The organism is Leucobacter sp. OLIS6 (assembly GCF_002752355.1).
In the GTDB taxonomy this organism is placed as follows: domain Bacteria; phylum Actinomycetota; class Actinomycetes; order Actinomycetales; family Microbacteriaceae; genus Leucobacter.
Genome location: NZ_MRAV01000001.1, coordinates 226,060 through 338,495 on the forward strand (window position 1 = coordinate 226,060; position 112,436 = coordinate 338,495).

At 70.7% G+C, this 112,436-nt stretch carries 111 protein-coding genes and 1 riboswitch (2 of these 112 only partly in view); of the genes, 68 read left to right on the forward strand and 43 right to left on the reverse strand.

The genetic code is table 11. From position 1 onward, the window contains the following. From BMH31_RS01030 to infB, 4 genes are all read left to right on the forward strand, one after another. Positions 1-70, forward strand: the 3' end of a protein-coding gene (locus BMH31_RS01030; RefSeq protein ID WP_099723503.1) for a proline--tRNA ligase. The gene continues 1,697 nt to the left of window position 1, outside the view; the window shows 70 of its 1,767 coding nt (coding positions 1,698-1,767); its start codon lies beyond the left edge, outside the window; it ends in the stop codon at positions 68-70. 125 nt (positions 71-195) lie between these two features. Beyond that, complete coding sequence (gene nusA / locus BMH31_RS01035) at positions 196-1,191, forward strand: transcription termination factor NusA (RefSeq protein ID WP_046453787.1); 996 nt, start codon at positions 196-198, stop codon at positions 1,189-1,191. A gap of 104 nt (positions 1,192-1,295) precedes the next feature. Further along, positions 1,296-1,553: a YlxR family protein gene (locus BMH31_RS01040; protein ID WP_084820823.1), complete on the forward strand. Its 258-nt coding sequence runs from the start codon at positions 1,296-1,298 to the stop codon at positions 1,551-1,553. A gap of 74 nt (positions 1,554-1,627) precedes the next feature. After that, positions 1,628-4,342 carry a translation initiation factor IF-2 gene (infB, locus tag BMH31_RS01045; RefSeq protein WP_099723504.1) on the forward strand — a complete coding sequence of 905 codons (2,715 nt, stop codon included), beginning with the start codon at positions 1,628-1,630 and terminating at the stop codon, positions 4,340-4,342. 67 nt (positions 4,343-4,409) lie between these two features. Here infB and BMH31_RS01050 read toward each other — a convergent pair whose 3' ends face one another. Further along, on the reverse strand, positions 4,410-5,012 hold the full coding sequence (locus BMH31_RS01050; protein ID WP_099723505.1) for a DUF805 domain-containing protein: 603 nt from the start codon (positions 5,010-5,012) through the stop codon (positions 4,410-4,412). A 46-nt stretch (positions 5,013-5,058) separates the two neighbouring features. Between BMH31_RS01050 and rbfA the strand changes: the two genes are divergently transcribed. Further along, a complete protein-coding gene (gene rbfA, locus BMH31_RS01055; RefSeq protein WP_099723506.1) occupies positions 5,059-5,619 on the forward strand; it encodes a 30S ribosome-binding factor RbfA in 561 nt (186 codons plus the stop codon). Positions 5,620-5,626: 7 nt separating this feature from the next. On the opposite strand, the gene BMH31_RS01060 is transcribed toward rbfA, so the two are convergent. Further along, positions 5,627-6,064: a VOC family protein gene (locus BMH31_RS01060; RefSeq protein ID WP_199068244.1), complete on the reverse strand. Its 438-nt coding sequence runs from the start codon at positions 6,062-6,064 to the stop codon at positions 5,627-5,629. 57 nt (positions 6,065-6,121) lie between these two features. Next, positions 6,122-7,033 (reverse strand): A/G-specific adenine glycosylase, encoded by a 912-nt coding sequence (locus BMH31_RS01065; protein WP_099723629.1) that lies wholly within the window; start codon positions 7,031-7,033, stop codon positions 6,122-6,124. Between the two features lie 222 nt (positions 7,034-7,255). Between BMH31_RS01065 and BMH31_RS01070 the strand changes: the two genes are divergently transcribed. From BMH31_RS01070 to BMH31_RS01100, 7 genes are all read left to right on the forward strand, one after another. Continuing rightward, complete coding sequence (locus tag BMH31_RS01070) at positions 7,256-9,886, forward strand: LPXTG cell wall anchor domain-containing protein (RefSeq protein WP_099723508.1); 2,631 nt, start codon at positions 7,256-7,258, stop codon at positions 9,884-9,886. Between the two features lie 103 nt (positions 9,887-9,989). Beyond that, positions 9,990-10,961 carry a tRNA pseudouridine(55) synthase TruB gene (gene truB, locus BMH31_RS01075; RefSeq protein WP_099723509.1) on the forward strand — a complete coding sequence of 324 codons (972 nt, stop codon included), beginning with the start codon at positions 9,990-9,992 and terminating at the stop codon, positions 10,959-10,961. After that, on the forward strand, positions 10,958-11,314 hold the full coding sequence (locus BMH31_RS01080; RefSeq protein ID WP_099723510.1) for a hypothetical protein: 357 nt from the start codon (positions 10,958-10,960) through the stop codon (positions 11,312-11,314). Before truB ends, BMH31_RS01080 begins: the two co-directional genes overlap by 4 nt. Positions 11,315-11,413: 99 nt before the next feature. Then, positions 11,414-11,821 (forward strand): hypothetical protein, encoded by a 408-nt coding sequence (locus BMH31_RS01085; protein WP_168187895.1) that lies wholly within the window; start codon positions 11,414-11,416, stop codon positions 11,819-11,821. Beyond that, the gene (locus tag BMH31_RS01090; protein ID WP_099723511.1) at positions 11,808-12,761 is read left to right on the forward strand and encodes a bifunctional riboflavin kinase/FAD synthetase; all 954 of its coding nucleotides are present in this window, start codon (positions 11,808-11,810) and stop codon (positions 12,759-12,761) included. Before BMH31_RS01085 ends, BMH31_RS01090 begins: the two co-directional genes overlap by 14 nt. Positions 12,762-12,889: 128 nt before the next feature. After that, positions 12,890-15,007 (forward strand): DEAD/DEAH box helicase, encoded by a 2,118-nt coding sequence (locus BMH31_RS01095; protein ID WP_099723512.1) that lies wholly within the window; start codon positions 12,890-12,892, stop codon positions 15,005-15,007. Positions 15,008-15,122: 115 nt separating this feature from the next. Next, positions 15,123-16,148 (forward strand): ATP-dependent 6-phosphofructokinase, encoded by a 1,026-nt coding sequence (locus BMH31_RS01100; protein ID WP_099723513.1) that lies wholly within the window; start codon positions 15,123-15,125, stop codon positions 16,146-16,148. A gap of 59 nt (positions 16,149-16,207) precedes the next feature. On the opposite strand, the gene BMH31_RS01105 is transcribed toward BMH31_RS01100, so the two are convergent. Next, on the reverse strand, positions 16,208-16,483 hold the full coding sequence (locus tag BMH31_RS01105; RefSeq protein WP_099723514.1) for a mycoredoxin: 276 nt from the start codon (positions 16,481-16,483) through the stop codon (positions 16,208-16,210). A 261-nt stretch (positions 16,484-16,744) separates the two neighbouring features. On the opposite strand from BMH31_RS01105, the gene BMH31_RS01110 reads away from it, so the two are divergent. Genes BMH31_RS01110 through BMH31_RS01120 form a run of 3 tightly spaced genes read left to right on the forward strand, consistent with a single transcriptional unit; the run spans position 16,745 to position 19,859 of the window. After that, a complete protein-coding gene (locus BMH31_RS01110) occupies positions 16,745-18,112 on the forward strand; it encodes an inorganic phosphate transporter (protein ID WP_099723515.1) in 1,368 nt (455 codons plus the stop codon). Further along, positions 18,109-18,405, forward strand: a complete 297-nt coding sequence (locus tag BMH31_RS01115; RefSeq protein ID WP_099723516.1) for a hypothetical protein — start codon at positions 18,109-18,111, stop codon at positions 18,403-18,405. Before BMH31_RS01110 ends, BMH31_RS01115 begins: the two co-directional genes overlap by 4 nt. 47 nt (positions 18,406-18,452) lie before the next feature. Continuing rightward, entirely contained in the window at positions 18,453-19,859 is a 1,407-nt protein-coding gene (locus BMH31_RS01120; RefSeq protein ID WP_099723517.1) for an aldehyde dehydrogenase family protein, read from the forward strand. Positions 19,860-20,059: 200 nt separating this feature from the next. On the opposite strand, the gene BMH31_RS01125 is transcribed toward BMH31_RS01120, so the two are convergent. Further along, positions 20,060-21,256 carry a crosslink repair DNA glycosylase YcaQ family protein gene (locus BMH31_RS01125; protein ID WP_099723518.1) on the reverse strand — a complete coding sequence of 399 codons (1,197 nt, stop codon included), beginning with the start codon at positions 21,254-21,256 and terminating at the stop codon, positions 20,060-20,062. 65 nt (positions 21,257-21,321) lie between these two features. Here BMH31_RS01125 and BMH31_RS01130 point away from each other — a divergent pair, with 65 nt between their 5' ends. Together BMH31_RS01130 and ilvA are read left to right on the forward strand one after the other, a co-directional pair. After that, a complete protein-coding gene (locus BMH31_RS01130; protein ID WP_099723519.1) occupies positions 21,322-22,530 on the forward strand; it encodes an AI-2E family transporter in 1,209 nt (402 codons plus the stop codon). Beyond that, positions 22,527-23,771 carry a threonine ammonia-lyase gene (gene ilvA / locus BMH31_RS01135; protein WP_099723520.1) on the forward strand — a complete coding sequence of 415 codons (1,245 nt, stop codon included), beginning with the start codon at positions 22,527-22,529 and terminating at the stop codon, positions 23,769-23,771. The genes BMH31_RS01130 and ilvA overlap by 4 nt, the downstream gene beginning before the upstream one ends. A 507-nt stretch (positions 23,772-24,278) precedes the next feature. On the opposite strand, the gene BMH31_RS01145 is transcribed toward ilvA, so the two are convergent. Then, on the reverse strand, positions 24,279-25,373 hold the full coding sequence (locus tag BMH31_RS01145) for a hypothetical protein (RefSeq protein ID WP_099723521.1): 1,095 nt from the start codon (positions 25,371-25,373) through the stop codon (positions 24,279-24,281). A 303-nt stretch (positions 25,374-25,676) separates the two neighbouring features. Then, positions 25,677-26,273, reverse strand: a complete 597-nt coding sequence (locus BMH31_RS01150) for a TetR family transcriptional regulator (RefSeq protein ID WP_099723522.1) — start codon at positions 26,271-26,273, stop codon at positions 25,677-25,679. A 179-nt stretch (positions 26,274-26,452) separates the two neighbouring features. On the opposite strand from BMH31_RS01150, the gene BMH31_RS01155 reads away from it, so the two are divergent. The 10 genes from BMH31_RS01155 (at position 26,453) to BMH31_RS01200 (ending at position 37,216) form a co-directional block, all read left to right on the forward strand. Further along, positions 26,453-28,174, forward strand: a complete 1,722-nt coding sequence (locus BMH31_RS01155) for an amidohydrolase (protein WP_099723523.1) — start codon at positions 26,453-26,455, stop codon at positions 28,172-28,174. Between the two features lie 28 nt (positions 28,175-28,202). Beyond that, on the forward strand, positions 28,203-29,615 hold the full coding sequence (locus BMH31_RS01160) for an APC family permease (protein ID WP_099723524.1): 1,413 nt from the start codon (positions 28,203-28,205) through the stop codon (positions 29,613-29,615). Between the two features lie 98 nt (positions 29,616-29,713). Then, the gene (locus tag BMH31_RS01165) at positions 29,714-30,385 is read left to right on the forward strand and encodes a response regulator transcription factor (protein WP_099723525.1); all 672 of its coding nucleotides are present in this window, start codon (positions 29,714-29,716) and stop codon (positions 30,383-30,385) included. A gap of 3 nt (positions 30,386-30,388) precedes the next feature. Beyond that, entirely contained in the window at positions 30,389-31,762 is a 1,374-nt protein-coding gene (locus BMH31_RS01170; RefSeq protein WP_099723526.1) for a HAMP domain-containing sensor histidine kinase, read from the forward strand. A gap of 11 nt (positions 31,763-31,773) precedes the next feature. Beyond that, positions 31,774-32,733: a TAXI family TRAP transporter solute-binding subunit gene (locus BMH31_RS01175; RefSeq protein ID WP_099723527.1), complete on the forward strand. Its 960-nt coding sequence runs from the start codon at positions 31,774-31,776 to the stop codon at positions 32,731-32,733. 235 nt (positions 32,734-32,968) lie between these two features. Beyond that, positions 32,969-33,715 (forward strand): amino acid ABC transporter ATP-binding protein, encoded by a 747-nt coding sequence (locus BMH31_RS01180; RefSeq protein WP_099723528.1) that lies wholly within the window; start codon positions 32,969-32,971, stop codon positions 33,713-33,715. A gap of 90 nt (positions 33,716-33,805) precedes the next feature. Next, positions 33,806-34,717: a glutamate ABC transporter substrate-binding protein gene (locus BMH31_RS01185; RefSeq protein ID WP_099723529.1), complete on the forward strand. Its 912-nt coding sequence runs from the start codon at positions 33,806-33,808 to the stop codon at positions 34,715-34,717. A gap of 69 nt (positions 34,718-34,786) precedes the next feature. Beyond that, positions 34,787-35,443, forward strand: coding sequence for an amino acid ABC transporter permease (locus tag BMH31_RS01190; protein WP_099723530.1), 657 nt, complete (start codon positions 34,787-34,789; stop codon positions 35,441-35,443). Beyond that, the gene (locus BMH31_RS01195) at positions 35,440-36,363 is read left to right on the forward strand and encodes an amino acid ABC transporter permease (RefSeq protein WP_099723531.1); all 924 of its coding nucleotides are present in this window, start codon (positions 35,440-35,442) and stop codon (positions 36,361-36,363) included. The genes BMH31_RS01190 and BMH31_RS01195 overlap by 4 nt, the downstream gene beginning before the upstream one ends. Before the next feature lie 37 nt (positions 36,364-36,400). Next, the gene (locus BMH31_RS01200; RefSeq protein ID WP_099723532.1) at positions 36,401-37,216 is read left to right on the forward strand and encodes a TSUP family transporter; all 816 of its coding nucleotides are present in this window, start codon (positions 36,401-36,403) and stop codon (positions 37,214-37,216) included. A gap of 77 nt (positions 37,217-37,293) precedes the next feature. On the opposite strand, the gene greA is transcribed toward BMH31_RS01200, so the two are convergent. Then, positions 37,294-37,782, reverse strand: a complete 489-nt coding sequence (greA, locus tag BMH31_RS01205; protein ID WP_099723533.1) for a transcription elongation factor GreA — start codon at positions 37,780-37,782, stop codon at positions 37,294-37,296. 139 nt (positions 37,783-37,921) lie between these two features. Next, the gene (locus BMH31_RS01210) at positions 37,922-38,338 is read right to left on the reverse strand and encodes a DUF4307 domain-containing protein (RefSeq protein ID WP_099723534.1); all 417 of its coding nucleotides are present in this window, start codon (positions 38,336-38,338) and stop codon (positions 37,922-37,924) included. Positions 38,339-38,423: 85 nt separating this feature from the next. Between BMH31_RS01210 and mca the strand changes: the two genes are divergently transcribed. Both mca and recQ read left to right on the forward strand, forming a co-directional pair. Then, positions 38,424-39,626: a mycothiol conjugate amidase Mca gene (gene mca, locus BMH31_RS01215; protein ID WP_342586346.1), complete on the forward strand. Its 1,203-nt coding sequence runs from the start codon at positions 38,424-38,426 to the stop codon at positions 39,624-39,626. Then, complete coding sequence (gene recQ / locus BMH31_RS01220) at positions 39,623-41,449, forward strand: DNA helicase RecQ (protein ID WP_241898087.1); 1,827 nt, start codon at positions 39,623-39,625, stop codon at positions 41,447-41,449. The genes mca and recQ overlap by 4 nt, the downstream gene beginning before the upstream one ends. 21 nt (positions 41,450-41,470) lie before the next feature. On the opposite strand, the gene BMH31_RS01225 is transcribed toward recQ, so the two are convergent. Next, the gene (locus BMH31_RS01225) at positions 41,471-42,133 is read right to left on the reverse strand and encodes a TetR/AcrR family transcriptional regulator (protein ID WP_158234957.1); all 663 of its coding nucleotides are present in this window, start codon (positions 42,131-42,133) and stop codon (positions 41,471-41,473) included. Positions 42,134-42,238: 105 nt separating this feature from the next. Here BMH31_RS01225 and BMH31_RS01230 point away from each other — a divergent pair, with 105 nt between their 5' ends. Next, entirely contained in the window at positions 42,239-43,687 is a 1,449-nt protein-coding gene (locus BMH31_RS01230) for an MFS transporter (RefSeq protein ID WP_099723536.1), read from the forward strand. Between the two features lie 6 nt (positions 43,688-43,693). Here the strand turns inward: BMH31_RS01230 and BMH31_RS01235 are convergent, their stop codons facing one another. After that, complete coding sequence (locus BMH31_RS01235; protein WP_099723537.1) at positions 43,694-44,443, reverse strand: hemolysin III family protein; 750 nt, start codon at positions 44,441-44,443, stop codon at positions 43,694-43,696. Between the two features lie 83 nt (positions 44,444-44,526). Between BMH31_RS01235 and BMH31_RS01240 the strand changes: the two genes are divergently transcribed. The 4 genes from BMH31_RS01240 to BMH31_RS01255 all read left to right on the forward strand — a co-directional run bounded on the left by BMH31_RS01240 (position 44,527) and on the right by BMH31_RS01255 (position 48,341). Further along, entirely contained in the window at positions 44,527-45,312 is a 786-nt protein-coding gene (locus BMH31_RS01240; protein WP_099723538.1) for an isoprenyl transferase, read from the forward strand. Positions 45,313-45,356: 44 nt separating this feature from the next. Further along, positions 45,357-46,136, forward strand: coding sequence for an SDR family oxidoreductase (locus tag BMH31_RS01245; RefSeq protein ID WP_099723632.1), 780 nt, complete (start codon positions 45,357-45,359; stop codon positions 46,134-46,136). A gap of 38 nt (positions 46,137-46,174) precedes the next feature. After that, on the forward strand, positions 46,175-47,494 hold the full coding sequence (locus BMH31_RS01250) for an amidohydrolase (protein WP_099723539.1): 1,320 nt from the start codon (positions 46,175-46,177) through the stop codon (positions 47,492-47,494). Positions 47,495-47,582: 88 nt separating this feature from the next. After that, entirely contained in the window at positions 47,583-48,341 is a 759-nt protein-coding gene (locus BMH31_RS01255; protein WP_099723540.1) for a nucleoside phosphorylase, read from the forward strand. A 63-nt stretch (positions 48,342-48,404) separates the two neighbouring features. Here BMH31_RS01255 and BMH31_RS01260 read toward each other — a convergent pair whose 3' ends face one another. The 13 genes from BMH31_RS01260 to mtnA all read right to left on the reverse strand — a co-directional run bounded on the left by BMH31_RS01260 (position 48,405) and on the right by mtnA (position 61,366). Then, positions 48,405-50,225 carry an ATP-binding protein gene (locus BMH31_RS01260; protein WP_099723541.1) on the reverse strand — a complete coding sequence of 607 codons (1,821 nt, stop codon included), beginning with the start codon at positions 50,223-50,225 and terminating at the stop codon, positions 48,405-48,407. Next, positions 50,222-50,566 carry a response regulator gene (locus BMH31_RS01265; RefSeq protein ID WP_099723542.1) on the reverse strand — a complete coding sequence of 115 codons (345 nt, stop codon included), beginning with the start codon at positions 50,564-50,566 and terminating at the stop codon, positions 50,222-50,224. Before BMH31_RS01265 ends, BMH31_RS01260 begins: the two co-directional genes overlap by 4 nt. Further along, the gene (locus BMH31_RS15810; RefSeq protein ID WP_255350854.1) at positions 50,563-50,694 is read right to left on the reverse strand and encodes a hypothetical protein; all 132 of its coding nucleotides are present in this window, start codon (positions 50,692-50,694) and stop codon (positions 50,563-50,565) included. Before BMH31_RS15810 ends, BMH31_RS01265 begins: the two co-directional genes overlap by 4 nt. After that, positions 50,691-52,178, reverse strand: a complete 1,488-nt coding sequence (locus tag BMH31_RS01270) for a glycosyltransferase (RefSeq protein WP_099723543.1) — start codon at positions 52,176-52,178, stop codon at positions 50,691-50,693. The genes BMH31_RS15810 and BMH31_RS01270 overlap by 4 nt, the downstream gene beginning before the upstream one ends. After that, positions 52,175-52,900, reverse strand: a complete 726-nt coding sequence (locus tag BMH31_RS01275) for a PHP domain-containing protein (RefSeq protein ID WP_099723544.1) — start codon at positions 52,898-52,900, stop codon at positions 52,175-52,177. The genes BMH31_RS01270 and BMH31_RS01275 overlap by 4 nt, the downstream gene beginning before the upstream one ends. Further along, positions 52,897-53,886 (reverse strand): ATP-grasp domain-containing protein, encoded by a 990-nt coding sequence (locus tag BMH31_RS01280; protein WP_099723545.1) that lies wholly within the window; start codon positions 53,884-53,886, stop codon positions 52,897-52,899. Before BMH31_RS01280 ends, BMH31_RS01275 begins: the two co-directional genes overlap by 4 nt. Beyond that, positions 53,886-54,926, reverse strand: a complete 1,041-nt coding sequence (locus BMH31_RS01285) for a response regulator (RefSeq protein WP_099723546.1) — start codon at positions 54,924-54,926, stop codon at positions 53,886-53,888. Before BMH31_RS01285 ends, BMH31_RS01280 begins: the two co-directional genes overlap by 1 nt. A 14-nt stretch (positions 54,927-54,940) precedes the next feature. Next, entirely contained in the window at positions 54,941-55,435 is a 495-nt protein-coding gene (locus BMH31_RS01290) for a cupin domain-containing protein (RefSeq protein ID WP_099723547.1), read from the reverse strand. Next, positions 55,432-56,346, reverse strand: coding sequence for an ABC transporter permease (locus tag BMH31_RS01295; RefSeq protein ID WP_099723548.1), 915 nt, complete (start codon positions 56,344-56,346; stop codon positions 55,432-55,434). The genes BMH31_RS01290 and BMH31_RS01295 overlap by 4 nt, the downstream gene beginning before the upstream one ends. Continuing rightward, complete coding sequence (locus tag BMH31_RS01300) at positions 56,343-57,599, reverse strand: ABC transporter permease (RefSeq protein ID WP_241898073.1); 1,257 nt, start codon at positions 57,597-57,599, stop codon at positions 56,343-56,345. The genes BMH31_RS01295 and BMH31_RS01300 overlap by 4 nt, the downstream gene beginning before the upstream one ends. Beyond that, on the reverse strand, positions 57,596-59,170 hold the full coding sequence (locus BMH31_RS01305) for an ABC transporter ATP-binding protein (RefSeq protein ID WP_099723549.1): 1,575 nt from the start codon (positions 59,168-59,170) through the stop codon (positions 57,596-57,598). Before BMH31_RS01305 ends, BMH31_RS01300 begins: the two co-directional genes overlap by 4 nt. A 75-nt stretch (positions 59,171-59,245) precedes the next feature. Beyond that, entirely contained in the window at positions 59,246-60,298 is a 1,053-nt protein-coding gene (locus BMH31_RS01310; RefSeq protein ID WP_099723550.1) for a BMP family ABC transporter substrate-binding protein, read from the reverse strand. Between the two features lie 24 nt (positions 60,299-60,322). Further along, positions 60,323-61,366 (reverse strand): S-methyl-5-thioribose-1-phosphate isomerase, encoded by a 1,044-nt coding sequence (gene mtnA, locus BMH31_RS01315; RefSeq protein WP_099723551.1) that lies wholly within the window; start codon positions 61,364-61,366, stop codon positions 60,323-60,325. A 444-nt stretch (positions 61,367-61,810) separates the two neighbouring features. Here mtnA and BMH31_RS01320 point away from each other — a divergent pair, with 444 nt between their 5' ends. Both BMH31_RS01320 and BMH31_RS01325 read left to right on the forward strand, forming a co-directional pair. Further along, positions 61,811-63,106: a PhoH family protein gene (locus BMH31_RS01320; protein ID WP_231580860.1), complete on the forward strand. Its 1,296-nt coding sequence runs from the start codon at positions 61,811-61,813 to the stop codon at positions 63,104-63,106. 34 nt (positions 63,107-63,140) lie between these two features. Then, the gene (locus BMH31_RS01325) at positions 63,141-64,328 is read left to right on the forward strand and encodes an acyl-CoA dehydrogenase family protein (RefSeq protein ID WP_241898075.1); all 1,188 of its coding nucleotides are present in this window, start codon (positions 63,141-63,143) and stop codon (positions 64,326-64,328) included. A gap of 4 nt (positions 64,329-64,332) precedes the next feature. On the opposite strand, the gene BMH31_RS01330 is transcribed toward BMH31_RS01325, so the two are convergent. The 3 genes from BMH31_RS01330 to BMH31_RS01340 are packed head-to-tail and all read right to left on the reverse strand — an operon-like array spanning position 64,333 to position 66,399. Then, positions 64,333-64,845, reverse strand: a complete 513-nt coding sequence (locus BMH31_RS01330) for a tetratricopeptide repeat protein (protein ID WP_099723552.1) — start codon at positions 64,843-64,845, stop codon at positions 64,333-64,335. Further along, positions 64,842-65,711: an SGNH/GDSL hydrolase family protein gene (locus BMH31_RS01335; RefSeq protein ID WP_099723553.1), complete on the reverse strand. Its 870-nt coding sequence runs from the start codon at positions 65,709-65,711 to the stop codon at positions 64,842-64,844. The genes BMH31_RS01330 and BMH31_RS01335 overlap by 4 nt, the downstream gene beginning before the upstream one ends. 10 nt (positions 65,712-65,721) lie before the next feature. Next, on the reverse strand, positions 65,722-66,399 hold the full coding sequence (locus BMH31_RS01340) for a FadR/GntR family transcriptional regulator (protein ID WP_099723554.1): 678 nt from the start codon (positions 66,397-66,399) through the stop codon (positions 65,722-65,724). A 56-nt stretch (positions 66,400-66,455) separates the two neighbouring features. On the opposite strand from BMH31_RS01340, the gene BMH31_RS01345 reads away from it, so the two are divergent. Both BMH31_RS01345 and BMH31_RS01350 read left to right on the forward strand, forming a co-directional pair. Beyond that, positions 66,456-67,676 carry an MFS transporter gene (locus BMH31_RS01345; protein ID WP_099747357.1) on the forward strand — a complete coding sequence of 407 codons (1,221 nt, stop codon included), beginning with the start codon at positions 66,456-66,458 and terminating at the stop codon, positions 67,674-67,676. A gap of 137 nt (positions 67,677-67,813) precedes the next feature. Next, the gene (locus BMH31_RS01350; RefSeq protein ID WP_199068242.1) at positions 67,814-70,555 is read left to right on the forward strand and encodes a metallophosphoesterase family protein; all 2,742 of its coding nucleotides are present in this window, start codon (positions 67,814-67,816) and stop codon (positions 70,553-70,555) included. Positions 70,556-70,642: 87 nt separating this feature from the next. Here the strand turns inward: BMH31_RS01350 and BMH31_RS01355 are convergent, their stop codons facing one another. The 4 genes from BMH31_RS01355 to BMH31_RS01370 form a co-directional block, all read right to left on the reverse strand. After that, positions 70,643-72,052: a class II fumarate hydratase gene (locus tag BMH31_RS01355; protein ID WP_199068239.1), complete on the reverse strand. Its 1,410-nt coding sequence runs from the start codon at positions 72,050-72,052 to the stop codon at positions 70,643-70,645. Positions 72,053-72,125: 73 nt separating this feature from the next. Then, a complete protein-coding gene (locus tag BMH31_RS01360) occupies positions 72,126-72,800 on the reverse strand; it encodes a carbonic anhydrase (protein ID WP_099723557.1) in 675 nt (224 codons plus the stop codon). Continuing rightward, positions 72,797-73,474 (reverse strand): DUF4245 domain-containing protein, encoded by a 678-nt coding sequence (locus tag BMH31_RS01365; RefSeq protein WP_099723558.1) that lies wholly within the window; start codon positions 73,472-73,474, stop codon positions 72,797-72,799. The genes BMH31_RS01360 and BMH31_RS01365 overlap by 4 nt, the downstream gene beginning before the upstream one ends. Before the next feature lie 8 nt (positions 73,475-73,482). Beyond that, positions 73,483-73,725 carry an exodeoxyribonuclease VII small subunit gene (locus BMH31_RS01370; RefSeq protein WP_099723559.1) on the reverse strand — a complete coding sequence of 81 codons (243 nt, stop codon included), beginning with the start codon at positions 73,723-73,725 and terminating at the stop codon, positions 73,483-73,485. 144 nt (positions 73,726-73,869) lie between these two features. On the opposite strand from BMH31_RS01370, the gene BMH31_RS01375 reads away from it, so the two are divergent. Together BMH31_RS01375 and BMH31_RS01380 are read left to right on the forward strand one after the other, a co-directional pair. Beyond that, the gene (locus tag BMH31_RS01375) at positions 73,870-74,103 is read left to right on the forward strand and encodes a toxin-antitoxin system (RefSeq protein ID WP_099723560.1); all 234 of its coding nucleotides are present in this window, start codon (positions 73,870-73,872) and stop codon (positions 74,101-74,103) included. Then, positions 74,100-74,534, forward strand: a complete 435-nt coding sequence (locus tag BMH31_RS01380; protein ID WP_099723561.1) for a type II toxin-antitoxin system VapC family toxin — start codon at positions 74,100-74,102, stop codon at positions 74,532-74,534. Before BMH31_RS01375 ends, BMH31_RS01380 begins: the two co-directional genes overlap by 4 nt. An 18-nt stretch (positions 74,535-74,552) precedes the next feature. Here the strand turns inward: BMH31_RS01380 and xseA are convergent, their stop codons facing one another. Then, entirely contained in the window at positions 74,553-75,773 is a 1,221-nt protein-coding gene (gene xseA / locus BMH31_RS01385) for an exodeoxyribonuclease VII large subunit (RefSeq protein WP_099723562.1), read from the reverse strand. A 140-nt stretch (positions 75,774-75,913) separates the two neighbouring features. Here xseA and BMH31_RS01390 point away from each other — a divergent pair, with 140 nt between their 5' ends. Then, entirely contained in the window at positions 75,914-76,948 is a 1,035-nt protein-coding gene (locus BMH31_RS01390; RefSeq protein WP_099723635.1) for a 4-hydroxy-3-methylbut-2-enyl diphosphate reductase, read from the forward strand. Between the two features lie 79 nt (positions 76,949-77,027). Then, a complete protein-coding gene (locus BMH31_RS01395; protein WP_099723563.1) occupies positions 77,028-77,657 on the forward strand; it encodes a M15 family metallopeptidase in 630 nt (209 codons plus the stop codon). A gap of 73 nt (positions 77,658-77,730) precedes the next feature. Here the strand turns inward: BMH31_RS01395 and BMH31_RS01400 are convergent, their stop codons facing one another. After that, entirely contained in the window at positions 77,731-79,224 is a 1,494-nt protein-coding gene (locus tag BMH31_RS01400; protein WP_099723564.1) for an aminotransferase class V-fold PLP-dependent enzyme, read from the reverse strand. Continuing rightward, positions 79,221-80,576 carry an MFS transporter gene (locus BMH31_RS01405; protein ID WP_241898088.1) on the reverse strand — a complete coding sequence of 452 codons (1,356 nt, stop codon included), beginning with the start codon at positions 80,574-80,576 and terminating at the stop codon, positions 79,221-79,223. Before BMH31_RS01405 ends, BMH31_RS01400 begins: the two co-directional genes overlap by 4 nt. A 139-nt stretch (positions 80,577-80,715) precedes the next feature. On the opposite strand from BMH31_RS01405, the gene BMH31_RS01410 reads away from it, so the two are divergent. After that, a complete protein-coding gene (locus BMH31_RS01410; RefSeq protein WP_099723566.1) occupies positions 80,716-81,747 on the forward strand; it encodes an FUSC family protein in 1,032 nt (343 codons plus the stop codon). Here BMH31_RS01410 and BMH31_RS01415 read toward each other — a convergent pair whose 3' ends face one another. Continuing rightward, positions 81,748-82,620, reverse strand: coding sequence for a DUF6264 family protein (locus BMH31_RS01415; protein WP_099723567.1), 873 nt, complete (start codon positions 82,618-82,620; stop codon positions 81,748-81,750). Further along, entirely contained in the window at positions 82,617-83,645 is a 1,029-nt protein-coding gene (gene fbaA, locus BMH31_RS01420; RefSeq protein ID WP_099723568.1) for a class II fructose-bisphosphate aldolase, read from the reverse strand. The genes BMH31_RS01415 and fbaA overlap by 4 nt, the downstream gene beginning before the upstream one ends. A 74-nt stretch (positions 83,646-83,719) precedes the next feature. Between fbaA and glpX the strand changes: the two genes are divergently transcribed. Together glpX and BMH31_RS01430 are read left to right on the forward strand one after the other, a co-directional pair. Beyond that, positions 83,720-84,703 (forward strand): class II fructose-bisphosphatase, encoded by a 984-nt coding sequence (gene glpX, locus BMH31_RS01425; RefSeq protein ID WP_099723569.1) that lies wholly within the window; start codon positions 83,720-83,722, stop codon positions 84,701-84,703. A gap of 305 nt (positions 84,704-85,008) precedes the next feature. Further along, complete coding sequence (locus BMH31_RS01430) at positions 85,009-85,989, forward strand: SseB family protein (protein WP_158234958.1); 981 nt, start codon at positions 85,009-85,011, stop codon at positions 85,987-85,989. Positions 85,990-86,047: 58 nt separating this feature from the next. Here BMH31_RS01430 and rmuC read toward each other — a convergent pair whose 3' ends face one another. From rmuC to BMH31_RS01445, 3 genes are all read right to left on the reverse strand, one after another. Beyond that, a complete protein-coding gene (gene rmuC, locus BMH31_RS01435) occupies positions 86,048-87,709 on the reverse strand; it encodes a DNA recombination protein RmuC (RefSeq protein ID WP_143469775.1) in 1,662 nt (553 codons plus the stop codon). Between the two features lie 128 nt (positions 87,710-87,837). Continuing rightward, a complete protein-coding gene (locus BMH31_RS01440; RefSeq protein WP_099723636.1) occupies positions 87,838-88,584 on the reverse strand; it encodes an amino acid ABC transporter ATP-binding protein in 747 nt (248 codons plus the stop codon). Positions 88,585-88,607: 23 nt separating this feature from the next. Then, positions 88,608-90,830 carry an ABC transporter permease subunit gene (locus tag BMH31_RS01445; RefSeq protein ID WP_241898077.1) on the reverse strand — a complete coding sequence of 741 codons (2,223 nt, stop codon included), beginning with the start codon at positions 90,828-90,830 and terminating at the stop codon, positions 88,608-88,610. Between the two features lie 188 nt (positions 90,831-91,018). Here BMH31_RS01445 and BMH31_RS01450 point away from each other — a divergent pair, with 188 nt between their 5' ends. Together BMH31_RS01450 and BMH31_RS01455 are read left to right on the forward strand one after the other, a co-directional pair. Next, positions 91,019-92,404 carry a sensor histidine kinase gene (locus BMH31_RS01450; protein ID WP_158234959.1) on the forward strand — a complete coding sequence of 462 codons (1,386 nt, stop codon included), beginning with the start codon at positions 91,019-91,021 and terminating at the stop codon, positions 92,402-92,404. After that, positions 92,401-93,093 carry a response regulator transcription factor gene (locus BMH31_RS01455; RefSeq protein WP_241898078.1) on the forward strand — a complete coding sequence of 231 codons (693 nt, stop codon included), beginning with the start codon at positions 92,401-92,403 and terminating at the stop codon, positions 93,091-93,093. Before BMH31_RS01450 ends, BMH31_RS01455 begins: the two co-directional genes overlap by 4 nt. A 31-nt stretch (positions 93,094-93,124) precedes the next feature. On the opposite strand, the gene BMH31_RS01460 is transcribed toward BMH31_RS01455, so the two are convergent. Beyond that, the gene (locus BMH31_RS01460; RefSeq protein WP_099723572.1) at positions 93,125-93,709 is read right to left on the reverse strand and encodes a 3'-5' exonuclease; all 585 of its coding nucleotides are present in this window, start codon (positions 93,707-93,709) and stop codon (positions 93,125-93,127) included. 150 nt (positions 93,710-93,859) lie between these two features. Between BMH31_RS01460 and BMH31_RS01465 the strand changes: the two genes are divergently transcribed. From BMH31_RS01465 to BMH31_RS01500, 8 genes are all read left to right on the forward strand, one after another. Further along, positions 93,860-94,354 carry a DUF1761 domain-containing protein gene (locus BMH31_RS01465; RefSeq protein WP_099723573.1) on the forward strand — a complete coding sequence of 165 codons (495 nt, stop codon included), beginning with the start codon at positions 93,860-93,862 and terminating at the stop codon, positions 94,352-94,354. 11 nt (positions 94,355-94,365) lie between these two features. After that, positions 94,366-95,439 (forward strand): redox-regulated ATPase YchF, encoded by a 1,074-nt coding sequence (gene ychF / locus BMH31_RS01470; RefSeq protein WP_099723574.1) that lies wholly within the window; start codon positions 94,366-94,368, stop codon positions 95,437-95,439. A 113-nt stretch (positions 95,440-95,552) separates the two neighbouring features. After that, the gene (locus BMH31_RS01475; RefSeq protein ID WP_099723575.1) at positions 95,553-95,786 is read left to right on the forward strand and encodes a type II toxin-antitoxin system ParD family antitoxin; all 234 of its coding nucleotides are present in this window, start codon (positions 95,553-95,555) and stop codon (positions 95,784-95,786) included. Further along, a complete protein-coding gene (locus BMH31_RS01480) occupies positions 95,783-96,073 on the forward strand; it encodes a type II toxin-antitoxin system RelE/ParE family toxin (RefSeq protein ID WP_099723576.1) in 291 nt (96 codons plus the stop codon). Before BMH31_RS01475 ends, BMH31_RS01480 begins: the two co-directional genes overlap by 4 nt. Positions 96,074-96,097: 24 nt before the next feature. Beyond that, complete coding sequence (locus BMH31_RS01485; protein WP_199068237.1) at positions 96,098-96,457, forward strand: hypothetical protein; 360 nt, start codon at positions 96,098-96,100, stop codon at positions 96,455-96,457. Next, positions 96,454-97,173 (forward strand): alpha/beta hydrolase, encoded by a 720-nt coding sequence (locus BMH31_RS01490; RefSeq protein WP_099723578.1) that lies wholly within the window; start codon positions 96,454-96,456, stop codon positions 97,171-97,173. The genes BMH31_RS01485 and BMH31_RS01490 overlap by 4 nt, the downstream gene beginning before the upstream one ends. Before the next feature lie 87 nt (positions 97,174-97,260). Beyond that, positions 97,261-97,686, forward strand: coding sequence for a VOC family protein (locus tag BMH31_RS01495; protein WP_099723579.1), 426 nt, complete (start codon positions 97,261-97,263; stop codon positions 97,684-97,686). Between the two features lie 32 nt (positions 97,687-97,718). Beyond that, positions 97,719-99,380, forward strand: a complete 1,662-nt coding sequence (locus BMH31_RS01500) for an ABC-F family ATP-binding cassette domain-containing protein (RefSeq protein ID WP_099723580.1) — start codon at positions 97,719-97,721, stop codon at positions 99,378-99,380. Positions 99,381-99,412: 32 nt separating this feature from the next. Here BMH31_RS01500 and BMH31_RS01505 read toward each other — a convergent pair whose 3' ends face one another. Continuing rightward, the gene (locus BMH31_RS01505; protein ID WP_099723581.1) at positions 99,413-99,811 is read right to left on the reverse strand and encodes a hypothetical protein; all 399 of its coding nucleotides are present in this window, start codon (positions 99,809-99,811) and stop codon (positions 99,413-99,415) included. 77 nt (positions 99,812-99,888) lie between these two features. Here BMH31_RS01505 and BMH31_RS01510 point away from each other — a divergent pair, with 77 nt between their 5' ends. The 5 genes from BMH31_RS01510 to BMH31_RS01530 all read left to right on the forward strand — a co-directional run bounded on the left by BMH31_RS01510 (position 99,889) and on the right by BMH31_RS01530 (position 102,615). After that, the gene (locus BMH31_RS01510) at positions 99,889-100,491 is read left to right on the forward strand and encodes a GrpB family protein (protein ID WP_099723582.1); all 603 of its coding nucleotides are present in this window, start codon (positions 99,889-99,891) and stop codon (positions 100,489-100,491) included. Positions 100,492-100,565: 74 nt separating this feature from the next. Then, complete coding sequence (locus BMH31_RS01515) at positions 100,566-100,961, forward strand: zinc ribbon domain-containing protein YjdM (RefSeq protein WP_099723583.1); 396 nt, start codon at positions 100,566-100,568, stop codon at positions 100,959-100,961. Positions 100,962-100,982: 21 nt separating this feature from the next. Beyond that, positions 100,983-101,615, forward strand: coding sequence for a class I SAM-dependent methyltransferase (locus BMH31_RS01520; protein WP_099723584.1), 633 nt, complete (start codon positions 100,983-100,985; stop codon positions 101,613-101,615). Continuing rightward, on the forward strand, positions 101,612-102,067 hold the full coding sequence (locus BMH31_RS01525; RefSeq protein WP_099723585.1) for an SRPBCC family protein: 456 nt from the start codon (positions 101,612-101,614) through the stop codon (positions 102,065-102,067). Before BMH31_RS01520 ends, BMH31_RS01525 begins: the two co-directional genes overlap by 4 nt. 41 nt (positions 102,068-102,108) lie before the next feature. Beyond that, positions 102,109-102,615, forward strand: coding sequence for a hypothetical protein (locus tag BMH31_RS01530; protein WP_099723586.1), 507 nt, complete (start codon positions 102,109-102,111; stop codon positions 102,613-102,615). A gap of 39 nt (positions 102,616-102,654) precedes the next feature. On the opposite strand, the gene BMH31_RS01535 is transcribed toward BMH31_RS01530, so the two are convergent. Then, complete coding sequence (locus BMH31_RS01535) at positions 102,655-103,203, reverse strand: GNAT family N-acetyltransferase (protein ID WP_099723587.1); 549 nt, start codon at positions 103,201-103,203, stop codon at positions 102,655-102,657. Positions 103,204-103,255: 52 nt separating this feature from the next. Here BMH31_RS01535 and BMH31_RS01540 point away from each other — a divergent pair, with 52 nt between their 5' ends. From BMH31_RS01540 to BMH31_RS01575, 8 genes are all read left to right on the forward strand, one after another. Next, entirely contained in the window at positions 103,256-104,230 is a 975-nt protein-coding gene (locus BMH31_RS01540) for a hypothetical protein (protein WP_099723588.1), read from the forward strand. Positions 104,231-104,255: 25 nt separating this feature from the next. Continuing rightward, positions 104,256-105,119, forward strand: coding sequence for a hypothetical protein (locus BMH31_RS01545; RefSeq protein WP_099723589.1), 864 nt, complete (start codon positions 104,256-104,258; stop codon positions 105,117-105,119). After that, positions 105,116-105,583: a pyridoxamine 5'-phosphate oxidase family protein gene (locus BMH31_RS01550; protein WP_099723590.1), complete on the forward strand. Its 468-nt coding sequence runs from the start codon at positions 105,116-105,118 to the stop codon at positions 105,581-105,583. The genes BMH31_RS01545 and BMH31_RS01550 overlap by 4 nt, the downstream gene beginning before the upstream one ends. Positions 105,584-105,613: 30 nt before the next feature. Continuing rightward, positions 105,614-105,710, forward strand: a riboswitch (glycine riboswitch). Positions 105,711-105,850: 140 nt separating this feature from the next. Beyond that, positions 105,851-107,008 (forward strand): glycine cleavage system aminomethyltransferase GcvT, encoded by a 1,158-nt coding sequence (gene gcvT, locus BMH31_RS01555; RefSeq protein WP_241898080.1) that lies wholly within the window; start codon positions 105,851-105,853, stop codon positions 107,006-107,008. Position 107,009: 1 nt separating this feature from the next. After that, positions 107,010-107,384 (forward strand): glycine cleavage system protein GcvH, encoded by a 375-nt coding sequence (gene gcvH, locus BMH31_RS01560; RefSeq protein ID WP_046455720.1) that lies wholly within the window; start codon positions 107,010-107,012, stop codon positions 107,382-107,384. Between the two features lie 8 nt (positions 107,385-107,392). After that, on the forward strand, positions 107,393-110,326 hold the full coding sequence (gcvP, locus tag BMH31_RS01565) for an aminomethyl-transferring glycine dehydrogenase (protein ID WP_099723592.1): 2,934 nt from the start codon (positions 107,393-107,395) through the stop codon (positions 110,324-110,326). A 47-nt stretch (positions 110,327-110,373) separates the two neighbouring features. Continuing rightward, positions 110,374-110,622 (forward strand): hypothetical protein, encoded by a 249-nt coding sequence (locus BMH31_RS01570; protein WP_241898082.1) that lies wholly within the window; start codon positions 110,374-110,376, stop codon positions 110,620-110,622. Between the two features lie 410 nt (positions 110,623-111,032). Continuing rightward, entirely contained in the window at positions 111,033-111,848 is an 816-nt protein-coding gene (locus BMH31_RS01575) for a DUF559 domain-containing protein (RefSeq protein WP_158234960.1), read from the forward strand. Between the two features lie 251 nt (positions 111,849-112,099). Here the strand turns inward: BMH31_RS01575 and BMH31_RS01580 are convergent, their stop codons facing one another. After that, positions 112,100-112,436: the 3' end of an ABC transporter ATP-binding protein gene (locus BMH31_RS01580; RefSeq protein WP_099723595.1), read on the reverse strand. 392 nt of this gene lie beyond the right edge of the window; the window shows 337 of its 729 coding nt (coding positions 393-729); its start codon lies off the right edge, out of view; its stop codon occupies positions 112,100-112,102.

The following is a 112,436-nucleotide window of genomic DNA, read 5'->3' on the forward strand; positions in this document are numbered from 1 at the left end:
CTGGGACCGCGCCGCCGGCACCAAGGAGAAGGTCGCGCTGGCCGACGTGCCCGCGCTCTTCGGCGCCTGAGCCGCTCGTGCTCCGCCGCAGGCGGCGACCCCTCGGGGCCGCCGCCTGCGGCGTTTCGGACGGATGCGGTATCCTAGGCGTTTGATCCGCGAGCGCGGGTCCTACAGCTGAATAAGGAGGCCACCGTGCAGATTCCACTTGTCACGCTTCGACAGATCGAGCGTGAGCGGGAGATCCCGTTCGACGAGCTGGTGGAGATCATCGAGCAGGCGGTGCAGTCCGCCTATCTGCGCCACGCCGAGAATCAGAACATCACCGTGCCCCGGGCGGAGGATGTGCGCGCGACCCTCGATCGCAAGACCGGCGACATCTCCGTGCTCGTGCCCGAGCTCGACGAGGACGGCCAGGTCATCGGCGAGGCCTACGTCACGACCGACGAGTTCGGCCGCATCGCCGCGAGCGCGGCCAAGCAGGTCATCGGCCAGCGCCTCCGCGATCTCTCGGACGACGCGGTGCTCCTCGCCTTCAAGGAGAAGGAGGGGCAGATCGTCTCCGGTGTCGTGCAGCAGGGCCCGAACCCGCGCATGATCCACGTGTCGCTCGGCGACGTCGAGGCGATCCTGCCTCCCGAGGAGCAGGCTCCCGGCGAGGAGTACCCGCACGGCGCCCGCATCCGCGTCTACGTCACGAGCGTCTCCAAGGGGCTCAAGGGCACCCAGGTCGTCGTGTCGCGCACCCACCCCGGACTCGTCCGCAAGCTCTTCGAACTCGAGGTCCCCGAGCTGGCCTCCGGTCTGGTCGAGATCGTGTCGCTCGCCCGCGAAGCCGGGCACCGCACCAAGGTCGCGGTCCGCGCGATGCAGCCCGGTATCAACGCCAAGGGCACCTGCATCGGCGAGATGGGGCGCCGCGTGCGTGCCGTCATGAGCGAGCTCGGCGAAGAGAAGATCGACATCGTCGACTACTCGCCCGAGCTGCCCGCGTTCGTCGCGAACGCGCTGTCGCCGGCGAAGGTGACCGACGTGTTCATGCTGAACGAGTCGCTCAAGCAGGTGCGCGCGCTGGTGCCCGACTTCCAGCTGTCGCTCGCGATCGGCAAGGAAGGGCAGAACGCCCGTCTCGCCGCGAAGCTGACGGGCGCGAAGATCGACATCCAGCCCGATTCGATCATGAACGACTGAGACCGATCCGCGGAAGAGGCGCCGCCGGCCCCGTGGTCGGCGGCGTTTCCTCCGCCCCGGCGCGCAACGCGCCGGGGAAGACGCGCAAGAGGGAAGCTGGTAAGATGGTTGCGGTTCGGACCTGTGTTGCGTGCCGCCAGCGTGCGGAACGTGCAGAGTTGCTCCGAGTCGTGCTGCGCGGGGGTCGGCTCATGGTCGATGAGCGCGCGGTGCTTCCCGGGCGCGGTGCGTGGGTGCATCCCACGCGCAGGTGTCTCGAACTCGCGGTGTCGCGCGGATCATTCGCGCGTGCACTCAGGGCATCGGGGAAACCCGATGCCAGCCCCTTAGAGAACAGGCTGAAAACACTCATGGACAACTAATGAGCGGCTCACGATGAGGCCCGTCCGATAATCATGGTTCTCGCCTGTCTGGCGTGAACCCAGACAGGAGAAAAGTGGCAAACCCACGCGTACACGAGATCGCTGCAGAGCTCGGTGTCGATAGCAAGGTCGTCCTGGCCAAGCTGAAGGATATGGGCGAGTTCGTCAAGGCGTCCTCGTCCAGCGTCGCGCCCCCGGTGGCGCGCAAGGTCAAGGCCGCCCTCGAGGCGGACGGCGTCGCCAAGCCCGGCGCCGAAGGCGCTGCTCCGGCTGCGGCGAAGCCCGCCCCGAAGAAGCCCGCTGCGGGCCCGCGTCCCGGCCCGGCGAAGCCCGCCGCGCCCGCGAAGCCCGAGCCGGCTCCGGCGGCACCCGCCGCTGCTGAGCCCGCGGCTCCCGCCGCGCCCTCGAAGCCCGCGGCTCCGGCCGCTCCGGCTGCCGAGAAGCCCGCCGCGGCCCCGAAGCCCGGCGGCCCCAAGCCCGCTGCGGCTCCCAAGCCCGGTGCTCCGAAGCCCGCAGGCCCGCGTCCGGGCAACAACCCGTTCGCGAGCAGCCAGGGCATGGGCATTCCGCGTCCGCCGCGTCCGGGGAACAACCCGTTCGCGGCCAACCAGGGCATGGGTCGCAACCGTCCCAACCCCGGCAACATCCCCCGGCCCGCTCCGCGCCCCCAGGGCGGCGGCGCTGGCGCCGGTCGTCCCGGCGGCCCCGGTCGCCCGGGCGGTCCCGGTCGTCCCGGCGGCGGTGGCGGTTTCAACCGTCCCGGTGGTGGCGGCGCACCCGGTGCGGGCGGCGGTTTCGCCGGCCCGCGTCCCGGTGGCGGTTTCGCCGGTCGTGGCCGTGGCGGCCGCGGTGCCGGTACCGCCGGTGCGTTCGGTCGTGGCGGCTCCAAGAGCAAGGCACGCAAGTCGAAGCGGGCGAAGCGCGCTGAATTCGAGATGCGCGAAGCGCCCTCGATCGGCGGCGTCCAGGTTCCCCGCGGCAACGGTTCGACCCCGATCCGTCTGCGCCGCGGCGCATCGCTGAGCGATTTCGCGGACAAGATCAACACGAGCGCCTCGAACCTCGTCACCATCCTCTTCCACCTGGGCGAGATGGCGACGGCGACGGAGTCGCTCGACGAGGCGACGTTCGAGATCCTGGGCGACGAGCTGGGCTACAAGATCCAGATCGTCTCGCCGGAGGACGAGGACCGCGAGCTGCTCGAGGGCTTCGATATCGATATCGAGGCGGAGCTCGAAGAAGAGGGCGACGACGTCCTGCAGGCGCGGCCCCCGGTGGTCACCGTCATGGGTCACGTCGATCACGGTAAGACCCGACTGCTCGACGCGATCCGCAAGGCGAACGTGGGCGGCGGCGAGGCCGGCGGCATCACCCAGCACATCGGTGCGTACCAGGTGCACACCGAGCACGACGGCGTCGATCGCGCGCTGACCTTCATCGATACCCCGGGTCACGAGGCGTTCACCGCCATGCGTGCCCGTGGTGCGCAGGTCACCGACATCGCGATCCTCGTGGTCGCGGCCGACGACGGCATCATGCCCCAGACGATCGAGGCGCTGAACCACGCGCAGTCGGCCGGCGTGCCGATCGTGGTCGCCGTCAACAAGGTCGACAAGGAGGGCGCGAACCCCGAGAAGGTGCGCCAGCAGCTCACCGAGTTCGGTCTGGTCTCCGAGGAGTGGGGCGGCGACGTCATGTTCCGCGACGTCTCGGCGAAGAACGGCACCGGCATCAACGAACTGCTCGACGCGGTCCTGCTGACCGCCGACGCCGGTCTCGACCTGCGCGCGAACCCCGACAAGGACGCGCGCGGCGTGGCCATCGAGGCGAAGCTCGACAAGGGCCGCGGCTCGGTCGCGACCGTCCTCATCCAGTCGGGCACCCTGCGCGTCGGCGACGCGATCGTCGCGGGCACGGCCTACGGCCGCGTCCGTGCGATGCACGACGAGAACGGCGAGACCGTGCTCGAGGCGCTGCCGTCGCGTCCGGTGCAGGTGCAGGGTCTGTCTTCGGTGCCCCGCGCCGGCGACAACTTCATCGTCACCGGCGATGACCGAACCGCTCGCCAGATCGCCGAGAAGCGCGAGGCCGTGGAGCGCAACGCCCAGCTGGCGAAGGCGCGCAAGCGTCTCAGCCTGGAGGAGTTCACCAAGGCCCTCGAGGATGGCAAGGTCGAGTCCCTCAACCTGATCATCAAGGGCGATGTCGCCGGTGCCGTCGAGGCACTGGAGGAGTCGCTCATGAAGATCGAGGTCGACGATTCGGTCCAGCTGCGCATCCTGCACCGCGGCGTGGGCGCGATCACCGCGTCCGACGTGGACCTGGCGACGATCGACAACGCGATCGTCATCGGCTTCAACGTGCGTCCCGACGTCAAGGCCCGCGAACGCGCTGCGCGCGAGGGCATCGACATCCGGTTCTACAACGTCATCTACAACGCGCTCGACGACATCGAGGCCTCGCTCAAGGGCATGCTCAAGCCCGAGTACGAAGAGGTCCAGTCGGGTGTGGCGGAGATCCGCGAGGTGTTCCGCTCGTCGAAGTTCGGCAACATCGCCGGTGTCATCGTCCGCAGCGGTACCATCACGCGCAACGCCAAGGCGCGCGTGATCCGCGAGGGCGTCGTGATCGCCGACGGTCTGGCCATCGAGTCGCTGCGTCGCTTCAAGGACGACGTGACCGAGGTCAAGACCGACTTCGAGGCCGGTATCGGTCTGGGTAAGTACAACGACATCCAGATCGGCGACGAGATCGAGACCACCGAGATGGTGGAGAAGGCGCGCGACTAGTCGCTCGATCCGAACGGGTGCGGCCCGGGAGCTTCGGCTCCCGGGCCGCACCCGTTTCTGCGTGTCGTCAGGATCCGATGCGCGACCGATCGAAGCGTCGTCCGAGCGGCTTCGGCGACAGGAGCGTGAACACGAGCACGATGATGCCGCCGAACGGGACGAAGCCGAGGAACCAGAAACCGCCGGACAGGTTGGCGTCGTGCAGGCGCCGCCAGGTGATCGAGAGTGTGGGGACGATCGCGGCGAGGTTGCAGAGGACGAGCGCCGACAGCCCGATGATGAAGAGCGTGAACCCGAGCGGGTGCGACTCGAACTCGATGGCCCCGTTCGACGTGGAGGTCGTCCCATCGGAATACTGGCGCAGCGTCTGGGCGTCCCAGTCGGTCGACAGGAAGAGGCCGGAGTAGAGCAGGACCAGGCAGGCGAGCGATACGAGCGCGACGAAGAGCCGGGAGTACCAGAACTCGCTGCGCGATGCCCGACCCGAGAACCTGGCGTACCCGACGAGGAAGCGTCGGATCGCCTGAGGGAAGGTCGCCCCGTAAAGCGGTCGGCTCGGATCGCGCGGGTCCGCGGCCCCGTCGAACGGTTCGCCGGGCCCGGGAAGGGGGAAGCCGGTTCCCGGGGGCACGGGCGCGTGGGGGAGGTCGGAAGAGGGGTCGTGGCTCATGCCGGCAGTCTATGAGTACTGGTTCCGTGGGCGGTAGGCTGGGGGTATGGCAAATCCCAGGGCTGGCAAGGTAGCGGAGCGGATCCAGCAGATCATCGCTCGACGTCTCGAGAAGGGGCTGCGCGACCCGCGGCTCGGCTTCGTGACGATCACCGATGTGCGCGTCACGGGCGACCTGCAGCACGCGAGCATCTTCTACACCGTGTACGGCAGCGAGGACGAGCAGAAGGACTCCGCGGCGGCGCTCAAGGCTGCGACGGGAATGCTGCGCAGCGAGGTCGGCCGCCAGCTCGGCACGCGTCTCACGCCGACGCTCGAGTTCATCCACGACGAGTTGCCCGAGACCGCCGAGCACCTCTCGGTGCTGCTCGCGGAGGCGAAGCAGCGCGACGAGGCCGCGCAGGCGCTCGCGGCGAACGCCCAGTACGCCGGCGAGGCGGACCCGTACTCGAAGCCGCAGGCCGAGGAGGCCGACGACTCCGATGACGAGGACGACGAGCTCGAAGCGCTCGACGAAGAGGTGGACGACGACTTCGACGACGAGGACCTCGACGACACCGACGAGGATCTCGACGACGAGCCCGAGGCGGCCCCCGCGTCCCGCTGATCCCGGGTCAGCGCTTCCGCAGGTCTTCGGCGAGCATCACGATGATGCCGCTGGGGCCGCGCACGTAGCTGAGCTTGTAGACGCCCTGGTAGTCGGCGACGCCCCGCAACGGGCGGCAGCCGTGCCGGGCGGCGATGGCAAGTGCAGCGTCGATGTCGTCGACCGAGAACGCGACCCGGTGCATGCCGATCTCGTTCGGGAGCGTCGGCTCGGTCTCGATGGCGTCCGGATGCAGATATTCGAATAGTTCGATGCGGCCGTGCCCGTCGGGTGTCTGCAGCATCGCGATGCGTGCGTGGTTGCCGTCCAGGCCGACGGCGGTGTCGGCCCATTCGCCGCTGACCTCGTCGCGCCCCAGCACGGTGAGGCCGAGGTCGACGAAGAAGGCGATGGCCGCCTCGAGGTCGCGCACGGCGATGCCGACGTTCTCCAGTCTGATGCTCATGCCGGGCATGCTAGTCCGGTCCGCGGCCGCGGGCCAGACCGCTGGGCCGCGCGCGGTTCAGGGTAACCGGATCCGGTCGTCCTCCGCGACGACGAGGCCGTCGGCCAGGAGCGTCGAGAGTGCGCGCTCGGCCTGTTCGGCCGAGCCCGGGCCGTCGCCGGCCCGGCCCGCATCGGCCCCATCGCCGCGGGCGGCGGCGAGGGCCTCGTCGCGGGGGATCGAGCCGTGCTCCGCGCGGAGCGCCGCGAGGACCCGGCCACGGGCCTGACGGTCGCTGCCCTCGAAGCGGGCCTGCTTGGGGCGTTTGCTCGGGGCGTTGTCCGGGTAGCCGGCCCCGCGCCACTCGCACCAGGATGCGATGGGGCAGGCGTCGCAGCGCGGCGCGCGCGCCGTGCAGACGATGGCGCCGAGCTCCATCGCTGCGGCGTTGAACGCCTGCGCGGAGTCCTCGCCCGCGGGCAGCAACCGCTCCATATCGTCGAGATCCTGGGGCGACGGCATGCCCGCAGCGGCCCGGCCGTGCACCGCGCGGGCGAGCACGCGCCGGGTGTTGGTGTCGACGACGGGGTGCCGGTCGCCGAACGCGAAGGCGGCGACGGCGCGCGCCGTGTAGGGGCCGATGCCGGTGAGCGAGAGCAGCGTCTCGACATCGCGCGGGACCTCCCCGTCGTGCTCGGCGACGATCTGCTGCGCCGCGCGATGCAGCCAGAGCGCGCGCCGCGGGTAGCCGAGCCGATCCCAGGCGCGGAGCGCCTCGCCCGGTTCGGCGGAGGCGAGCGCAGCCGGCGTGGGCCAGCGCTCCATCCAGTCGAGGTACCGGGGCAGCACCCGATCGACCTGGGTCTGCTGCAGCATGAACTCCGACACGAGGACGGCCCAGGGCGATGCGTCGGGATCGCGCCAGGGCAGCTCGCGTGCAGCGCCGGAGAACCACTCGATCAGGGCCGGGGCGATACCCGTGGCCTGCATGACCTCGGGATCGGGGCGAGTCGGCACTCCACCAGTCTAGGAGACACCGAAGCGGCCGGGCGCGGGCCGAGGAGGAGCGGCCGAGGATCGTGTCCCCAAAAGGGGGGTCATTTTGCTGTGAACCCGCCAAATGGTCTCAGGCAACTGCTTGGGTACTGCGGGGGACCGCCCGCGGAATCGGCGCGAGCGGCCTCGATGACTCACACACGAATTGGGGAGAATATGGGGAATCGGACTTTCGGATCGGGCAAGCTGCCCGGGCGGGCGCGCAGCGGCGCCACTCGCGGCGCACTGGTCTTCACCGTCGGACTCGCGACGGTCGCTGCGGGGGCCGTGCTGCCCGTGTCCGCCGCGAACGCGGCAGCGGACACCATCACGGTCACGAGCCTCGGGCTCACCGGCAACGCCGGTGCGGGCAACTGCGCGGCGACGGCGGGCGGAAGCGACTGCACACTGCGGGGCGCGCTCGAGATCGCGAACGCGTCGACCAACCCGGACGGCGTGAAGATCGACTTCGCTCCGTCGCTCGCCGGGACCGGGCAGATCGCCTTCCCCGGCACGGTCACCGCGGCGAACAGCATGTCGACCTCGGTGCTCAATCCCGGCTCCGAGAACACCGCGAACGGAGCCCGCTACGTCGTCGATGCGAAGGTCCCCGTCTCGATCGACTTCACCAATCTCGACGGGATCGAGGACCAGGACGGTTCCCACCTCGCGGGCATCTACGTGAAATCCGACGACGTCACCCTGGCGAACCTCAAGAACATGCGCGCCGCCGAGTCCGGCATCGCCGTGCGCGGCAGCGGCACCGTCATCGACGGTGTGCGCCTCGAGGATCCGACTTCGCCGGTGCAGGAGGTCGGCGTGCTGCTGCTCGACGGCGCTTCCGACACGAGGATCGTCGACACCACCGTCTACAGCCCGTATTGGGGCAGCGTGGTGGTCGACAACAAGGCCACCGTCACGAACACCGTGATCGACGGCCTCGTGAGCCGCGGCGTCGAGAACTGGGGCCACCTCATGTTCGAGGACGACTCGGTGGTGAACGGCTTCTCGGTCGCGAACAGCACGCTCGGTGCGCTCGAGGAGACCTCGCCCTCGCACGGCCTCTTCATCAACCCGGGCGTCGTCGCCTCGGGCGTGAAGCTCGTCGACTCGACCTTCCAGTCGCCGGGCAAGGAAGGCATCCACTTCTACGGCGCCGGCCAGAAGCTCACCGGAACCGAGATCACCGGCACGAAGTTCGTCGGGACCGACGCGAAGAACCTCGGTCGCGTCGTCTCGGACAACACGGCGGAGTTCGCCGGGCTCGACTTCACGGACAACCGCGTCGATTACGCGGGCGGCGCGGTCTTCCGCGGTTCGGTGTCGAACGCGCGCATCGATGACAACACCGTGACGAACAGCGTCGATCTCGGAGCCGCCGCGCTGCAGCTCGGCCGCACGCTCGACGGAGTGAGCGTCAGCGGCAACCACTTCGAGCACCTCTACACCCTCGACACGATCCGCGTCGAAGGCACTTCGGCGAAGAACGTGTCCATCTCGGGGAACACGCTCAAGAACCTGTACGCCTCGGTGTCGCGCTCGGCGATTCGCATCGACGCCCCCGGCAGCGGCAACGTCGTCGACGGCAACACGCTGACGCAGAAGAACGACGACCCGTTCATGCGCCCCGACTCGTTCAACCACTGGGCGATCTACAACTCGGCGAACGCGACGGCGAACGACGCGAGCGTCGGCTGGGCGGTCACGAACAACTCGATCGACGGCTTCGGCTGGGACTACATCGGCAACCGCGAGGGCGGATCGCAGGCCCCGATCGTGCACAACGCGCGCGGCAAGCTGCTCGTCACGGGCAACACCTTCGGCGAGCACACGCGCGGCAGCCTCACCACCGACGTGGAGCACAGCGGCTACTGGTTCCTCTGGAACGTGGGCGACACAGTGAGCAACAACACGGTGCAGACCTACCGCGCCGACCAGGTCTCGATCGACGGCGACGCCGATGAGGTCACCTTCACCGCCACGAAGCCGGCGCAGAACCTGATCGGGAACAACGACGCGACCGCGCCGGTGACGCTGCACGTCTACTGGACCGCAGACAACCACGCCGAGGTGTACCTCGGCAAGGTCGAGGACGTCAGCCCCGGTGACCGCGTGACGCTCCCGGCGAAGGGCAACACCGGCGGCCACATCCGTTTGCAGACCGTCGACGCGAACGGCAACACCTCGCAGTACTCGTCGATCGACCCGAACGCCGAGAGCTCGATTCCCTCGGCTCCGAAGGTGACCGGTACGGAGAGCACCTCTGCGACCGGCACCGGCACGGCCGGCGGAACCTTCACGGTGCGTGACGAGTCGGGCGCCCAGGTCGCGACCGGCCCCATCGACGACTCGGGCAACTGGTCGGCGACGGGGCTCAAGTGCGGCACCGAGTACACCGTCGTGCAGTCGGTCGACGGTATCGAGAGCCGTGAGACGACGTTCAAGACGGTGGCCTGCCCGACCGGCAGCAACGCCTCGGCGAACGGCACCAGCTCGGCCGACGGCGCGGACGGGACCAGCAACGCCGGAGGCAGCAACGCCAACGGCACGAGCACTGCCACGGGCGCGAACGGCACGAGCACCGCGAACGGCACGAGCACCGCGAACGGCGCGAACACGAACGCTGCCGCCGACGGCACCTCGGCGAACGGCACCGCCTCGGGCACGGCCGGGCAGAGCGACGCCAAGGGCGACGGCTCGCTTCCGACCACCGGTAGCGGCGATCTCGGTGGTCTCGCGATCGGTGCGCTGGCGCTGCTGGCGCTCGGCGGAGGCGCGCTGCTGATTGCGCGACGTCGCCGGGCATAACCGGTTCCCCGCGCGCTCGCGCAGGACAGGGCGGCGGTCTCCTCGGAGGCTGCCGCCCTCGTCTGCGGAGGGCGCGCCGGTCGGCCGGATAGGCTGTACGGCGATGCACGCCGAGAACGCGGGGGCGGCCCCGCAGAAGACTGAAGCCCCCAACGGGATCCTGCTGGTCGACAAGGCCGAGACCTGGACCAGCCACGATGCCGTCGCGAAGACCCGACGCGCGCTCGGCCTCAAGAAGGTCGGGCACGCGGGCACCCTCGACCCGATGGCGACGGGGCTGCTCGTGCTCGGTGCGGGACCGGCGACCCGCCTGCTCACGCACCTGGTCGGGCTCGACAAGGTCTACGTCACCACGATCCGCCTCGGGATCGCGACCGTCAGCGACGACCGCGAGAGCGAAGCGATCGGGACCGCGGACCCTGCCGCCATCGCGGCGCTCGCACGGGATCCGGAGCGGATCCGCGCAGCCGCGGCCGAGCTCACCGGTGCGATCGAGCAGTCGCCCAGCGCGGTGAGTGCGATCAAGGTCGACGGACGCCGCGCCTACGACCGGGTGCGCGCCGGCGAGACCGTCGAGCTCAAGAAGCGCCCGGTCACCGTGCACCGCTTCGAGCTGGGGGAGCCCCGCACCGCCACGGGCGCGAACGGCGAAGCCGTGATCGACGTCGACGCGGTGGTGGAGTGCTCGTCGGGCACCTACGTCCGCGCGCTCGCCAGGGACCTCGGCGCGGCTCTCGGCGTCGGCGGCCACCTCACCGCGCTCCGCCGCACCGAAGTCGGCCCCTTCTCGGTCTCCGACGCGGTGAGCACCGAGCGGCTGGCGGCGGGGAATCCCGGCCCGCTCCTCACCCCGACCGAGGTCGCCGCACGGCTCTTCCCGGTGCTCCGGCTCACCGCCGAGCAGACCGTCGACCTCGGCAACGGCAAGCGGCTCGAGGTCGAGGCGCCCGACGCGAAGCTCGTCGCCGCCGTCGCGCCCGACGACCGCCTCGTCGGCCTCATCGAGGTCAAGCGCGGACGCACCCGCGTCGTCACCAACTTCCCCGTGCCCGTCGAGGGGAGCAGCGCGGCATGATCCTCTGGTTCACGATCCTGCAGATGGTCGTCGCGTTCGCGGGCGCGGCGACCTGCCTCGTGGTGTTCCTGCGCAAGAGCGCGCCCAACGACTACGTGCTCGGCGCCACCCTGCTCGCCGGAGTGCTGCTGCTCGCGCAGATGGTCGTCGCGATCATCGCGCCGGCGACGGGCAACGCGCCCGTCGGCGACCCGCTCGAGTTCTGGCTCTACCTGATCGTCGCCCTCGCGCTGCCGTTCGCGGCGGGCTTCTGGGCGCTCGTCGACCGCAGCCGCACCGCGAACCTGGTGCTCGCCGTCGTGCTCATCTCGGTCGCCGTGATGACCTACCGCATGCAGGTCATCTGGGGGTGACCTGCGCGGAGGAACCGTGTCCGACCGGCGGATACACTGGAAGCCGTGCCAGATTCCCAGACCCGTGACGCCCTCGCTCCAGCCGACTCCACCGAGAAGCTGCGCGGCGCGGGCCGCGTGCTCATCGCGGTGTACCTCGTGCTCGCGATCGCGGCGACGTTCCGATCGGTCTACCAGATCATCTCGAAGTTCGACGAGGCGCCCGTCGCCTACAGTCTCTCGGCGCTCGCCGGGATCGTCTACATCGTGGCCTCCATCGCGCTGATCAAGCGCCGCGGCGCGTGGCGCACGGTCGCCTGGATCGCGATCGGGTTCGAGCTCCTCGGCGTCCTCGTCGTGGGCGTGCTCAGCTTCGCCGTGCCGCAGTGGTTCGCCCATCCCTCCGTGTGGTCGTGGTTCGGCGCCGGCTACCTCTTCATCCCGCTCGCGCTCCCCGTGCTCGGCCTCGTGTGGCTGTCGCGCTCGGCGCGTTCCGCCCGGAACGGAGCACGGCATGCGGCGCATTGAATCGCTCGACGCCCTGCCCGAGGGCGGGCTGCCCCGCGGGAGCACCGTCGCGATCGGCAAGTTCGACGGGGTCCACCTCGGGCACCAGGCGATCCTGCGCCGGCTCGCCGCCGCTGCGGAGGCCGACGGCAGCGAGTCCGTCGTGTTCACCTTCCGCAGCAACCCGCTGAGCCTGCTGCGCCCCGACGCCTGCCCGCAGCCGGTCATGAGCGCCGAGCAGCGACTGGAAGCCATCGCCGAGACCGGGGTCACGACCTGCGTGATGGTCGACTTCGACGGCGCGCTCGCCGCCGTGCCCGCCGAGGACTTCGTCCGGGACATCCTGGTCGGTCGCCTCGGCGCGAGCCGCATCGTGGTCGGCGAGGACTTCCGCTTCGGCCACCGGGGACTCGGCGACGTGGCGCTGCTGCGCGAGCTGGCTCCCGAACTCGGATTCACGGTGGAGCTCATGGGATCGATCGACGATCCCGAGCTCGGCCGTATTTCTTCGTCGCGTGTGCGCGAGGCCGTCACCGAGGGCGACGTCGAGCGCGCCGGCCGGCTGCTCGGGCGCCCCGTCGCGGTGCGCGGCGAAGTGGTGCACGGCGACGCGCGCGGACGCGAACTCGGGTTCCCCACCGCGAACCTCGGCGGCACCGTCGAAGGCCTCGTGCCCGCCGACGGCGTGTACGCCGGGTGGGTGACCGTGAACGGCGAGACCCACCCGACCGCTATCTCGGTCGGGAACAATCCGACGTTCACGCCGCACGGGCAGTCGCGCGTCGAAGCGTTCCTGCTCGACTTCTCGGGCGATCTCTACGGCGCGACGATCGAGGTGCGCTTCATCGCGCGGATCCGCGGCATGGTCGCGTTCACCGGGATCGAAGCGCTGATCGAGCGGATGTGCGAAGACGTCGCCGAGACGCGCCGGATCCTGCACCTGGCCGATCCCTCCGCCTGATAGAATCGCTGCGAGACCATCGATCCGGGTCGCGCCGCCGTGCCACGCACGACGTCAGGCCGACTCCCGAAGGCTCTCGCGCACCGGGCACCGGTTCCCGGCCGCGCACCCCGCCGACCAGGAGACCCATGGCATCCACGACTGCCACGCGCCCGGCCCAGACACGGTCCAACCGTAAGCGCCACACTCAGAACGAGGGCATCATCCCGCTGCTCGCCCGCGCCGTCCGCGAGGTCGAGGCCTCCGCGCAGCGCGGCAAGGCGACACCGGCCAACCGCACCAAGTTCCACGTCATCGCGCTGCTCATGCGCGAGGAGCGCGCTCGGATCAAGACCGAGGAGGGCGTGGCCGAGAGCGAGCGCGCCGAGACGCTGAAGCGCCTCGACGGCATCGCCGGGATCCTCGCGAAGACCGCGGCCCGCGACACGAGCCTCATCACCCTGCTCGAGCCCGCTGCTCCCATCACCGAGGCGACCCGCGCGCTGAAGCGCAAGATGCTCATGCAGGCCGGTATCGAGCTCCCCGAGGAGGCGCCGGCGCCCGAACCGCGCGCCGCGATCGTGCCGCCCGAGCTGGCCGAGCGCCAGGTTGAGCCCGCCGGCATCGAGGCGCGCATGCGCGCCAACCCCTTCCTCGCGCCCGACCTCGAGCCCGCTCAGGGCCCGACCCCCGTCGTGCGTCTCGCGAACTGGGAGCTCCTCAGCCCCCTGCTGAAGTCGTTCGAGCAGGGCGGCGGCGGTTCCGCGTGCATGGCGCTGCCCGAGCCTCCCGTGCCCGACCGGCTCGCGCCCCGCGGCCTCGAGCTCATGCCGCACCAGGCCCGCCTGCTGGCGAGCGTGCGCGACGGCCACCGCAGCTTCCTGCTCGCCGACGAGCCCGGCCTCGGCAAGACCGCGCAGTCGGTGCTCGCGGCCTCGGTGGCGGGCGCCTATCCGCTGCTCGTCGTCGTGCCGAACGTCGTCAAGATGAACTGGGCCCGTGAGGCCCAGCGCTGGACCCCGCAGCGCCGCGTCACCGTGATCCACGGCGACGGACAGGACATCGACGCGTTCGCCGACATCTTCGTCGTGAACTACGAGATCCTCGACCGCCACCTGAGCTGGATCTCGCGGTTCGGCTTCGAGGGCATGGTGGTCGACGAGGCGCACATGATCAAGAACGTGCAGTCGCAGCGTTCGCGCAACGTGCTCGCGATCGCCGACCGGATCCGCGAGCGCGTGGCGAACCCGCTGCTCATCGCGCTCACGGGTACCCCGCTCATCAACGACATCGACGACTTCCGCGCCATCTGGCGCTTCCTCGGCTGGACCGACGCCGAGAAACCGGGCCGCGAGCTCATGGCCGCGCTCGAGGCCAACGGCTACACGCCCGCCGACGCCGGGTTCTACCCGGCGGCACGGCAGAGCGTCGTCGACCTCGGCATCGTGCGACGACGCAAGCTCGACGTCGCGGCCGACCTGCCCGCGAAACGCGTCGTCGACCTGCCCGTCGAGCTCGACGACGACCTCGGCCGCGGAATCCGCGAGGCCGAGCGCCAGCTCGCCGCGAAGCTCTACGACCGTTTCTCCGCCATGAAGAACGGCAAGCTCGGCGAGAAGCTCTCCGACGAGGCGCTCGTGCGCATGGTCTGCGCGCAGGAGCTCGAGGAATCGAACTCGTCCGCCGACGGTACGAACGTGTTCACCATGGTCCGGCAGATCGGCCAGGCCAAGGCCGGGCTCGCCGCAGACTACGCGGCGCAGCTCGCGCGCTCGGTCGGCAAGGTCGTGTTCTTCGCGAAGCACATCGACGTGATGGACCGCGCCGAGGCCGCGTTCGCCGAGCGGGGGCTCACCACGATCTCGATCCGCGGTGACCAGACTGCGACCGCCCGCCAGGAGCAGATCGACGCTTTCAACCAGGACCCCGATGTCGCCATCGCGGTCTGCTCGCTCACTGCGGCCGGCGTCGGCGTCAACCTGCAGGCCGCGTCCGACGTGGTGCTGGCCGAGCTCAGCTGGACCGATGCCGAGCAGACGCAGGCGATCGACCGCGTGCATCGCATCGGCCAGGAGGAGCCCGTCACCGCGTGGCGGATCGTGGCCGCGCAGACCATCGACGCCAAGATCGCCGAGCTCATCGACCGCAAGGCCGGCCTCGCCGCCCGCGCGCTCGACGGCGCCGAGGCGAAGCACGAGGACGAGGACTCGGTGCAGCTCGCCGCGCTCATGCAGGTGCTGAACGAGGCCATCGCCGCTCACGAGTAACCCTTCCGCGCTAGCATCGGAACCAGGTCCGGGGATCCCGGCCCGATTCCGCGCACCGCTGCATCGAGCCGCCCGTACCCATGGGCAACTATCGGTGCAACAGTGAGGATGCGGCATGCGCATTGGAGTTCTCGTCTCGGGCGGCGACTGCCCGGGACTCAACGCGGCGATCCGCGGGGCCGTGCTCCGCGGGGTCGACGTGCTCGGTTTCGAGATGATCGGCTTCATGGACGGCTGGCGCGGCGTCATCGAGGGGGAGTGGATCCCGCTCGACCGCGCCGCGGTGCGAGGGATCTCGCCGCTCGGCGGCACGATCCTCGGCACGAGCCGGGTGAGTCCGCTCACCCCGGAGGTCGGCGTCGAGGGGATCCGGGCGAAACTCGCCGAGTACGACGTCGACGGCCTGATCACGATCGGTGGCAACGGGACCCAGACGGTCGCGCGCATCCTCTCGGACGCGGGAATCCCGGCCATCGGCCTGCCGAAGACCATCGACAACGACCTCGCCGGGACCGACTACACCTTCGGCTTCGATACCGCGGTCTCGATCGCGACGGAGGCGATCGACCGGCTGCGCACCACGGGCGAATCGCATCGGCGGTGCATGGTGCTCGAGGTCATGGGCCGCGATGCGGGCTGGATCGCGCTGCACGCGGGCATGGCCGGCGGCGCGCAGGTGATCCTGCTGCCCGAGTACTCCGAATCGCTCGATCAGGTGTGCGCCTGGGTCGAGAGCGTGCGCGACCGCGATCGGGCGCCGCTCGTGGTCGTCGCCGAGGGGTTCAAGCTCGAGGGGATGGAGCACGAGGTGACTCGTGCCGGACTCGACGGCTTCGGTCGTCCCCGGCTCGGCGGCATCGGCGAGGTGCTGGCCCCGCTCATCGAGGAGCGCACCGGCATGGAGTCGCGTGCGACCGTGCTCGGACACATCCAGCGCGGCGGTGTTCCGACGGCGTTCGACCGGGTGCTCGCCACCCGCGCCGGCATCGCAGCGGCGGACGCCGCGGCGGCGGGCGAGTGGGGCACCATGGCGGCGTTGCACGGCACGCGCCTCGAGATGGTGCCGCTCGCGGAGGCGGTCGGGCGCCTCAACACGGTGCCCGAAGACCGCTACGAAGAGGTGCGCCGCCTGTTCGGCTAGCGCGTGCGTCGAAGCGGCGGAGGGGATGAGCGAGCGCTCGACCCCTCCGCCGCTCCGTATCAGGCCTGCGCGGCGGCCGCGAGGCGCTGCTGCACCTCGGGGAGCGACGGGTTCGTCGCGGTGCTGCCGTCGGGGAACACCACGGTCGGCACGACCGCGTTGCCGCCGTTGACCGCCTTGACGAGCTCCTCGGTGCCCGGGGTCTGCTCGATGTCGACGATCTCGTAGCCGATGCCCGTGCGGTCGAGCATGGTCTTGAGCCGTTTGCAGTACCCGCACCACTCGGTCGAGAACATCGTGATCGTTCCCGCTTCGGGGACGAACTCCTGTTGCATGATTGCCTCCGTTCGGTGCAACGATACGCGGCCCGGCCGCATTCCGCGCGGTTCCTCCAGCGGGGACGGCCCGGGTGAACGGGCGGGGAACACGCGGGGAACGACCTCGGAATGCGCGGAAAACCGCGCGTGACTTGACCCGCCGGAATCGAGGTGGAACGATGATTCACGCGCGCGCAAAGGCGGGGTGCGGGGCGCGATCCGCCTCCACCGAGAACTGCTCCGGGCGTAGACCGAATCCGCCTCGAACGAAAGACACCGGTGGAGATCACCCTCATCGTGTCGCTGGTCATCGTACTGGCGCTCTTCTTCGATTTCACCAACGGCTTCCACGACACCGCGAACGCGATGGCCACCCCCATCGCGACGGGTGCGCTCAAGCCCAAGGTCGCCGTGCTCCTGGCCGCGATCCTCAACCTGGTCGGCGCGTTCCTGTCGACCGAGGTCGCCAAGACCATCTCGGGCGGCATCATCAACGAGGGCGACGGCGGGGTGCTCATCACACCCGAGCTGATCTTCGCCGGCCTCATCGGCGCCATCGTGTGGAACCTGCTCACCTGGCTCTACGGCCTGCCCTCCAGCTCCTCGCACGCGCTCTTCGGCGGTCTCATCGGCGCCGCGCTCGTCGGTGCGGGGATCGGGGCCATCAACTTCGGCGGCGTGCTGTCCAAGGTCATCATCCCCGCGCTCGCGGCCCCGCTCACGGCGGGCCTCGTCGCCTTCGTCGCCACCAAGATCGCCTACGCGATCACGCGCAGGCACGACGGCAAGAAGGACGGCCGTGGCCACTTCCGCTACGCGCAGATCGCGTCCTCCTCGCTGATCGCCCTCGCGCATGGCACGAACGACGCGCAGAAGACCATGGGCGTCATCACGCTCACGCTCGTGGCCGCGGGCACCCAGGCGCCCGGCACGGGCCCGCAGCTCTGGGTCATCGTCGCCTGCGCCCTCGCGATCGCGGTCGGCACCTACTCGGGCGGCTGGCGCATCATCCGCACCCTCGGCGCGGGGCTCACCCAGGTGAAGCCCGCGCAGGGCTTCGCCGCCGAGACGAGCACCGCGGCCACGATCCTCGCATCGAGCCACCTCGGCTTCGCGCTCTCGACCACCCAGGTCGCATCCGGCTCCGTCATCGGTTCGGGTCTCGGTCGTCGCGGATCCAGCGTCCGCTGGCGCACCGTCGGGCGTATCGCGCTCGGCTGGCTCTTCACGCTGCCCTCGGCCGCGATCGTCGGTGCGCTCGCCGCGCTGCTCGCCCAGGGCCTCGGCACCACTGGCGTGATCATCGACGCAGTCCTCGGGCTTCTCTTCATCCTCTTCATCTTCTGGCGGTCGAGCCGCAACAAGGTCGACCACTCCAACGCGATCAACGTGCCCGACGTCGCCGAGTCCGGCTACGCCGTCCGCATCCGCAAGCGGGGCAAGGTCAAGCCGGTCCCGACCGAGACCGGCACCATCCCGCCGCTCACCCCGATCGCGAAGTCGGCAGTGCGATCCGACCACGCGGCGCGGGCGGCCGAGCAGGCGGCCGAAGAGGCCGCGCGTCAGATCAAGGCGGCCGAGCGCGCCGCGGCACGAGCGAACAAGCGCGCCGCCCGTAAGGCCGCGGCGAAGGGGGACCAGAAGTGACCATCGACTGGATCGCATTCCTGCAGGTCTTCGTGGCCGCGCTCGTCTCGGCCTGCGTCGTCGTCGCGCTCTACGCGCTCGGTATCCGCTTCCTCGCGATCCCGGCGCCCGCGCCGCTGCGCGAGGACGGCACCCGGGAGCCGAACGGGCCGTCCCGCGATGACGAGGACGACGACCTCGAGCAGTCCGGGCGCCCCCGCTGGGCGCAGATCGCCGCGAACGTCTGCTTCGGGCTCTCCGCGCTCTGCGTCCTGGCAGGGATCTACCTGATCATCCCGATCTTCCACAAGTAGGCCTCCGGCCTCTCGCTCTTGCCAGCCGTCGACAGTAGGGTGAGCGCATGAGCGACGTCGTATCGATCCCCGCCATCACCGAGATCGTCGGAGGCCTGCGCTACGGCTTCGCGCAGGGGACCACCCGGCCCGAAGCGTGGCGGCGGCTGCAGCTCGAGGGGCTGCGCCGCATGCTCGTGGAGCGAGGCCCGGACTTCGAGGCGGCCCTTCACACAGACCTGGGCAAACCGGCCATCGAGTCGCAGCTCGCCGAGATCGGGTTTCTCGTCGCCGAGATCGACCACGCCCTCGGCGAGCTGGGCCGGTGGATGCGGCCCCGCAGGGTCGGGGTTCCGCTCATGCTGCAGCCGGCCGCCGCCAAGGTCGTCGCCGAGCCGCTCGGCGTCGTCCTCATCATCGCGCCGTGGAACTACCCGCTGATGCTCGCGCTCTCGCCGCTGATCGGTGCTCTCTCCGCGGGCAACGCGGCCGTCGTGAAACCGAGCGAGCTCGCCCCGGCGACCTCGAGCACGATCGCCCGTCTGCTGCCCGAGTACGTCGACCGTCGCGCGGTCGCGGTCGTCGAGGGCGGCGTGCCCGAGACCACGGCGCTGCTCGCCGAGCGCTTCGAACACATCTTCTACACGGGCAACGGGCGGGTCGGTCGGATCGTCGCGCACGCTGCGGCCGAGCACCTGACCCCGGTGACCCTCGAGCTCGGCGGCAAGTCGCCCGTCTACGTCGACGACTCCGTCCCGCCGCTGGCCGCGGCGCGGCGCATCGTCTGGGCGAAGTATCTGAACGCCGGGCAGACCTGCGTCGCACCCGACTACGTGCTCGGCACGGCGGACGTGCTGCGCCGGCTGGCCCCCGCGCTGTCCGATGCGATCCACGAGCTCTACGGGAGCGCGGTCGCGCAGAACCCCGACTACGGGCGCATCGTCAACGATGCGCAGTTCGAGCGGCTCGTCGGCTACCTGCGCGATGGGGAGGTCGTGGCCGGCGGGCGCAGCGACGCTGCGGATCGCTTCATCGAACCGACCGTGCTGCGGGGGGTCTCGCCCGATTCTCCGGTGATGCGCGATGAGATCTTCGGGCCGATCCTGCCGCTCGTCGAGGTCCCGGGCCTCGACGCGGCGCTGGGCTTCGTGAACGGGCGCGACAAGCCGCTGAGCGCCTACGTGTTCACCGAGAAGGCCGATGTGCGCCGCCGGTGGGAGCAGGAGACGAGCTCGGGCGCGCTCACCTTCGGGGCTCCCGTGCTGCACCTCACGGTGCCCGAGCTGCCGTTCGGCGGGGTCGGGCCGAGCGGCATGGGCGCCTACCACGGTGAGCGCTCGTTCCGCGTGTTCAGCCACGAGAAGGCGGTGCTGTCGAAGCCGCTCGCGCCCGACACTCTCGCCGCGACGATCATGCCGCCGTTCACCGCGGGCAAGGACCAGCTGGTGCGGCGCTGGCTGGGCAAGCTGCGCTAGCCGGGCTAGCCGGGCTATTTGGGCTGGCTGCGCTAGGTGCGCTAGCTGCGCGAGACGTCGGCCTCCGTCGCGCCTGTGATCCCGGCGCTCGGGGCAGCCGCCCGCGCTCGGTCGCCCGGGAAAGTCGCCGGTGCTCCGCTGCTCCGGTGCTCCGCTGCTCCGGTGCTCCGCTGCTTCGCTGCTCGGGGACCCGCGAGTGCTCAGGGAGCCGGGTCGAAGGTCCCGGGGAGCGGGAGATTGCCCGTGCCCGTCGTCCGTACCGCCGAGAGCCCCTGCCAGGCCGCCGCGCGCGCGAGCAGCTGCTGGGCGGCTTCAGCGGTGCGCGCGGGGGCGCCGGGCTCCTGCCAGGCGGCCTGCACGAGGAGTTCGCGCTCGGCGCGGTCGGCCTTGAGATCGATGCGCCCGGCCAGCTTGCCGCCCACCATGAGCGGGAGGCAGTAGTAGCCGAACCGTCGTTGCTCTTTCGGAGTGTAGATCTCGATGCGGTAGTGGAAGTCGAACATGCGCTCCGCGCGCGGACGGAACCAGCAGACCGGGTCGAACGGGGTGAGCAGGGCGTCGGGGGCGAGCCGGGTGGGCACCCGAGCGTCGCGGTGGATCCATGCGCGCAGCGGTGCGCCCTTCGAATCGCTCCAGCCGTTCACGCGCACGGGGATGAGGACGCCCGCCTCTTCGAGATCGGCGACCGCGGCCTTCGCGGGACCGGACTTGAGACGGTGGTAATCGGCGAGGTCGGCGAGCGTGCCGACGCCGAGCGAGCGGGCGGCCTGTTCGATGAGCGCCCGCTGCGCCTCCGGCCGGGGCACCGCGCCGAGCGCGGACTCGGGCAGCACCTGCTCGGCCAGCGCGTAGCGGCGCTCGAAGCGTTCTCGCCCGGCGCTCACGACCTCGCCCGATGCGAAGAGGATCTCGACGGCGCGCTTGGTATCGCTCCAGTCCCACCAGGGGCCCCGGCGCTCGCGCGGTCCGGTCTCGAGATCGCGCACGAACTGCGGACCGCGGTCGGCCAGGGCGGAACGGACGGCGGAGATGGCGCCGGAGAGCGCCTCGCTGCGGCCGTCGGCCCGATGCCGTTCGCGGTAGTCGTCCATGCGCCAGGAGAAGAGCGGGCGGTCGTCGACGGGGATGAACGCGGCCTCGTGCGCCCAGTACTCGGTGAACCCGCCGCCCTGCCAGAGGTGCCGGTCGAGGGCCTCGGGGTCGTAGGCGCCGTGGCGCGAGAAGACCGGGAGGTAGTGGCTCCGCGCGAAGACGTTGACCGAGTCGATCTGCAGCACGTGCAGGCGCTCGAGCGCGGGATCGAACGGACGTCTGGAACGGAGCCGCGCGCTCGCTGAGAAGCCCTGCGCAGCGAGCGCGGTGCGTCGGGCTTCGGCCGGGGTGAGGGTCTCTGGCATGGCGGGAGCCTATCGGGCACCGCAGACATTCCGGTCGGCGCAGGCGCGGTCACTAGGATGTGACCGTGGCAGACACCTCACCAGAAACCGGCGCTCCCGAAGCGGAGACGGGCCGGAACGCAGCGCAGGAGCTTCCGCTCGGCGTGCGCGTCGCGGCCGCCTGGTCGTGGCGTCTCATCGCGATCGGTCTCGCGTGCGCGGCCCTGCTCTGGCTCATCGCCCAGGTCCGCATCATCGTGATCCCGGTGCTCATCGCGATCCTGCTCACGGCACTGCTCGAGCCGATCGTGCGCTGGTTCGAACGCCGCGGCATGCCCCGTTGGGTGGGGGTCGTTGCGGCGCTGCTCGCGCTGATCGCCTCGGTGACCCTGCTCGTCTGGCTCATCGTGAGCCAGTTCCGCAACGGGTTCGACGACGTGGCGGCGAAGGCGGAGACCTCGCTGCAGGGCGCCCTCGCCTGGCTCGAGTCCGGCCCCTTCGGCATCTCGGCGGACAAGATTCAGGGCTACCTCGATCAGGGGTTGAAGGCGATCCAGGACCATCAGTCCGAGATCTGGAGCGGAGCACTCGGCATCGCGACCGGGGCGGGTCACTTCATCACGGGCAGCCTGCTGACCCTGTTCTCGCTGATCTTCCTGCTGTTCGACGGCAAGCGCATTTGGTTCTGGGTGCTCGGCTTCCTGCCGAAGAGCGCGCACGCTCCCGTCGACACTGCGGGCCGCGCCGGCTGGGTGTCGGTCGGGCAGTACGCCCGGGTGCAGATCCTCGTGGCGCTCGTCAACGCGATCGGCATCGGCGTCGGATCGGCCCTGCTGGGCGTTCCGCTCGCCGTGCCGATCGGCATCCTCGTCTTCCTCGGGTCCTTCATTCCGTTCCTCGGCGCGATCAGCACGGGCGCGGTCGCGGTGTTCGTCGCGCTCGTCTACAACGGCCCGATCAACGCGCTGATCCTGCTCATCGTCGTGATCCTCGTGCATCAGCTCGAGAGCCACGTGCTGCAGCCCCTCATCATGGGGAACGCGGTGCAGGTGCATCCGCTCGGCGTCGTGCTCGCGGTCGCCACGGGCGCGCTGCTGGCGGGGATCCCGGGTGCGCTCTTCGCGGTGCCGATCGCGGCGGCGGCCAACTCGGTGGTCAACGTGCTCGCCCACCGCAGGTGGGAGTCCGGCAGGGATCCGGTGGACGACTTCCATTTCAACGAGAAACGCACGCGGCTCGTCAAGCAGCGGGCCAGGCACGCGGCCCGACTCGGCCGCAGGAACGGAGCAGCATGACCGAGCAGTTCGTCGCCCCCGGGCTCGAGGAGTTTGAGGCGGCCCTCCCGATCGTGCACCGCGTCACGCAGCGCACCCCGCTCGAGACCTCGCGCTACCTCGCCGAGATCCTCGGTGTGCCGACCGTCTATCTGAAGTGCGAGAACCTCCAGCGCACGGGCGCGTACAAGCTCCGCGGCGCCTACAACCGGCTCTCGCAGCTCACCGAGGAGGAACGGGCGCGCGGCGTCGTCGCGGCCTCGGCCGGCAACCACGCGCAGGGTGTCGCGTTCGCGGCGCGCGAGCTCGGCATCAAGGCCACGATCTTCACGCCCCTCGGCGTCGCGCTGCCGAAGCTGCAGGCGACGCGCAATTACGGCGCCGACGTCGTGCTCGAGGGGCAGATCTTCGACGAGACGAACGTCGCGGCGCAGGCGTTCGTGCGTGAGACCGGTGCGACCTTCATCCCGCCGTTCGATCATCCCGCGGTGATCGCCGGCCAGGGGACGGTCGCGCTCGAGATGCTCGAGGCCGCGCCCGATATCGAGACGATCGTGGTCCCGATCGGCGGAGGCGGGCTCATCTCTGGCGTCGCCGCCGCCGCGAAGCTTCGCGCCGAGCGCGAGGGGCGCCCGATGCGCATCATCGGTGTGCAGGCGGAGAACGCCTCCCCGTTCGTGCGGTCGATCGTGGCCGGGCATCCGGTCACCGTGAAGACGAAGCCGACCATCGCCGATGGCATCGCCGTCGCGCGGCCGGGCGACCTGACCTTCGAGATGGTCCGCGACTACGTCGATGAGATCGTGACCGTGAGCGACGACGATATCGCCCGTGCGATCGTCGTTCTGCTCGAGCGGGCGAAGCTCGTCGTGGAGCCCGCGGGTGCCGCCGGAGTCGCGGCCATGCTCGCCGGCAAGATCAACGCGAGCGGTCCGACGGCGACGATCCTCTCGGGAGGCAACATCGACCCGCTGCTGCTGCAGCGCGTGATCGGCCACGGCCTCGCGGCTTCGGCGCGCTACATGAAGCTCCGGATCCTGCTGCCCGACATCCCGGGCCAGCTGGTGCGCACGGCGTCGATCGTGGCGGAGGCCAACGCGAACGTCGTCGAGGTGATCCACACGCGTCACGCGACCGAGCTGCCCATCAGTGAGGTCGAGCTGGAACTGCACATCGAAACCAGGGGGCACGAGCACGGCGAGGCGGTCGCGCAGGCGCTTCGCGATGCCGGCTACACGGTCCGCGTGGGCGAGAAGTACTAGTCGGCCCGCCGAGCGGCGCTTGCTGCTCGGCGTCTGTCGCTCGGCGCTGCACGCGACTTCGGCGCTGCCCGCGGTCTCGTCGCTGCGCTCGGCGCTGCCGGCGACTTCGGTGCTGTTCGAGACCTCGCTGCTGTTCGAGACCTCGCTCCTGCTTGAGACCTCGCTCGTCGATGCCGGGCCCGTGTTGGGTAGGGCCCGGGTTGGGTGGGGCCCGTGCTCGACCGGGGCCCGTGCGCGATCGGGTCCCGAAGTCGACCGGGTGACGCTCGACGAGAGAACGTTTCTTCGGCGACAGCACGGCGAGTCGTGGGGCGAACACGGATGCTCTCGTCAGACCTTGGTGCTCTCGTCGAACACGGGTGCTCTCGTTGCGCGGTTGCGGTGTCGGCGTCGGTGCCGGCGTCGGTGTCGGTGTCGGTTGGCTGTCTCGAAGCCGAAGCCGAAGCCGAAGCCGAAGCCGAAGCCGTGCCGACCGCTCTCGTGCGGGCCCGCCGAACGCGGTCGATCTCATCGCGGGAGTCGATTCAGGAAATCGGCGACCTCGGATCCGTAGCTGAGTGTCGCCGTGCCCGGAACCGCGACTCGGAATGCGCGCAGCCGAGCCGCGAGTCGGTCCGCCGACGCGGCCTGTGCCGCACCCCAGCGGACCCCGCGCATGTCGGTCGTGCCACAGACCCAGTCGTACCTGAGCTTCTCGGCGTAGGAGATGTCGTCCGCCGTGCGCCCCTGCCGCAGCTCTTCATCCACGTACTTCGCGCGACCGTCGCATTCGCCGAACAGCTCGAGGCCCACGAACCGGAAATCGAGGCGGAGCGTGCCACCGTCCTCCGCCGGGACCGGATACTGGAGCTCGACGTCGATCCCGAGCTGCAGCAGCCGGAGCCGGCTGACGCTTTCGAGCGGCGAATCCGCCAGCGGGTGCGCCAGCGCGGCAAGCGCGCGGACGGCTCGGACGCCGCGTCCCCGCGGCAGCCGTGCGGCGCGTTCGAGCAGCGCGCGACGCCAGGCATCCCAGGCCTCGTGGTCGACGCGATACCGTACCCTGGCCGTTCGTCGAAGGACCTCGTCGGCGCATGCGAGGGCGACAGCGAATGGCTCGGTGCGGGCGAGATCGAAGACCGTGCGGTGCAATGCGGTGCAGCGGAACCCCTCGATACGGACCACCTCGGCGTCGCCCAACGGCAGCCGATGGCGTCTTGTCGACGGAGAACCACCGTTCGCGGCACCGGGGGGCACGACCTCGTGCAACGTTGTTGGATCGGGAGTCAGCGAACCGGCCCGGATCCAGCGAGACCACACCGGCAGCCCGTGCAACGTGGCGGCCGAAAGATGGGAGAGGAGGCGCCCGGGATCCCCACCGGCCGAGTCGGTGCGCGTGTGCGCGTGCGGTGGGTTCGCCGCGAGGATCGCCGCAAGGTGGCGATCCCGGTCGTTCGCTCGATTCCAGAACGCCGCGTCGATGTACCGGCCGGGACGGAGTCGCCGCAGAGCACCCGTCCTGACCGCATCGGGGATCGCGCGTTTGGGGAAGCCCGCGCGGACCAGCCCGGACCGATCGAGCACCAGGGGCGCGATTTCGGCGAGGGTGGATCGAACGGACATGGAGCGATCCTGCCGCACCGTGTCGGGCAGCGTGACGTGTGGTGGGTATTTGTGGATGGTTTCGGTTGAACCGCTGAGGGTGACGCGTGTGTGCGCGTTGTGAGCGCTGGGAGCGCTGAACTTCAGCGACCTGGCGGCCCGCATCTCGCGAAGACCCCCGCCGCGGTGCCGACGAGAGCATGCGCTTCCCGCGAGGGAACGGCGAGTCGCGGCGCGAATAGGGGTGCTCTCGTCGAACGGGCATGCTCTCGCCGGGAGCCGGGAGCCGGGAGCCGGGAGCCGGGAGCCGGGAGCCGGGACCCGTCAGGCCGGCGTCGCCCCCGCCTGCGTCGCGGCGAGCCGGATCGCGCGACGCGCATCCTCGACGGTGATGCTGCCGCCGGCGACGATGTGCAGGCCGTACGCGTCCTCGAGTGCGACGAGGTTCATCGCGATGTCGTCGAGCGGCCCGGCGAGCGCGAACGCTCCCGACGCGACCCCGGCCGAGAGGATCCCGCGGTAGAGCGCGAGCTGCTCGCGGTAGAGGCGCTGCACGAGCTCGTCGTGCAGGGGCGACTTGCCGGCGAGCACGTCGAACTCGTAGAGCAGGCGCATGAGTGCGTCGTCGGGTCCGCTCGGCAGGCCGGCGTCGATCGCGATCGCGAGCTGCTCGGCGGGATCCTGCGCGGCGGCGACGAGCGCGGCGCGGTCGGCGCCGACGCGGTGCATACCGGCGGCGTGCGCCTCGACGAGGATCGCGTCGAGGTCTTCGTAGTAGTAGAGCAGCGCGCCCCGGGTGACCCCCGCCTGGTTGGCGACGTCGGTGAGCGAGAGGTTGCGGAGGCCGTGCTCGGCGGCGGCGGCGAGCGCCGCATCGACGACTTCGATGCGGCGCTGCTTCTGCGTGCTGGGGCGTGCCATGCAGCCAGTATGCCAGCCGGCACAACCGGGATCGCCGCTCCAGCCGGTCACCCCAGCGAGTTTCTTGACATCTGAGTAAATTAATTTACTCTGGAGTAAAAGAACTCGCCACGCCACCCGAGCACGCACGCGAAAGCGGTGACCCGGGGGGCGCGTGCCCCAACGCAGCAGGAGATGACATGGCCGTCGACACCCTCTACACCGGCGGACGCATCCGCACCTTCGACCCGGCTCAGCCGTGGGCCGAGGCGCTCGGCGTGACCGGCGACCGCATCAGCTACGTGGGCTCCGCGGCCGATGCTCCGGCTGCCCGGCGCACGATCCAGCTCGAGGGCCGCCTCGTGACCCCGGGCGTCGCCGACACCCACAATCACCTGCTGCTCGGCTTCGACGACCTGGCGGTCAGCCTTGACCAGGTTCAGAGCCTCGACGTCGTGCGTCAGCGCATCGCCGAGTTCGCCGAGACGCACCCCGAGCTCGACTGGATCTGCGCCGAGAACGCGCTCTACTCCGTGGTCGAGGGGCGCCGTCCGAACGCCGACGACCTCGTCGGCACGACCGACAAGCCGGTCTTCATCACCACCTACGACCAGCACTCGGTGTGGCTGAACCGCCCGGCGATGGCGAAGCTCGGGATCCTGAACGGCGGCGACATCGCCTGGGGCAACCCCGAGATCGACCCGACCACGGGCGAGCCGACCGGCTGGGTCACCGACTTCTACACGAGCGCCATGACGATCGACGGTCTCGCCGAGCTGCAGCGGGACATCCCGATGTACTCGCCGGACCGGCGGTACAACAAGATCGTGAACAGCCTCGACATGGCGGCGAAGGTCGGCATCACGACCGTCGTCGAGCCGCAGGTGCCGCTCGCGGAGCTCGACCTGTTCGCCCGCGCCGAGCTCGAGGGCCGGCTCACGTCCCGCACGATCGCCGCGATCTACCACCCGGTCGGCGCCGACGGCGACTTCCGCACGCGCATCACCGACGCGATCCGCGAGACCCCGCAGCACGAGCGCTTCTCGCTCGGACCGGTCAAGCTCTACGCCGATGACGTGATCGAGCCGCACACCGCTGCGATGCTCGAGGACTACGCGAACCGTCCGGGGCACCGCGGCCACACGAGCCTCGAGCCCACCGAGTTCACCAAGCTCTTCGTCGAGCTCGACCGCCTCGGCTACCAGGTGCACACCCACGCGACCGGCGACTGGGGCATCCGCCTCACCCTCGACTCGATCGAGGCCGCGCAGCGGGCCAACGGCGCGCGCGACGCCCGCCACGGCATCGTGCACGTCGAGTGCCTCGCGCCCGAAGATCTGCCGCGCTTCGCCGAGCTCGGAGTGGTCGCGGCCATGCAGCCGCGGCACTCCTCGCCCGACCTCGTCGCCGGCACCTGGATGGAGAACGTCGGCGAGGCCCGCTGGGATCGCGCGTGGCGCTACCGCTCGATGATCGAGTCGGGTGCCCGCGTGACCTTCTCGAGCGACTGGCAGGTCGGCGAGATGGATCCGCTCGTCGGCGTCTACGCAGCGATGACCCGCGCCCGCCTCGACGGCTCCGATGCCTGGACCCTCGGCGAGCGGCTCGACCTCGACCGCACGCTCGAGGCCTACACGAAGGGCGGAGCGGAGGCGTTCCATCGCGAGGACTCGGTCGGCATGCTCAAGACCGGCTACCTGGCCGACCTCGTCGTCTGGTCGGGCGATCTCTTCGGCATGGAGCCGGCCGAGATCCTCGAGCAGAGCGCCGATCTCACCGTCGTGGGCGGATCCCCGATCCACGATGCCCGAGGCGAGCTCGACGGCTCGGCCGCGGCCGCCGGGGCGAAGGATCCCGGCGGGGCCGGGCAGAGCTGCGGCGAGCCCGCGGATCCCCACCACGGCCACTCCCACGCGCACTGATCCGCCAGACCTGAACCGAGGACCCACGATGTCAACGCTGCCATCCCACTCCGCAGTCGCTGCGGGAGATGACCAGATCGCGCACGCGATCACCCACGAGCCCGGCCGCCTCAAGCGCACGCTGAAGCTCCGCCACCTGGTGTTCATCGGGCTCGCCTACCTGGCGCCGCTCGCGGTGTTCGACATGTTCGGGATCGTCTCAGAGGCGACGTCCGGCCACGTGCCGCTCGCGTACCTCGTGGTGATGATCGCGGTGCTGTTCACGGCGTTCAGCTACTCGCGCATGGTGCGGTTCTTCCCGATCGCGGGGTCCGCCTACACCTACGTGAAGGAGGCGATCAATCCGCACCTGGGCTTCCTGGTCGGCTGGGCGGCGACGCTCGACTACCTGCTGCTGCCGCTGCTCAACGCGGTGCTGTCGGCGATCTACATGGGCGCGCTGCTGCCCGAGGTGCCGTTCTGGGTGTGGGTCGTGCTCACCGTCGGGATCAGCACCGCGCTGAACCTCGTCGGCGTGAAGCTGGCGGCGAGCATGAACATGATCCTCGTCGGCATCCAGCTGGTGGTGGCGCTCGCCTTCGTGATCTTCACGCTCGTCAACATCGCCCACGGCGAGAACGGGGCCGCGTTCTCGGCGACGCCGTTCTTCTCGGGCGACCTCCAGCCCGCGGCGATCACCGCGGGGGCCGCGATCCTCGCCGTCTCGTTCCTCGGCTTCGACGCCGTCTCGACGCTGGCGGAGGAGGCCGAACGGCCGACCCGTGACGTGCCCCGTGCGATCTTCATCATCGTGATCGCGGCCGGCGCCTTCTTCATGACCGTGACCTACGTGATGCAGACGCTGTTCCCGGACGTGTCCGAGCTCGGCAACATTGTGGGCGCATCGCCGACCATGGCGAAGTACATCGGTGGCGCCGCCTTCCAGGCCTTCTTCGTCGGCGGATACATGATGTCGGTGCTCGGCTGCGGGCTCACGCAGCAGATGAGCGCGGCGCGGCTGCTCTACGCGATGGGCCGGGACGGCGCACTGCCGAAGCGCCTCTTCGGCGGCGTCAACGCGCGCACCGGCGTGCCGGTCGCCAACGTACTGCTCGTAGCCGTGATCGCGCTCGGCGCGCTGTTCATCGGGCTCGAGCAGGTGACCTCGATGGTCAACTTCGGCGCGTTCGTCGCCTTCGCGTTCGTCAACCTGTCGGTGATCTTCTCCTTCTTCAAGTTCCTCAAGCGCCGCGGGCCGGGCCCCTGGCTCGCGTTCGTCGTGGTGCCCGCGATCGGCGTCGCGATCAACGTCTGGCTCTGGTTCAGCCTCGACGGCCTGTCGATGATCGTCGGCGGGATCTGGGCCGCGATCGGCCTCGTCTACCTCCTGATCAAGACCCGGGGCTTCAAGGCCCCGGCACCGGATCTGACGGGACCCATCAACATCGGCATGTACGAGTAGCGGTCCGCCCCGGGTCCCTCCCCGGGGCGGCTCGATTCGCCGCCCCCTCCGCCCTGGATTAGTCTGGGGATGCTCCCGAGCGGGCGGAGAAGACCGGCATGAAGATCCTGATCGTTGAAGACGACGAGCGCGTCGCGGACGCGCTGGGGGCGTTCCTCCGCCAAGCCGGGTTCGAGATCGACCGGGTCGGCACCGGCGCCGCCGCGCTGGAGGCGCTCGGCGCGGACACCGACGCCGTCCTGCTCGATCTCGGCCTGCCGGACATGGACGGCCTCGACGTCTGCCGCCGTATCCGCGGCCTCTCCGGAGTGCCGATCATCGTGGCCACCGCGCGGAGCCACGTCGAGGAGCGGATCAAGGGCTTCCACGCGGGCGCCGACGACTTCGTCGTGAAGCCTTACGACGTGCGGGAGCTCGTAGCGCGCATCGAAGCGGTGACTCGACGCTCGCGCACGCTGCCGTCCGATGCCGGGCACAGCTCGGGGGTCTCCGTCGACGGGGTCTACATCGATCTCGCGAACCGGCTGGTGCTGGTCGACGGGTCGCCGGTCGATCTGACACCGAAGGAGTTCGACATCATCGCGGTCCTGGTGCGGTATCCGGGGGTCGTCGTGCCCCGCGACCGGATCATCCGGGAGGTCTGGGGCAGCGACTGGAACGGCTTCAGCCGCTCGCTCGAGGTGCACGTCGGATCGGTCCGGCGCAAGCTCGAGCGGCCCTCGCTGATCGCGACGGTCCGCGGGGTCGGCTATCGGCTGACGGGCGTCTGACCCGTGCGGCAGCGGCTCATCCTCGTCCTCCTGATCCCGATGACCGTGATCCTGCTCGTCCTCGCGGGTGCCTACGCGTGGAGCGTGGCCCGCGCGGTCCAGGAGGAGGTGTCGAGCCAGCAGCTCGGCGACCTCAGCTACTTCCAGAGCGGCGTGCGTCAGGCGCTGCGCGCGGGCAGTCCCGACGTCGTGGCGGGCGAGATGACCCGCTACAGCGAGCTCTACGGCACGAGCATCGCGGTCTTCGACCGTTCCGGTGCGCTGTGGGCCTCGGGCGGGGGACGGTTCGACGAGCTCGGAGGGGACCTCCGGGGACAGATCGAGCTCGCGCTCTCGGGCCGGCGGAGCGATCCCGGACCGCCCGTGCTGCCCTGGTCGATGGGCGAGCTGGTCGCGGTGGAGCCGGTGTTCGACGACGGCAACGTGATCGGGGCACTCTTCATCTCGGCGAACGCCGACCGGGTCCGCGCCGAGATCCTCACGCACTGGGGCGTGCTCGCGGCGGCGTGCGCCCTCACCATCCTCCTGCTCCTGCTCGCCGTGATCCGCCTCGCGAACTGGGTGCTGCGCCCCATGCTGCGGGTCGACCGAGCGATGGCGGCGGTCGAACGCGGGGAGCGCGACGCGCGCGTCGCCGACGACACGGGCCCGCCCGAGATGCGGCGGATGATCCGGATGTTCAACCAGATGGCCGAGGAGATCGAGCGGGTGATCCAGCGGCAGGAGGCGTTCGCGATGAACGCCTCGCACGAGCTGCGCAATCCCCTCGGCGCGCTGCTCATGCGGGTCGAGTACCTCGCGACGGGCCTCGACGATTCGTGGGAGGAGGACGTCGAGAAGACCCGGGCCGAGGGGCGCCGCCTGACCCAGATCCTGGATGCGCTGCTCGGGATGGCCCGATCCGGTCGGCAGGATTCGTCGTTCGCCGCGGTCGACCTCGTCGAGCTCACCGCGAGCCGGATCGCCGCGTGGGCGCCCGTCTCGACCGACCGAGGAGTCTCGGTGGAGCTCCGAGGGGCCGCGCGGGTACTGAGTCTCACCGACCGGACCTCCGTCGAGAGCGCGTTCGACGCGGTGCTCGACAACGCGCTGAAGTTCGCCCCGGCGGGATCCGCGGTCGAGGTGACGGTGGAGCGCGATGCGGAGGGCTGCGGCATCGCGATCCGGGATCACGGCCCCGGTCTCGAACCGGACGAGCTGGAACTGGTGACGAGCCGGTTCTGGCGCAGCCCCCGCGACCAGAACGTGCCCGGATCAGGTCTCGGCCTGGCCATCGCGTCCGATCTGCTGGGCGATCTGAACGGCGGAGTGCAGGTGCAGTCGCCCGAGGGCGGGGGACTGCGGGTCGTGCTGCGCCTGCCGGGAGAGGAACGCTGATGCGCGGGGGAATGACCGTTCGGACCCGGATCCTCGGGGCGCTGCTCGCGGCGTTCGCCGTGCTGCTCGGAGCGACCGGGTGCGCGGACTCCGGATACGACCGGACGCAGCAGTACTTCATCGCGGGCGGCGGCATCGCCGGCATCTACTTCAACTACGGGGATCAGTACGCGCAGGCTCTGCATCGGGAACTGGGGATCAACGTCTCGGTCTCCGAGACGAACGGATCGGTCGACAACCTGCAGCGGGTGGCCTCGGGGCGGGCGCTCCTCGGTTTCGCGCAGGCGGACACCGCGGCCGACGCGATCACCGGGACCGGCAGTTTCGACACCCCCCTTCCGCTGCGCGCCATCGCCCGGGTCTACGACGAGTCGGTGCAGGTCGTCGTCCCCGCGGACTCCGACGTGCGTGAGATCGCGGACCTCGCGGGACGCACCGTCTCGCTGGGCTCGGCGACCTCGGGGGTGCAGGTGATCGCATCGCGGGTGCTCACCGCCTCGGGAGTCGCCCCGGACCGGATCGAGAATCCGGCGCTCGGCCTCGACGAGTCCATCGCGGCGCTGCGCCGAGGGGAGATCGCGGCGTTCTTCTGGGTGGGCGGATTCCCGACCCCGTCCATCGAACGGCTGGCCCGGACGCAGCGGATCCGCCTGCTTCCCATCGACGCGGCGACGGTCTCCCGGGTCAACGCCCGGCACTCGGGGGTCTACCGGCTCACCGAGTTCCCGATCGGCACGTACGGCTCCGAAGCGCCGACGACGACCATGACGGTGCCGAACTACCTGGTCGCGGCCGAGGACGCTCCGGAAGCCCTGATCGCCGACGCGACACGGACGCTCTTCGCGTCGCGTGCGACCATCGCGCGCAAGGTGCCCGCCGCCGAGCTGCTGGATCGGCGCGATGCGATCTTCACCGCGCCGCTCGATCTCCACCCCGGCGCGGCGAAGTACTACGTCGACGCGCGAAGCTGATCCCGCCTCCGGAGACCGAATCTCAAGAAGCGCTCAAGCGGATGCTCAAGAAGTGCTCAAGAGCGCTGACCCCGGGGCGCCGCCGCATCTAGCTTGAGTGGCCAAGCGGTTCGACGGCGAACGCGCTTGCCGCACTCCGTCTCGGGGCGGCAACGCACCCCGGATCGTTCAGACAGGCAGCAGGCCCGGGACGCGAGACTCGCGGAGCGGGTCGCGATCCAGAGACGGAGACGAGATGAGTGCGAGCGAACCGCTGGTGGTCGTGGAGAACGTGCAGAAGCACTACGGCGAGTTCCAGGCCCTGACCGATATCGATCTCTCGATCGACGCGGGCGAGGTCGTCGTGATCATCGGACCATCCGGCTCCGGCAAGTCGACGCTGTGCCGCTCGATCAACCGGCTCGAGACGATCACGAGCGGATCGATCCGCGTCGACGGCAAGGAGCTGCCGGCCGAGGGGAAGGCGCTCGCGAAGCTGCGGGCCGAGGTCGGCATGGTGTTCCAGTCCTTCAACCTGTTCGCGCACCTCACCATCCTCGAGAACGTGACGCTCGGCCCGATCAAGGTGCACGGAGTGGGACGCGAGCAGGCCGAGCGGGAAGCGATGGAACTGCTCGCACGGGTCGGCGTCGACAAGCAGGCCTCGAAGCTCCCCGCCCAGCTCTCCGGTGGGCAGCAGCAGCGCGTGGCGATCGCCCGCTCGCTCGCGATGCACCCCAAGGTGATGCTGTTCGACGAGCCGACGAGCGCCCTCGATCCCGAGATGATCAACGAAGTGCTCGACGTGATGGTCGGACTGGCCAAGGAGGGCATGACCATGATCGTCGTCACCCACGAGATGGGATTCGCGCGCCGCGCGGCCGACCGCGTGGTGTTCATGGCCGACGGACAGATCGTCGAGCAGGCGACGCCCGAGGAGTTCTTCACGAATCCGCAGAGCACCCGCGCCAAGGACTTCCTCTCGAAGCTCATCACCAACTGACCCGCTCGGGTCGTCCGGCTCGGCTCCGCCCTCCCGCGGTGCCGAGGCTCCGGCGCATCCGAATCTCCGACCCACCGAAAGGAATCAACCATGCGAACCCACAAGCTCCTCGCGACCGGTGCGCTGATCGCCGCCGCGGCGCTGACGCTCACCGGCTGCAACGTCGGCAACCCCAACGACGCCAAGGGCGGCGGCACGGGGAACGGCAGCACCGAGTCCGTGATCCCGAAGCCCGCCGAGAACGTGAAGATCGACGGCAGCCCGACCTTCGACAATATTCAGAAGCGCGGCAAGGTCGTCATCGGCGTCAAGGAGGATCAGCCGGGACTCGGGTACCTCGACAACGTGACGAAGGAGCGCAGCGGTTTCGACGTCGACATCGCGCGCTGGATCGCCGCTTCGCTCGGCTACGGCGAGGACAAGATCGAGTACAAGGCGATCGCGTCGGCGAACCGCGAGCAGGCGATCGTGAACGGGGATATCGACTACTACGTCGGCACCTACTCGATCAACGACAAGCGCAAGAAGGACATCGACTTCGCCGGTCCCTACTTCATCACGGGCCAGGGCCTCCTGGTGAAGAAGGGCGGCACGGACTACCAGTCGCTCGAAGAGCTCGACGGCAAGACCGTGTGCTCGGCGACCGGCTCGACGCCGATCCAGAACATCAAGGAGAACTTCCCGAAGATCAAGACGCAGGAGTTCGACCTCTACTCGGCCTGCGTCGAGAGCCTGGTCAACGGCCAGGTCGATGCGGTGACCACCGACCAGGCGATCCTGATCGGCTACGCCGCGCAGGATCCCGACAACCTGATGGTGACGACGGGCCCCTTGCTCACCGAGGAGAAGTACGGCGTGGGCCTCGCGAAGGGGGATGACGCGCTCCGTGCGCACATCAACACCCTCTTCACCGATGGCGGCGCGACGTGGAAGAAGATCTTCGACAAGAACCTGGGCAGCTCGGGGATCAAGGTCGACCAGCCCAAGGTGGACGCCTACTAACCGCCGAGGCGCTCGGGGCGGGCGCGGTCCCCGCGCCCGCCCCGAGCCGCCCGCACGAGAGGAAGACGGATGGACGTCATCTTCGGGAACCTCGATCTCTGGGGGACCGCTATCACGAACACCCTGCTGGTGTTCTTCGGGGGAGGGGTGCTCGCCCTGGTGCTCGGCGTGCTCGTCGGGGCCATGCGGGTGTCGCCCGTCCCGATCGCGCGGGGCGTGGGCACCCTCTACGTGAACCTCATCCGCAATACGCCGCTGACGCTCGTGTTCTTCTTCTTCGTGCTCGGCTATCCCGCCCTCGGGCTGCCGAAGATGAGCACGCTGCTGCTCGGTGTCCTCGCGATCGGCATCTACACCGCGACCTACGTCGCCGAGGTGCTGCGCGCAGGCATCAACACCGTGCCGGTCGGGCAGGCTGAGGCGGCTCGGGCGATCGGGCTGCCGTTCGCCCAGGTCATGAGCCTCGTCGTGCTCCCGCAGGCCTTCCGGTCGGTGGTGCCTCCGATGATGAGCGTGTTCATCGCGCTCTTGAAGAACACCACCGTCGCGGCGGGCTTCTCGGTCGCCGAGCTCGCCGCGCTGCGTGCCACCATCAACGACGCCGCGGGGCGTCCGGGCAGTCCGATGGAGGTGCTGCTCTGGGTCGCATTCGTGTTCGTGGTGCTCGTGATGCTCCTGAGCCTCGCGCAGAACCGTCTCGAGAAGAAGTGGAGGATCGTGCGATGACCTCTGTGCTGTACGACGTCCCCGGCCCCCGGGCGATCGCGCGCAACCGCGTGCTCGCCGTGGTCACCGTGCTGGGAGTCGGGGCGATCATCGCCTTCATCGTGTACCGGTTCGCCCTCTCGGGGCAGTTCTCGGCGACGAAGTGGGGCCTGTTCACCTACGCGACGATCTGGGAGCAGATCCTCGCCGCCCTGGGGAAGACCCTCGCGGCCTTCGGGCTGGCGGCGGTGCTGAGCGTCGCCCTCGGATTCCTGCTCGCCATCGGCCGTCTCTCCGACCATCGCTGGGTGCGGATCCCCATCACCGCGATCACGGAGCTGTTCCGTGCGGTGCCCGTGCTCGTCATGATGATGCTGCTCTACTACGGCCTGCCATCGGTCGGAATCAGCATGGAACCCTATGCGGCCGTCGTGATCGCGCTCGTCGCCTACAACGGATCGGTGCTCGCCGAGGCGCTGCGCGCGGGGATCGAATCGCTGCCGCGCGGACAGAAGGAGGCCGGGTACTCCATCGGCCTGCGCAAGAGCGGGGTGATGCGCCTGATCCTGCTGCCGCAGGCGGTGCGGGCCATGCTGCCGGTGATCGTCTCGCAGCTCGTGGTCACCATGAAGGACACCGCGCTCGGGTTCATCATCACCTACCCCGAGCTGCTCTACCTCGCGAAGCAGCTCAGCAGCAACGTCCAGTTCGGGCGCCCCCTGCTGCAGTCGGCGTTCGTGATCGGCGGCATCTACATCGTGATGTGCCTGCTCCTGTCGGCCGTGGCGAAGTGGCTCGAGGGGCGGACTCGCCGCAGCCCGAAGCGCCCCGGCGGCCCCGCTGCGACGACCGCGACCATTCCGGTGCAGCCCGACGACCCCCGACTGCACCGCGACGGCACGGTCACCGAGGTGATCGCCGTGCAGGGCGAGCAGTCGTGACCCCGAGCGTGGGCGGCGCGCGGCGCCGCCCACGCGGGTGACCGCCGTGGAGGGGTTGCTTCCCGCCGACGGCGACGCGGGCGTGCTCGCACTGCTGCTCGTGGCCGCATTCGCCGCCGGCTGGATCGACGCCGTGGTGGGCGGCGGCGGACTGCTCCAGCTGCCGGCGCTGCTGCTCGTGCCCGGGATCACCCCCGTTCAGGCGCTCGCGACCAACAAGCTCGCATCGGTGTTCGGCACCGCTACGAGCAGCATCGCGTATGCGCGGCGGGTGCGTCCGGACCCGCGCACCGTGCTCTCGATGGCGGGCGTCGCCCTGCTGGGCGCGTTCGGCGGCGCGTCGCTCGCCGCGTTCCTGCCCGCCCCGGTGTTCAAGCCGATCATCCTCGTCGCCCTGCTCGTCGTCGGACTCATCACCCTGTTCCGGCCGACGCTGGGGGAGGCCACGCGGTTGCGGTATCGCGGGCTCCGGCACTTCGCCACCGCCGGCGCGATCGGCGCCTCCATCGGGTTCTACGACGGACTGCTCGGCCCGGGCACGGGCACCTTCCTCGTCATCTCCCTCGTCGGCGTGCTCGGCTACGACTTCCTGCGCGCGACCGCGACGGCCAAGGCGGTCAACTTCGCGACCAATCTCGGCGCGCTGCTCTTCTTCATCCCGCTCGGCGCCGTGCTCTGGCCCCTGGGACTCGCGATGGGAGTCGCCAACATCGGCGGGAGCCTGCTCGGATCCCGCATGGCGATCGCGCGCGGGTCGCGGTTCGTTCGGGTGCTGTTCCTCGCCGTGGTGGGCGTGCTGACGGTCAAGCTCGGGATCGACATCTGGGTCGAAGCGTTCCTCGGAGGCGGGTGAAGCGCACCCCGAACGCGCACGGGAGGGCCGGGACCGCGCGCGATCCCGACCCTCCCGTTGTCGCTGCTGCGTCGGTGTCAGCCCGCGTAGGTCTCGACGGCGACGACCTTGACCTCGATCTGCTTGCCGTTGGGGGCTTCGTAGCTGGTGGTGTCGCCGACCTTCAGCCCGAGGATCGCCGTGCCCAGAGGGCTCTCGGCACTGTAGACGTCGAGGTCGGAGCCGTCGGCGAGCTCGCGGTTGCCGAGCAGGAAGCGCTCTTCGTCGCCCCAGATCTCGGCGGTGATGATGGTGCCGATCTCGACGACGCCGCTGGCCTTCGGGGCCTCGCCGACGACGGCGTGCTTCAGCAGCTCCTCGAGGTCGCGGATGCGCGCCTCCATCTTGCCCTGCTCGTCCTTCGCGGCGTGGTAGCCGCCGTTCTCCTTGAGATCGCCCTCTTCGCGAGCCGCCTCGATGCGGGACGCGATCTCTTTCCGGCGGGGCCCGGTCAGCTCGTCGAGTTCGCCCTTGAGACGGTCGAACGCCTCCTGGGTCAGCCAGGTCTGCGTGGTCGCTGCGGCCATGCGTGATCCTCTTCTCTGGATGCGCGGGCCCGACTCGGCCCACGAATGCGCGCGGAACTCCCGCGCGGGTTCTGAGCAGCCTAGCAGCCGGGTCCGACAGTGTCGGGGAGCCGCACGGACGGACGTGGAGCCGGGCCGGTCAGGCCGCGTCGAGGACCCAGCACTCCTTCACCTGGCCGGCGGTCGCCTCGTAGGTGGTGGCGAGCTCCTCGGTGAACCGACGGGTGCGCTCCTGGGACACGGGCAGCTCGACGACCTTCCACCCGACGGTCGCGAACGAGGGCGAGAGCGCCTCGACCGCGCAGGCGACGCGGGTGCCGGGAGCCGCGGTGACCTCGAAGCGGACGGTGACGGTGCTGCCGCCCTTGTGCGGTGCGCCGATGTCGCGGTACTCGACCTGCGAGCCGGACTGCCAGCCGCTGAAGAGGAGTACGCCGAGTCCCGCGAGCAGCAGCACGCCGGCGATGATCCATGCGAAGCGACGGTCGAACCGGCGCTGGGTGCCGCGACCGTAGCGATCTTCGAGCGTCTGCGCGCTCGCTGCCGCCTCGGACACGGATCCTCCTCATCTCGGGCAACTAGACTGTGTGCCCGATGCAAGCGTACCGGGGCTCCCTCGGACGCAGATGCGAAAGGACGCCATGACGCTCAGGTTGATCGCGGTACACGCGCATCCCGACGACGAATCGAGCAAGGGCGCCGCGACGTACGCGCACTACCTCGACCGCGGCGTCGAGGTGCTGATCGTCAGTTGCACGGGCGGCGAGCGCGGTGACGTGCTCAACGAGCTCGTGCAGCGCGATCCCAAGAGCCGTCGCGATCTCGCGGGGCTGCGCCGCGACGAGATGGCGCGGGCGCAGGGGATCATCGGCTTCGAGCATCGCTGGCTCGGCTACCAGGACTCGGGTCTGCCCGACGAGGGCGATCCGATTCCGGCGGGATCCTTCGCCGACATCCCGGTCGAGGTCTCGGCCGAGGCGCTCGTCCGTGTGGTGCGCGAGTTCCGTCCGCACGTGATGATCACCTACAACGAGCAGGGCGGATACCCGCACCCCGACCACATCCGCTGCCACGAGATCAGCAAGCGCGCGTGGGAGCTCTCGGGCGACGCCGAGTCGTATCCCGAGGCCGGGGCGCCGTGGGCGATCCGCAAGCTGTACTACGAGGAGATCTTCAACGCCGACCGGGTGCGCGCGGTCTACGAGACGCTGCTCGAGCGCGAGCCGGGGTCCGAGCTCGCGACGCAGTTCGCCGAGATGACCGAGTGGATGGCGAAGCGTCCCTACAACGGCACGGCCAAGGTCGATGTCGGTGCCTTCTTCGAGCAGCGCGATGCGGCGCTGCGCGCGCACGCCAGCCAGGTCCCGCCAGACAGCCCGTTCTTCTTCTGGCCGAACGAGCTGCAGCGCGAGGCCTGGCCGTACGAGGACTACCGTCTCGCCGCATCGCGCATCGCGCGTCGCGACGAGCGAGTTCGAGGCCGATCTGTTCCAGGGCGTCGAAGAGGAGACCGCATGACCACGCTCGCCACCGTTCTCACGGCAGCGATCACCCTTGCCGAGAAGGAGAAGGAGTTCGATCCGAACACCGCGTCTCCCGGAGTCGCGGGATTCATCGCGGTCGCGGTGCTCGCGGTCGCGGTGATCCTGCTGCTGCTCGACCTGAATCGCCGGCTGCGCCGCAGCCGGATCCGCGGCGAGGTGCAGGCGCAGCTCGCCGCCGAGGCCGAGGAAGCCGCCCGGGCGGCGGGCGGAACGGGCGCCGCGAACGAGGCCGCCGGAACCGACGCGGGCGACGGACCCGGGACCGGGTCCGCTCCGCAGGATCCCGAGCCTCGGAGCTGAACCGGGTGACCCAGCGCGATCCGCGGGCCGTCCTCTCAGAGGTCTTCGGCTACGAGTCGTTCCGCGGCGACCAGGAGGAGATCATCCGCCACGTCGCCGCGGGCGGCGACGCCGTCGTGCTCATGCCGACGGGCGGCGGCAAGTCGCTGTGCTACCAGATCCCCGCGATCTGTCGCGAGGGTACGGGCATCGTGCTCTCCCCGCTCGTCGCGCTCATGCACGACCAGGTGGCCGCGCTGCGGCTGGCGGGGGTGCGCGCGGGCGCGCTGAACTCGGCGATGGATCCCGAGGAGCGCCGCGAAGTCGAGCGCGCCTACCGCGACGGCGAGCTCGAACTGCTCTATCTGGCGCCCGAACGCCTGAGCGCGCCCGGTACCGTCGAGCTGCTGCGGCAGGGTCGCATCGCGCTCTTCGCCATCGACGAGGCCCACTGCGTCTCGCAGTGGGGGCACGACTTCCGGCCCGACTACCTGCGCCTCGGCGCGCTCGCCGAGCTCTGGCCCGACGTGCCCCGCATCGCGCTGACCGCGACCGCGACCCCGGCCACCCACCGCGAGCTCACCGAGCGCCTGCACCTCGACCGGGCCCGTCATTTCGTGTCGAGCTTCGACCGGCCGAACATCCGCTACCGGATCGAACCGAAGGCGCAGGTGCGCCAGCAGCTCGTGCGGTTCATCCGCGAGGAGCACGCGGGCGAGGCCGGGATCGTCTACGCGCTCAGCCGCAAGCGTGTCGAGCAGACGGCGGCCCAGCTGCGCGAGGCCGGGATCGACGCGGTGCCGTACCACGCGGGGCTTCCGGCCGAGGAGCGCTTCGCCGCGCAGACGCGGTTCCTGCGCGAGGACGGCGTGGTCGTCGTCGCCACGATCGCCTTCGGCATGGGTATCGACAAGCCCGACGTGCGGTTCGTCGCCCACATCGACCTCCCGAAGTCGGTCGAGGGGTACTACCAGGAGACGGGTCGCGCGGGGCGCGACGGCCTGCCCTCGGAGACCTGGATGGCCTACGGCCTCGCCGATGTGGTGCAGCAGCGCCAGTTCATCGAGTCGTCGGACGGCGACGCGGCGGCGCAGCGCAACCAGATCGAGCACCTGAACCACATGCTCGCGCTGTGCGAGACGACCGACTGCCGCAGGGTCTACCTGCTGCGCTATTTCGGTGAAGAGACGGGGCAGCCGTGCGGCAACTGCGACGTCTGCCTCGACCCGCCGAAGCTCTGGGACGCGACGATCCCCGCGCAGAAGCTGCTCTCGACCATCGTGCGCATCTCCAAGGAGCGCGGCCGCACCTACGCGGCCGGGCAGCACATCGACGTGCTCCGCGGCGTCGGTTCGGAGCGTGCCAGCCAGATGCGGCTCGACGAGCTCTCGACCTGGGGCATCGGGCAGGACCTCTCGGTCGCCCAGTGGCGCGGCGTCGTCCGGCACCTCATCGCCACCGGGCTCCTCGAGAGCCGGGGGGAGTGGGGCGTGCTCGCGCCGACCGAGGCCAGCCGGGCCGTGCTCTACGGCGGCGAGAAGGTCGAGATGCGCGAGGAGGTGCTCGCGCGGAAGCCGGGCGGTTCCGGCGGTGCGAAGGCGAAGGCCGCGCAGGATCTCGAGCCCGAGCAGCTCGACCGCTTCGAGCGCCTGCGCGCCTGGCGCAGCGCCGAGGCGAAGGAGCAGGGGGTGCCCGGCTACATCGTGTTCGGCGATGCGACGCTGCGCGCGCTCGCCGTGCACACGCCGGGCGACCGCGACGCGCTGCTCGGCATCAGCGGCATCGGCCAGGCCAAGCTCGACCGCTACGGCGACGCCGTGCTCGAGGTGCTGTCGGCGGGGTGATCCCGCGCGCACCGCGCCGGGTCAGGCCGGCCCGGCCTCCACCGCGTCTTCGTCGACGGCGTTGAAGGCGAGCCACTCCTCCCAGGTGGCGCCGGTGCCGCTGACGCGTTCGGGGTGCTCGATCGCCGCGGCGAGCCCGAGCAGGTAGTAGTCGAGGTGCCGCAGGTGGATCTCGGTGGTCCGCTCGCGGCTCGTCGGCAGGTTCGGACGCAGATGGGTCACGCCGAGCATGAGGTCGGCGGCCGTGTACCCCCGGGGTACGAGCCCCGCGGAGAGATCCTGCGCGATGAGCGCGTCCAGCGCGGCATGGAGCTCCTCGGCGAGCTCGTCGATCTCGTGCGAGGTGCGCACGTGCCGCCCGAAGGTGATCATGAGCGGTGTCGCGGCCTCGCGGATGTGGCGGCGGAGGAACCGCGCGACGCTGGATCCGGAGCCTTCGAGGCTCTCGCTCGCGATGCGGATCACGTCGCCGAGCGCCATGATCCGCAGCTGGAGCACGAGCTCCTCCTTGCTGGGGTAGCGCCGGTAGATGCTCGCGATCCCGATGCCCGCGTGCTCGGCGATGGCCGACATGGGGGCCTGCCAGCCGCGCTGCACGAACACCTCCCGCGCCGCCTGCAGCAGGATGCGGTCGTTGTCGCGTGCCTCCCGCTCGCGGCCGCGCAGGCGCTCCTCACCGGTCATGGGTTCCATCGTAGCGATCGGGCTGTTAGCATCTTGAACGGAACGAATCATTCCGTTCCGGATGATCGCCAGAGTCGATCCCATCGCGCCGACCCGAGGAGCCGTGTGACCACCCAGACCCAGGCCTCCGGGCCCCATACCGCGTCCGTCCCCATCGCGGGCACGGCGATCCCCGCAGCACCCGCGGGATTCACCGCTGCGCTGGCCTCGGCCGTCCTCGCCTTCTCGATGATGCAGACGCTGCTCGTCCCGGCACTCCCCGTGCTCTCGACCGAGCTCGGGCTCGACGGTGCGACCGCGGGGTGGATCCTCACCGCGTACCTGCTCAGCGGCGCGGTCGCGGCCCCCGTGATCGGCGCGCTGGGCGACCGGCACGGGCACCGGCGGGTGCTCATGATCGCGATGCTGGTCTTCGTCATCGGGGGAGCGGTCGCAGGACTCGCGGGGTCCCTCCCTGTGATGCTCGTGGGACGCGTGCTCCAGGGCGCGGCCACCGCCTCCTTCCCGCTCGCGGTCGCGATCGTGCGCGACCGGCTCGTCGGCCGGCGGCAGGCCGTCGCCATCGGCTGGCTCTCGGGCACCATGGGGCTCGGGGCCGGTCTCGCGCTCGTCGTCGGCGGCGCGGTCACCGACCTGCTCAGCTGGCCGTGGCTCTTCGCGCTCGGCGCCGGCCTCGGCCTCCTCTCCGTGCTCCTGATCGCGTGGCGCGTGCCCGCGGGCGAGCGGGGAAGCGCGGAGCCGCAGGACTGGGCCGGTGTCGGCCTGCTGGTCCTCACGCTGCTCCCGCTGCTGCTCGTCATCTCGCAGGGTGCCCGCTGGGGCTGGACCTCGCCCGCGGCGCTGGGCCTCGCCGCGCTCGCCCTGCTCGGCCTCGCGGGTCTGGTGCTCGTCGAGCGCCGGCTCGCGCACCCGCTGATCGATCCCGTGCTCGTGACCGATCGAGCGCTCGCCGCGACGAACGCGCTCACCCTGTTCCTCGGCTTCGTGCCCTACGCCTTCTACGTCGGCCTTCCCGTGCTGCTGCAGTCGTCCGCGAGCGGAATCGGGGCCGTCGGGCAGGGCCTCGGGGTCACGGCGACCGGCGCGGCGCTGCTGCCGGGCGCCGTGCTCGTCTTCCTCGGCGGACGCTTCACGCCCTGGCTGCTCGGCCGATTGAGCGGGCGTGCCGTCGCCGCGATCGCGCTCGGCGCCATGTGCGCCGGCGGCATCGGCATCGCGCTGAGGCCCGGATCCCTGCTCGCCGTGATCCTGTTCTTCGCCCTCGTCGGCCTCGGCAACGGCATCGGCTTCGCGGTCGTCGCCGAGCTCATCGCCGGGCACGTCGATCGGGCGGGCCTCGGCGCCGCGCTCGGCGTCAACGGCGTGCTCCGCACGGTCGGATCCGCCTTCGGCACCCCCGTCGCGACGCTGATCCTGACCTCGATCGGGATCGCCGCGAGCGGCGTTCCCAGGGAGGAGACGTTCCGCACGCTCTTCCTGATCGCGGCGGGAGTCTCGGCCGCGGGAGTCGTCCTCGCGTTCGCGATCCCGGCGCGGAGGCGCGTCGAGACCTGAGTCTCGCTAGCGCAGGGAGACCGGGTCGAGCGAGACGAGCAGGGCTCCGGCCCAGTGGCAGAGGAAGGCGAGCACCGTGAGCGTGTGGAAGATCTCGTGGAATCCGAAGACCCCGGGCACGGGGTTCGGCCGCTTGAGGCCGTAGACGACCGATCCGGCCGTGTAGAGCAGGCCGCCGGCGACGACGAGGATCATGGTCGCGGGGTTCGCCTGCCAGATATCGCCGAGGTAGATGACGGCCGCCCAGCCGAGCGCGACATAAAGAGGGACGTAGAGCCAGCGCGGCGCAGAGATCCAGAACACGCGGAACCCGATCCCGAGCAGCGCGCCGGCCCACACGAGGACGAGCAGCAGGACCCCTTTGTCGAGCGGCATCGCGGTCAGCGCGAGCGGCGTGTAGGTGCCGGCGATCAGCAGGAAGATGTTGGCGTGATCGAGACGGCGGAAGACCTGCTTGGTCTCCGGCTTCCAGTTGAAGCGATGGTAGAGGGCCGACACTCCGAACAGCAGCGCGCTCGTCAGCAGGTAGACCGCCGCGGCCCACTTGGCCACTGGGCCCTTCGCGAGGCAGATGAGCACGATCCCCGCGGCCACCGCCACGGGGAACGTCCCCGCGTGGATCCAGCCGCGCCACGTGGGCTTCGTCGCGGTCGGATGCGGGTGCTCGAGAGCGTCCTCGAGCAGCGGCAGCGAGAGACGATCCGGATCGGGCAGACGGCGCTCGCGACCGGACGAGGAACTGGCTCGCTGGCTCATGCTCCGAGTGTACGGAGCCGACAGTGCGAAAGCTGCATATGTGTCGACCACCTGCAAAGACGAGCCGCGGATAGAATCGACGAGTGACGCCCGAACGAACCGCTCCGCGACCCGGGCCCCTCTATCGGCTCTACCAGCGCCGGCTGCGCCGCGAGATCGATCCCGAGCGCTCGCCCCACCACATCGCGGTGATCGTCGACGGCAATCGGCGGTGGGCCAAGCAGCGCCTGCAGGAGCGCGTCGCATTCGGGCACCGCGCCGGAGCGCGCAAGATCCCCGAGTTCCTCCGGTGGTGCGAGCACGCCGGCATCCGCGTCGTCACCCTCTACCTGCTCTCGAGCGACAACCTGAAGGGGCGGCAGGAGCAGGAGCTCACCGACCTGTTCGAGATCATCGGCGACCTCGCCAGGCATCTCGGGTCCCACGGCGACTGGAAGGTGAAGCACGTCGGCAGCTGCGACGGGCTCCCGCCGGAGCTGGCCGGAGCGCTGCACGATGCGGAGGTGCGCACCAGGGACCACACCGGGCTGCACGTGAACCTCGCCGTCGGATACGGCGGACGCAGCGAGATCACGGCGGCCATGCACAGCGTGATCGACGAGCACCGGGCCGCGGGCGGCACGCTTGACACCCTCGCCGAACGGCTCACCCCCGAGACCATCGGCGAGCACCTCTGGACGCGGGGGCAGGCCGATCCCGACCTCGTCATCCGCACCTCGGGGGAGCAGCGGCTCAGCGACTTCATGATCTGGCAATCCGCGCACTCCGAGTTCTACTTCGTCGAGGCGCTGTACCCCGACCTGCGCGAGGTCGACCTGCTGCGCGCGCTGCGCGACTACTCGCGCCGTCAGCGCCGCCTCGGCAAGTAGCGGAGCGCGGGCGGATGTCGGCGGTCGCCGATACGATTGCGGGCATGAACGAGACGCATCACGCCGCACGCCTGCCGTCGCTCCAGGGTCGCCGGGTGCTCGTCACCGGCGCCACGGGCGGGGTCGGCAGCGGCATCGCGCGCAGCTTCGCCGAGGCGGGCGCAGCGGTCGCCGTCCACTACCGTTCGAACGCCGCCGTCGCCGAGCAGCTGGTGACCGAGATCGAATCGACCGGGGGGCGGGCTGTCGCGGTCGGCGCCGACCTCTCGCTGCCCGGCGCCGCACAGGACCTCGTGGCGCGCAGTGCGGTCGAGCTCGGCGGGCTCGACGCCCTGGTCAACAACGCCGGGATCCAGCCGGTCGAACCGCTCTCCGAACTCGGCCGTGAGTCGTGGGACGCGATGTTCGCTACCAACGTCGGCGTGGTGTTCTCACTGAGTCAGGCGGCGGCGCAGGTGTTCGAGGGCGGCGGATCGATCACGCACATCGCCTCGGTCGAAGCGCACCGGCCGGCGGGCGGGCACGCGCACTACGCCAGCGCCAAGGCCGCGCTGCTCATGCACGCGCGAGCGGCCGCGCTCGAGCTCGGGCCCGCCGGTATCCGGGTCAACACGGTGTCGCCCGGCCTCGTCGAGGTGCCTGGTCTTGCCGAGAACTGGCCCGAGGGCGTGGCCAGCTGGCTCGCGCACGCTCCGCTGGGGCGCCTCGCCACACCGCGAGATGTCGGCGACGCCTGCGTGCTGCTCGCCTCCGACGCGGCCGCGTTCATCACCGGGCAGGACCTCGCGGTCGACGGCGGCATGCTCGCCACTCCCGGCTGGTAGCCGTCTTCCGACACCCGAGACCGAGCGAGAGGACTCCGATGAGCAACCCGATCGAGGCCGCGATCCTGCGCGCCGACGCCCTGCTGACCCCCGAGGGCGCCGTCGGCGGCGAGCCCGGCAGCGTCGAGCTCGAATTCGACGCCGGCGGCCGCATCGCCTACGTCGGCCCGGCACGGCCGGACTCGACCCCCACGCACGACCTGAGCGGCCACGTGCTCATGCCCGGCCTCGTGAACGGTCATACGCACTCCGCCATGACCCTGCTGCGCGGTGCCTCCGACGACGACGGGTTCATGCCCTGGCTCGCCGCCGTGCAGGGGCTCGAGCAGCACCTGACCCACGCCGACGTCGCCGCGGGTCTCGAACTCGCCATGGTCGAGATGATCGCGAGCGGCACCACGACGTTCGCCGACATGTACCACTGGGACGAACCCCTGTTGCGGCTCGTGCAGGCGAGCGGCATGCGCGTGCTCGCGGCTCCGGCCGCGTTCACGGCCGACGCCGTCGGGTTCCCGGGCGTCGCCCCGTGGACGGGTGCCGAAGCGCTCGACCAGACGGAGCGCCTCGCCGAGGTCTTCGCGGACGACCCCCAGATCCGGCTCGCCTACGGCCCGCACGCGCCCTACACCTCGCCGCCCGAGTTCCTCCGCGAGATCTCCGAGCGCGCGCAGCACACCGGGCTGCCGATCCACATCCACGTCTCCGAATCGCCGGCCGAGGTCGAGCAGATCCGCGAGCAGTACGGGGCGACGCCGGGCGACCACCTCGACGCACTCGGCCTCTTCGACGCCTCCGTGCTTGCGGCACACTGCGTGCACCTCACCGATCGCGAGATCGAGCGCTTCGCCGAGGCAGGGGTGGCGGTGAGCCACAATCCGGTGTCGAACCTCAAGCTCGGCAACGGCGTCGCCCGCCTGCCCGAGATGCTCGAGGCCGGGGTCCGGCTCTCGCTCGGCACCGACTCCGTCGCGAGCAACAACACCCTCGACCTCTTCGAAGAGATCAAGACCGGCACGATCGTGCACCGCGGAGTCCGCCACGACGCGGCGGCGGTACGCGCCTCCACCGTGCTCGACATCGCCACCCGACGCGGCGCCGAGGCGGTCGGGTTCCCCGAGACCGGGGCGCTCGAAGCCGGACGCCTGGCCGACGTCATCGCGCTCGACGTCCGCGGCGCCTCCGCGATCCCGCACGCGTCGCTCACCTCGCACCTCGGATTCTCGGCCCGGGGCACCGACGTGCGCCACGTGTTCATCGGCGGGCGCCACGTCTACGCCGACGGCGAGCACCTCACCCTCGACGCCGCGGGCATCCGAGACCGGGCCGCCGCCGCGGCCGCCCGCTTGCGGGCGTCCTGAGCCGCGTTCCGCCCCTACGATTGAAGGATCGGGCCGGGTGCGCCACGCACCGGGCCGACCTCCGCTTCCGAACCGAAAGGTGACCGCAATGGCGCCCGTCCGTCTCCCCGCCGATGCCGAACTCCCGCTGCTCCGCGCCCGCGTCGCCGACCTCTCCGACCGCGCGCTCGTCGTGGGCGATCCCGGCCGCGCGGCGCGCGTCGCCGAGCGCCTCGACGACGTGCAGCAGCTCACAGCGAACCGCGAGTACCACGTGTACTCGGGCACGCACCGCGGGGTCCCGGTCACGGTCGCCTCGCACGGCGTGGGCGCCGCCGGCGCGGCCGTCTGCTTCGAGGAGCTCGCGCGCGGCGGCGTCACCCGCATCATCCGCTCCGGCACCGCCGGCGGCATCCAGCCCGAGGTCGTCGACGGCGCGATCGTCGTCGCGACCGGTGCCGTGCGCGCGGACGGCGTGAGCCACCAGCTCGTGCCCACCGAGTTCCCCGCGATCGCGACCCCCGAGCTCGCGGTCGCGCTCAAGGCCGCCGCCGCCAAGACCGGTCTCGAGGTGCACTCGGGCATCGTGCTCACGGGCGACATGTTCTACCCGAGCGACGTGATCACCGGGATCGACCACCGCATGTGGCAGCGCGCCGGTATCGTCGCGGTCGAGATGGAGGCCTCCGCCCTCTTCGTGATCGCTTCGCTGCACGGCATCGAGGCCGGCGCGGTCTTCGCCATCGACGGCAACCCGCTGGCCGCGAAGGACGACGCGATGGACGGCTACGACCCCTACCGAGAGATCGTCACGCGCGCGGTCGACGGTGCGCTCGACACCGCGCTCGACGTGCTCATCGCCGGCTAACCGTCGGCTCTTCACCCGCTGCGGCGCGTCCGGGATCCGTCCGGGACGCGCCGTTTCGCGTCCCTAGGAACGGGATCGGAACCGAGTGTCCGGGAGTTCCCCGCGGCCGGCGCGAATCCGCACCTTCGGCACCGCCTCGGTGGGTGGCGCCATCGGCAGGGTCATGCGGAACTCGGTCCCCTCGCCCTCGCGGCTCGCGACCTCCATGCGCCCGCCGTGCGCGATCACGATCGCGCGGGTGATGCTCAACCCGAGGCCGATCCCGGGGACCGCGTTGCGAGTCGCCGTCGAAGCCCGGAAGAACCGGGTGAAGAGCATGCCCTGCTCGTCCTCGGGGATCCCGATACCGGTGTCGCGCACGGCGAGCACGACCGCACCGTCGACGGGCCGGACCTCGGCCGTGACCCGGCCGCCGCGCGGGGTGAACTTGATCGCGTTCGATAGCAGATTGTCGAGCGCCTGGCCGATGCGCCGCTCATCGATCGAGACCACGACGGGACGGCCGGGGAGCTCGGTGCGCAGCTCGACGCCCTCGCGCTGCGCATGCGGTGCTGCGGACTCGACCGCGGAACGCACGCTCTCGGAGAGATCCGAATCGAAGCACTCGAGCGGGAACCGGCCGGACTCGACCTGCGCGGTGAAGAGCAGATCGCCGACGAGCGCGAGCAGCCGCTGGGCGTTGCGCTCGATGATGTCGACGAACTCGCGCTGCTCTTCGGCGAGGGGACGCTCCGGGTCGCTGCGCAGTAGATCCAGGAACCCGATGATCGCGCTGAGCGGAGTGCGCAGCTCGTGCGAGATCATTCCGACGAATTGGTCCTTCATGCGCGCGACCTCGACCGCGCGGGTCTCGTCGGTGACGACCAGCAGGTAGCCGCGCTGCTGCCCCGTGCCGTCCTTGCGCGGGGTGACCGTGATCCTCGCGGGCACGGTGAGCCCCGTCGCCGTCGAGATCTCGAGGTCGGCGTCGACCGTCGAATCGGCGTCGGCCCGGGCGAACAGCGCTCGCACGCCCTGCGGCAGATCCTCCGGCGCGTGCGCGTGCACCAGATCCGGGTGCTCCTCGGCGAGCATCGCGAGCACATCGGCGGGGAAGAAGCGATCGATGCGGACGCCGTCGAGCGCCTCGGCCCGGGTGAGTCCGAGGAGCCGCTCGGCTCCCGGGTTCCAGGCCTCGACGGTGCCGCGGCAGTCGGTCGCGATGACGGCCTGGGCGGTGATCGCCGCCCACAGGCTCTCGAACGATTCGAGCAGCGCACGGTACCGCTGCTCGCTCTCGCGCAGCTGGGCGATCATCTCGGCGTTCTGCTCGAGGGCGCGGGTGCGCTCGGAGACGAGCCGCTCCGCCTGCTCGATGCGGATCCGCTGCTGACGCGAGAGGTCGTGGATCGCGGCCGCGACCGCCGCGTAGACGAGCGGGGAGACGACGCCGCGGAGCCAGTCCGCCGGGCTGTCGGGCGGGGTCGCGAGGTAGGGCATCAGGATGGTGAACGAGCTGAGCAGCACCGCGGCGACGACGTACCGGAACTTCGGGGCGGTCGCGAGCCACACCACCGGGAGCAGTACGAGGGCGCCGAACATCGAGTGCGCGCCGCCCGTGCCCGCGCGAAACAGCCCCAGCCCGACGATGTCGACCACAGGGATCAGGAGCACCGCGAACCCCTCGTGCCCGCGATGCGCGCGCAGCAGGGCGGCGTACGCGGTCGCCGCGAGGATCACCGCGCTGCCCGCGAAGGCCGCGCCCTCGGAGACCGGCTTCAGACCGGGGACCAGGTGGACGAGCGCCAGCGCGACGAGGAGCGCGATCGTGGTCGGTGCCTGTTTGAGCAGCGGCCCGGGACGGTCGAAGACGCGGAGCAGCCGGTTCCGCGGAGCCTCGCTCATGCCGCGAGTCCGACGACGAGCTCGTGCACGGCCGCAGAGGTGACCGGCTTCGGGAGCGCGGCGTCGGCCTCGGGGTAGTCGGCGGGGTCCAGCACCGAGCTGATCACGATGAAGCAGTCGGGGAACCGCTCGCGCAGGCGCTGCGAGCACTCCTCGCCCGTGAGACCGGGGAGACGGAGGTCGATGATCGCGAGCGAGGGGGAGATCTCGGCGAAGGCCGCGATGGCGGATTCGGCATCGGCCGTCGCGAAGACCTCGAAGCCCTCGCGCTCGAGCAGCAGGCGGAGCAGGGCGGACTGGTCCGTGCTGTCCTCGACCGTGAGGGCGAGCGGCGCGCTCATCGCAGGAACAGCTCTCGGACGACGACGATGGCGGCCACCACCGCGAGGGCGATCAGGGCCTGGGGCACGAGGCGGCGTTCCCGCCGTGCATCGCGCGCGATCTCGTCGAGCTCCGGTGCTGGACTCATGAGACGACCCTTCCGACCTTCTCGGTCTTGATCCAGGATGCGTCGGCTCGGCGCCATTCCTTGATGTACGAGTCCACAGTAATCGCGCAGAGCAGCGATCCGTAGCCGAATACGTAGATGCAGAGCCTCGCGATGAAGCGACCGCCGGGCAGGCGTTCGGTCCATCGCGCCGCCCAGGCGCCCAGCATCGAGATCGGGCCCCAGAGGTACAGGATCGACGCGTACACGAAGCGATCCTCGCGGGTGAGGGTGCCGAGCCAGTCGGTGAGCAGGGCGTCCGAGAACCGGGGAAAGAGCGCGATGGCCATCATGACCATCGCGCCGAGCCCGGGGAACAGGAGCGCTTCGCGCCAGGATCGGCGGCCGGTGCGGCCGTCGAGCTGCACGGCGTAGAGGATCGAATAGAGGTAGGTGCAGGCCGCGAGGATCCACATGAAGCGGAACACCGCCTCGGCGATCCCGCTGTGCAGCAGGAGGAGCGAGAAGAGCGCGACCGAGGCGAGCAGCATCCAGACGGGCAACAGCAGGATGCTGAACCAGCTGAGGCCGAACGAGAGGCTGCCGAGGCGGTGGATCCGGCTCGGACGGAACCAGACCCTGCGGTAGATCGAGGTGAGCTGGACGTTGCCGCGAGCCCAGCGCAGGCGCTGCTTCCACAGCGCGTCGACCGTGCGGGGTTCTTCCGCCAGCACCACCGCGTGCGGCTCGAACACCATGCGCCGGCCGTGCAGCTGCCCTTCGAACGTCGTCATGGTGTCCTCGGCCAGGGTGCCGGTCGGGATCCGGCCGCCGATCGCCTCGAGGTTCGCCCGCGAGTGCAACTGTGCGCCGCCGGCCAGGCAGGCGACCGCGCCGAGCACGTTCTGGGTGCGACGGGAGGCCAGCTGGGCGAGCACGTACTCCATGCCGATGAACCGGGTGAGGTAGTTGCGGTCGTGGCTGCCCTCGGCGATGTACGCGGTCACGGCGCCGACGCGCTCGTCGGCGAGGTGCCGGCTCATCTTGCGGAGCGAGTCGCGCGCGAAGATCACGTCGGCGTCCATGATGAGCACGGCCTCGGTCCACGGATCGGCGAGCACGCGCGAGATGCCGTGGTTGAGCGTGTGGGCCTTGCCCTCGCCGCCGACCTCGCGCCGCAGATGCACGACCCGCCTCGGGTATCGAGCGGCGCGATCGAGCACAACGTCTGGTGTGCTGTCGGTCGAGGCGTCGTCGACGACGAAGATCCGGAGCCGCTCCGCAGGGTACTCGAGCGTGAGGAGGCGGTCGATCGACGCCCCGATCACGAGCCCCTCGTTCCAGGCCGGCACGATGACGGCGATGTTCGGCGCGTACGGCGCAGCGCGGCGGTAGTGGTTCTTGAACGCGTGGATCGGCAGCACCAGGAACTGGAACGCCGTGTTGAACACCGGAGTGGTGCCGAGCAGCACGCAGATCAGCAGGAAGACGATCAGTGCGATCTCGAAGCCGTTCGGCGCGTTCACGCGAGGGCCTCCGCAGCGTCGAGCAGTTCGCGCACCCGCCGGTATCGCCCGACCTCGGCCGCATCGTGGCTGTCGGTCGACGCGACGATTCCGGCGCCGGCCTCGCGCAGGGCGACGAGGGTGGCCGGCTCGGGACAGCCCCACTTCTCGTTCACCTCGACGAGGGTGTCCGTCGCGGCTGCGGCGGAGGCCCAGGCCGCGAGGCGCTCCGCTCCGAGCCGGGACTCGCTCAGGCCGATCTTGGGCAGGATCGAGAAGCAGTGCGCCAGCTGATTGCCCGGGTGGCGCTCCATCGCCGCGACGAGGGCCTGCACGAGGTCGTCGAGCGCGTCCTCGTCGTTCCACCCGGCGGCGAGCCGCGCGCGGATCTCGGACGGGCCGAGGGGGCCGTCGGCGCCGGGGAACTGGTGGTCGGCGATGAGGATCCGGTCGATGCCCGCGGGAAGCGCGGGGATGTCGAGCGCGCCCGAGCGGTCGAGGATCTTCGCCTCGACTCCGGTCAGCACGGTGAGCCCGTCGGGTACGTGCAGCGCCGAGACCGCCGCGAGGTACTCGGGGACCCAGCCGGAGCTGCGGCGCACGTGGTCGACCAGCCGCAGCGTGTCGAGTCCGGCGGCCGCGGCCGCGGCGACGTTCTGTTCGAGGGACGAGACCGCGTCGTCGGAGAACGTCGAGTGGACGTGGTGGTCGCCGCGGAGCGCCGCCGCCGACGCGATGCTCACGCGTCGTCCTGGTGTCCGGCGTGCGCCGACTCGAGGACCTCGTCGACCTCGACGATCACGTCCTCGAGGAACCGCACCGAGGCGACCTCGCGGAATCCGACCCGCTCCGGCAGCGTCTCGCCGAGGAACAGGTCGACCATGAGCGAGGGGATATCGACACCGGCCGCGATGGTGAGCGGCAGCGCGCCGGGAAAGCGCGGGTTGACCTCGAGCAGCATCGCCCGGCCCGCGCGGTCGCGGCGGAGCTGGACGTTCGCGACGCCGACGAGCCCGATTGCACGGGCGACCGCAGCGGCGGTCTCCTCCAGCTCGGGATCGCGCATCGTGCGGCCCGCGATAGCGACGCCCGAGTCCACGCGGGCGCGCGTGCGCGGGACGGCCGCGACAATCCCGCCGTTTGCGTCGGCGATGACGTCGACCGAGTACTCCTCGCCCGGGAGCAGGTCCTGCACGATCAGGCCCTCGTCGGTCGGCAGCGTCTCGAGCGCCGCACGGTCGGCCACCAGGCGGATCCCGCGGCTCCCAGCGCCCTGACGGGGCTTCGCGAAGACCGGGAACTCCCAGTCCACGGCGAGCGCGTCGGGGCCCGCGAGGACGGTGCGCGGCGACCGGCCGGTCGCGGCGCAGCGATCGGCGAGCGCCAGCTTGTCGAGCGCGACCCGCAGCGTCTCGGCCGGGGGCGCGGCGAGCACCGCGGGGGCGAGTTCCTCGCGGCGCTCCGCGAGCGCGAGGAGCTCGACGTCGACCGTCGAGATCACGAGATCGAGCCGGTCGGCCTCGACCAGGGTGGCGAGGGCGGCCACGAACTCCGGGTCGCGACCCGGCGGCACCAGCCGTCGCTGCTCGGCGGGCACCAGGTACAGGCCGCTGGCCCAGCCGTCCATGTCGGCCGCGAACACGGTCACGTCGTCGCGGCGCAGCAGCGATCGGATCACGGCGACTCCTGCGGGGCCGCCGGCCCCGGTCACCAGAACGCGGGCGGTCATCAGTTCTCCAGTCGCAGGTGCTCGGAGGTGCTGGCGAGCTCGGCGCTCTCGCGCACCACTTCGAGGGGTTCGACGGCGGTTCCGCCGCCGAATCGGGTCCAGTAGCGCGCGGTCGCGGTGACGAACTCGGGCGACAGGTAGTCGCGGCTCGAGGTCTGCGAGTCGAAGCAGCGCAGCAGCTCGAGCTTGCGCTCGAGGAAGCGCTCGATGCGCACGAACCGCGTGGGCCGGTAGTCGATGGTGGCCGACGGGCTCTGGTAGCAGGCGACCGTGGGGACGCGCCTGGTAGCGACGACGGTCGCCTCGCTCACCGCGCGGTGGTCCTGGTGGCGGTCGTGCCCGGAGTGCGTGTAGACGATCGTCGGGGCGACCTCCCGCACGACCTCCTCGATGAGCCGCACCGTGGTGCCGCTGTTCGGGATCTCGGTGTCGACGAGGTCCTGCAGGAACAGGCGCGCCCCCAGCAGCTCGGCGGCGGCGAGCGACTCGTGCTGCCGGCTGTCGGCGTCGCCGCCTCGCGCCCCGCGCGACATCGTGAGGATCGTGATGCGATCGCCGGCTTCGGCGTGCGCGGCGAGGATCCCGCCCGCGCCGATCTCGACGTCGTCGGGGTGCGCGCCGATCGCGAGCACTGTTTCGGCCGCGCGTCCGCGCTGCCGGTCGCGTCCCTCCGTCGCGAGTCGCTGCACCGTCTCGATGAGCTTCGCGTTGTCGAGGGGCTTCGTGAGGAACTCGTCGGCCTGCGCGCGCAGCGCCGACACCGCGTACTCCACCGAGACGTGCGCGGTCATCACGACCACGGGGACGCCCGGAATGCTGCGGCGCAGCTCGGTCAGCAGTTCGATCCCGTTCAGACCCGGCATCTCGATGTCGGTCACGACCACGTCGGGCCGGACCGCTGCCGCCTGCTCCACCGCGCGGAGGCCGTCCGCTGCGACGTCGACCGTGCATCCGGCGCGCCGCTCGAGGATCGTGCGTACCAGCAGGGCGACGTCCGGATCGTCATCGACGACGAGCACTCGGGGGGCGTCGTTGGCCATCGGCAGCGGTCTCCTCAGCGGGTCAGTTCGGCGATCCTGTTCGAGAACTCAGGGTATCGCTCCGAGAGCTCGGCGCGATCCCCGAGCCGGAATCCCTCCCAGTCGAAGCCGGGGGCCATGGTGGTGCCGACCAGGGTCCAGTCGCCCGTCGAAGACGAGCCCTGCATCACGCCGGCGGGTACGGCGAACTGGGGCAGCAGTCCGGCTGCGGGGTCCGCGCCTACCAACTGCTCCTCGGCGTGCCCGTCCGGGTACAGCAGGAGCAGGCGGAGCGGGGAGCCCGCGTACCAGTGGTAGATCTCGACCGATTCGAGCGAATGCAGCGCCGAGAAGTCGTCGCCGGCGAGCAGGAAGTAGATCGCGGTCGAGTGCGCGTCGAGGTGGGCCTGCCGGAACAGCCCGCCTTCGTGGGGGAGGGGTTCGAGGCCGAGCGCGGCGACCCAGCGGGCGGCCTCGGCGGGGATCCCGGGATCCTGCGTCGTGGCACCCGTCGCCTCGGACCCGCTCATGCGAGCTGCGCCGTTCGTGTCTGCTTGAACCGACGGCTCATGAGGATCAGCACGATCAGCGTCACGATGTACGGGCCGGCATCGGTCAGCTGCTGCGGCAGGCCGAAGGACTGCAGGCGGAAGCCGATCGCGTCGGCGAAGCCGAACAGGAGCGCGGCTCCCAGCACGCCCACGGGATGCGCGCGGGCGAGCATGACCACGACGACGGCGATCCAGCCGCGGCCGGCCGACATGTTCTCGGTGAACTGGACGACGTTGCCGAGCGCGAGCTGCGCTCCTCCGAGACCCGCGAGGGCGCCCGAGGCGAGCACCGCGAGCAGCTGGTAGCGCTGCGGGTTGACGCCGAGCGTGGCGGCGGCGAGCGGACGCTCGCCCACGCCGCGCAGGCGCAGGCCCACGGGCGTGCGGAACAGCACGACCCAGAGCACGGGGACGAGCAGCAGCGCGAGGTAGCCGATCGGCGTCAGCGAGAACAGCGGGCCGATGCCGGGGATGTCTGCGAGACCCGGGATGCGCCAGGTGGGGATCCCGTCGATCTTCGGATCCTTGAACACACCCTGGACGTGGAAGATCGCGAGGAGGAGGAAGCTCGTCATGCCGACGGCGAGGATGTTCATGGCGACGGCGAGCACGATCGGATCGCCCTTGCGGTACACGGCGCCGTAGCCGAGGATCATCGAGAACAGCATGCCGGCCCCCATCGCCGCGAGCGAACCGAGGATCCAGCTGTGGGTGCCGTAGGAGACCGCGACACCGGTGAACGTGCCGATGAGCAGGATGCCCTCGAGGCCGATGTTGAAGATGCCGACCCGCTCGCAGATCATGCCGCCGAGCGCGGCGAGCAGGATCGGGATGAGCGAGCGGAGGACGGAGGCGACCAGGTCCTGGTCGAACAAGGCGAGCAGGTTCATCGTTCGCCTCCGGTCTCGGTGGTCTCAGCGGTGGGGGCGGAAGCGGGCTGCACCGCGACGGCGGCCGGGGCGGCCGGGCTCTGCGGCTCGGGTCCCGGTGGATCCTCCGGGGCGGCGTCCTGCCGCTTCTTCCGGAACCGGGGCAGCGCCACGCGGTAGGCGAGCAGGATGATGACGAGCGCCTGGATCACCGCGGCGATCTGCGGGGACAGCCCGAGGTCGCGCCCCATGGCCTCGCTGCCGACGATGATGGCGCCGAAGAAGAGGCCGGCGATCGCGACGCCGAGCGGGCGGTACAGCGCGAGCAGGGTGACGAGCAGCGCGGTCCACGCGTAGTTCGTCTGGACGATGTGGCCCTCGATCATGCGCGTGTTCGGGGCGCCGATGACGATCAGCACGCCGATGAGTCCGGCGATGCCGCCCGAGAGCGCCATGGTGCGCAGCACGAGCGGGCCCGGCTTCACGCCGCCGTAGCGCGTGAACTCGGGGTTCTGGCCGGCGAGCCCGGCCTCGAAGCCGTAGCGGGTGCGGCGGTTCACGAAGATCGCGCCGATCACGAGGACGGCGACGATCACGAGCGACCAGTTGACCTGGGTCAGGATCATGGTGACGGGGCTCATCGGGCCGAACGCGCGACGCACGGCCTCGGCGGCGGGGCCGGCGGGCACGAGCGCGGTCAGCTGCACCCCGGGGTCGATCTGCTTGCTCGCGACGAGGTCGGTCGAGGGGTCCTTCAGCTGGAACCGGATCACCCAGGAGGAGAAGTAGCGGGCCGGGTAGTTGAGCAGCAGCGTGGCGAGCAGGATCGGCACGCCGAGCGAGTTCTGCAGCAGCGCCGCCAGCAGGCCCCACGCGGCGCCCGCGAGCACGCCGGTGACCATCGCGCAGAGCGCGACGAGCGGACCGGGGCCGGGCATGTAGACCGCGACGAAGCCGCCGGCGAGCGCGCCGAGCACGGCCTGGCCCTCGGTGCCCAGGTTGATGATGCCTGCGCGGAACGCGAGGGCGATGCCGATGCCGATGCCGATGATCGGGATGGCGCGGCCGAGGGTGTTCGCGATGCCCATGCCGGTGCCGAACGAACCCGACACCATGGCGCGGTAGCCCGAGATCGGGTCGACGCCGGCGACGAGCATGAACACGGCGCCCACGACGAGCGCGAGCACCACCGAGACGGGGATCGGGCCCGCGAGCCAGCGGCCGACGCGCGGGAGCACGCCCGAGCCCGGCCGATCGTTCACTGCCTGGGTCACTGCGCGTCTCCGTTCTGTGCGCCGCCGGCGCGGACTGCGGCGCCCGCGGGCCGGTGCCGTTCCTCGGGTTCGTGGCCGGCCATGTAGAGGCCGAGCAGCGCCTCGTCGGCCTCGGCGCGGGGCACCTCGGCGACGATGCGGCCCTCGAACATCACGAGAATGCGGCCCGAGAGGGACATGATCTCGCTGAGCTCGGCCGAGATGAGCAGCAGCGCTCCGCCGGCGTCGCGGTACTCGCAGAGCTCGCGGTGGATCGACTCGATGGCGCCGATGTCGACGCCGCGAGTGGGCTGCTCGACGACGAGCACGGGGGAGCGGTAGTCGAGCTCGCGCGCGACGACGACCTTCTGCAGGTTGCCGCCCGACAGCGTGCCGACCGGGGTGGTCGGGCTCGCGATCTTGACCCCGAAACGGGCGATGAGGCGCTTCGCGTGCTCCGTCATCGCGCTGCGCGACAGCAGGCCGCGGCGCATGATCGGGGCGCGGCGGTGGTGGCCGAGCGCGAGGTTGTCGATCGCGTCGGCGGTGCCGGCGCTGCCGACCGCGTGGCGGTCCTCGGGCACGTAGGCGATGCCGCCGTCGCGCCGCGCGGCGATCGACGCGCGGCTCAGATCGACGCCCGAGACCGAGACGGAGCCCGTCGCGACCGGACGCATGCCGATGATCGCCTCGGCGAGTTCCACCTGGCCGTTGCCCGCGACGCCCGCGATGCCGACGACCTCGCCCGCGCGCACCGCGAGGGCGGCGTCGGCGACGCTGTCGCGGCCGCCGTCGCCCGAGACGGTCAGATCTCGTACCTCGAGCACGGTGTCGCCGGGCTCCTGCGCGGGCGGCGGCGTGGTGAGATCGACGTCGCGGCCCGTCATATGACGGGTGATCTCGGCGGGGGAGCTGTCGGCCGTGACGAGCTGCGCCACGTTGCGGCCGTCGCGCAGCACGGTGACGCGGTCGGAGATCGCCATGACCTCGTTCAGCTTGTGGGTGATGAGGATGATGGTGCGGCCGTCGGCCTTGAGCGCGCGGAGCACGTCGAAGAGCCGCTCGGTCTCCTGCGGGGTGAGCACGGCGGTGGGCTCGTCGAGGATGAGGACCTTGGCCTCGCGGTAGAGCGCCTTCACGATCTCGACGCGCTGCAGCACGCCGACCGGGACCGAGTCCACGCGGGCGGTCGGGTCGAGGGCGAGGCCGTAACGGTCGGCGATCTCGGAGACGAGACGGTTGGCCTCTCGGCGATCGATGAGGCCGCGCTTGGTCGGCTCGCTGCGGAACACGACGTTCTCGGCGATCGTGAGGGAGGGGAAGAGCTTGAACGACTGGAAGACCATGCCGATGCCGGCATCGATCGCGTCGAGGGGAGAGGCGAAGTGCTGCTGCTCGCCGCGGATGAGGATCTCGCCCTCGTCGGGCTGGTAGACGCCGGCGAGCATCGACATGAGGATCGACTTGCCGGCGCCGTTCTCACCCATCAGGGCGTGGATCTCGCCCGGGGCGACCTCGAAGTGGACGTCGTCGTCGGCGAGCACGCCGGGGAAGCGCTTCGTGATGCCGCGCATCTCGACCTCGGGGATCATGCTCGCTCCTTCGAAGGGGGTGGTGCTGAATGACGGAGCGGCGCCGTTCCTCACGAGGAACGGCGCCGCAGCGTGCTACTTGGTGGGGTCGGTGACCTTGACGGTGCCGGCGACGATCTGGTCGCGCACCTCGGTGACCTTCTTCAGGACGTCGGCGTGCTCCATGACCACGCAGCCCGAGTCCTTCGCGCCGTCGGAGAGGCTGACGATCGACATGCCCTGCTCCTTCAGACCGAACGAGGAGGTGGCGTCGGTAGCGCTCTTGCCGTCGATGATCTCGCCGACGACGGTCTCGACGACCTTGTCGACCGCCTTGACGGTGCCGTCGACCACGTTGCCCGGGGCCATCTGGCACTGGTTCGCGTCGACGCCGTAGGCGAAGAAGTTCTTCTCCTTCGCGGCGTCGAAGATGCCGCCGTTGGCGGCCGCGCCCACGGCGAACACCTGGTCGGCGCCGGTGCCGGCGAACGCGATCGCCTGCTCCTTGGCGCGCGCGGTGTCGGCGAAGGGGTTGTCGCCGCCGATGATCTGCGGCGCGACGGTCTTGACGTCGGCCTTGGCCGCCTTGGCGCCCTCGTCGAAGCCGCCCGAGTACTTCTTGAGCAGCGGGATGTCGAGCGACAGCACCGAGCCGACGGTGTTGGTCTTGGTCAGGAGGCCGGCCTCGTAGCCGAGGAGGTAGGAGGGCTCCTGCTCGCGGAAGGTCGCCTGGTAGAGGTTCTTCGGAGCGTTCTCGACGGTGGTGTCGATCAGCAGGAACTTCTGGTCGGGGTACTGCGTGGCGAACTCCTTCGCCATGTCGCCGAACTGGAAGCCCAGCATGACGATGACCTTGGGCTGCTGCGCGACGGCCGACTCGAGGTTCGAGCGGCGGTTCGCCTCGTCTTTCGACTCGAAGGTCTTGGCGGTGCCGTCGTTGTCCTTCGCGACCTTCTCGATGCCGGTCTTTCCCGACTTGAGGAACTCGTTCTGACCGATGGGATCGCTCGTGATGTAGACGAACGAGGGGCCGTCGGCCGAGGTGCTCCCCGAATCGGCGGCGTTGCCCGAGCAGCCGCTCAGCAGCAGGGCGCCGGCGGCGGCGCCGGCGACGAGAGCCGCAGTGGCGCGGCGCTTGGTGAAGAACATGCAGGGTTCCTTTCGTTGCATGGTTCAGGCGCGCAGCTCGCCCAGCGGGGTGTCCCGCAGGGTCTCGCCGCGGCCCGGGAGAATGACCCGGCGCTCGGTGACGATCGCAGTGATCAGTTCGTTCGGGGTGACGTCGAAGGCGGGGTTGACGGCCGAGATGCCCTCGGGGGCCGTGCGGACGCCGCCGAAACCGGCGACCTCGTCCACGCCGCGGTCCTCGATCTCGATGTCGGCGCCGCTCGCGGTGCTCATGTCGACCGTGGACTCGGGCGCGACCACGATGAAGGGGACCCCGGCGTGCTTCGCCGCGAGGGCGAGCGAGAAGGATCCGACCTTGTTGGCCGTGTCGCCGTTCGCCGCGATGCGGTCGGCGCCGATGAACACGGCGTCGGCGATCCCGCGCGAGAGCAGGAACGGACCGGCCGAGTCGACGAGCAGGCGGAACGGTGCGTCCATGCGCTGCAGCTCCCACGCGGTGAGGCGGGCGCCCTGCAGCAGCGGACGGGTCTCGAGCGGGAACGCCTCCTCGAGGGAGCCCTGCTCGAGCAGCGTCTGGATCACGCCGAGCGCGGTGCCGCGCTCGACCGTGGCGAGGCTGCCCGTGTTGCAGATGGTCATGACGCGGACGCGGTCCTTGCCGGTGAGTTCGCGCGTCAGGTCGGCTCCGTACAGGCCCATCGAGATGCATGCGGCGATGTCCTCGTCGCGGATGCGGAGGGCCTCTGCGAGCACGGCGTCGGCGCCCGCGTCGAGCGCGGTGAGCGCACGGTCGACGCCCCACGACAGGTTCACGGCAGTGGGGCGCGCTTCGCGCAGCAGTGCCGCCTGGCGGCGGACCTCGACGGTGTCGAGCTCCTCGTCGCCGCCCGAGCGCTGCACGCTCGCGGCGATCAGCGCGACGCCCAGAGCACCGGCGACGCCGAGAGCGGGAGCCCCGCGCACGGCCAACCGCTTGATGTCGTCGATCAGTTCGGGCAGTTCGGTGACGCGGTGCACCTCCACCTGATGCGGAAGGAGCGTCTGGTCGATCAGTTCGATGGCTCCATCGATCCAGTCGATCGTGCGCACGGAGGACCCCGTTTCTGTGTGCGTGTCGTCGGTGTGGCGCGCCCGCCGCGACCTGATGCGGGGCGGAGAGCGCAACCACGACAGAATATCTGATTCCCAGCCGTCTCCGGGCACGGTTGTGGGATGCGTGCGCGCGAGCGTTCCGAGGGGTCGCGAGCGCCGCGGCGCAGCCTGTCGTTCGCACCCCGGACGCACCCCGGACTCGAAACGTTCATCCCGCACGATGCGTGTCGTGGAGCGGCTTCGCGGCGTACGAGCGTACCGTGTGGTGCATCGGGCAAAGCGCCCGGTCGAGGAGGCCAATTCCCCCTCGGTGGCAACGGCCTCCGCGCAGACGGGATCCGCAGATCCCCGAGCAAGGGAGCCCCCGTGGCCGAAATCCACTCCACCAGCGCCGACGCCGTCCGGACCGCGGAAGCCCCCGCGGCAGACACGCACGAGCGGTTGCCGCAGGCCGAGCGCACCTACGTGCTCGACACCTCGGTCCTGCTGAGCGATCCCGGCGCGCTCTTCCGATTCGCTGAGCATGCGGTCGTGCTCCCGGTCGTGGTGATCACCGAACTCGAGAAGAAACGGCACGATCCCGAGATCGGATTCTTCGCGAGACGCGCGCTCCGGCTGCTCGACGGGTTGCGCGAGCAGCACCTGCGGCTCGACTTCCCGGTTCCCGTCGGCGACCAGGGCGGCACCCTGCGGGTCGAGCTCAACCACTCGGACCAGCAGACGCTGCCGAGCGGCATGCGGCTCGGCGACAACGACACCCGGATCCTCGCCGTCGCGCAGAACCTGGCGGCCGAGGGGCTCGACGTGACCGTCGTATCGAAGGACCTCCCCATGCGGGTGAAGGCCGCCGCGATCGGGCTCGGGGCCGAGGAATACCGGGCCGAGCTCGCGCACGACGACGCGTACACGGGCATCGCCGAGCTCGAGCTCGACGACGAGCGCATGGCGGACCTGTGGGATGCGGAACGGCTCGACGGCGTCGCGGAGGCGCGCGAGCTGCCCTTCGGCACCGGGCTCGTGATCACCTCGCCGCGGGGATCCGCCCTCGGCCGGGTCGACGGACGCGAGGGCGCCGTCCGTCTCGTCCGGGGCGACCGCGAGGTCTTCGGGCTGCACGGCCGCAGCGCCGAGCAGCGGCTCGCGATCGACCTGCTGCTCGACCAGTCGGTCGGGATCGTCTCGCTCGGCGGCCGCGCCGGCACCGGCAAGTCGGCGCTCGCGCTCGCCGCGGGGCTCGAGGCCGTGGTCGAGCGGCAGCAGCATCGCAAGGTGATGGTGTTCCGGCCGCTCTACGCGGTCGGCGGACAGGAGCTCGGCTACCTGCCCGGCGATCAGCAGGAGAAGATGGGCCCCTGGGGGCAGGCGGTGTTCGACACCCTCGGGTCGATCGTGTCGCAGAACGTGCTCGACGAGGTCGAAGCGCGGGGCATCGTGGAGGTGCTGCCGCTGACCCACATCCGCGGGCGTTCCCTGCACGACGCCTTCGTGATCGTCGACGAGGCGCAGTCGCTCGAACGCAATGTGCTGCTCACCATGCTGAGCCGCATCGGTCAGCGCTCCCGCGTGGTGCTCACGCACGATGTCGCGCAGCGCGACAACCTACGGGTCGGCCGCCACGACGGCATCGCCGCGGTGATCGAGAAGCTGAAGGGCAACCCCCTGTTCGGGCACGTGACCCTCACCCGTTCGGAGCGCAGCGATATCGCCGCGCTCGTCACCGAGCTGCTGGAGGACTGAGGGGCTCCCGCCGGGGCGGGCGTAGGCTGAGATCGTGAGCGCTCAGACGATCGACGACCTCCTGCCCGCCCCGATGCTCCAGCGGTTCCGCGAACGGGCGGCCGGCTTCGACGCCGACAACCGTTTCTTCGCCGAGGACTTCGACGAGCTCCGGGGCTCCGGATATCTCGCGGCCGCGGTACCCGTCGAGCTGGGCGGTGCCGGCCTCGGACTCGAGCAGCTGCTGCGCGCGCAGCGCCGGCTCGCCGCCCACGCCCCGGCGACGGCGCTCGGGGCGAACATGCACCTCGTCTGGGTCCAGGTCGCCCGGTTCCTGCACGATCGCGGCGACACGAGCCTCGACTGGGTGCTGCGCGACGCGGCGGCGGGCGAGGTCTTCGCCTTCGGCGTCTCGGAGGCCGGCAACGACGCGGTGCTGATGGACGCCCGCGCGACCGCCGAGCGCGACGGCGACGGCTACCTCGTCTCGGGCACCAAGATCTTCACGACCCTCTCGCCCGTCTGGACCCGTCTCGGCCTGCACGCGCGCAGCGAGGGCCCCGGGCAGGAGCCCGAGCTGATGTTCGGCTTCGTCCGTCGCGACGCCGCCGGGGTGCGGTCCCCGGAGCTGGCCTCCGCAGGACTGAGCGAGGGGCGCATCGAGCACCCCGGCACCTGGAACCCGCTCGGCATGCGCGCGACGCAGAGCTGGACCACTCGACTCGACGGGGTCCGGGTCGCCGAGACCGACGTGGCCGCCCGCTTCGCGCCGTTCGACGGCGCGCAGCCGCTCGTGCTCGGTATCTTCTCGTCGTTCTCGCTGCTCACCGCCTCGGTGTACGCGGGCCTCGCCGACCGGGCTCTCGAGCTCGCGACAGCGTCGGCCCGGCGTCCGGCCGGCGACGGCGACGGGATCCGCCTGGACGACCCCGACACCGGCACCCGTCTCGCGGCGGCGGTGCTCGACCACCGGGCGTCGCTCGACGCGATCGAGCTCCTCGCCCGCGACGTCGACGAACAGCGCGCCCGAGACGACTGGTTCCTCGCGCTCGCCGCCGCGAAGAACCGCGTCACCGACGAGGCCCGTCGCACGGTCGACGTCGCCATGCGAGCGGCGGGGGCGAGCGGCTTCCAAGCGGATTCCGAACTCGCACGGCTCTACCGCGACGTGCTCGCCGGGATGTTCCACCCGTCGAGCTCGCGCGCGCTCACCGCGACGGCGCTGCGCGGTCTCGCCGGCTGAGCGCTCAGCCGGCGGCGGGCGCGCCCGCCGCGCCGGACCGCAGCTCCGCGGCGTAGCCGCGCAGGGAGCGCTGGTAGCGGGGGAGCTGCGGGATCAGCGCCTCGATCGCGACCGCGAGCGCCTCGTCCGGGCGACCGGCCGAGTGCAGCGCGAGTGCGAGGAACGCGTCGGTCGACGCGCCGAGTTCGGGATCCCCGACCGACGCCCGGAGCATCGCGACCGCCTCGTCGAAGCGGCCCAGGTTGCGCAGGGTCGAGGCGTACTGGATGTCGAGCTGGGCGCGGGCGTTGCCGGTCAGTCCGAGCTCGACCGCTCGCGCGTACTGCTCGGCCGCCTCGGCTTCGCGGCCGCCCGAGTCGAAGGCTCCGCCGAGTTCGAACGGCCCGCGCGGATCCTCCGCGGGGAGCTCCGCGGCGAGGACCGCGATCCGCTCGATCACGGTCGCCTCGTCGGTATCGGCATCGTTCCAGACCGCGTCGACGCGCTCCTGCCAGTCGTCGTGCGCTCCGGTGCTCATGCGCTGCGCTCCAGCTGTTCGGGGGCGGCTGCGGAAGGCCCGGACGGATCGCCCGCTTCGGCGGGGGCATCGGAATCGTCCGGTGCGATCCCGGGGATCGCGGAAGCCGCTCGTGCCGCGGCGACCCGCACGGCGACCGCGGGCCAGAAGGTGTCGGCCCAGATCTCGTAGCCGCGGTCGTTCGGGTGGAACGCGTCCTCGGCGAACTCCGTGAGGATTCCGCGCAGGCCCCGGGCGCGGGTCGCCTTGTAGATCGGCACGACGGCGAGCCCGCGTGCCTCGGCGACCCGGCGCAGAATCGCGTTCGCCTCGTGCACCTTGCGGTCGTTCCAGGGGAGGTGGAAGCAGGGCACCTCGCCCAGCACGGTGTGGCCGGGGAGCGCGTCGAGGATCCGCGAGAGATTGCGGTGGTACGCGACCGGGTCCCACTCGGCGATGTCGTTCGCGCCGATGTCGAGGGTGACGAGATCGGGCGCTTCGCGCAGCGGCTCGACCGCCTTCGGCAGCTGGTCCCGCGCGCACAGGAACGAGGTCGCGCCCGAGACGCACAGGTTCGTCACTCTGATCGGCTCGCCCAGCTCGGCCTCGATGCGGTCGGCGAGCTGCCCGACGTAGCTCCGGCCCGGCACCGAGGCGCCGATGCCCTGTCCCGTCGAGTCCCCGAGCGCCAGGTAGTGGAAGCGGCCCGACTGCTTGCGGCGCCCCCGCCACCAGTTCGCCGTCACCGGCTGCATGTCGGAGAGCGCCATCACGGGCCGGTTCGCCCAGTCGAGCGCGCGCTGCCAGCCGGCCATGCGCGCGACGCCGGCGACCGCGGCGGTCGAGAGCGCGCGCGCACCGGCGATGGGGGATCGTGCGGGCATCATGCGATCGAGCCTACTCCGCGGACGATTCCTCGAGATCCCATTCGGCGGTGGCCGTCAGGTTGGCCCGCGCGCTCGCCGCCGCGGCCTCCGGGTCGCCCGCGCGGATCGCGGCGAGCACCCCGTCGTGGCCGCGCGGTTCGTCACGGCGGAACCCATCCCGGGCGAGCGCCGTGCGCATGGATTCCCGGAGTCTGGGGAGCAGCGCGGTGTAGACCTCGAACAGGATCGGGTTGTGGGCGGCGCTCGCGATCGCCTCGTGCACGGCGACGTCGGCCTCGACCCAGTGCGCGTCGTCCGCCGCGGCGCGCACCCGCAGTGCGGCCTCGATCCGGGCCCGATCGTCGGCGTCGGCGCGCATCGCCGCCAGGCGGGCGAGCTCGGGCTCGAGCGCGGCGCGCGCCTCGAGGATCTCCGCGAGGTTCGCGCCGGATCGAGCTAGTGCGCCCGGCACTTCGCTGCGGGCCCGGACGAAGGTGCCGTCGCCGCGACGGATCTCGATCATTCCGGTGTACTGGAGCGCGCGAAGGGCCTCGCGCAGGGTGCCTCGGGCGACGCCGAGCGCCGCCACGAGTTCGGGCTCAGGCGGGATCCGTTCGTCGAGCGGCCAGCGGCCCTCGACGATCTCGGCGCGGAGGCGGTCGACCACCTGATCGCTCAGCGAGGACCGGTGAACGGGGTCGAGAGACATGTGTGCCAGGATAGTCGAGGTCCAATGGTTGGACGTTTGACCTTTGAGGAGGAACGGTGCGGAACTCGCAGTCCCCGGCGTCGAGCAGGTCGGTCATGCTGCTCGTGGCGCTGCTGCTCGTCGCGGTCAACCTGCGCCTCGGCGTCACGAGCGCCAGCGCGCTGCTGACTGCGCTCACGGCGAGCGGGGCGCTGACCCCGGTCGCGGCGATCATCGTGCCGTCGCTGCCGACCGCGGTGTTCGCGATCGCCGGGTTCGGCACCGCCCGCCTCTCGGCGCGGCTCGGCGTCGAACGGACCCTGCTGGCCGGACTCGTCGCGCTCGTGGTCGGTCTCGCGATCCGCGGGATCCCCGAACCCGCGGTCGTGGTCGCCGGAACCGTGATCGCGACGGGCGGCCTCGCGATCGTGAACATCCTCCTTCCCGCGGTCGTCCGAGCCCACTTCGGTGCGCGGATCGGTCCGGTCACCACCGCCTATTCGACGCTCATGTCTCTCGGGTCCGCGGCCGCCGCGGCGACCGCCGTGCCCGTCGCGTCCGCGCTCGGATCGCCCTCGCTGGGGCTCGCCGCGTGGGCGCTGCCAGCGCTCATCGGACTCGTCGCCTGGCTGCTCGCGATGCCGCGTCCGCGGGAGCGGTCCGGGCCGCCCGCGCTCGCCGCTGCCGGAGGAGCCGCGGTCGACGGTCGTCGGATCCCGCTGCCGGCGGGCACGTTGCTCCTCGCCGCCTACTTCTCTCTGCAGGCGCTGCTCAGCTACGTGGTGATGGGATGGCTGCCGAGCATCGCGCAGGACGCCGGGATCCCCGCCGAGCGAGCCGGGCTGCTCCTCGGCATCGCGATGGCGGTCGGGGTGCCCGCGACCGTCGTGGTCGTCTCGCTCGCCGGCAGCCCGCGCCGCATGCGCATCGGTTTCGTGCTGGTCGCCGCGGCCAGCGTCGGAGCGCTCGCCGGCCTGCTGCTCGCACCGGCCGCCGCACCCGAGGTCTGGGCGGCGCTGATCGGGCTCGGCATGTGTGCGTTCCCCCTCGTGCTCGCGCTCATCGCCGGGTTCGGGGACGGCCCTGCGGAGACGGCGCGGGTATCGAGCGTCGTGCAGTCGGCGGGCTACTCGATCGCGACCCTCGGCCCGCTCGGGGCGGGAGCACTGCACCAGTCCACCGGCTCCTGGTCGATCGTGCTGGTCGCGCTCGGCTGCTGCGCCGCACTGCAGGGCGCTCTGGGCCTCGCGCTGACCCGCGTGGTGGCCCGCCGTCGGGGAGCGGCCGAACCGAGCTGACGAGCGGAGTTACCCCCTGGACACCCGGTGGCTACCGCGAGGCCACCGTGGGGAGACGGTGCGGCCACTCCTAGCTGGTGGAGTATCGGGGACCCCGCCCATCGGCTGGGAGAATCCCGCATATTCGAAGGAAGTCAATGACCCGGTCATTCCCTGCAGTTCGAACGAGACGCAGCACCACCGCGCTCGCGATCGCGGCGCTGATCGGCGGGCTCGTCGCGCCCGCCGCCGTGTCCGCAGCCTCCGCCGCCCCGACGACGCCCGAGGTGCCGAACGCCCCGCTGGTGTCCACGGGCACCACCTGGAAGTACCTCGACGACAACACCGACCCGGCGCGCGGCGATGCGAACCTCCGCGTCTGGACGACGCCGAACTATGATGACGGGAGCTGGAAGTCGGCACCGACCGGCTTCGGCGTGAAGAACAACGCGCTCGTCCCGGTCGGCCCCTTCACGCCGGTCACGAAGCTGAACCACTACATCGACGGCACCGCCAAGCCGACGATCCCCACCTACTTCTTCCGCACGACCTTCTCGCTCGACCAGGGGGTCGCCAAGCAGATCGAGTCCCTCGCGAGCACCGTCGTCTACGACGACGCGCTCGTCGTCTGGGTCAACGGCACCAAGGTCGCGACCTTCGAGGGCGACCGCATCACCGAGACGACGAATCTCGAGTACGCGGGCTCCGGCAAGGGCGACCCCCAGACGAGCACGTTCTCGGTCGACGGCAAGCTGCTCCATGACGGCACCAACACGATCGCGGTGGCGCTGCATCAGGATCGCGACAGCTCCTCGGACGCCTACTTCGATATGCCGTCGCTCACCGCGGTGAAGAGCGCCGCTCCCGGCGAGGTCGTGCAGGCCGCGCCCGGACGCGTGATCCTGACGCCGACCGCGACCCCGACCACCTCGCAGGCGTTCTCCTGGCAGGCGGGCGACGTCTCCCACACCGTCGGCAAGGTCGAGCTCGGCCCGGCGGGCGGCGGCGACACCCGCACCGTCGACGCGTACTCCGCGGGCACCGTGAACAACAACGCGAAGCCGCACTTCTCGGCGACCGTCGACGGCCTGGCACCGGCCACGGCCTACCGCTATCGGGTCGGCCTGCCCGGCAGCTGGAGCGAGTGGTTCGAGTTCACCACCGCGGACCCCAAGGCCACCGACTTCCAGTTCGTCTACTACGGCGACGCGCAGGTCGGGCTCGACACGACCTGGCCGAGCGTGGTCAAGCAGGCCGAGGCGAAGGCGACCCGCTCGATCGGCTCGGTGCACGCGGGCGACCTCATCAACACGGGTACCAACGACACCGAGTGGAACAACTGGTTCAAGGGAATGGCGCAGTCCGCCACCCGCACGAACGTGATGGCGGCCCCCGGCAACCACGAGTACACCGGCGGCGACAACATGCTCAAGTCGTGGAAGGCGCACTTCGAGTACCCGCTCAACCAGCCGAACACCGGCACCATCGGCGAGCTCGCGAAGCTCGCGCAGGGCGACTCCGACGTCGCGCGCCAGTACGCGGCGTACTTCGCGCACTGGACCGAGTTCGCGGCCGAGACGGTCTACTACACCGACTACCAGAACGTGCGGTTCATCACGCTGAACGCGACCCGCGACACCGCCTTCCTCAAGCCGGCGAACCTGCCCGCCTGCACCGGTGCCGAGTGCCCGAGCACCAAGGTGCAGGAGCTGTGGACTCAGTACCAGGCGGCATGGCTCGACCACGTGCTGAAGAACAGCCAGTCGAAGTGGAACGTCGTGACCTTCCACCAGCCCGTGTACTCGACCTCGTCGGGTCGCGATGAGCCGGTGCTGCGCAAGTACTGGGTGCCGGTGTTCGAGGAGAACGGCGTGGACCTGGTGCTCATGGGCCACGACCACACCTACGGCCGCGGTTACAAGAACAGCGACAAGACCGGCACGACCGGCCTCACCACCGGCCCGGTGTACGCGGTCTCGAACTCGGGGGCGAAGCACTACGACCTCGCCACCGAGGAGAAGAACGTGTGGACGAACAACGGCGCCACCCAGGTGATCCGCGGCGAGAACGTCACGACCTACCAGGTGATCGACGTGAGCGGCGATCAGCTGGTCTACCGCTCGTACCTCGCCGAGAAGGTCGACGGAGCCCGCAGCTTCACGCTCGTGCCCGATGCCGCGGGCGAGCGTCCCGTCTACGCCCCGAACGAGGTCCCCGCGGTCGGCGGTCTGTACGACGAGTTCACCGTGACCAAGTACGCGACCGGTGAGAAGTGGGTCACCGAGGCCGGCGTCGAGACGCCCGCCGGTCCGAAGCTGTCGCTCGGTGCCGCATCGGTGCCGCAGGGCGGCAAGCTGGCCGTGTCGGGATCGGGCTTCGTGCCGGGCACGAAGATCGGCATCGAGCTGCACTCGACCCCGGTCCCGCTCGCCGAGGCCACCGTCGGCGACGACCGCGCCTTCTCGCAGGAGGTCGCGATCCCGGCGAACGCCGAGGCGGGCGAGCACCGCATCGTCGCGAAGCTGCCGAACGGCGCCGAGGTCTCGGCTCCGCTGAGCGTGACCGCGGTCGACGGCGGTGCCGCGGCCGGCACGGACGGCGGATCGTCCGCCGCCGCGAACGGCTCCGCGAACTCCGGGTCCGGATCGGACGCGGGCTCGGGCGCCGCGGCGAACGCCGCAGCGTCCGGTTCGTCGGACGTCACCGGGACCGCGAGCTCCGAGGCGACGATCGAGTCCAAGGGGAACACCGACGGCGCGAACCCGGGCGCGGGCAAGACCGACGGCCTTGCCACCACCGGCGGTGCCGAGTGGCTGCCGCTCGGCATCGTCGGCGCCGGGCTGCTCGCCGCGGGAGCGATCCTCGTGCTGGCGCGCCGCCGGGCGGCCGTGCAGCAGTAGGGATCGTGCGGTCGGAACGGCCGCGTGAACGAGGACGGGCCCCGGGATCTTCGATCCCGGGGCCCGTCCTCATGCGGTGTCGACGCGTTACTTCGCGACGCCCGGGTGCGTCATCGAGAGCAGGTCGAGTGCCTTGTCGAGGTCGGCCTCGGTGACCTCGCCGCGCTCCACGTAGCCGAGGTCGACGACGGCCTCGCGGACGGTGATGCCCTTCTTGACGGAGTGCTTCGCGATCTTCGCCGCGGCCTCGTAGCCGATGAGGCGGTTCAGCGGGGTGACCGTCGACGGGCTCATGCCGGCGAGGGCCGCTGCACGCTCGAGGTTCGCCTCGAGACCGGCGACGGTCTTGTCGGCGAGCACGGTCGACGCGTTCGCGAGCAGGCGGATCGACTCGAGCAGGGCGGTGCCCATGACGGGGATCTGCACGTTCAGCTCGAAGGAGCCCGAAGCGCCGGCCCAGGCGATGGTCGCGTCGTTGCCGATGACCCGCGCGCAGACCATGAGCACGGCCTCGGGCACGACCGGGTTGACCTTGCCCGGCATGATCGAGGAGCCCGGCTGCAGATCGGGGATGTGGAGCTCGGCGAGACCCGTGTTGGGGCCCGAGCCCATCCAGCGGATGTCGTTGTTGATCTTGGTCAGCGAGACCGCGATCGTGCGCAGCGCGCCCGACGCCTCGACGAGGCCGTCGCGGTTCGCCTGCGCCTCGAAGTGGTTGCGCGCCTCGGTGATGGGCAGACCGCTCGACTGGGCGATCTCGGCGATGACCTTCTCGGGGAAGCCGAGGGGGGTGTTGATGCCGGTGCCGACGGCGGTGCCGCCCTGCGGGACCTCGGCGACGCGGGGAAGCGCGGCGTCGATGCGCTCGATGCCGTAGCGGATCTGCGCGGCGAAGCCGCCGAACTCCTGGCCGAGGGTGACCGGGGTTGCGTCCATGAGGTGGGTGCGGCCCGACTTGACGGCGGTCTTCCACAGTTCGGCCTTGGCCTCGAACGCCTCGGCGAGGTGCGCGAGGGCCGGCTTCAGCTGCTCGATGAGCGCGCCGGTCACCGCGATGTGCACCGAGGTGGGGAACACGTCGTTCGACGACTGCGAGGCGTTGACGTGGTCGTTCGGGTGCACGGGGGCGCCGAGGTGCTTCGTCGCGAGGGTCGCGAGGACCTCGTTCATGTTCATGTTCGAGGAGGTGCCCGAGCCGGTCTGGTAGGTGTCGACCGGGAACATGTCGTGGTGATCGCCCGCGATGATCTCGTCGGCCGCGGCCACGATCGCGTCGGCGATCGCGGCGTCGAGGATCCCGAGATCCTTGTTCGCGATCGCTGCTGCGCGCTTGATGCGCGCGAGTGCGACGATCTGCGCGGGCTCGAGGCCCTTGCCCGAGATGGGGAAGTTCTCGACGGCGCGCTGCGTCTGCGCGGCGTACAGCGCGTTCTTCGGAACGCGGACCTCGCCCATGGTGTCGTGCTCGATGCGGTACTCGGTTTCGGTCACTGTCATCCTTTTTCTTCTCGTCGTCCTGCTCGCGGACTTCGCCGCGCCGCAGGACCGGTCTGGTGGGGTCTGGACGGGTTCAGTTCAGGGGTGCGAGCTCGAGCGCGAGCGGCCCGACGGCGGTGTAGGGCACGGCGCGTCCCTCGGTCAGCCGGTACTGGCAGCCGACGATGCCGAGCTCGCCGCGATCGACGGCATCGCTGATGGTGCGCGAGGTGCGCAGGAGCTCGTTCACGGTCGTCGCCAGGTGGATCCGGCCGATGGCGTTCGCGTCGACCTCGTCGGCGACGGCGTAGGGGGTGTCATGGCGGTCGCGGAGCCAGAACTGCTGCACCGAGGGCTGGATCGGGGCGAGCGTGTTGCGCACCGAATCCGTGACGGGCGACGGCGTGCGGCTCGACTGGTCGATCGCGGCGGCGACCGCGCCGCAGGAGTCGTGCGCGAGCACGACGATGAGCGAGGCGCCCAGCGCCGAGACGGCGTACTCCATCGAGGCGGTGATCGACTCGGCGACGACGTGCCCCATGTTGCGGGCGATGAACAGGTCGCCGAGGCCGCAGTCGAAGATGATCTCGGCGGCGAGACGGGAATCTGAGCAGCCGAACAGCGCCACGTCGGGCTCCTGCGAGTTCACGAGCTCGGATCGGCGCTCGACGTCCTGGTTCGGGTGCTTCGAGACGCCGCTGACGAACCGCTCGTTCCCGGCGATGAAGGCGTCCCAGGCCTGCTGGGGGGTGACGCGCGGCGTGCTCATTTCGCGGCTCCGTTCTGCGCGGCCTGCGTCGCGACGGCGTCGGCCAGCTGCTCGATGGTCTGGGTGGGGGCGGTGCCGTAGACGAGGAACGTCGAGGCGCCGATGACGCTCTGGTACCCCGTGCGCAGATTGCTCTTGTCGGGGCTGCGGCCGGGGTGCACGTACGCGGTCCAGTCGAACCCGCCGATGGACTGGGTGCCGGTCGCGGAGGTGTTCTCGAGCTGTTCGGCGATCCAGGTCTCGTTGACGGGCGACCCGTCGGCGGTGAAGGCCTGCACGACCGCGGCGTACTGCTTGTCGGGGGTGGTGTATCCGATGTACCAGTAGGTGATGCCGCCGGTCTTGGAGGAGCGCAACTCGGCCTGCTTCGCGTTCCAGCGGTCGGGCAGCTTCGGCGCGACGAGCGGCTGCCCGGCCGTCGGTGAAGCTTCGGAGGCGAGCTGCGCGACGTCGACCGAGCGGTCGGCGAAGTCGCCGCCGGTGCCGTGCGGCACCATCAGGTAGATGCCGAACACTACGGCGACGCTCACGATGAGCGAGAACACGAGGTTGTTGACGGTCTTGCGCTGCCGGTAGAGGCGGCTGTCGCGCGCCTTGCGGGCCGCGGTCTCGGACGGGGTCTCGGGGCGGCCGAGCTCCGCGACGACGACGGGGGCCTTGGTCTTCTTCGCCATCGGGGTGATCAGGCCTCCGGGCTCTCTGCGGGTGCCGCGTCGCCGCCGCGGCGCGCGGCCTCGAGGCGACGACGCGCACCGAGCAGCCACTCTTCGCAGCGGGCGGCGAGGCGTTCGCCGCGCTCCCAGAGCTCGAGGGACTCCTCGAGGGTGCTGCCGCCCTGCTCGAGTCGGTTCACCACCTGAACGAGTTCGTCGCGCGCCTCTTCATAACTGAGCGCGTCGGGATCCGGTCTATCGGAAGCGGCCATGCCCGCCAGTCTACCCGGGCCGTACTGGGGGCGGGCTCTGGCTGCTCGGGAGTGATCCGATCCGGGGGCCGACGATCGTCGAACCGCTGCGATATCACGAGCGCTATCTGCGTGATAGCATGTGTGTTATCGAAAGGAGTACCCGTGTCCACGATTCTGGTGAGGTCGCTCGACGAGTCGGTCAAGCTCCGCCTCGCCGCGCAGGCTCGGCTGCACGGCCGGTCGATGGAAGCGGAGGTGCGCGAGATTCTGACGCGGGCCGTCGCCAGGCCGAACATCGGCGTCGCGCTGGCGGACGCAGCTCGCGAAGCCGGCGGGATCGACGACCTGGTCCTCCCGCGACGCGACGACGTCGCGCGCGCGGTGGAGTTCGAGTGATCGTCCTCGACACGAACGTCGTCTCCGAGCTCATGCGGGTCGACCCGGATGGGCGGGTGCTCACGTGGATCACGACTACTGAGGAACGGGTCGCGATCACGGCGGTCACGCTCGCCGAACTGCTCGCCGGATTGCGCAGGCTGCCGGACGGGCGCCGAAAGATCGCGTTCCGCGACCGGGTGGACGCCGTGGTCTCCGAATATCGCGGATCCGGTGCGGTGCTCGCCTTCGACGAGGACGCGGCGGGGGAGTACGCCGAGATCCTCGCGATGCGCGAGCGGACGGGGCTTCCCATCGCGACTGCGGACGCCCAGATCGCGGCGATCTGCGCGGCGCAGGGCGCGATCTGCGCGACCCGAAACACCCGGGACTTCACGGGTACGGGCGTCGAGGTCTTCGATCCGTGGTCGGGCGAGTTCGCGCTGAGCTGACCGGGGTCGCGTCGGACCTCAGACGGTCGCGCCGTCCGAGGTCGCCGCGATGCGGCCACCGGCCAGCGACAGCCTGAGCGCTGCGCCGGCGGGCGCATCGGCGGGATCGCGGAGCACCGAGCCGTCGGCCAGCTGCGCGATCGCGTAACCGCGGTCGAGCGTGCCCTGGGGCGAGAGCGTCGTCAGGCGCGCGCGCAGCTCGAGGATCGTACGATCGCGTTCCTCGACTGCTCGGTCGACGAGCTCCGTGCCGCGCGCGATCCAGCGCACCAGTTCCTCGGCGCGCTCGTCGACGATGCGCTCCGGCTGCTGCATCGACGGGCGGGAGCGCAGCTGGGCGATCCGATCCGTCTCGTGCGCCAGCAGGTGCCCGAGGCGCGAGCTCATGCGGCTGCGCGCGCCGTCGATGCCGGCGAGCTCCTCGCCGACGTCGGGCACCACGCGCTTCGCCGCGTCGGTCGGGGTCGAAGCGCGCAGGTCGGCGACCTCGTCGAGCAGGGGCCGGTCGGCCTCGTGTCCGATCGCGCTCACGATCGGCGTCGTCGCCTCGGCCGCCGCGCGCAGCACCCCCTCGTCGCTGAACGGCAGCAGGTGCTGGAAATCTCCGCCGCCGCGGGCGACGATGATGACCTCGACCTCGGGATCGGCGTCGAGCGCGCGGATCCCGGTCGCGACCTCGGTCGCCGCGCGGTCGCCCTGCACCGCGCTGTAGTGGATCTTGAACCGGACCCCGGGCCAGCGCAGCGTCGCGTTGCGCACGACGTCCTTCTCGGCGTCGGAGTCGCGGCCGGTGACGAGTCCGATGAGCCCCGGCAGGAACGGCAGCGGACGCTTGCGCTCCGCATCGAACAGCCCTTCGGACTGGAGCTGCTTGCGTAGCCGTTCGAGGCGTTCGAGCAGCTCGCCGATGCCGACGTGCGACAGTTCGAACACCTGCATCGTGAGGGATCCGCCCTTGACCCAGAAGTTCGGCTTGACGAGCGCGATGACGCGGTCTCCCTGGGCGAACTCACCGGTCAGCCCGCGCGCGACCGACTGCCAGATGGTGAAGCTGACGGTCGCGTCCTGCGAGAGGTCCTTGAGCTTGCCGTAGACGTGCCCGCCGCGCACCTGCCACTGCGTGATCTCGCCCTCGACCCACACGGTTCCGAGGCGCTCGATCCAGTCGCGGATCTTCTGGCTCATCAGGCCGACGGGCCAGGGCGCCTCTCGGGTCGCCGGTGCGGTGGGCTCGGGCATGGGGCCAGCCTACTCGGGCGGCCGTGCGGAGCCGCCGCGCAGGGCGGGCATTTACACTGGTGAGCATGAACGCGACCACCTCGGATGCGCCGCAGATGCCGGACCAGCGCACCATCGGAGCCCCGGTGGTGAGCCTCGCGATGCCCCGTCTGCGCCGCGAGGTCGGCCGGTTGAAGGATCTGCCCGTCGGCGGCCCCAAGCAGGTGCTGCTCGCCGCCCCGCGCGGCTACTGCGCGGGCGTCGACCGTGCGGTCGTCGCGGTCGAGAAGGCGCTCGATCGTTTCGGCGCTCCGGTCTACGTGCGCAAGCAGATCGTGCACAACGTCCACGTGGTGCGTACGCTCGAGCAGATGGGGGCGATCTTCGTCGAGGAGGTCGACGAGGTTCCCGAGGGAGCGAACGTCGTGTTCTCGGCCCACGGCGTCTCTCCGGCGGTGGTCGAAGCGGCCGCCGATCGGGGGCTGCACGCGATCGACGCGACCTGCCCGCTCGTCACCAAGGTGCACCGCGAGGCCGTGCGCTTCGCGAAGCAGGATCTCGAGATCCTGCTCATCGGGCACACCGGGCACGAGGAGGTCGAGGGTACCGCCGGCGAGGCGCCCGAGCACATCACGATCGTGAACTCGCCCGACGACGTCGACACGCTCGAGGTGAACGACCCCGAGCGGCTCGTCTGGCTCTCGCAGACCACGCTCTCGGTCGACGAGACGATGGAGACGGTGCGCCGACTGCGTGAGAAGTTCCCGAAGCTGCAGGATCCGCCGAGCGACGACATCTGCTACGCCACGCAGAACCGCCAGGTCGCCATCAAGCAGATCGCGCCGCAGGCCGATCTCGTGATCGTGGTCGGGTCGGCGAACTCCTCGAACTCGGTGCGGCTCAAGGAGGTCGCGCTCGAGTACGGGGCGAAGGCCGCGTACCGCGTCGACTTCGCCTCGGAGGTGCGGCAGGAGTGGCTCGACGGGGTGCGCACCGTCGGCGTGACGAGCGGCGCCTCGGTGCCGGAGGTGCTCGTGCAGGAGCTGCTCGACGACCTCGCCGATGCCGGATACGCCGACGTGCGCGCGACGGTCACCGCGGAGGAGGACCTGGTGTTCTCGCTGCCGAAGGAGCTGCGCCAGGACGCCTCGGGCAAGCGCGACGAGCGCGCGCTCGGTGGCCGCGTCCGCGGCTGACCCCAGCTCCTCCGGCGTATCGTTCGCGTATGCTCCGAGCGCTACGCCGCGGCAACACCCGCTCCGATGGAATCGGAGCATGCACACCGAAGCACGACGCAATCGAATCCCGATCCTGCTGGCGCTGATCGCGGCAGCGGCCACCGTCACCGCCGTGGCGCTCGCCGGCTGCTCCGGCAAGCTGCACGCGCCGGGCGGCACCACGATGCCCGTCGGAGGGCCCGGCGCTGCGCAGCCTGCCGAGCAACCGCAGCAACCGCAGAAGCCCGAGGGCGACGGCTCGATCCAGGGCGACAACGGCATCGCCGTCGATGCCGATCACGCCGCGATCACCGGGCTGAAACCCGAGCTGCACGCCGCGCTCCTGCGCGCCGCCGAGGGCGCGAAGGAAGCGGGAGTCGAGCTGCGGGTCACCTCGGGGTGGCGCAGCCGCGAGCTGCAGCAGCAGCTCCTCGACGCCGCTGTGCAGCAGTACGGCAGCGAAGCGGAGGCGAGCAAGTGGGTGGACACCCCCGACCGCTCGCTGCACGTCACCGGGGACGCGGTCGACGTCGGGATGCTCGACGCCTCGATCTGGCTCGGCGACAACGGGCAGCGCTTCGGCCTCTGCCGGGCGTTCGAGAACGAGCGCTGGCACTTCGAACTCGCACCCGACGGCGGAACCGGGCAGTGCCCGGCCCTGCTGCCCGACCCGTCGTTCCGGCGCTGATGGCCGGGGGCCTCGGTCGCTCTTCCGGTCGGCTCGTCCCGGTGCCGCACCGGCCTCGGGACCGCAGCCGTCGTCAGGGCTCGCTGACGCGGGCGATCAGCTCGCTGAGCAGCGCTTCGGCCACGGGAGCGGGGAGCCGCTCGACGAGCGCCATGAGCGGGGCGAGCCGGCTCGGGACGGCGCTGCCCGATCCGCCGCCGGCCCCGGCGAGACGCAGGATCCGCCAGGCCGCCGCCGGGCCCGGGACCCGGCCGCCGGGGCCGTAGCCCAGCAGCCGCATCGCCGTGAGAGCGGCAGCGGGGTTCGCGGGAGCACGACCCCGCACCCGCTCCGCGGCACGACGCAGGGCCGCACCGAACTCGGGCACGGCCGCGTCGAGCACCGGCGTGATCGTGAGGTGCGCGCTGTGCGGGATCCGAACCCCGTCGGACTGGACGTACCCCGGCTGATGCTGGATCCGGAACCCCTCTTCGGCCATCGCGTCGGCCAGGTGGTGCGGGTCCACCCGTTCGTCTTCGGGCACCGACGCATCTGCGATGAGCGCGATCGCGGGGCCGACGGGCGCCCCCATCACCGCGATCCCCTCGATCGCGGCGGCCGCCGCTGCGATCCCGCGGGTCGCGGCGACGGTGCGCGCGGTCAGCTCGGCGTACCCCTCGGCTCCGAGATGCTGCACGATCGCCCAGGCCGCAGCGAGGGGCGACGCCGAACGGGAGCCCAGCAGTGTCGGGTTGACCACGGGGTACCCGGGCCAGCGGGTCGTCGCGAAGAACTGCGAGCGGTGCCGTGCACGACCCCGGTGCAGCAGCACCGAGACGCCCTTCGGGGCGAAACCGAACTTGTGCAGGTCGGCCGACAGGCTCGTGACGCCCGGCAGCCGGAAGTCCCAGACCGGAACGCCCGGCCACCAGGGCAGGGCGAGGCCGCCGAAGCAGGCATCGACGTGGCAGTCGATGCCCCGGGCCCGTGCGGCGTCCGACACCTCGCGGATCGGATCGACCGCCCCGCTCGGGTACGCCGGAGCCGAGACGACGACGAGCGCGACGTCGTCGTCGAGGCGCGACAGCATCGACTCGGCGCTCACCGAGCCGTCGTCGGCGCAGGGCACCGGATCCCAGTCGAGATCGAAGGCGCGCGCCGCCTTCTGGAACGCGGCGTGCGCCGTCGCCGGAGCCAGGAGCCGCGGCCGGGCGTGCGCGCGATCCGGAGACGCGGCGCGCCAGCGGTCCCTGGCCGACTTCACTGCGAGCAGGCAGCTCTCGGTGCCGCCGCTCGTGACGCTGCCTACGACCCGGCCCGGACCGAAGCGCGGCCCGTGCACGGCGGACCGGACGAACGCGACGAGGTCGCGCTCCATCGCCGCGATCGAGGGGAAGGCGGTCGGATCGAGCCCGTTGAGGGGGCGCGCGATCTCGGCGGCGCGGTGCGCGAGCTCATCGATCTCGGGTCGGCCCGGATCGTAGACGTAGGCGAGGATCCGGCCGCCGTGGGTGGGCGCATCGTGCTCGCGCAGTTCGCGCAGGCGGTCGAGTACCCGAGCGGGGTCGAGACGGGGTTCGACGGTCATGCGGGCTCCTCGGTCGCGGTGATGTCGTGCTCGCGCAGCCGGTATCGCGCCAGCACCGCGAGGCTGGCGAGCATGAGCAGCGCGGGCAGGAAGCTGAACGAGAGCGCGATGCCCGAGATCGCCGACCCCGGCTGCTCGACCCGGACCCCGGCCGTCGACTCGACGTAGCCGGTGAGGGCGAGCACGATCGTCAGCACGGTCGAACCCAGCGCCATGCCCGTGGTCTCGCCCGCGGTCCAGACCCCGCCGAAGATCCCGGCGCGGTCCGCGCCGCCGGCCCGGTCGTGGCTGATGACGTCGGGGAGCATCGCCATGGGCAGGGTCTGCATGCCGGCGTAGGCGGCGCCCGCCAGGGCGACCGGGGCGAGGATCCACCACCCGGGAGCCCAGGTCATGCCGATGAGCAGCACCGAGGCGAGCAGGAACAGCACGCTCGCGAGGCGGAACGCGCGCTCCTTGCCGATCCGATCCGCGAGGACCCTCCACAACGGGGAGACGAGCAGCGCCGGCGCGATGAGCGCGACGAACAGCAGCGTGACCGCGCCCTCGTCGCCCAGGATCCAGCGCGCCACGAACTGAGCGCCGGCCAGCATGAGCCCGGTCGCGAGCCCCTGCAGCACGAAGGTGCCGAGCAGTGCGCGGAACGGCTGGCTCTCCCGCAGCGCCGCGAGGCCCTCGCGGTAATGCTCGAGCAGTCCGGATCCGAAGCGCCCGCGGGGCGCGGTCGACGCGGTCGGTGCGGCCGGCGCCGCGGGCGCCGGGATGCCGCGCGGGGCGACGCGCGTCGCCACGAGCATGCCGGCCGAGAGCACGATCCCGGCGACGATCGCCATGACCAGGTATCCGACGAGCGGCTGCTCGGGGAACAGGCCGCGCAGCTCCGGACCGCCCGCGCCGAACAGCAGGATCGCGACCGTCAGCACGATCACACGCCAGGTCAGCAACCGGGTCCGCTCGCGGTACCCCGAGGTGAGCTCCGCGGGCAGCGCGATGTAGGGCACCTGGAACAGACTGAAGCAGGTCGCCGCGAGTACGAAGGCGACGAGCACCCAGAGCGCGGCGAGCACGGGCGGGGTCCCGGCCGGCACGGCGAAAGTGAGCGCGAACGCGATCGGCAGTCCGATCGCGCCGAGCAGCATGGGGCCGCGGCGCGATCCGGTGCGCTGCTTCGTGCGATCGCTGAGTCCGCCGATGAGCGGGTCGATCAGCACGTCCCAGACCTTCGCGAGCGTGACGATGGCGCCGGCTGCGAGCGCGGTGACCCCGAGCGAATCGGTCAGGTAGTAGACGAGCACCAGGCCCGGAAGCGTGGCGAAGCCGCCCGTGCCGAGCGACCCCGCGGCATAGCGCATCACGGTGGAGCCGGGCAGGCGATCGCCCGGGCCGGAGCCCGCGCCGGTGCCGGGATTCGTCGCTGAAACCATGCGCTCAGCGTAGCGGCAGCCCGTGCCGCCCGGTGGCGCGCGGCGGACGTGCCGATACAATCCCGCCGTGCCGAAACGCTTTCTGAACTCGCTGGTGCTCGTCGTGGCCCTCGGTCTCCCGCTCGGGCTGACCGCTCCCTCCGGCGATACCGGCCTGATGGCCGCGGTCCTGCTCTCCTCGGCCTTCGGATTCCTCATCGCGGCGAACAGTGGCTGGGCGGTGTCGTTCCGCTACATCCCGGTGATGCTCGCCGCGTGCGCGGCTGCGAGCCTGCTCTCGGGGCCGTGGTGGCCGGTCGTCATCGGAGCCGTCGCGCTCGCCGCCGGGCTCGCCCAGGGCGCCGGATGGGGAATGCCGGTCGCAGCGGCCGGCGTGATCGCCTGCAGCATGGCGCCGTCGGCGCCGGATGCCGCGCTCGGGCTGCGGCTCGTGGTGCTCGCAGCTGGCGCGGTGTACGCGGCGGTCGTCGCCCGCGCGCTCGGACTGCCGCGCCTGCACCGGGCGTCGCGCGTCGGCAGGCTGCGGAGCACGGTCTCGGGAGTCGGCTTCGCCGCGATCGCCGGTCTGGCCGCCGCGCTGTCGCACGGTCTGCCGCAGGGGTACTGGCTGCCCGCAACGGTGTTCGCCGTCGTGATGCCGTCCGCCGGGATGTCGTTGCAGCGGCGGGCCGTACAGCGCATCGCGGGCACGCTGCTCGGGGCCGCGATCGCGCTCGGGATCTCGCTGCTCGAGCCGCCCCAGGCCGCGGTGCTCGCCGTGATCCTGCTGTGCGCCTACCTCATCTGCTTCTTCCTGAGGCCGCTGTGGCTGATCACCACGCTCGTGACGACGGCGCTCATGCTGCTGCTCAGCGGGAGCCGCGACATCGGCGGGATCGCCGAGAGCCGGGTGCTGCTGACCATCACCGGCATCGTGCTCGTGCTCGCCGGGGCAGGGGCCGGCTGGGTGATGTCGCGCGCGATTCCGCGCTCGGTGCGTGAGTACGCGACCCACGAAGTCGCACCCGCGGTCACGGTCGAAGCGCCGTCAGCGGATGCCGAGGTGCCGCCCGCGGGTGCCGAGGTGCCGTCGGAGCCCGCCGACCGGCCCCGACGGTGATCACTTCGACGGGGTGGTGCGCAGCGCGTCCATCATCTTGGTGAGCGCGTCGGGATCCTGCAGCGCGGTCATGAGTTCGGGCGATCCGGCCATGGCGGCGATCGTGATCACCATCACGAGCAGGAATGCGGCGACTCCCGCGATGAGGGGCACGAAGAAGGTGAGCCTGTTCGCGCGCAGGCGGCGCACCGACAGGATCAGGCTGACCGCGTAGAGGCCGAGCACGGCGATCGCGCAGATGATGCCCACCGGCTCGAGCCAGCCCGGCGCCGTGTAATCGGAGACTCCGAGCAGCTCCGCCATGGTGCGCTGGCTCAGGGGGAACCGGTACAGCTCGAAGGCGATGTTCAGCGCACCGAAGGCGCCGATCACGAGCAGGAAGATCGTGATCACGCGATCCGCGGTGCGCGGCTTCGCCTGCGCCCGAGGCGGCTGCTGCGGCAGCGGGGCGTGCGCCGGAGCGGGCTGCTGCGTGTACGGCTGCTGGCTCTGCGCGCTCTGCGCACTCTGGGTCGGGGTCGAAGCAGTCGTGCCGGGCGTCGCCGACGCGCCACCAGCGCTGCCGGACCGCGCGCCGAGGTTGTGCGGCACCCCGGGCAGGCGCGTCGGAACTTCGGCGTCGGACAGCGCCTCCGCCGATGCCGGCGGGCTCGTCGGCCGGGCACCGACCTCGCCGAAGCGTGCCGTGTCCGGGCCGGAGCGGGATCCGGCCGGGTCGGCCGCACTCGCCTCCTGCGGCGGAGTCCAGCTCCAGCCCTCCGGTGCGTACTCGCCGTAGGCCGGTCGCGGTCGCGGATCCGCCGGGGCCGCCTGCGGCTCGGCCTGATCCGCCGGCTGCTCTGCCGGTCGGTCCTCGGGACGGGGATCCGTCACGCGCTCACCGACCTGCCGGCGGAACCGAGCTGCTGCGCGGCCTCGACGATGCGCGCGGCCATCGAGGTCTCGGCGGCCTTGCCCCAGGCGCGCGGGTCGTACTGCTTCTTGTTGCCGACCTCGCCGTCGATCTTGAGCACGCCCTCGTAATTGCGGAACATCGAGTCCGCGACGGCGCGCGTGAACGCGTACTGCGTGTCCGTGTCGATGTTCATCTTGATGACGCCGTTCGAGACCGCCTCGGCGATCTCCTCGGCCGTCGAACCCGATCCGCCGTGGAAGACGAGGTCGAGCGGCTTCGCGGCGGTGCCGTACTTCGCCTGCAGGCCGTCCTGGATCTCCTTCAGCAGGGCGGGGCGCAGCTGCACGTTGCCGGGCTTGTAGACGCCGTGCACGTTGCCGAAGGTGAGCGCGGTCAGGTACCGCCCCTGCTCGCCGAGGCCGAGCGCCTCGACGGTCGCGATCGCGTCGTCGAGGGTCGTGTAGAGCTGGTCGTTGATCTCGTGGCTGACGCCGTCCTCTTCGCCGCCGACGACGCCGATCTCGACCTCGAGGATGCTGCCGATCGCGTGCAGGCGGGGGAGGAGCTGCTGGGCGAGCTCGAGGTTCTCGGCGAGCGGCACGGCCGAGCCGTCCCACATGTGCGACTGGAAGTAGGGCAGGCCGCCCTCGCGCACGCGCTCCTCGCTCGCGGCGACGAGCGGCAGGAGGAAGCCCTCCAGCGCGTCCTTCGGGCAGTGGTCGGTGTGGAGGGCGACGGTCACGTCGTAGGCCTTCGCGACCTCCTCCGCGTACTTGGCGAACGCGATCGCGCCGCCCGCGCGGTTCTTCACGGTGTGCCCGGCGAAGTAGTCGGCGCCGCCGGTCGAGACCTGGATGATGCCGTCCGATCCCGCCTCGGCGAAGCCCTGCAGCGCCGCGTTCAGCGTCTGGGAGCTCGAGACGTTGATCGCGGGGAATGCGAAACTGCCGCTCTTGGCGGCGTCGAGCATGGCGGCGTACTGTTCCGGGCTGGCAACGGGCATCGGTGCTCCTTGGCGTCGTGACGTGTCGGCGCATGGCCGCTATGCCCCTCAGTCTACGCGGTAGGCTGGGAACCATGACCGAATCCCACTCGCTTGGCAACTGGCAGCCCGACCGCAACCTCGCGATGGAGCTCGTCCGCGCGACCGAGGCCGCGGCGATCCGTGCGACGCCGTTCATCGGCCGCGGCGACAAGAACGCCGCCGACGGCGCCGCCGTCGACGCCATGCGCCGCTTCCTCTCGACCGTCTCGATGGACGGCACCGTCGTCATCGGCGAAGGCGAGAAGGACGACGCCCCCTGGCTCTACAACGGCGAACGCGTCGGCAACGGCGAGGGCGCGGCGTGCGACGTCGCGGTCGACCCGATCGACGGCACCCGCCTCACCGCCGAGGGCCGGCCCGGCGCGCTCTCGGTGATCGCGGTCGCCGACCGCGGCAGCATGTACGACCCCTCGGCCGTCTTCTACATGGACAAGCTCGTCTGCGGACCCGACGGCGTCGGCGTCGTCGACATCCGCAAGCCGATCGGCGCGAACATCCGCGACCTCGCCAAGGCGAAGGGCGTCGACGTCTCCGATATCCGCGTCGCGGTGCTCGACCGTCCGCGCCACGAGCAGCTCATCGCCGAGATCCGCGAAGCGGGCGCGGGCACCCGCCTGCTCATGGACGGCGACGTCGCGGGCGGCGTCAACGCGGCCCGCTGGGACTCCCGCATCGACCTGTGCGTCGGCATCGGCGGCACCCCCGAGGGCATCATCACGGCCTGCGCGGTGAAGGCGCTCGGCGGCGTGATCCAGGGCCGCCTGTGGCCGAAGGACGACGAGGAGCGTCAGAAGGCGATCGACGCCGGGCACGACCTCGACCGCGTGCTCGAGGCGAACGATCTCGTCGCGAGCGATAACGCCTACTTCGTCGCGACCGGCATCACCTCGGCGGACTTCGTCGAGGGCGTGCAGCGTCGCGGCCCGTTCCTCCGCGCCGAGAGCATCGTGATGCGCTCGCACTCGGGCACGATCCGCCACATCGTCAGCGATATGGATCCCGACCGCTGGAACTAGTGCTCGGCTGAGCCCCTTGGCGGGTTCTCCGACGACGCCCCTTCGCCGCCCGTTCCGGGTCGACGAGGGGGCGTCGTTCGTTGCGCCCGGGTTCGGGTTCATGTCCATGTCCGGGGCCGGGCTTCCGCGCCCGACGCGACCCAGAATCCCTTTTCGAGTGAACAGTTGTACATGAAATGAGCCCCCATTTCATGTACAACTGCTCACTCGAGCACGTTCGCACGTTCGCACGTTCGCGCGTGGCGCGTCGCGCATGTCACGGGAACCTCCGAAGGGGGCCAGGGCGCCGGGTTACACTGCGCCGCATGGCTCTTTTCGGACGAGGGACGCACGACGGAACCGAGAACGACGATGCTGCGCGGGGCGAGGAGCGTGATGCGCGAGACCACGCGGCCGATCACGCCGCCGATCCCGCCGCGGCACCGGTCCGGCGGGACGAGCGACTGGCCGAGGGGCTCGGACTCTGGGCGGAGCGGAAGGATCGGCGGACGCTGGCGGAGGTGCTGCGGCGCGCGCTGACCGGTCAGCTCCTGCTCGACATCTCGGATTCGGAGATCGCGGATCCGAGTTCCGGTCTGCAGCGGGGCGACCGGATCGCGATCGCAGCCCAGACCGACAACGCGGGGAGGCAACTGCTGATGGCGTTCACCGAGAATGAGGAGCTCACCCGATATCGGGGGCGTCCGGGGATCTCGCTCGTCCAGCCCACCGCGGCGGTGCTCGCGCAGGCGGCCCGCGACTTCGAGGGCATCGCGATCGATCCTCGGGCGGAGCACGCCTGCATCGTCTATGCGGAGGAGATCCTGCAGCACTTCGCCGACGACCCCGAGGCTCTCGTGCGCGCGACCGCGGCGACCACGACCGCGGCGACCGCGACCGCCGCGACCACGGCAACGGCAGCCGCGACGCCGACGGCAAACACCAACGCCCCGACGGCGGAGCGGTCGCCGTCGGATCCCGGATCCGGGTTGTTCGAGTCGCTGGTCGACGCTCCGCTGTTCGTGCCCGTCATCCCGGAACGGGATGCGTCGGGCGCCGAGACCGGGGCCGCTCGCGTGATGTCGGCCCAGGACGATCAGGGGCGGAGTTTCGCCGTGGCGGGGACGTCGCCGGCAGAGCTCTGGGCCTGGCGCGCCGAGGCGGAGGCGCATCGGGTCGCGCTCGCGCAGCTGGCGGATCTGGTGCAGGGGAACGGCCTCGCGGGCCTGCAACTGAATCCCGGCGGGCCGGGGGTGTTCGTGCCCGCGGAGGAGCTGAGACCCTTCGCGAGCACGGCCGGAGCCTGAGCCGGAACCGGAGCCGGAGCCGGAGCCGGAGCCTGAGCCGGAACCGGAGCCTGAGCCGCTAGTCCTGTCCGCTCGCGGATCCGGCGCCCGCGCCGTCGTCCGCGGCATCCGACATCGTGTCGGCCTCGGTGTCGCCGTCGGTGGTCGGCCAGAGGGAGAGCGCGGCCGATCCGTGGTCTGCGCCCGACCCGGATGCACCTTCGGCTTCTTCGAGTGCTTCGGCGTCGGCGAAGACATCGCCGAGGGCGGCCGAGTCGAAGGTCTCGACCGAGCGCAGCGTGCGGGTGACGGCGCGGGTGCGCACGCCCGCCTGGTGCACCGTGTTCTGCGCGGTCTGGAGCTGCTTCTCGAGCTTTTCCCAGACCTGGCCGTACTTCTGGAATTCGGACTTGGCCGCGCCGAGCACCTGCCACACCTCGGAGCTGCGCTTCTCGATGGCGAGGGTGCGGAACCCGAGCTGGAGGCTGTTGAGCAGCGACATGAGCACCGTGGGCCCCGCGACCGTGATGTGGTACTCGTTCTGCAGCCGGCTGGCGAGGCCGGGCCTGCGGATCACCTCGGCGAAGAGCCCCTCGGTCGGCAGGTACATGATGGCGAAGTCGGTGGAGTGCGGCGGTTCGATGTACTTGTCGCGGATCAGCTTCGCCTGCGTGAGGATGACCCGCTCGACCACCTTGCTGGCGGCCTCGATCTGGTCCTTCTCGCCGCCCTCCTGGGCCTCGAGCAGACGCTCGTAGTCCTCCTGCGGGAATTTGGAGTCGATGGGCAGCCAGACCGGGGTCTCGCCGTCGCCCCGGCCGGGCAGTTTGATGGCGAACTCGACGCGTTCGGCGGATCCCGGTCGCACGGCGACGTTCTCGGCGTACTGCTCGGGGGTGAGCATGTCTTCGAGCTGGCGCGCCAGCTGCACCTCGCCCCAGCTGCCGCGCGTCTTGACGTTGGTGAGCACGCGCTTGAGCCCGCCGACGTCGGACGCCAGGGTCTGCATCTCGCCGAGACCCTTCTGCACCTGTTCGAGCCGGTCGCTGACCAGCTTGAAGGACTCGCCGAGGCGGCGCTCGAGCGTGCCCTGCAGCTTCTCGTCGACGGTCTCCCGCATCTTCTCGAGCTTCGCCTCGTTGCCCTGGCGCAGTTTCTCGAGCTCCTCGCGCAGCGTCTGCTGCAGTTCGGCCTGCTTCGACACGTGCGTCTCGGTGAGGTGCTGGATCCGCTGCGCGTTCTCGTCGAGGGCCGACTTGAGGGTCTCGCGCAGCTTCTCGTCGACGGAGACGCGGACCTGCTCGAGCTTCGCCTCGTTCGCCTCGCGGAGCACCTCGAACCGCTGCTCGATCGAGGCCTTGAGCTCGCCCTGCGCCTCGGCAGCGGACTGCGCGGCCCGGTGCTGGCGGTCGCCCAGCTCCGATAGGGATCGGGCGAGGAGGTCGCGCAGCTCGCGCTGCGCCGCCGTGCGGGATTCGCGCTCGCGAATGAGCTCCTGCGCCTGCGCGGCCCCGCGCGTCTCCTGCTGCTGATGGCCGCTCGCGATGACCTGCGCGAGTTCGCTGCGCTGCGTCGCGAGGTCCTGTCGCAGCTCGCCGGTGAAGGCGCGCATCTCGCCGCGCACGGCGTCGGGCGAGCCCGAGCCGGAACCCGCGCCGCCCGTGCGCCGGACGAGCAGCACGAGCACGAGCGCGAGGAGCACGATCGTGAGCGCGCTCAGGATGATGAGGAGGAGTTCCATTGATGCACCGGTTCGCCAGAGGACAGGGGGATTCGAAGTAATTGGAGGCTAGCGGGCACCTCCGACAACGACGGGAGCCCCGGGCTCGCGCAGCGCGCGAGCCCGGGGCTCCGATCCCGAGAGGCGCCTCAGAGCACCTTGCTCAGGAACTCCTGCAGGCGCGGGGTCTGCGGGTGGTCGAACACCTGTGCCGGATCGCCCTGCTCGCAGACCACGCCGTCGGCCATGAACACGACCTTGTCGCACACCTCGCGCGCGAAGCCCATCTCGTGGGTGACCAGCACCATCGTGATGCCGGTCTTCGAGAGCTCGCGGATCACCTCGAGCACCTCGCCGACCATCTCGGGGTCGAGGGCCGAGGTGGCCTCGTCGAAGAGCATGATCGCGGGTTCCATCGCGAGGGCCCGGGCGATCGCGACGCGCTGCTTCTGGCCGCCCGAGAGCTGGGCCGGCCGCGCGTCCGCCTTCTCCTCGAGACCGACGCGGCGCAGCAGGGCGAGCGCCTGTTTGCGCGCTTCCTCCTTCGACCGCTTGCCCGTCTCGACCGGTGCGAGCATCACGTTCTCGACCACGGTCATGTTGGGGAAGAGATTGAAGTGCTGGAACACCATGCCGACGTGCCGACGCACCTCGTTGATGTCGACCTTCGGGTCCATGATGTCGAAGCCGTTCGCCACGACGGTGCCCGCGGTCGGCACCTCGAGCTTGTTGAGGCAGCGGAGGATGGTCGATTTGCCGGAGCCCGAGGGGCCGATGAGCGAGACGACCTCTCCCGGGGCGACCTCGAGGTCGATGCCCTTGAGCACCTCGTTCGAGCCGAACGACTTGCGCAGCCCGGTCACGCTGATGCCGGCGCCGCTGACGACGACGGGCACCGTTCCGGAGGTGAGTTTCTGGCTCACTTGTTCACCTTCTTATCCACGATGTTGGCGACCCAGGTCAGGAGGGTGATCACCACGAAGTACATGATGCCCACGATGATGAGCATCTCGGTCGTGCGGTAGTTGGCCGCGTAGATCTGCTGCGCCTGGTAGAGCAGCTCGGCGAAGCCGATGGTGAGCAGCAGGGAGGAATCCTTCAGCGTGATGACGAACTGGTTGATGATCGCGGGCGTCGAGATCTTGACCGCCTGCGGCACGACCACGCGCTGCATCGACTTGCCCCAGCCGAGGCCGAGGGATCGCGCGGCCTCCATCTGGCCGGGATCCACGGCCTGGAGACCGCCGCGCACGATCTCGGTGAGGTAGGCACCGGAGTTCAGCGCCAGCGTCGCGGTACCGGCCCAGAACACGTTGCCCGTGACTCCGGTGAGCTGCGGCAGACCGAAGTAGAACAGGAACGCCCAGACCAGCACCGGGGTACCGCGGAACACGGCGACGTAGACCGAGGCGATCCCGCGCAGGGTGCGCGAGGTCGAGATCTTCATGAAACCGAAGATGAGGCCGAGCACCATCGCGATGATGAACGCCATCATGGTGATGCGCAGGGTGTTCCAGAGGCCCTCGCCCAGCGCGGGCATCGAATCGACGAACAGCTGGATGAACCCGGGCTGCGCCTTGGCGCCGCCGTCGGCGGTCGCCGAGGTGTCCTTGCCGAGGTAGGTCTCGAGCGTCTTCGCGTAGCTGCCGTCCGCCTTCATGCGGGCGAGGCCGTTGTTGAACGCCTCGAGCAGGTCGGCGTTCTTGCCCTTCGCCACGGCGAAGCCGTACTGACCGCCGGGGATCTTGGCCGTGACGACCTTGAGCCCGTTGCCCTGCTCAATGCCGTACTTGAGCACCGGGTAGTCGTCGAACACGGCCGCGGCGGATCCGTTCTTCACGGACTCGATGAGGCTGGTCGACTGGTCGAGCGCCTTGACGGTGAAGCCGTACTTCTCGGAGAGCTTCTTCGCCTCGGACTCGCCCTCGGATCCGCCCTTGGCGACGACGGTCTTGCCCTTGAGGTCCTCGTAGCCCTTTACATCGCTGTTCTTCGCGACGGCCATCTGGACGCCGGAATCGAAGTAGGGATCGGAGAAGTCGAACGTCTGCTTGCGCTCGTCGGTGATGGACATGCCGGCGATGACGCCGTCGGCCTGCCCGGAGGTGACCGCCGAGACCGCCGCCTGGAACCCGAGCGACTGGACGTCGACCTGGAAGTTCTCCTCCTTCGCGATGCGGTTCAGGAGGTCCATGTCGATGCCGACGAGCTTCCCGTCCTTGCGGAACTCGAACGGCGCGAAGGTCGTGTCGGTCGCGATGGTGAACTTCTTGCCGCCCAGATCCATCGCGGCCGGCGCCTCGCCGCCGCCAGCGGTGCCGCCGGTGCCGAGGTACTTCTCGAGGATCTTGTCGTACGAACCGTCGGACTTGAGCGCCGCGAGGCCCTCGTCGAACGCGGCGAGCAGGTCGGCGTTCTTCCCCTTCGCGACGGCGAAGCCGTACTGGCCACCGGGGATCTTGTCGGTCACGACCTTGAGGCCGTTGCCCTGGGCGATGCCGTACTTGAGCACGGGGTAATCGTCGAACACCGCGGCCGCGGATCCGTTCTTGACCGATTCGATGAGGCTGGTCGACTGGTCGAGCGCCTTAACGGTGAAGCCGTACTTCTCGGACAGCTTCTTGGCCTCGGCCTCGCCCTCGGAGCCGCCCTTGGCGACGACGGTCTTGCCCTTCAGATCGTCGTAGCCCGTCACGTCGCTGTTCTTCGCGACGGCCATTTGCACGCCCGAGTCGAAGTAGGGATCGGAGAAGTCGAAGGTCTGCTTGCGCTCATCGGTGATGGACATGCCCGCGATGACGCCGTCCGCCTGGCCGCTCGTCACGGCCGAGACGGCCGCTTGGAATCCGAGGGACTGGATCTCGACCTGGAAGTTCTCCTTCTCGGCGATGGCGTTGAGGAGGTCCATGTCGATGCCGACGAGCTTGCCGTCCTTGCGGAACTCGAACGGCGCGAAGGTCGTGTCGGTCGCGATGACGAACTTCTTGCCCTTGAGGTCGGCGGTCTTCGCTGGCGCGGCGTGCGCGGGGCCCGCGGACGGGGGCGCGGCCTGCGCGGCGGATCCCGCGACCAGCATGACGAGGCCCGCGATCACCGCCCCGATCGCCAGCCGCAGGCTGAATGGATGCTTGCTCTGATGCACTGAGGGCTGCTCCTTCGTTGGAGGCTCCGCGGTCTGCGGGCCGTGGGTCCAGGGTAGGCATATCTCAGCGAACTCGCAGCCCGAGCGGATCTGCGGCGCGCCCGATCTCGGACGGGGGAGGAACCCCACCCCGGTTCCGGGGGTGCACCGGATGGGCGGGATCGCGGCGGCCCGGCAGACTGATTGCCATGACCGCTCACGAACTCATCGAATCCGGCCAGGTACCCCGTGCCGTCGGTTCGCATCCGCCCTCCGAGCCCGCCGCGCTCCGAGCGACCGGATACTGGGGCCTCTGGCGCGCAGCGCCGAAGACCCTCGGGATCCTGCTCCTCGCGATGCCCTTCTCGATCGTCGCCTTCGCCGTGCTCCAGACCCTGTTCCTCGTCGGCCTCGGATCGATCGTCCTGGTGTTCGGCGTCTTCCTCGTGGTGGGGGCGCTGCTCGCCGCCCGCATCTTCGGGGATGCGTGGGCCGGCCTCATCGGTGCCGCAGTCGACCGGCCGATCACCCGCCCGGTGCCGCCGCCGACGCGGCCGGGCGGGATCCTCGCGCGCCTGCGCGGGCAGCTCTCCCACGGTGCCGGATGGCGTGCCCTGCTGCACAGCGGCCTCGTGCACATGCCCCTCTCCGTCGCGCTCTGGGGCATCTCGCTGATGTGGACCGTGGTCGCGGTGTTCGGCCCGACCGCCTGGATCTGGAACCGCCTGACCCCGAGCAGCGGGAAGAACCTCCACCTGAGCACGGTGATCTGGGATTCCCTGTTCGGCCCGTCGATGCCGGTCGATCCGCTGACCGGCGACGCGATCCTCTACGGCGTGCTCGGCCTCATCTTCCTCGCGACGCTGCCGCTCGTGCTGCGCGGCCTCGCCATGGTCGACTGGGCGGTCTCCCGCGCCCTGCTCGGGGAGACCGCCGGCGATCGCCTGCAGCGCGACGTCGTGCAGCTCGAGATCGCCCGGGAGCTCGCCGCCGCCGAGGAGCACCGCACGCTCGGTCAGCTCGAGCGCGACCTCCACGACGGACCTCAGCAGCGGCTCGTGCGCCTGCAGATGGATCTCGCCGCGGCCGAGCGCCGCATGGCCGATGATCCGGCCGCCGTGTCCTCGCTGCTCGCCGAGGCGCGCAGCACCGCGGGCGCCGCCCTCGACGAGCTGCGCGCGTTGTCCCGCGGGGTCGCCCCGCCCCTGCTCGCCGACCGCGGCCTGCGCGCCGCACTCGAGGCGATCGCCGACAGCGCGCCGATCCCGACCCGCATGACCTGGGCCGTGGGCGAGGGCGTGACGCTCTCCGAGGTCACCGAGCGCACCGTCTACTTCATCGCGGCCGAGTGCCTGGCGAACGCCGCGAAGCACTCGGGTGCCGGGCGCTTCGACCTGCACCTCGCGGACGACGCCGGCTGGGCGATGCTGACCGCGAACGACGAGGGCCGAGGCGGCGCCATGCTGCTGCCGGGCCACGGACTCTACGGGCTCGACCAGCGGGTGCGCGGGGTCGGCGGATCCATCACCCTGTCGAGCCCCGACGGCGGTCCGACCGTCATCGTCGCCCGGATCCCCGTATCGTTGGGAGCGTGACCGACTCGCATCAGACCGAAGTCCTCGTGCCCGCGCTCCGTATCGCGCTGGCCGAGGACTCCGGCCTGCTCCGGGAAGGCCTGATCCGCCTGTTCGACGAGGCCGGGTACGAGACGGTCGTCGCGGTCGGCGACGCGGATCAGCTGCTCGCCGAGCTCGAGCAGCACCCGGTCGACCTGGTGGTGCTCGATGTCCGCATGCCGCCCGGGTTCCGCGACGAGGGCGTGCGCGCAGCGCTCGCGATCCGCGAGCGCTGGCCTGATCGCTCGGTCCTGCTGCTCAGCCAGCACGTCGAGCTCGTCTACGCGGGCGAGCTGCTCGCCGGCGACCCGTCCGGCGTCGGGTACCTGTTGAAGGATCGCGTCGCCTCGCTCGACGAGTTCCGCGACGCGGTCGCGCGGCTGCGAACAGGAGGGACGGTGCTCGACCCCGAGGTGGTGCGCGGCCTCATGCAGCGGCACCGCGACCCGGTCGAACGGCTCACCTCCCGCGAGAGCGAGGTGCTGGGCCTCATGGCCGAAGGGAAGAGCAACCCCGAGATCGGCGAGGCGCTCGTCGTCGGCGCCGGTGCCGTCGAGAAGCACATCTCGTCGATCTTCCAGAAGCTCGAGCTCACCGACGCTTCGGCCGGGAGCCGTCGCGTGCTCGCCGTGCTGACCTGGCTGCGCAGCGCCGGCGAAGCGGGCTAGCCGGGTTCGCCCGCGCTGCGGCCTGGCAGGCCTAGAGCTTCAGCGGGATCGCCTTGAGCGTCTGCAGGCGCAGGCCCGTCGCCTTCGCGAGCGCCGCGACGTCGTCGACGCCGTGCCGAAGCGCCGCGTCAGAGATGATCGCCGCGCAGGCCTCCGAATCGGCGAGCGCGTCGTGGTGGTGGAACTCGCCGTAGCCCGCGGCCGCCGCGGCGAGCGGGAGCCGGTGCGACGGGATGTCGTAGGTCTTGCGCGAGACCTGCACGCTGCAGAGATAGCGGAACTTCGGCGTCGGCGTCACCGTCGCCGCGCAGGATCCGCGCACCACGCCCATGTCGAAGCCCGCGTTGTGCGCCACCACGATGTCGGACCCGACGAAGTCGACCAGCTCGGGCAGCTGAGCCGCCCAATCGCGCGCGCCCTCGACCATGTCGGGCGTGATCCCGTGGATCTTGATGTTCCAGTGCTGGAACTCGCCGTGCTCGGCCGGCGGCTTGATGAGCCACTCGGCGCGCTCGACCACTCGGCCCGCACGGACGCGCACGAGACCGACGGCGCACGCCGAAGCGGCATGGCTGTTCGCGGTCTCGAAATCGATGGCGGTGAAGTCGACTGTCACCCGAAGATCCTGACACACGCCACCGACAACTCCGTGCGAGGCCTGTGCTCGCGGCTCGGATCCTGTGGTTCTGGAAAGCCGCACCGATGTCTGCGCAGTGGGGCAGAATGGCCGGTATGCGCGGCGCTCGCCGCCGGAAGGAGGCGCGGCATGATCCCCGCGATCAACTACTGGGCCGTCATCGCGGCCACCCTCTCCACCATGGTCGTCGGCGCGGTCTGGTACTCCAAGGGCGTCATGGGCACCCGCTGGATGAAGCTCACCGGCGTCCAGCCCGAGGGCAAGCCGGCGATCGCGATCCTGCTCCCGCTGCTCGTCACGCTGATCGTCAGCTTCATCACCTCGTGGGCGCTGGCCTGGGTGGTCGGGATGATCGCCATCCCCGGTCGCTCCACCGTGATCGTCAACGCGGGCGAAACAACGGTCGGGCAGGGCGACTTCTCCATCGACCGCTTCGCGTTCTTCGGCACCGCGCTCGTCGCCGGGCTCATCCTGTGGGCCGGATTCACGGCCGCGCGCTTCATCACGCACGACGCGTTCGAGGGCCGTCCGGTCAAGCTCACCGTGCTGAACGTCGTGCACGAACTCGTCACCATCGTCGTGCTCTCGATCGTCATCGGGGTGTGGCCGCCCGCACTCGCGTAGACTGAACCCCCGTGGCTCTGACTATCGGCATCGTAGGACTCCCCAACGTGGGCAAGTCCACCCTTTTCAACGCGCTCACCCAGAACGACGCGCTCGCCGCGAACTACCCGTTCGCGACCATCGAGCCGAACGTCGGCGTCGTCAACCTGCCCGACCCGCGGCTCGACAAGCTCGCCGAGATCTTCGGCAGTGAGCGGATCCTGCCCGCTCCGGTCAGCTTCGTCGACATCGCCGGCATCGTGCGCGGCGCCAGCGAGGGCGAGGGGCTCGGCAACCAGTTCCTCGCGAACATCCGCGAGGCTGACGCCATCGCGCAGGTCGTGCGCGGTTTCTCCGACCCCGACGTGATCCACGTAGACGGCGCGGTGAACCCGGCCAGCGACATGGAGACGATCAACACCGAGCTGATCATCGCCGACCTTCAGACCCTCGAGAAGGCGCTCGTGCGCTACGAGAAGGAACTGAAGAACAAGAAGATCGACGCGTCGGTCGTCGAGACGGCGAAGGCCGCGCAGGCCGTGCTGAACGAGGGCAAGGTCCTTTCGCACTCCGGCATCGACCTCGAGCCGATCCGCGAGCTCGGCCTGCTCACCGCGAAGCCGTTCCTCTACGTGTTCAACGTCGACGAGGAGGTGCTGCAGGACGACGCGAAGCGCGAAGAGCTCGCCGCCCTCGTGGCGCCCGCGAAGGCGATCTTCCTTGACGCCAAGATCGAGAGCGAGCTCATCGAGCTCGACCCCGCCGACGCCGCCGAGCTGCTCGCGTCGATCGGTCAGGCCGAGAGCGGTCTCGACCAGCTCGCCCGCGTCGGCTTCGACACCCTCGGGCTGCAGACCTACCTCACGGCGGGCCCCAAGGAGGCGCGCGCCTGGACCATCAAGAAGGGCGCGACCGCGCCGCAGGCTGCCGGCGTCATTCACGGCGACTTTGAGAAGGGCTTCATCAAGGGCGAGATCATCTCGTTCGAAGATCTTGTCGAGACCGGCTCCGTCGCCGAGGCCCGTGCCAAGGGCAAGGCCCGCATGGAGGGCAAGGAATACATCATGCAGGACGGCGACGTGTGCGAGTGGCGCTTCAACGTCTGACCCGCACCGCATCACGCGTCTGAACGAGGGCCCGCCCGACCGGAAGGTCGGGCGGGCCCTCGTGCTTCCCACATTCTCGACCGCCTGATACCAATCCTTGGTACTCTCGGTGCATGGCGCAGAATACTTCGATCAGCTTGGACGACCACTTCTCGGAGTTCCTCGCGTACGAGGTTTCGACGGGGCGCTACCGATCCGCCAGTGAGGTCGTCCGCGCCGGCCTCCGGCTGCTCGAAGACCGGGAGCTGCAGCTGTCCGCCGTGCGGAACGCGCTCATCGCAGGCGAAGAGAGCGGCGCTCCCGAAGACTTCGACTTCGACGCGTTCATCTCGGCGAAGAAGTCGTGACCCGCTTCCGACTGTCCCCGGCCGCAGTTCAGGACCTCTCCGAGATCTGGAACTACACCGAGCGTCTGTGGGAAGTGATGCAGGCCGAAGCGTACATCGGTGAGATCCGGGAGGCGGTCGGACGGATCGCCGAGCGCCCCGACCGCGGTCGACCGTGCGATGAGATCCGCAGCGGATATCGACGGTACGTCGTCGACTCGCACATGATCCTCTTCCGACAGAGCGGGATCGGTGTCGACGTGATCAGAATCCTGCACCAGCGCATGGATCCCACGCGGCCCCTCTAGCATCGGATGGGGGAAGGAGTACACGTGGCCAAACGCAAAACCCCCGAACAGAGAGCCGACGAAGAACGCCGGTACGCGCTCGCGAGCGGCGCGTGCACCGACGCGGAGTTCGAGCCGTTCTTCACCGATCCGAATCAGGCGATCCGCAACGCGGCGGCGCTGAACCCCGACGCGAGCGCGGCGGTGCTCGACCGCTTCGCCGACGACCGCTTCTGGAGCGTGCGGGTCGCGGTCGCCGAGCATCCGAGCACGGCGCGCGCAACCCTGCTGCGGCTCCTCGAAGCGGATCCCCGCAAGCGCGGCGTCGTCCACCACGCCGCGCGCGAACGGTTGGAGGCGGACGGGGTCCGCTTCGACGACGACGGTGCACCGATCGGAGCATGATGCGTACGCGACCGGAACCGCAGCCGGAGCCCCTGCCGCCCCTCCGCAGACTCGGAATCCACGCCTCCGACTACGCGTGGGCGGTGTCGAGCATCTGGGACGGTGCACGGCGGCCGCACCCGCCCGAGCGGTTCCGGCGCGGGGACCTGGCTCCGGTGATCCTGGTGCCCGGCGTGTTCGAGAGCTGGACCATGATGCGGCTCATCGCCGAGCGGCTGAACCGTGCCGGTCATCCGGTGCACATCCTGCCCGAGCTGCGACGCAACACCGCCCCGGTCGAGACGGGGGCCGGTCTCGTCGAACGCTGCCTGCGGGACAACGATCTCAGCGGCACCGTGATCGTCGCGCACAGCAAGGGCGGATTGATCGCGAAGCAGGTGCTGCTCGGGGCGGAACAGGACCGCGTGGCACGGGTGATCGCGATCGCGACCCCCTTCGCCGGTTCTTCGCTCGCGCGCTGGATGCCGACGCGCGTGCTGAGGTCGCTGCAGCCGGACGATCCGGGGATCCGGGCGCTGGTCGCGCGTACCGAGGCCGACGCGCGGATCATTTCGATCCACCCCCCGTTCGACCCGCACATCCCGGACGGCTCGCGCCTCGACGGCGCCGAGAACGTGCCGACTGCGGAGTCCGGGCACTTCCGCATCCTGGGTTCTCCGGAGGTGCTCGACGCGATCGAGCGCCTCGCCGGTCCCGGTCCGGCGAACGGATCCTGAACACCTGCTCCGAGGCTCTGGCGCGATCCTCCGCGGAGGGGCATGCTGAGCGCATACGCACGCCCGACGACAGGAACGGATCCCATCATGGCCGCATCGCTCGCAAGCTACATCTCGCTTCCCGGGACGACGGGGGAGGCGATGGAGCACTGGCACGACGTGTTCGGCGGAGAGCTCCAGATCATGCGCTACGGCGACGTCCCGCCGATGGAGGGCATGCCCTTCACACCCGATCCGCAGGCCGTCGCCCACGCGACCCTGGTGCTGCCGGCGGGAGTCATCGCCGGCGGGGACGCCATGGAGGACGGCAACGACTACAACGTGCGCGGCAGCGCCTACTCGCTGCTGTACACGACCGATACCGCCGGGGAAGCGCGGGGCCTCATCGCGAAGCTCGTCGACGGCGGCGGGGCGATGGGGATGCCGTTCGAGCGGGCGCCGTGGGGCGGCTGGTACGGGCAGGTCTTCGACCGCTTCGGCGTGATGTGGTCGTTCTCCACCGACAACGACTGATCCGGGCGGCGTCACCCGTCTACAGTTGACGGGTGACTGCAACGCTCGTGGCCAACGGCCTCGCGGGAGGGTACGCCCACCGCACCCTGTTCGACGGACTCGATCTGACGGTCGCGCCCGGGGACGTGATCGGCGTCGTCGGTATGAACGGGGCCGGCAAATCGACCCTGCTGCGGATCCTCGCGGGGGAGCTCGAACCGCAGGGCGGCAGCGTCTCTCTCGCGCCGGCCGACGCGTTCGTCGGGTGGCTCCCGCAGGAGCACACGCCGGTCGAGGGCGAGACGATCGGCGCCTACGTCGCACGCCGCACGGGCGTCGCCGCTGCGACGGTCCGCCTCGATGCGGCCTCGGCCGCGTTCGCGGATCCTGATGCGGCCGCTCCCGGCGCGCCCGATCCGGCCGACGAGTACTCGGCCGCGCTCGACCGCTGGCTCGCCGCTGGGTCCGCGGACCTCGAGGATCGACTGCCCGCGGTGCTCGCCGAACTCGGGCTCGAGCTCGGCACCGAGGCGCTCATGACCGCGCTGTCCGGCGGGCAGAAGGCGCGGGTCGCGCTCGCCGCGCTGCTCTGCTCGCGCTTCGACATCGTGCTGCTCGACGAACCGACGAACGACCTCGACCTCGACGGGCTCGCCAAGCTGGAGGCCTTCGTGCAGGGGTTGCGCGGGGGCGTCGTGCTCGTCAGCCACGATCGCGAGTTCCTCGCGCGCGCGGTCACCCGCGTGCTCGAACTCGATCTGGCGCAGCACACCAACCGCGTCTACGGCGGCGGCTACGAGGCCTATCTCGAGGAGCGGGCGATCCTGCGCCAGCAGGCGCGGGACGACTACGAGGAGTTCGCGGCGAAGAAGGCCGACCTCGTCGGCCGTGCCCGGACGCAGCGCGAGTGGTCGAGCAAGGGCGTGCGCAACGCGATGAAGAAGGCGCCCGACAACGACAAGATCAAGCGCAAGGCATCGATGGAGTCGAGCGAGAAGCAGGCGCAGAAGGTGCGCCAGATGGAGAGCCGCATCGCACGCCTCGACGAGGTCGAGGAGCCGCGCAAGGAGTGGCGTCTCGAGTTCACCATCGGATCCGCGCCGCGCTCCAGCTCGGTCGTGGCGACGCTCAACGAGGCCGTCGTGCGCCAGGGCAAGTTCGTGCTCGGCCCGATCTCGCTGCAGGTCGACGCCGGCGAGCGGATCGGGATCACCGGACCCAACGGCGCCGGCAAGTCGACGCTGCTGCGCCTCCTGCTCGGCGACCGGGATCCCGACGCGGGCTCGGCGAGCCTCGGATCCTCGGTCGCGATCGGGCAGATCGATCAGACCCGCACGCTGCTGACCGGATCCGCTCCGCTCACGGAGGCGTTCGAATCCCTGGTGCCCGAGTACACGAGCGCCGAGGTGCGCACGCTGCTCGCGAAGTTCGGGCTCCGCGCCGATCACGTGCTGCGGCCGCTCGATGCGCTCTCGCCGGGGGAGCGTACGCGCGCCGGACTCGCGCTGCTGCAGGCGCGCGGCGTCAACGTGCTCGTGCTCGACGAACCGACGAACCACCTCGATCTCGAGGCGATCGAGCAGCTCGAACAGGCGCTCGAGGCCTACGAGGGCGCGCTCCTGCTCGTCACCCACGACCGGCGGATGCTCGAGAACGTGCGCCTCGACCGGCGCTGGCACGTCGAGGCGGGACGGGTCGAGGACCGCATCGTCTGAGCCGGGGGCCGGCACTCGCGCCGGCGGCCGGCTCACACGGCCGCGCGGATCCGTTCGGCGAGCTTCTGCGCGACCTTCTTGTTCTTCGGCCCGTCGAGCAGTGCCTTCGGGCGTCCGGGCATGTTCGCCAGGTAGATCGCGAGCCGCGAGCCCTGGGGCGTCGGGGTGATCTCGATCCCCGTCGCGAGCTCCCAGCTGAGGAGCGTCTTCTTCGTGATCACGGCGAAGGCGAGGCGGTCGTCGCTGACGCCGGCGAGCTGATGCCCGGCTTCGGCGACGACCCGCTCGACGGCCGCGGCGACCGAGGCGGGGTCGTTCGGCAGCTCGATCTGAGCCTCCGCCGAAGTGTCGACGAAGTCGAACGACGGGGCCAGCGCGGCACCGTACTGGTCGACGAAGCGGGAGTTCAGGATCTTATCGAAGACTGACATGGGCGCAGTCTACGTTCGACCGGGGGATCCTGCACCCGCCGAATGCTCGGGCGGACGGCCCGGATAGCCTGGTCCTCATGCCCACTCCGAGCGAGATCATCGATTTCTCCGACGACCCGGCGCCTCCGGGCGCATCGCCGTGGGTCGGCCCGAGGGCGCCGGAGCGCATCGAGATGGTCCCGGCGGATCCGAGCTGGCCCGCGCAGTTCGACGCGGTCGCCGATCGTGTGCGCGGCGCGCTCGGTCCGCGCGTGCTCGAACTGCACCATGTCGGGTCGACCTCGGTGCCCGACCTCGATGCGAAACCGATCATCGACGTCGACCTCATCGTGGCGGACCCGTCCGACGAAGCCGCCTGGTTGCCTCCGCTGGAGGCGGCCGGATTCGAATTGCGGGTTCGGGAACCGTGGTGGCAGGAGCATCGGATGCTCCGGTCGGGGGATCCCGTGACAAACCTGCACGTGTTCGGGCCCGAGTCCGCCGAGCCGTGGAAGCATCGCGTGTTCCGGGACCACCTGCGCCGCGACGTCCGGGACCGCGAACGCTACGCTTCGGTCAAGCGGGCGGCGGCGGAGCAGGCCAATCGGCGAGGCGAGACCACCATGGACTACAACCTGCGCAAGCAGGACGCGATCCGCGAGATCTACACCCGCGCGTTCCGCGCCGCCGGGCTGATCTGAGGCGCCGTCGAGCCCGGCCAAGCCGGTATTCTGGTGGCGGCATACGAAACGAATCCACGGAGGGCCGCGCGAGCATGAGCGATACGACCGAGACCGGCACGGAGATGCCGCCCTGCCCCGAGTGCGGAAGCGAGTACGCGTACGAGTCGGGCGCGCTGCTGGTCTGCCCCATGTGCGGCCATGAGTGGGCCCCGGTCGATGGCGCGGCGGACGGCGCCGACGGCGACGCGGCGGACGGCGAGCGCGTCGTGCGTGACGCGGTCGGCAACGTCCTCTCCGACGGCGACACGGTTACGCTCGTGAAGAGCGTCAAGGTCTCGGGCGGCGGAGGCGGCGCGATCAAGGTCGGCACGAAGGTCACCGGCATCCGGCTCATCACCGACGGCGTGGGGGATCACGACATCGACGCCCGCGTTCCCGGCTTCGGCAAACTGCAGCTCAAGTCGAGCGTCGTCAAGCGGGTCTCCTAGATCCCGCGGGTCGGGCCGGTGATGGATCCGCAGCGAACGAGCGTCCGGGACGCGGTCGGCGCGGCCTACGGCGCCCGGGCCGCTGAGTACACCGAGCTGCTCGGTTTGGTCGAGTCGCTCGCCGCGCGGGATCGCGACACGATCTCGGCGTGGGGCACGAGCGTCGTCGGCCCCGTGCTCGACGCCGGCTGCGGGCCGGGGCACTGGACCGAGCACCTGCGGGCGCTCGGCGTCGATGCCACCGGCATCGACCTGACCCCGGAGTTCGTCGACATCGCGCGGAGCCGATTCCCCGAGGCGCGGTTCCGCGTCGGCGCGCTCGAAGCGCTGCCCGTCGGGGACGCCGCGCTGGGCGGACTGCTCTCCTGGTACTCCGTGATCCACACCCCTCCCGAGGACGTTCCGGCCATCCTTCGGGAGTTCGCCCGCGTCCTCAGGCCGGGCGGCTCCGTGCTGCTCGGCTGCTTCGAGGGGCCGCGGCTCGAAGCGTTCGATCACGCGGTGACCACGGCCTACTTCTGGCCGGTTGCCGAACTGCGTCGAGAGCTCGAGCGCGCGGGCTTCGCGGTCCGCTCGGTGCGCACCCGGACGGATGCGGGCAGCCGTCCGCACGCGGAATATCTCGCGGAGCGCGTCGGAGCGGCGGCGGCATGATCCGCCTCCGACTCGAAACCCGTATCGCTGCGACCCCGGCCGAGTGCTTCGCGCTGAGCCTGTCGGTCGACGCGCACACCTCCTCCATGAGCGACTCCCGCGAGCGCGCGGTCGGGGGAGTGACCTCCGGCGAGATGCGTGCGGGGCAGACGGTGACCTGGCGCGCGGTGCACTTCGGGATGCCGTGGCGCATGACCTCGCTCATCTCGGCGTACGAGGCGCCGCACCGATTCGTCGACGAGCAGGTCTCGGGTCCGTTCGCGCGCTGGCACCACGAGCACCGATTCGAGCCGGACGGCTCCGGCACACGCATGCTCGACCTGGTCGAGTTCGCGGCACCGCTCGGCCCGCTGGGACGCATCGCCGAGCGGATCGCGCTGCGCCGCTACATAACGCGCCTGCTCGAGCGGCGCAACGTCTGGCTGCGCGAGACGCTCGAAGCGCGGCGCTGACGGCGGATCTCACCGATACGGCTGGACTAGGCTCCGTTCGCATGAGCAGCAATCCCTCTGATCCCGCTCCGCCGGTGCCGGCGCGAAGGACCGCGCGGCGGCGGAGAACGGATCTCTGGGTCTGGCTCGGTCTGGCGTTCGCGCTGGTCGTCGGTTTCTGCGTCTCGATCCCGCTGGTGAACGACGCCTACGCTCGCGGCCTCGAACGAGCTCTGCTGGAGACGCCCCTGCCCGAGCACACGGAGCGCGTCGATTCCCTGTCGCGGGCCGGACGGTTCGCCGGTGCAGGCAATGGCATGGAGTATCTGGGAGCGATGCTCGTGCGAAGCGATCTGCCGCTCGATCGGCTCGCGTCCTACTACCGGGGAGCGGGTGACGAGCGAGGCATGCGCGTCTCCGTGCGCGCCGCGAGCGAGCGAACCGATTCGCGCTTCGAGCCGGGGGTCGAATTCGGGCGCGATCTCGACGCACCGGACCTGTTCCTGGTGACTTCGACCGGAGGCGGACCGGGCGGCCTGTACGAGCAGCTCGATCTCCGCGGGCACTGAGCGTGCCGCCGCGCCCGGCTCGCGAGCTCCGTGACCCGGCTACGCCGTCCGATCCACCGCGAACGCCAGGTGCGGCATGTCGACGCCGCGGTAGTGCTTCACGAACCGGCTGCGCACGGTCATGCCGAGCCGGATCGCGACGTTCATCGAGGCGAGGTTCGTGTCGCGCACCTGGGCGTAGACGCGATCAGCGCCCAGAACGGTGAAGGCATGATCCCGGCATGCGGCCGCGGCCTCCGTCGCGTAGCCGTGATGCCAGTGCGCACGATTGAAGAGGTACCCGACCTCGAGCACATCGGCTCCGTCGATGCGCTGCCGCGTGATCCCGCACTGGCCGATCACCGGAGCACCGTCTCGCGCGCCGTCGGGTCCGCCGGAGGGCGACGAGCGCAGCTCAACCGCCCAGAGGCCGAACCCGTCGACCCGGTAGCGCTCGATCTGCCGATCCAACCAGTCGCGCACCATGGCCTCGTCGAACGCGCCCTCGTAGGCCGCCATCGCGACGGGATCCTGCAGGATCGCGCGCAGCGCGGGCAGGTCGGCCGCCGTCATCTCGCGCAGGCGGAGGCGTTCGGTCTCGAGGATCATCCGCCCAGTCTCGCACCGTCGGCTCGGCGTCACCGTGCAGTAGCGTGACACCATGCGCACACCCGACCGCCGGGGCCGCGGCAACCGGACCGAACCGTTCGGCTTCCCCGGCGATCTCCCCGCCGAAGCCGTTGAACGGATCGGGATCCTCGCCGCGAGATCGGTGAGCGTCGACCGCGAGCTGCGGAGAACCCTGGCGCCGCGCCTGGCTGCGACCCACGCGGTCGCCCGGGGAGCGAGGGAGGACGCGGCCGGGCGTGCGCGCTGCGCCGCGCCGAGCCGAGGTGCAGCACCGGAACGTCCCGGTCGGGGCACGCGGATCCTGTGGGGCGCGCTCTGCATCGCGCTGATGGTCGCGCTGATCGCGCTCTCCTCCACGTTCGGGCCGATCAAGCACTTCGCGTCGACGAGGCCCGACGTCCCCTGGGCGATCGCGATGGTCGCAGGGATCGTCGCACTCTCGACGGCCGCATTGCTGCACCTGCTGCCGTCGCCGCGACGGGGGTATCCGCTCTACGTCGCCGAGGTCTGCGCGTGGCTGTGCGCCGGGATGCTCGTACTCGTGATCCTCTATCGCGCCTTCGGCCTGCACTGGCGCGAGACCGAGTACGCCCCGGAGCAGATCCGACTCTGGTTCCTGTGCGCCACGAGCGTCGCGCTGCTCACGGGGCTGCTCGCGTGGCGGTGGCGGCGCGGACGCGCACGGCTCTCGCAGGAGGAACGCCTGCGAGGGGCCCAGCAGCCCCCGCCGCCCGGCGCGGAAGCGTTCGTCGCGGCGCTGCGCACGATCGTGGAAGCCGCGGGCGGGATCCCGCAGGCGGTGAGCGACGACTGGCGCGCGCGCCTCGACCGGGAAGCGCGTCGTGCCGCGGGCGCCGGAACCGGAGGCGCTCCGGCGAGAGCGGAGGCCACCGGGATCCTCGCCGCGCTCGCCGCAGCGGACGGGCTCGACCCGGTCGAGGTCCTGGCTCGGATCCACGCGGACGGCGGTCGCGACGTCGAGCGCGTCGCCGCTGCGCTCCGCTGATCCCGCTGCTAGCCTGACCGGCATCATGAGCCTGAGCTATGAGACCGCGGAGGAATGGGCCGAGGAGCTGTCGCTGTCCGTCGACCCGGATCTCGAGACGCTCGAGGCCTACGCGCTGCAGCGGCACCCGGAGGTGGTCGCCGCGCTCGGACCGCAGGGCGCGGTGCTCGCCGAGCGGATCCGGCCCGGCGCGAACGGGAGTCGGGGAACCCTCTCCTGCATCGCGGGCCTCCTCCTCTTCGGCGCCATCGGCGTCGCGCCGATCCTGGGGGTCGCGATCTACGCGGAGGCGCCGGGGGTACTGTTCAGCAGTGTTCCGCCCGTCGCGGCGCGGACCGCCATCCCGATCTCGAGCTGGTGCTTCGGGATCACGACGGCGGTGCTGCTCGTCGGGGCGATCGTCTGGCTCGTGCGCGGCGCGCGCTGGAACCCGGCGCTGCTCGGCTACGCCGTGCTCTCCTTCGTCATGTCGGGCTTCGCGACGATCGGACTGGCCAACGTGGCTGCGCGCGACGAGTTCGCGGGATTGGCCTGCTGGCTCTGGCCGGTCCGGGCCGCGCTGATCGTCGCCGCGGCCGTCGGGCTCGCGGTGCTGCTGCGCGTACGGCACCGGGCGCCCGACGACGCGGGTGCGTCGGATGGGGCGGATCGCGGGCAGCCGGATCAGGGTGAGCAAGCCGGACCCGACGCGGTGGAGCTCGTAGCGGCATTGCCGGAGGGGGATCGGGAGCGCGCGCTCGCGGATCGGAACGCGGCACTGGACGCGCTCGGGCGGCGCGGCTTCCTGACCGGCGGCACCGTCGGGCGAGCGCGGGCCGTGCCGCTCGGGGGTCTCGGGGCGTTCCGCTGGACCGGGAATCCCGACGCCGGGACGGCGGCGAGGGGATGAGTCCGGAGCGAGGCGTCGAACCGCTCGGGGCTGCGGAGATCGTCGCCTTCGTCCGGGAACGCCCGGACGGCGTCGTCTCGACGCTCGGCCCAGACGGGGCGCCGCAGGCCGCGTACCTGCCGTTCGCGGCGACCGACGCGGGCGATCTCGTCTTCGACGCGCGAACGGTATCGCGCAAGATCGCCAACCTCGCGCGCGACTCCCGCGTCGCGGTCGTGATCGGAGGCGCCGACGGCGCCACGCTGCAGGCCGAGGGCACGGCCGTCGTGACGAGCGGGTCGGATCGCACCGCGGCGGCGGACGCATACGCCGCCGCGTTCCCCGAGTTCGCCGATTCCCTCGGCCGGGACGATATCGCGGTCGTACGGATCCGGCTCGACTGGGCGCGCCTCGGCGATTACCGGACCGACCCGCCCCGGATCGCCGAGACCCGAGGGGTGCGAGCGGAGCCGGAGACCGGCTAGGCTGGCCGCAGCAACCGAATATCCGGCCCATTCGCCAGCGCGGGAGAGCCGCTCGAACATCCGTCGAGCGGCACCGAAGGAGCAAGCTTCCCCGCCAATCTCTCAGGTCCAGTACCGCGCAGGCGAGGCCACTCTGAAAAGCGGGACACCGATGTCCCCGCCGACGGTGAAAGCGCGACGCCGCGCGAAGCTCTCAGGCCAATGACAGAGGGGGAGTTCTCGCTCGAGCACGGTGCTCGGGCGTCCGAATGGACCGGAGAACTCGTCGTGACCGAACGCCGTACCCCGCTCTTCCCCGCCCACGAATCCGCCGGAGCCGTCTTCACCGACTTCGGCGGCTGGCAGATGCCCGTCCGCTACACGAGCGACCTCGACGAGCACCACGCCGTGCGCCGCGCCGCCGGTCTCTTCGACATCTCGCACATGTCCGAATTCCTTGTCGAAGGGTCCGACGCCGGCGCCTTCCTCGACGGCGTGCTCGCGGGCCTCATCTCGACCATGCGCGTCGGCAAGGCGAAGTACTCGCTCCTGCTCAACGAGCACGGCGGGGTCGTGGACGACCTGATCGTGTACCGCACTGCCGAGCACACCTTCCTCATCATCGCCAACGCGGGCAACCGCGATGCGGTCGCTGCGGCGCTCGCCGCCGCAGCTGCGTCAGGCTCCGGCGAGCGCACGGTCGAGGACGTCTCCGACACCTACGCGCTGATCGCAGTGCAGGGGCCCGAGGCGCAGCGGATTCTCGAAGCGGTCGACACCCTGGTGCCCGACGCCCCGCTCTCGGAGCTGGGCTACTACGCGAGCCTCGGCGGCACCTTCGGCGTTCCGGGCGCGTTCGACGTCGCCCCGGTGCTCATCGCACGCACCGGTTACACGGGCGAGGACGGCTTCGAGATCCTGATCCCCGCGATCGACGCGCTCGACCTCTGGTACACCGTGCTCGAAGCGGGCGAGCCCTTCGGCCTCGTCCAGGCCGGGCTGGCGGCGCGCGACACGCTGCGCCTCGAAGCGGGCATGCCCCTGCACGGGCACGAGCTCTCGCCCGAGATCCTGCCCGCGCAGGCGGGCCTCGGCCGCGTCGTGGCGCTCGGCAAACCCGACGACTTCGTCGGGCGCGCGGCCGTCGAGGCCTTCGACGCCGCTGCGGCGCGCGTGCTCGTCGGGCTCACCGCCGAGGGGCGCCGCGCGGCGCGCGCCGGTGCCGAGATCTACGCCGGCGGCGTCGAACCGGGCGCAGACGGCGCCGAACCGATCGGGATCGTGACGAGCGGGGTGCTCTCGCCCACGCTCGGCCACCCGATCGCGATGGCCTTCGTCGATCCCGAACACTCCGAGGCCGGCACCGCGCTCGGCATCGACGTGCGGGGGCGCGTGCTCCCCGCCACCGTGACCCCCCTCCCGTTCTACACCCGAAAGCAGGCCTGACATGAGCCTCCCCGCAGAGCTGAAGTACACCCGCGAGCACGAGTGGATCCGCCTCGACGGCGACGTCGCCACCGTCGGCATCACCTCGCACGCGGCCGACCAGCTGGGCGACGTCGTGTTCGTCGAGCTGCCCGCGGCCGGCACCCGAGTGAGCCGCGGATCCGTGATCGGCGAGATCGAGTCGACCAAGTCGGTCGGCGAGCTCTTCGCACCCTTCGACGGCGAGGTCGTCGAGGCGAACGACGCGGTCGTCGATGCGCCCGAGCTCGTCAACCAGGATCCCTTCGGCGAGGCCTGGCTCGTGCGCGTGCGTCCCGACGCGCTGCCCGACGACCTGCTCGACGCCGACGCGTACGCCGCCGAGATCGACGGTTGAGGCGCGCGGTGCCCGAACAGTTCTCATCGCGCCACATCGGCACCCGCGCGGCTGACCGGGAGCGCATGTTCGCGCAGCTCGGCGTCGCGGGCGTCGACGGCCTTGACGCGCTCATGCGCGCCGCGATCCCCGAGACGATCCTGATCGACGCCGCGGCGGACGCCGATGCGCCGAGCGCGATCCCCGCGGCGGCCACCGAGGCCGAGGCGCTCGCCGAACTGCGCGAGCTCGCCTCGCGCAACACCGTGCGCCGATCCATGATCGGTCTCGGCTACTTCGGCACGCGCACCCCGTCGGTGATCGCCCGCAACGTGCTCGAGAACCCGCGCTGGTACACGGCCTACACGCCTTACCAGCCCGAGATCTCGCAGGGCCGGCTCGAAGCGCTCATCAACTTCCAGACCATGGTCGCCGACCTGACCGGGCTCGCGACCGCGAACGCGTCGATGCTCGACGAGGGCACCGCCGTCGTCGAAGCGATGCTGCTCGCGCGGCGCGCCTCGCGGGCGTCGTCCCAGGTGTTCCTGCTCGACGCCGACGCCCTGCCGCAGACCCGCGCGCTCGTGCACCACCGGGCGGAACCGCTCGGCATCGAGGTGCGCGAGATCGAGCTCGCAGACGCGGATCCCGCGTCGCTGCCGGAGGCGTTCGGCGTCATCGTGCAGTATCCGGGTGCGTCGGGCCGCGTGTGGGATCCCTCGCGGATCCTCGCGGCCGTGCGCGACGCGGGAGGTCTCGGCGTCGTCGCGGCGGACCCGCTGGCCCTCGCGCTGCTCACGAGCCCGGGCGAGCTCGGCGCCGACATCGCCGTGGGCACCACTCAGCGCTTCGGCGTGCCGCTCGGTTTCGGCGGCCCGCACGCCGGCTACCTCGCCGTGCGCTCGGGCCTCGAACGCCAGATGCCGGGCCGCCTCGTCGGCGTGAGCGTCGACGCCGAAGGCGCCCCCGCCTATCGGCTGAGCCTGCAGACGCGCGAGCAGCACATCCGCCGAGAGAAAGCGACCTCGAACATCTGCACCGCGCAGGTGCTGCTCGCCGTCATGGCGTCCATGTACGCCGTCTACCACGGGCCCGAGGGGATCCGCCGGATCGCGACCGAGGTCGCCGGGAACGCGCGGGCCCTCGCCGGTCTGCTCGCCGAGCGCGGCTTCGAGATCGTGCACGAGAACTACTTCGACACGATCCGCGTGCGGGTGAGCGGCGATGGCGATCCCGCGGCCGAGGTCGTGGCGCGCGCGCACGAGGCCGGGATCCTGCTCTGGCGCGTCGACGCGCAGACCGTGCAGATCGCGGTCGACGAGACGACGACCGGCGAGGACCTGGTCGAGGTCGTCGGGGCGTTCGTGGGCGGCTCGTTCGCGTACGCGTTCGCGGTCGACGGCGACGCCCTGCCCGAGGCGCTGCACCGCACGAGCGAGTACCTGACGCACGCGGTGTTCCACGCGCACCGATCCGAGACCTCGATGATGCGGTACCTGGCCGAGCTCGCCGACCGCGACTACGCGCTCGACCGCGGCATGATCCCGCTCGGATCCTGCACCATGAAGCTCAACGCGGCGACCGAGATGGCCGCAGTGAGCTGGTCGGAGTTCCAGGAGCTGCACCCGTTCGCGCCCGCCGAGGACGTCGCGGGAACGCTCGAGCTGGTGCGCCAGCTCGAGTCGTGGCTCGCCGAGGCGACCGGCTACGACACCGTCTCGCTGCAGCCCAACGCGGGCAGCCAGGGGGAGCTCGCGGGCCTGCTCGCGATCCGCGGCTACCACCGCGCGAACGGCGACACCGAGCGCGACGTCTGCCTGATCCCGTCGAGCGCGCACGGCACCAACGCGGCCTCCGCGGTGCTCGCCGGCATGCGCGTCGTGGTCGTCGCGTGCGACGAGCACGGCGACGTCGACCTCGACGACCTGCGCGCGAAGATCGCAGCGCACGCCGAGCGCCTCGCGGCCCTCATGATCACCTACCCGTCGACCCATGGCGTCTACGAGCGGGCGGTCACCGAGATTTGCGACGCCGTGCACGCGGCCGGCGGCCAGGTGTACATCGACGGGGCCAACCTCAACGCGCTCGTGGGAGCGGCCCGCTTCGGCGAGTTCGGCGGCGACGTGTCGCACCTCAACCTGCACAAGACGTTCTGCATCCCGCACGGCGGCGGCGGCCCCGGAGTCGGCCCGGTCGCGGCGAAGGCGCATCTCGCACCGTTCCTGCCCGGGCACCCGCTCGCGCAGTCGACCGAGCACGCCCTGCTCGGCGACCCCGAGGGCGGTATCGCCCACGGCGGCGGACCGATCTCGGCAGCCCCCTACGGCAGCGCCGGGATCCTCCCGATCTCGTGGGCGTACGTGCGCATGATGGGCGCCGACGGGCTCGCCGAGGCCACCGCCTCCGCGGTGCTCGCGGCGAACTACGTCGCGTCGCGGCTGCGCGAGCACTATCCCGTGCTGTACTCGGGCCCCGACGGGCTCGTCGCGCACGAGTGCATCCTCGACCTGCGCCCACTGAAGGACGAGACCGGCGTGACCGTCGACGACGTCGCCAAGCGCCTCATCGACTACGGCTTCCACGCGCCGACCATGTCGTTCCCCGTCGCGGGCACGCTCATGGTCGAACCGACCGAGAGCGAGGACCTCGCGGAGCTCGACCGTTTCGTCGAAGCGATGATCGCGATCCGCGCCGAGGCCGACGCCGTCGGGCGCGGGGAGTGGCCCGCCGAGGACAACCCGCTGCGCGGGGCGCCCCATACGGCGCGCTCCGTGATCGTCGACGCGTGGGCGCACCCGTACGGGCGCGAGCTCGCCGCGTACCCCGTGCCCGGGATCGTGCGCCGCAAGTACTGGCCGCCCGTGCGCCGCATCGACAACGCGCACGGCGACCGCAACCTCGTGTGCGCGTGCCCGCCGCCCGAAGCGTTCGACGCGGCGTTCGACGGGGCGTTCGACGCCTGATGGGTTCGGGCTCCGGTGGGTTCGGGTTCCGGTGAGTTCGGGTTCCGGTGAGTTCAGGTTCCGGTGAGGCGGGTCCGCGCGGCGAACTGCCGCGCGGGCTCGCCGACGACCCGTTCGACTATCGCGTGACGAAGTCGGGCGAGGTCAGGATCACGCGCGGTGGGCGTGTGGTGTCGGTGCTCGGAGGTGCGGCGGGGGAGCGTCTCGCGGCACGGCTGGGAGTCGACCCGATCCAGGACCAGTTGCTGCTCGCGAAGGCGACGGGCAACTACCGGCGGGGCAACGAGCGGCGCTGAGCGGTGCGCGCTCGCGCTCGCGCTCCGCGCACAGGGTCGAGTGAACGCTTGTACATGAAAAGACCCCTCTTTTCATGTACAAGCGTTCACTCGGCCTGCTTCTCGGAAGTCGTCGGCTCCCTCAAACTTCCCTCACATGGAGCGTTCGAAGCGTGCGCGCACCTCCTTGGCTCCAACGATTGTGGAATCCACTGCGACCGCCATGATGCGGCGCCAGGATCGTACGCATGACCAGAGCACTGAGCCGGATCCCACCCGAGCTGAGAGACCGTCCCCTCCCGGTCGGGCGCCAGGGTGCGGGATGCCTCAGCAGAGGCGTCACGCAACATCCCAGATTCACGCGTTCTCATCGGGGCATCGCCAGAGTTCTCCACCCCGGTTCACCCTCTTCGGGTCAAGATGGAACTCGAATGCCGACCGATTCGACGCGCATGCGTGCGCTGGCTGCCGAGTATGCTCCGCTGCTGCGACCGGGCGAGGGTTTTAGCCATACCTGTGCGCTGCTCATCTACGGGGTCCCGATCCGAGCGCCATTGGCGGTGCACGTCGTCGCACAGCTTCCCGCCGGGCAAGTGCGACGGCCGCACGTTCTCGGACATCGGACTTCAGCGCCACTCGCCCTCCGCGACGCGAAGGGCCTCCGGTGCGTTTCACCTTTGACCGCGCTCATCCAATCGGCCAACCTGTTGTCCTTCCGCGAACTGGTGGTCGCGATCGATGCGTTGGTTCTGCCGCGCGGTAGGGAAGGTGAAGCGAGTGCGGTGGTGCCTGTGCGGGATCTCGTCGAAGCCTTGCGTCAGAGACGGGACCGGGGCATCGTTCGGCTCCGGGCAGCAGCCGAGGTCGCGCGAGAAGGTGCGGAGTCGAGATACGCGACCCTCTTGCGGTTCGAGCTGGCCGGAATGGGGCTCGACGACCTCGACCTGCAGGTCGACGTCTGCGACGACGAAGGGTACTGGATCGGGCGGTTCGACCTCGTCGATCGCACCCGGAAGCTCATCATCGAGTACGACGGTGAGCAGCATCGAACAGATCGCGTCCAGTACCTGAAGGATCTCCGCCGACTCGAACGGGCGAGAAAAGCCGGCTACCGGATCCTGCGGCTGCACAAGGAGGACTTTCGGCCGGAGCGGTTGAACGCGACGCGGCAGAGGCTGTGCAAGTTCCTCGGTCGCGCTCCGGTTCCGATCGCCCCGCACCTTGCGAGGCTCTTCGCGGAATGCTGATGGAAGTGCTGATGCGAGTGCTGCACCGCGCCGGCTTCTCCAGAGGAATGGGGTCCAGAGTCAAATCAGTGCCGAGACAGATCCTGGCCGGAGACGGGCCGAGCCGAGTCGGGCCGGGCCGAGCCGAGCCGAGCCGAGCCGGGCCGAGCCGGGGCGAGCCGAGCCCGGCCGAGCCGAGCCCGGCCAGGCCGAGCCGGGCCGGCCTGGGCCCCGCGCATCGGGCCCACGCCCTGGGCCCGGACGGCCTCGGGCTACGCCGCGAGCGCCCGATCCGAGATCGACTCCCGCGATTCGATGCGGCCATCGACCACTGTGACGAGCTCGTCAAGGGCTCCGGCGTGCACAAGGTCGTGGGTCACCAGCAGGGTCGCCGTGCCGCGTTCGTGCACGAGACGGGAGATGAGGGCCATGATCTCGGCACCGCGTTCCTGGTCGAGCGCGCTCGTCGGCTCATCGACCAGCAGCACCTCTGGGTCGTGCACCAGACCCCGAGCGATCGCGACACGCTGCCGCTGTCCACCCGAGAGCTGATGGGGACGCTTGTCAGCATGAGCGGCGAGCCCGACCGCATCGAGCAGCTCGTCCGCC

Excerpts from the sequence above, each read along its gene's own strand:
- BMH31_RS01490 (WP_099723578.1), top strand. The coding sequence starts at position 96,454 with ATGATGCGTACGCGACCGGAACCGCAGCCGGAGCCCCTGCCGCCCCTC.
- BMH31_RS01120 (WP_099723517.1), top strand. The coding sequence starts at position 18,453 with ATGAGCGACGTCGTATCGATCCCCGCCATCACCGAGATCGTCGGAGGC.
- BMH31_RS01335 (WP_099723553.1), bottom strand. The coding sequence starts at position 65,711 with ATGATGCCCGCACGATCCCCCATCGCCGGTGCGCGCGCGCTCTCGACC.
- BMH31_RS01515 (WP_099723583.1), top strand. The coding sequence starts at position 100,566 with ATGAGCGATACGACCGAGACCGGCACGGAGATGCCGCCCTGCCCCGAG.
- BMH31_RS01330 (WP_099723552.1), bottom strand. The coding sequence starts at position 64,845 with ATGAGCACCGGAGCGCACGACGACTGGCAGGAGCGCGTCGACGCGGTC.
- BMH31_RS01535 (WP_099723587.1), bottom strand. The coding sequence starts at position 103,203 with ATGATCCTCGAGACCGAACGCCTCCGCCTGCGCGAGATGACGGCGGCC.
- BMH31_RS01165 (WP_099723525.1), top strand. The coding sequence starts at position 29,714 with ATGAAGATCCTGATCGTTGAAGACGACGAGCGCGTCGCGGACGCGCTG.
- BMH31_RS01040 (WP_084820823.1), top strand. The coding sequence starts at position 1,296 with ATGGTTGCGGTTCGGACCTGTGTTGCGTGCCGCCAGCGTGCGGAACGT.
- BMH31_RS01430 (WP_158234958.1), top strand. The coding sequence starts at position 85,009 with ATGGCTCTTTTCGGACGAGGGACGCACGACGGAACCGAGAACGACGAT.
- BMH31_RS01195 (WP_099723531.1), top strand. The coding sequence starts at position 35,440 with ATGACCTCTGTGCTGTACGACGTCCCCGGCCCCCGGGCGATCGCGCGC.
- BMH31_RS01495 (WP_099723579.1), top strand. The coding sequence starts at position 97,261 with ATGGCCGCATCGCTCGCAAGCTACATCTCGCTTCCCGGGACGACGGGG.
- BMH31_RS01505 (WP_099723581.1), bottom strand. The coding sequence starts at position 99,811 with ATGTCAGTCTTCGATAAGATCCTGAACTCCCGCTTCGTCGACCAGTAC.
- BMH31_RS01370 (WP_099723559.1), bottom strand. The coding sequence starts at position 73,725 with ATGGCCGCTTCCGATAGACCGGATCCCGACGCGCTCAGTTATGAAGAG.
- BMH31_RS01465 (WP_099723573.1), top strand. The coding sequence starts at position 93,860 with ATGATCCCCGCGATCAACTACTGGGCCGTCATCGCGGCCACCCTCTCC.
- BMH31_RS01365 (WP_099723558.1), bottom strand. The coding sequence starts at position 73,474 with ATGGCGAAGAAGACCAAGGCCCCCGTCGTCGTCGCGGAGCTCGGCCGC.
- xseA (WP_099723562.1), bottom strand. The coding sequence starts at position 75,773 with ATGCCCGAGCCCACCGCACCGGCGACCCGAGAGGCGCCCTGGCCCGTC.
- BMH31_RS01285 (WP_099723546.1), bottom strand. The coding sequence starts at position 54,926 with ATGGCCAACGACGCCCCCCGAGTGCTCGTCGTCGATGACGATCCGGAC.
- BMH31_RS01350 (WP_199068242.1), top strand. The coding sequence starts at position 67,814 with ATGACCCGGTCATTCCCTGCAGTTCGAACGAGACGCAGCACCACCGCG.
- BMH31_RS01550 (WP_099723590.1), top strand. The coding sequence starts at position 105,116 with ATGAGTCCGGAGCGAGGCGTCGAACCGCTCGGGGCTGCGGAGATCGTC.
- BMH31_RS01450 (WP_158234959.1), top strand. The coding sequence starts at position 91,019 with ATGACCGCTCACGAACTCATCGAATCCGGCCAGGTACCCCGTGCCGTC.
- BMH31_RS01245 (WP_099723632.1), top strand. The coding sequence starts at position 45,357 with ATGAACGAGACGCATCACGCCGCACGCCTGCCGTCGCTCCAGGGTCGC.
- BMH31_RS01355 (WP_199068239.1), bottom strand. The coding sequence starts at position 72,052 with ATGACAGTGACCGAAACCGAGTACCGCATCGAGCACGACACCATGGGC.
- BMH31_RS01390 (WP_099723635.1), top strand. The coding sequence starts at position 75,914 with ATGCCCCGTCTGCGCCGCGAGGTCGGCCGGTTGAAGGATCTGCCCGTC.
- BMH31_RS01260 (WP_099723541.1), bottom strand. The coding sequence starts at position 50,225 with ATGAGCGAGGCTCCGCGGAACCGGCTGCTCCGCGTCTTCGACCGTCCC.
- rbfA (WP_099723506.1), top strand. The coding sequence starts at position 5,059 with ATGGCAAATCCCAGGGCTGGCAAGGTAGCGGAGCGGATCCAGCAGATC.
- BMH31_RS01280 (WP_099723545.1), bottom strand. The coding sequence starts at position 53,886 with ATGACCGCCCGCGTTCTGGTGACCGGGGCCGGCGGCCCCGCAGGAGTC.
- BMH31_RS01180 (WP_099723528.1), top strand. The coding sequence starts at position 32,969 with ATGAGTGCGAGCGAACCGCTGGTGGTCGTGGAGAACGTGCAGAAGCAC.
- BMH31_RS01290 (WP_099723547.1), bottom strand. The coding sequence starts at position 55,435 with ATGAGCGGGTCCGAGGCGACGGGTGCCACGACGCAGGATCCCGGGATC.
- BMH31_RS01340 (WP_099723554.1), bottom strand. The coding sequence starts at position 66,399 with ATGTCTCTCGACCCCGTTCACCGGTCCTCGCTGAGCGATCAGGTGGTC.
- BMH31_RS01155 (WP_099723523.1), top strand. The coding sequence starts at position 26,453 with ATGGCCGTCGACACCCTCTACACCGGCGGACGCATCCGCACCTTCGAC.
- fbaA (WP_099723568.1), bottom strand. The coding sequence starts at position 83,645 with ATGCCCGTTGCCAGCCCGGAACAGTACGCCGCCATGCTCGACGCCGCC.
- BMH31_RS15810 (WP_255350854.1), bottom strand. The coding sequence starts at position 50,694 with ATGAGTCCAGCACCGGAGCTCGACGAGATCGCGCGCGATGCACGGCGG.
- BMH31_RS01295 (WP_099723548.1), bottom strand. The coding sequence starts at position 56,346 with ATGAACCTGCTCGCCTTGTTCGACCAGGACCTGGTCGCCTCCGTCCTC.
- BMH31_RS01100 (WP_099723513.1), top strand. The coding sequence starts at position 15,123 with ATGCGCATTGGAGTTCTCGTCTCGGGCGGCGACTGCCCGGGACTCAAC.
- BMH31_RS01575 (WP_158234960.1), top strand. The coding sequence starts at position 111,033 with ATGCCGACCGATTCGACGCGCATGCGTGCGCTGGCTGCCGAGTATGCT.
- truB (WP_099723509.1), top strand. The coding sequence starts at position 9,990 with ATGCACGCCGAGAACGCGGGGGCGGCCCCGCAGAAGACTGAAGCCCCC.
- BMH31_RS01530 (WP_099723586.1), top strand. The coding sequence starts at position 102,109 with ATGAGCAGCAATCCCTCTGATCCCGCTCCGCCGGTGCCGGCGCGAAGG.
- BMH31_RS01400 (WP_099723564.1), bottom strand. The coding sequence starts at position 79,224 with ATGACCGTCGAACCCCGTCTCGACCCCGCTCGGGTACTCGACCGCCTG.
- BMH31_RS01150 (WP_099723522.1), bottom strand. The coding sequence starts at position 26,273 with ATGGCACGCCCCAGCACGCAGAAGCAGCGCCGCATCGAAGTCGTCGAT.
- BMH31_RS01090 (WP_099723511.1), top strand. The coding sequence starts at position 11,808 with ATGCGGCGCATTGAATCGCTCGACGCCCTGCCCGAGGGCGGGCTGCCC.
- BMH31_RS01405 (WP_241898088.1), bottom strand. The coding sequence starts at position 80,576 with ATGCGCTATGCCGCGGGGTCGCTCGGCACGGGCGGCTTCGCCACGCTT.
- BMH31_RS01520 (WP_099723584.1), top strand. The coding sequence starts at position 100,983 with ATGGATCCGCAGCGAACGAGCGTCCGGGACGCGGTCGGCGCGGCCTAC.
- BMH31_RS01360 (WP_099723557.1), bottom strand. The coding sequence starts at position 72,800 with ATGAGCACGCCGCGCGTCACCCCCCAGCAGGCCTGGGACGCCTTCATC.
- BMH31_RS01125 (WP_099723518.1), bottom strand. The coding sequence starts at position 21,256 with ATGCCAGAGACCCTCACCCCGGCCGAAGCCCGACGCACCGCGCTCGCT.
- BMH31_RS01225 (WP_158234957.1), bottom strand. The coding sequence starts at position 42,133 with ATGACCGGTGAGGAGCGCCTGCGCGGCCGCGAGCGGGAGGCACGCGAC.
- ilvA (WP_099723520.1), top strand. The coding sequence starts at position 22,527 with ATGACCGAGCAGTTCGTCGCCCCCGGGCTCGAGGAGTTTGAGGCGGCC.
- BMH31_RS01250 (WP_099723539.1), top strand. The coding sequence starts at position 46,175 with ATGAGCAACCCGATCGAGGCCGCGATCCTGCGCGCCGACGCCCTGCTG.
- BMH31_RS01395 (WP_099723563.1), top strand. The coding sequence starts at position 77,028 with ATGCACACCGAAGCACGACGCAATCGAATCCCGATCCTGCTGGCGCTG.
- rmuC (WP_143469775.1), bottom strand. The coding sequence starts at position 87,709 with ATGGAACTCCTCCTCATCATCCTGAGCGCGCTCACGATCGTGCTCCTC.
- mca (WP_342586346.1), top strand. The coding sequence starts at position 38,424 with ATGACGCTCAGGTTGATCGCGGTACACGCGCATCCCGACGACGAATCG.
- BMH31_RS01255 (WP_099723540.1), top strand. The coding sequence starts at position 47,583 with ATGGCGCCCGTCCGTCTCCCCGCCGATGCCGAACTCCCGCTGCTCCGC.
- greA (WP_099723533.1), bottom strand. The coding sequence starts at position 37,782 with ATGGCCGCAGCGACCACGCAGACCTGGCTGACCCAGGAGGCGTTCGAC.
- BMH31_RS01065 (WP_099723629.1), bottom strand. The coding sequence starts at position 7,033 with ATGCAGGCCACGGGTATCGCCCCGGCCCTGATCGAGTGGTTCTCCGGC.
- BMH31_RS01185 (WP_099723529.1), top strand. The coding sequence starts at position 33,806 with ATGCGAACCCACAAGCTCCTCGCGACCGGTGCGCTGATCGCCGCCGCG.
- BMH31_RS01190 (WP_099723530.1), top strand. The coding sequence starts at position 34,787 with ATGGACGTCATCTTCGGGAACCTCGATCTCTGGGGGACCGCTATCACG.
- BMH31_RS01095 (WP_099723512.1), top strand. The coding sequence starts at position 12,890 with ATGGCATCCACGACTGCCACGCGCCCGGCCCAGACACGGTCCAACCGT.
- gcvH (WP_046455720.1), top strand. The coding sequence starts at position 107,010 with ATGAGCCTCCCCGCAGAGCTGAAGTACACCCGCGAGCACGAGTGGATC.
- BMH31_RS01175 (WP_099723527.1), top strand. The coding sequence starts at position 31,774 with ATGACCGTTCGGACCCGGATCCTCGGGGCGCTGCTCGCGGCGTTCGCC.
- BMH31_RS01060 (WP_199068244.1), bottom strand. The coding sequence starts at position 6,064 with ATGAGCATCAGACTGGAGAACGTCGGCATCGCCGTGCGCGACCTCGAG.
- BMH31_RS01160 (WP_099723524.1), top strand. The coding sequence starts at position 28,203 with ATGTCAACGCTGCCATCCCACTCCGCAGTCGCTGCGGGAGATGACCAG.
- BMH31_RS01080 (WP_099723510.1), top strand. The coding sequence starts at position 10,958 with ATGATCCTCTGGTTCACGATCCTGCAGATGGTCGTCGCGTTCGCGGGC.
- BMH31_RS01235 (WP_099723537.1), bottom strand. The coding sequence starts at position 44,443 with ATGAGCCAGCGAGCCAGTTCCTCGTCCGGTCGCGAGCGCCGTCTGCCC.
- BMH31_RS01540 (WP_099723588.1), top strand. The coding sequence starts at position 103,256 with ATGCGCACACCCGACCGCCGGGGCCGCGGCAACCGGACCGAACCGTTC.
- BMH31_RS01545 (WP_099723589.1), top strand. The coding sequence starts at position 104,256 with ATGAGCCTGAGCTATGAGACCGCGGAGGAATGGGCCGAGGAGCTGTCG.
- glpX (WP_099723569.1), top strand. The coding sequence starts at position 83,720 with ATGACCGAATCCCACTCGCTTGGCAACTGGCAGCCCGACCGCAACCTC.
- BMH31_RS01145 (WP_099723521.1), bottom strand. The coding sequence starts at position 25,373 with ATGTCCGTTCGATCCACCCTCGCCGAAATCGCGCCCCTGGTGCTCGAT.
- BMH31_RS01525 (WP_099723585.1), top strand. The coding sequence starts at position 101,612 with ATGATCCGCCTCCGACTCGAAACCCGTATCGCTGCGACCCCGGCCGAG.
- BMH31_RS01050 (WP_099723505.1), bottom strand. The coding sequence starts at position 5,012 with ATGAGCCACGACCCCTCTTCCGACCTCCCCCACGCGCCCGTGCCCCCG.
- BMH31_RS01265 (WP_099723542.1), bottom strand. The coding sequence starts at position 50,566 with ATGAGCGCGCCGCTCGCCCTCACGGTCGAGGACAGCACGGACCAGTCC.
- BMH31_RS01475 (WP_099723575.1), top strand. The coding sequence starts at position 95,553 with ATGGCGCAGAATACTTCGATCAGCTTGGACGACCACTTCTCGGAGTTC.
- BMH31_RS01310 (WP_099723550.1), bottom strand. The coding sequence starts at position 60,298 with ATGTTCTTCACCAAGCGCCGCGCCACTGCGGCTCTCGTCGCCGGCGCC.
- BMH31_RS01070 (WP_099723508.1), top strand. The coding sequence starts at position 7,256 with ATGGGGAATCGGACTTTCGGATCGGGCAAGCTGCCCGGGCGGGCGCGC.
- BMH31_RS01305 (WP_099723549.1), bottom strand. The coding sequence starts at position 59,170 with ATGATCCCCGAGGTCGAGATGCGCGGCATCACGAAGCGCTTCCCCGGC.
- BMH31_RS01105 (WP_099723514.1), bottom strand. The coding sequence starts at position 16,483 with ATGCAACAGGAGTTCGTCCCCGAAGCGGGAACGATCACGATGTTCTCG.
- BMH31_RS01510 (WP_099723582.1), top strand. The coding sequence starts at position 99,889 with ATGCCCACTCCGAGCGAGATCATCGATTTCTCCGACGACCCGGCGCCT.